The 115,343-nt window shown below is 55.7% G+C and carries 71 protein-coding genes, 7 tRNA genes and 34 pseudogenes (1 of these 112 running past the window's edge); 67 read left to right on the top strand and 45 right to left on the bottom strand.

Annotated elements, in window-relative coordinates; genetic code table 11:
• The 4 genes and pseudogenes from hslV to FDY98_RS16965 form a co-directional block, all read right to left on the bottom strand.
• Positions 1–355 carry the 5' portion of an ATP-dependent protease subunit HslV gene (hslV, locus tag FDY98_RS16980; RefSeq protein ID WP_007113850.1) on the bottom strand. The gene continues 179 nt to the left of window position 1, outside the view, so only the first 355 of its 534 coding nucleotides appear in the window; its start codon is at positions 353–355; the stop codon falls past the left edge of the window.
• Between the two features lie 138 nt (positions 356–493).
• On the bottom strand, positions 494–1,228 hold the full coding sequence (locus tag FDY98_RS16975; RefSeq protein WP_155706005.1) for an SPOR domain-containing protein: 735 nt from the start codon (positions 1,226–1,228) through the stop codon (positions 494–496).
• A gap of 3 nt (positions 1,229–1,231) precedes the next feature.
• Positions 1,232–2,917: an arginine--tRNA ligase gene (argS, locus tag FDY98_RS16970; RefSeq protein ID WP_027958646.1), complete on the bottom strand. Its 1,686-nt coding sequence runs from the start codon at positions 2,915–2,917 to the stop codon at positions 1,232–1,234.
• Positions 2,918–3,194: 277 nt separating this feature from the next.
• Positions 3,195–5,392: pseudogene (locus tag FDY98_RS16965) on the bottom strand (primosomal protein N').
• A gap of 268 nt (positions 5,393–5,660) precedes the next feature.
• Between FDY98_RS16965 and rpmE the strand changes: the two are divergent.
• A complete protein-coding gene (gene rpmE / locus FDY98_RS16960) occupies positions 5,661–5,876 on the top strand; it encodes a 50S ribosomal protein L31 (RefSeq protein WP_081742600.1) in 216 nt (71 codons plus the stop codon).
• Between the two features lie 356 nt (positions 5,877–6,232).
• Positions 6,233–7,504, top strand: a complete 1,272-nt coding sequence (locus tag FDY98_RS16955) for a malic enzyme-like NAD(P)-binding protein (RefSeq protein ID WP_027958649.1) — start codon at positions 6,233–6,235, stop codon at positions 7,502–7,504.
• Between the two features lie 71 nt (positions 7,505–7,575).
• On the opposite strand, the gene FDY98_RS16950 is transcribed toward FDY98_RS16955, so the two are convergent.
• On the bottom strand, positions 7,576–8,394 hold the full coding sequence (locus tag FDY98_RS16950; protein ID WP_027958650.1) for an acyl-CoA thioesterase: 819 nt from the start codon (positions 8,392–8,394) through the stop codon (positions 7,576–7,578).
• Between the two features lie 113 nt (positions 8,395–8,507).
• Between FDY98_RS16950 and tadA the strand changes: the two genes are divergently transcribed.
• Complete coding sequence (gene tadA / locus FDY98_RS16945) at positions 8,508–8,978, top strand: tRNA adenosine(34) deaminase TadA (protein WP_027958651.1); 471 nt, start codon at positions 8,508–8,510, stop codon at positions 8,976–8,978.
• A gap of 10 nt (positions 8,979–8,988) precedes the next feature.
• On the opposite strand, the gene mltF is transcribed toward tadA, so the two are convergent.
• On the bottom strand, positions 8,989–10,452 hold the full coding sequence (gene mltF, locus FDY98_RS16940) for a membrane-bound lytic murein transglycosylase MltF (protein ID WP_027958652.1): 1,464 nt from the start codon (positions 10,450–10,452) through the stop codon (positions 8,989–8,991).
• Between the two features lie 207 nt (positions 10,453–10,659).
• On the opposite strand from mltF, the pseudogene purL reads away from it, so the two are divergent.
• Positions 10,660–14,610: pseudogene (gene purL, locus FDY98_RS16935) on the top strand (phosphoribosylformylglycinamidine synthase).
• A gap of 98 nt (positions 14,611–14,708) precedes the next feature.
• On the opposite strand, the gene FDY98_RS16930 reads toward purL, so the two are convergent.
• Complete coding sequence (locus FDY98_RS16930) at positions 14,709–14,948, bottom strand: hypothetical protein (RefSeq protein ID WP_027958654.1); 240 nt, start codon at positions 14,946–14,948, stop codon at positions 14,709–14,711.
• Between the two features lie 193 nt (positions 14,949–15,141).
• On the opposite strand from FDY98_RS16930, the pseudogene FDY98_RS16925 reads away from it, so the two are divergent.
• From FDY98_RS16925 to nadA, 7 genes and pseudogenes are all read left to right on the top strand, one after another.
• Positions 15,142–16,853, top strand: a pseudogene (locus tag FDY98_RS16925) (DEAD/DEAH box helicase).
• Between the two features lie 100 nt (positions 16,854–16,953).
• Complete coding sequence (locus FDY98_RS16920; protein ID WP_027958656.1) at positions 16,954–17,904, top strand: segregation and condensation protein A; 951 nt, start codon at positions 16,954–16,956, stop codon at positions 17,902–17,904.
• Positions 17,901–18,752, top strand: a pseudogene (scpB, locus tag FDY98_RS16915) (SMC-Scp complex subunit ScpB). The gene FDY98_RS16920 and the pseudogene scpB overlap by 4 nt, the downstream one beginning before the upstream one ends.
• Complete coding sequence (gene rluB / locus FDY98_RS16910) at positions 18,739–19,614, top strand: 23S rRNA pseudouridine(2605) synthase RluB (protein WP_009287431.1); 876 nt, start codon at positions 18,739–18,741, stop codon at positions 19,612–19,614. The pseudogene scpB and the gene rluB overlap by 14 nt, the downstream one beginning before the upstream one ends.
• Positions 19,615–19,796: 182 nt before the next feature.
• A tRNA-Lys gene (locus tag FDY98_RS16905) sits at positions 19,797–19,872 on the top strand.
• A 115-nt stretch (positions 19,873–19,987) separates the two neighbouring features.
• Positions 19,988–20,063: transfer RNA gene (locus tag FDY98_RS16900), tRNA-Lys, on the top strand.
• Positions 20,064–20,310: 247 nt separating this feature from the next.
• Positions 20,311–21,339 carry a quinolinate synthase NadA gene (gene nadA, locus FDY98_RS16895; protein WP_027958657.1) on the top strand — a complete coding sequence of 343 codons (1,029 nt, stop codon included), beginning with the start codon at positions 20,311–20,313 and terminating at the stop codon, positions 21,337–21,339.
• A 134-nt stretch (positions 21,340–21,473) separates the two neighbouring features.
• On the opposite strand, the gene FDY98_RS16890 is transcribed toward nadA, so the two are convergent.
• On the bottom strand, positions 21,474–22,937 hold the full coding sequence (locus tag FDY98_RS16890; RefSeq protein ID WP_027958658.1) for a M48 family metalloprotease: 1,464 nt from the start codon (positions 22,935–22,937) through the stop codon (positions 21,474–21,476).
• Positions 22,938–23,113: 176 nt separating this feature from the next.
• Here FDY98_RS16890 and FDY98_RS16885 point away from each other — a divergent pair, with 176 nt between their 5' ends.
• The gene (locus FDY98_RS16885; RefSeq protein ID WP_022522114.1) at positions 23,114–23,377 is read left to right on the top strand and encodes a sulfurtransferase TusA family protein; all 264 of its coding nucleotides are present in this window, start codon (positions 23,114–23,116) and stop codon (positions 23,375–23,377) included.
• Complete coding sequence (locus FDY98_RS16880) at positions 23,374–24,483, top strand: AI-2E family transporter (protein WP_009287428.1); 1,110 nt, start codon at positions 23,374–23,376, stop codon at positions 24,481–24,483. Before FDY98_RS16885 ends, FDY98_RS16880 begins: the two co-directional genes overlap by 4 nt.
• Before the next feature lie 71 nt (positions 24,484–24,554).
• On the opposite strand, the gene FDY98_RS16875 is transcribed toward FDY98_RS16880, so the two are convergent.
• Entirely contained in the window at positions 24,555–25,031 is a 477-nt protein-coding gene (locus FDY98_RS16875; RefSeq protein ID WP_022522116.1) for a peroxiredoxin, read from the bottom strand.
• 270 nt (positions 25,032–25,301) lie between these two features.
• On the opposite strand from FDY98_RS16875, the pseudogene dapA reads away from it, so the two are divergent.
• From dapA to purC, 3 genes and pseudogenes are all read left to right on the top strand, one after another.
• Positions 25,302–26,185 (top strand): annotated as a pseudogene (dapA, locus tag FDY98_RS16870) (4-hydroxy-tetrahydrodipicolinate synthase).
• A gap of 80 nt (positions 26,186–26,265) precedes the next feature.
• Complete coding sequence (gene bamC, locus FDY98_RS16865; RefSeq protein WP_027958659.1) at positions 26,266–27,249, top strand: outer membrane protein assembly factor BamC; 984 nt, start codon at positions 26,266–26,268, stop codon at positions 27,247–27,249.
• A 32-nt stretch (positions 27,250–27,281) separates the two neighbouring features.
• Complete coding sequence (purC, locus tag FDY98_RS16860; RefSeq protein WP_022522119.1) at positions 27,282–27,998, top strand: phosphoribosylaminoimidazolesuccinocarboxamide synthase; 717 nt, start codon at positions 27,282–27,284, stop codon at positions 27,996–27,998.
• A 15-nt stretch (positions 27,999–28,013) separates the two neighbouring features.
• Here the strand turns inward: purC and tsaA are convergent.
• Positions 28,014–28,748, bottom strand: a pseudogene (tsaA, locus tag FDY98_RS16855) (tRNA (N6-threonylcarbamoyladenosine(37)-N6)-methyltransferase TrmO).
• A gap of 140 nt (positions 28,749–28,888) precedes the next feature.
• Between tsaA and FDY98_RS16850 the strand changes: the two are divergent.
• Positions 28,889–29,413, top strand: coding sequence for a GNAT family N-acetyltransferase (locus FDY98_RS16850; RefSeq protein ID WP_022522121.1), 525 nt, complete (start codon positions 28,889–28,891; stop codon positions 29,411–29,413).
• Positions 29,414–29,416: 3 nt separating this feature from the next.
• On the opposite strand, the gene nadC is transcribed toward FDY98_RS16850, so the two are convergent.
• On the bottom strand, positions 29,417–30,271 hold the full coding sequence (gene nadC, locus FDY98_RS16845; protein WP_027958661.1) for a carboxylating nicotinate-nucleotide diphosphorylase: 855 nt from the start codon (positions 30,269–30,271) through the stop codon (positions 29,417–29,419).
• A 106-nt stretch (positions 30,272–30,377) separates the two neighbouring features.
• On the opposite strand from nadC, the gene ampD reads away from it, so the two are divergent.
• From ampD to FDY98_RS29650, 9 genes and pseudogenes are all read left to right on the top strand, one after another.
• A complete protein-coding gene (ampD, locus tag FDY98_RS16840; protein WP_022522123.1) occupies positions 30,378–30,959 on the top strand; it encodes a 1,6-anhydro-N-acetylmuramyl-L-alanine amidase AmpD in 582 nt (193 codons plus the stop codon).
• Between the two features lie 405 nt (positions 30,960–31,364).
• Positions 31,365–34,035: pseudogene (gene aceE, locus FDY98_RS16835) on the top strand (pyruvate dehydrogenase (acetyl-transferring), homodimeric type).
• A gap of 58 nt (positions 34,036–34,093) precedes the next feature.
• Positions 34,094–36,120, top strand: a pseudogene (gene aceF / locus FDY98_RS16830) (pyruvate dehydrogenase complex dihydrolipoyllysine-residue acetyltransferase).
• A 272-nt stretch (positions 36,121–36,392) separates the two neighbouring features.
• Positions 36,393–37,046, top strand: a complete 654-nt coding sequence (adk, locus tag FDY98_RS16825; protein ID WP_009287421.1) for an adenylate kinase — start codon at positions 36,393–36,395, stop codon at positions 37,044–37,046.
• 215 nt (positions 37,047–37,261) lie between these two features.
• A complete protein-coding gene (locus tag FDY98_RS28425) occupies positions 37,262–37,480 on the top strand; it encodes a hypothetical protein (RefSeq protein ID WP_340147111.1) in 219 nt (72 codons plus the stop codon).
• Positions 37,441–37,887 carry a tRNA threonylcarbamoyladenosine biosynthesis protein TsaB gene (locus FDY98_RS28420; protein WP_340147008.1) on the top strand — a complete coding sequence of 149 codons (447 nt, stop codon included), beginning with the start codon at positions 37,441–37,443 and terminating at the stop codon, positions 37,885–37,887. Before FDY98_RS28425 ends, FDY98_RS28420 begins: the two co-directional genes overlap by 40 nt.
• Positions 37,881–38,589 (top strand): annotated as a pseudogene (locus tag FDY98_RS16815) (class I SAM-dependent methyltransferase). Before FDY98_RS28420 ends, FDY98_RS16815 begins: the two are co-directional and overlap by 7 nt.
• Positions 38,590–38,628: 39 nt before the next feature.
• Positions 38,629–39,030, top strand: a complete 402-nt coding sequence (locus FDY98_RS29655; protein ID WP_442907988.1) for a phospholipase D-like domain-containing protein — start codon at positions 38,629–38,631, stop codon at positions 39,028–39,030.
• Between the two features lie 179 nt (positions 39,031–39,209).
• Positions 39,210–39,748: pseudogene (locus FDY98_RS29650) on the top strand (phospholipase D-like domain-containing protein).
• Positions 39,749–39,888: 140 nt separating this feature from the next.
• On the opposite strand, the gene FDY98_RS16805 reads toward FDY98_RS29650, so the two are convergent.
• Positions 39,889–40,437 (bottom strand): YecA/YgfB family protein, encoded by a 549-nt coding sequence (locus FDY98_RS16805; protein WP_340147007.1) that lies wholly within the window; start codon positions 40,435–40,437, stop codon positions 39,889–39,891.
• A gap of 63 nt (positions 40,438–40,500) precedes the next feature.
• On the opposite strand from FDY98_RS16805, the pseudogene FDY98_RS16800 reads away from it, so the two are divergent.
• From FDY98_RS16800 to FDY98_RS16790, 3 genes and pseudogenes are all read left to right on the top strand, one after another.
• Positions 40,501–41,048: pseudogene (locus tag FDY98_RS16800) on the top strand (SprT family zinc-dependent metalloprotease).
• 192 nt (positions 41,049–41,240) lie between these two features.
• Positions 41,241–43,186 (top strand): annotated as a pseudogene (acs, locus tag FDY98_RS16795) (acetate--CoA ligase).
• A gap of 275 nt (positions 43,187–43,461) precedes the next feature.
• Positions 43,462–44,124 (top strand): response regulator, encoded by a 663-nt coding sequence (locus FDY98_RS16790; RefSeq protein WP_007113812.1) that lies wholly within the window; start codon positions 43,462–43,464, stop codon positions 44,122–44,124.
• Positions 44,125–44,162: 38 nt separating this feature from the next.
• Here the strand turns inward: FDY98_RS16790 and FDY98_RS16785 are convergent.
• From FDY98_RS16785 to FDY98_RS16770, 4 genes and pseudogenes are all read right to left on the bottom strand, one after another.
• Positions 44,163–48,101 (bottom strand): annotated as a pseudogene (locus FDY98_RS16785) (hybrid sensor histidine kinase/response regulator).
• 106 nt (positions 48,102–48,207) lie between these two features.
• Positions 48,208–48,717, bottom strand: a complete 510-nt coding sequence (locus FDY98_RS16780) for a hypothetical protein (RefSeq protein ID WP_022522135.1) — start codon at positions 48,715–48,717, stop codon at positions 48,208–48,210.
• A gap of 135 nt (positions 48,718–48,852) precedes the next feature.
• Positions 48,853–50,634, bottom strand: a complete 1,782-nt coding sequence (locus tag FDY98_RS16775) for a sodium:solute symporter family protein (protein WP_009287414.1) — start codon at positions 50,632–50,634, stop codon at positions 48,853–48,855.
• A 6-nt stretch (positions 50,635–50,640) separates the two neighbouring features.
• Positions 50,641–50,901, bottom strand: a complete 261-nt coding sequence (locus tag FDY98_RS16770; protein WP_007113808.1) for a DUF4212 domain-containing protein — start codon at positions 50,899–50,901, stop codon at positions 50,641–50,643.
• Between the two features lie 709 nt (positions 50,902–51,610).
• Here FDY98_RS16770 and FDY98_RS16765 point away from each other — a divergent pair.
• The 3 genes and pseudogenes from FDY98_RS16765 (at position 51,611) to ttcA (ending at position 55,294) form a co-directional block, all read left to right on the top strand.
• A pseudogene (locus FDY98_RS16765) lies at positions 51,611–53,454 on the top strand (DUF294 nucleotidyltransferase-like domain-containing protein).
• A gap of 5 nt (positions 53,455–53,459) precedes the next feature.
• On the top strand, positions 53,460–54,113 hold the full coding sequence (locus FDY98_RS16760; RefSeq protein WP_035537845.1) for a DNA polymerase III subunit epsilon: 654 nt from the start codon (positions 53,460–53,462) through the stop codon (positions 54,111–54,113).
• Positions 54,114–54,373: 260 nt separating this feature from the next.
• Positions 54,374–55,294: a tRNA 2-thiocytidine(32) synthetase TtcA gene (ttcA, locus tag FDY98_RS16755; RefSeq protein ID WP_027958142.1), complete on the top strand. Its 921-nt coding sequence runs from the start codon at positions 54,374–54,376 to the stop codon at positions 55,292–55,294.
• On the opposite strand, the gene fnr is transcribed toward ttcA, so the two are convergent.
• The 11 genes and pseudogenes from fnr to ccoN all read right to left on the bottom strand — a co-directional run bounded on the left by fnr (position 55,287) and on the right by ccoN (position 66,441).
• Positions 55,287–56,033 carry a fumarate/nitrate reduction transcriptional regulator Fnr gene (fnr, locus tag FDY98_RS16750; RefSeq protein ID WP_022522221.1) on the bottom strand — a complete coding sequence of 249 codons (747 nt, stop codon included), beginning with the start codon at positions 56,031–56,033 and terminating at the stop codon, positions 55,287–55,289. The two genes, ttcA and fnr, sit on opposite strands and share 8 nt — an antisense overlap.
• 84 nt (positions 56,034–56,117) lie before the next feature.
• Positions 56,118–57,551: an oxygen-independent coproporphyrinogen III oxidase gene (gene hemN / locus FDY98_RS16745; protein WP_027958141.1), complete on the bottom strand. Its 1,434-nt coding sequence runs from the start codon at positions 57,549–57,551 to the stop codon at positions 56,118–56,120.
• 78 nt (positions 57,552–57,629) lie between these two features.
• Positions 57,630–58,321: pseudogene (locus tag FDY98_RS16740) on the bottom strand (sulfite exporter TauE/SafE family protein).
• Positions 58,318–58,563, bottom strand: a complete 246-nt coding sequence (ccoS, locus tag FDY98_RS16735) for a cbb3-type cytochrome oxidase assembly protein CcoS (RefSeq protein ID WP_027958139.1) — start codon at positions 58,561–58,563, stop codon at positions 58,318–58,320. The pseudogene FDY98_RS16740 and the gene ccoS overlap by 4 nt, the downstream one beginning before the upstream one ends.
• Positions 58,560–61,042: pseudogene (locus FDY98_RS16730) on the bottom strand (heavy metal translocating P-type ATPase). Before FDY98_RS16730 ends, ccoS begins: the two are co-directional and overlap by 4 nt.
• On the bottom strand, positions 61,008–61,571 hold the full coding sequence (locus tag FDY98_RS16725) for a FixH family protein (RefSeq protein ID WP_155706003.1): 564 nt from the start codon (positions 61,569–61,571) through the stop codon (positions 61,008–61,010). The pseudogene FDY98_RS16730 and the gene FDY98_RS16725 overlap by 35 nt, the downstream one beginning before the upstream one ends.
• 6 nt (positions 61,572–61,577) lie before the next feature.
• A complete protein-coding gene (gene ccoG / locus FDY98_RS16720) occupies positions 61,578–63,014 on the bottom strand; it encodes a cytochrome c oxidase accessory protein CcoG (protein WP_009287409.1) in 1,437 nt (478 codons plus the stop codon).
• A gap of 221 nt (positions 63,015–63,235) precedes the next feature.
• A pseudogene (gene ccoP, locus FDY98_RS16715) lies at positions 63,236–64,164 on the bottom strand (cytochrome-c oxidase, cbb3-type subunit III).
• Positions 64,161–64,385: a CcoQ/FixQ family Cbb3-type cytochrome c oxidase assembly chaperone gene (locus FDY98_RS16710; RefSeq protein WP_022522227.1), complete on the bottom strand. Its 225-nt coding sequence runs from the start codon at positions 64,383–64,385 to the stop codon at positions 64,161–64,163. The pseudogene ccoP and the gene FDY98_RS16710 overlap by 4 nt, the downstream one beginning before the upstream one ends.
• A gap of 3 nt (positions 64,386–64,388) precedes the next feature.
• Positions 64,389–64,997 carry a cytochrome-c oxidase, cbb3-type subunit II gene (gene ccoO, locus FDY98_RS16705; RefSeq protein WP_022522228.1) on the bottom strand — a complete coding sequence of 203 codons (609 nt, stop codon included), beginning with the start codon at positions 64,995–64,997 and terminating at the stop codon, positions 64,389–64,391.
• A 19-nt stretch (positions 64,998–65,016) separates the two neighbouring features.
• On the bottom strand, positions 65,017–66,441 hold the full coding sequence (gene ccoN / locus FDY98_RS16700) for a cytochrome-c oxidase, cbb3-type subunit I (protein WP_022522229.1): 1,425 nt from the start codon (positions 66,439–66,441) through the stop codon (positions 65,017–65,019).
• Between the two features lie 164 nt (positions 66,442–66,605).
• On the opposite strand from ccoN, the gene FDY98_RS16695 reads away from it, so the two are divergent.
• From FDY98_RS16695 to FDY98_RS16670, 6 genes are all read left to right on the top strand, one after another.
• Positions 66,606–67,373: an alpha/beta fold hydrolase gene (locus FDY98_RS16695; RefSeq protein WP_027958136.1), complete on the top strand. Its 768-nt coding sequence runs from the start codon at positions 66,606–66,608 to the stop codon at positions 67,371–67,373.
• 71 nt (positions 67,374–67,444) lie between these two features.
• Positions 67,445–67,520, top strand: a tRNA-Val gene (locus FDY98_RS16690).
• 73 nt (positions 67,521–67,593) lie between these two features.
• Positions 67,594–67,670 (top strand) — tRNA-Asp (locus FDY98_RS16685).
• Between the two features lie 40 nt (positions 67,671–67,710).
• Positions 67,711–67,787 (top strand) — tRNA-Asp (locus FDY98_RS16680).
• A 66-nt stretch (positions 67,788–67,853) separates the two neighbouring features.
• A tRNA-Val gene (locus tag FDY98_RS16675) sits at positions 67,854–67,929 on the top strand.
• Positions 67,930–68,006: 77 nt separating this feature from the next.
• Positions 68,007–68,083 (top strand) — tRNA-Asp (locus FDY98_RS16670).
• 110 nt (positions 68,084–68,193) lie between these two features.
• Here FDY98_RS16670 and FDY98_RS16665 read toward each other — a convergent pair.
• From FDY98_RS16665 to glcD, 4 genes are all read right to left on the bottom strand, one after another.
• Complete coding sequence (locus tag FDY98_RS16665; RefSeq protein ID WP_022522231.1) at positions 68,194–68,598, bottom strand: heme-binding protein; 405 nt, start codon at positions 68,596–68,598, stop codon at positions 68,194–68,196.
• An 85-nt stretch (positions 68,599–68,683) separates the two neighbouring features.
• Positions 68,684–69,916, bottom strand: coding sequence for a glycolate oxidase subunit GlcF (gene glcF / locus FDY98_RS16660; protein WP_027958135.1), 1,233 nt, complete (start codon positions 69,914–69,916; stop codon positions 68,684–68,686).
• 14 nt (positions 69,917–69,930) lie between these two features.
• Positions 69,931–71,025 (bottom strand): glycolate oxidase subunit GlcE, encoded by a 1,095-nt coding sequence (glcE, locus tag FDY98_RS16655; protein WP_027958134.1) that lies wholly within the window; start codon positions 71,023–71,025, stop codon positions 69,931–69,933.
• Positions 71,026–71,099: 74 nt separating this feature from the next.
• On the bottom strand, positions 71,100–72,599 hold the full coding sequence (gene glcD, locus FDY98_RS16650) for a glycolate oxidase subunit GlcD (protein ID WP_027958133.1): 1,500 nt from the start codon (positions 72,597–72,599) through the stop codon (positions 71,100–71,102).
• 205 nt (positions 72,600–72,804) lie between these two features.
• On the opposite strand from glcD, the gene glcC reads away from it, so the two are divergent.
• Positions 72,805–73,584 carry a transcriptional regulator GlcC gene (gene glcC, locus FDY98_RS16645; RefSeq protein WP_035537821.1) on the top strand — a complete coding sequence of 260 codons (780 nt, stop codon included), beginning with the start codon at positions 72,805–72,807 and terminating at the stop codon, positions 73,582–73,584.
• Between the two features lie 2 nt (positions 73,585–73,586).
• Here glcC and FDY98_RS16640 read toward each other — a convergent pair whose 3' ends face one another.
• Positions 73,587–74,270, bottom strand: coding sequence for a GntR family transcriptional regulator (locus FDY98_RS16640; RefSeq protein WP_027958131.1), 684 nt, complete (start codon positions 74,268–74,270; stop codon positions 73,587–73,589).
• A 193-nt stretch (positions 74,271–74,463) separates the two neighbouring features.
• On the opposite strand from FDY98_RS16640, the gene FDY98_RS16635 reads away from it, so the two are divergent.
• From FDY98_RS16635 to FDY98_RS16595, 9 genes and pseudogenes are all read left to right on the top strand, one after another.
• Positions 74,464–74,925, top strand: a complete 462-nt coding sequence (locus tag FDY98_RS16635; protein WP_027958130.1) for a GlcG/HbpS family heme-binding protein — start codon at positions 74,464–74,466, stop codon at positions 74,923–74,925.
• Between the two features lie 313 nt (positions 74,926–75,238).
• A pseudogene (locus tag FDY98_RS16630) lies at positions 75,239–76,215 on the top strand (TRAP transporter substrate-binding protein).
• Positions 76,216–76,281: 66 nt separating this feature from the next.
• A complete protein-coding gene (locus FDY98_RS16625; protein WP_155706001.1) occupies positions 76,282–76,845 on the top strand; it encodes a TRAP transporter small permease in 564 nt (187 codons plus the stop codon).
• A gap of 125 nt (positions 76,846–76,970) precedes the next feature.
• A pseudogene (locus FDY98_RS16620) lies at positions 76,971–78,132 on the top strand (TRAP transporter large permease).
• A gap of 69 nt (positions 78,133–78,201) precedes the next feature.
• A complete protein-coding gene (locus FDY98_RS16615) occupies positions 78,202–79,008 on the top strand; it encodes an enoyl-CoA hydratase/isomerase family protein (protein ID WP_027958126.1) in 807 nt (268 codons plus the stop codon).
• A 41-nt stretch (positions 79,009–79,049) separates the two neighbouring features.
• Entirely contained in the window at positions 79,050–80,237 is a 1,188-nt protein-coding gene (locus FDY98_RS16610) for a CaiB/BaiF CoA transferase family protein (protein ID WP_027958125.1), read from the top strand.
• Positions 80,238–80,337: 100 nt separating this feature from the next.
• Positions 80,338–81,549: a pyridoxal-phosphate-dependent aminotransferase family protein gene (locus FDY98_RS16605; RefSeq protein WP_027958124.1), complete on the top strand. Its 1,212-nt coding sequence runs from the start codon at positions 80,338–80,340 to the stop codon at positions 81,547–81,549.
• 18 nt (positions 81,550–81,567) lie between these two features.
• Positions 81,568–84,570 carry an FAD-binding and (Fe-S)-binding domain-containing protein gene (locus tag FDY98_RS16600; protein ID WP_027958123.1) on the top strand — a complete coding sequence of 1,001 codons (3,003 nt, stop codon included), beginning with the start codon at positions 81,568–81,570 and terminating at the stop codon, positions 84,568–84,570.
• Positions 84,571–84,604: 34 nt separating this feature from the next.
• Positions 84,605–85,129 carry a gamma carbonic anhydrase family protein gene (locus tag FDY98_RS16595; RefSeq protein WP_027958122.1) on the top strand — a complete coding sequence of 175 codons (525 nt, stop codon included), beginning with the start codon at positions 84,605–84,607 and terminating at the stop codon, positions 85,127–85,129.
• 105 nt (positions 85,130–85,234) lie between these two features.
• Here the strand turns inward: FDY98_RS16595 and FDY98_RS16590 are convergent.
• A pseudogene (locus FDY98_RS16590) lies at positions 85,235–86,923 on the bottom strand (L-lactate permease).
• 377 nt (positions 86,924–87,300) lie between these two features.
• On the opposite strand from FDY98_RS16590, the gene FDY98_RS16585 reads away from it, so the two are divergent.
• The 3 genes from FDY98_RS16585 (at position 87,301) to FDY98_RS16575 (ending at position 89,333) form a co-directional block, all read left to right on the top strand.
• Positions 87,301–87,993 (top strand): glutathione S-transferase family protein, encoded by a 693-nt coding sequence (locus FDY98_RS16585; RefSeq protein WP_027958121.1) that lies wholly within the window; start codon positions 87,301–87,303, stop codon positions 87,991–87,993.
• Between the two features lie 113 nt (positions 87,994–88,106).
• Positions 88,107–88,796, top strand: a complete 690-nt coding sequence (locus tag FDY98_RS16580) for a glutathione binding-like protein (RefSeq protein ID WP_027958120.1) — start codon at positions 88,107–88,109, stop codon at positions 88,794–88,796.
• A 180-nt stretch (positions 88,797–88,976) separates the two neighbouring features.
• Positions 88,977–89,333, top strand: coding sequence for a phasin family protein (locus FDY98_RS16575; RefSeq protein WP_027958119.1), 357 nt, complete (start codon positions 88,977–88,979; stop codon positions 89,331–89,333).
• A gap of 78 nt (positions 89,334–89,411) precedes the next feature.
• Here FDY98_RS16575 and FDY98_RS29645 read toward each other — a convergent pair.
• Both FDY98_RS29645 and uraD read right to left on the bottom strand, forming a co-directional pair.
• Positions 89,412–90,777 (bottom strand): annotated as a pseudogene (locus FDY98_RS29645) (uracil-xanthine permease family protein).
• A gap of 119 nt (positions 90,778–90,896) precedes the next feature.
• Entirely contained in the window at positions 90,897–91,433 is a 537-nt protein-coding gene (gene uraD, locus FDY98_RS16565; RefSeq protein WP_027958117.1) for a 2-oxo-4-hydroxy-4-carboxy-5-ureidoimidazoline decarboxylase, read from the bottom strand.
• A gap of 163 nt (positions 91,434–91,596) precedes the next feature.
• Here uraD and uraH point away from each other — a divergent pair, with 163 nt between their 5' ends.
• The 3 genes and pseudogenes from uraH to FDY98_RS16550 all read left to right on the top strand — a co-directional run bounded on the left by uraH (position 91,597) and on the right by FDY98_RS16550 (position 93,915).
• On the top strand, positions 91,597–91,950 hold the full coding sequence (gene uraH, locus FDY98_RS16560) for a hydroxyisourate hydrolase (RefSeq protein WP_027958116.1): 354 nt from the start codon (positions 91,597–91,599) through the stop codon (positions 91,948–91,950).
• Positions 91,951–91,965: 15 nt separating this feature from the next.
• A pseudogene (locus FDY98_RS16555) lies at positions 91,966–93,166 on the top strand (urate hydroxylase PuuD).
• A 15-nt stretch (positions 93,167–93,181) separates the two neighbouring features.
• Positions 93,182–93,915: pseudogene (locus tag FDY98_RS16550) on the top strand (GntR family transcriptional regulator).
• 82 nt (positions 93,916–93,997) lie between these two features.
• Here the strand turns inward: FDY98_RS16550 and FDY98_RS16545 are convergent.
• The 8 genes and pseudogenes from FDY98_RS16545 to FDY98_RS16510 form a co-directional block, all read right to left on the bottom strand.
• Complete coding sequence (locus FDY98_RS16545; protein WP_027958113.1) at positions 93,998–94,294, bottom strand: type II toxin-antitoxin system RelE/ParE family toxin; 297 nt, start codon at positions 94,292–94,294, stop codon at positions 93,998–94,000.
• Positions 94,294–94,548, bottom strand: a complete 255-nt coding sequence (locus FDY98_RS16540) for a type II toxin-antitoxin system ParD family antitoxin (protein WP_027958112.1) — start codon at positions 94,546–94,548, stop codon at positions 94,294–94,296. The genes FDY98_RS16545 and FDY98_RS16540 overlap by 1 nt, the downstream gene beginning before the upstream one ends.
• A gap of 140 nt (positions 94,549–94,688) precedes the next feature.
• Entirely contained in the window at positions 94,689–95,042 is a 354-nt protein-coding gene (locus FDY98_RS16535) for a hypothetical protein (protein WP_027958111.1), read from the bottom strand.
• A 6-nt stretch (positions 95,043–95,048) separates the two neighbouring features.
• On the bottom strand, positions 95,049–95,357 hold the full coding sequence (locus tag FDY98_RS16530) for a hypothetical protein (protein ID WP_027958110.1): 309 nt from the start codon (positions 95,355–95,357) through the stop codon (positions 95,049–95,051).
• 1,054 nt (positions 95,358–96,411) lie between these two features.
• Positions 96,412–96,738, bottom strand: a complete 327-nt coding sequence (locus FDY98_RS16525; RefSeq protein ID WP_340147005.1) for a DUF6678 family protein — start codon at positions 96,736–96,738, stop codon at positions 96,412–96,414.
• Between the two features lie 440 nt (positions 96,739–97,178).
• A pseudogene (locus FDY98_RS16520) lies at positions 97,179–98,647 on the bottom strand (NCS1 family nucleobase:cation symporter-1).
• A gap of 29 nt (positions 98,648–98,676) precedes the next feature.
• Positions 98,677–99,991: pseudogene (locus FDY98_RS16515) on the bottom strand (NCS1 family transporter).
• Between the two features lie 174 nt (positions 99,992–100,165).
• Positions 100,166–100,935: pseudogene (locus FDY98_RS16510) on the bottom strand (aspartate/glutamate racemase family protein).
• A gap of 309 nt (positions 100,936–101,244) precedes the next feature.
• Here FDY98_RS16510 and puuE point away from each other — a divergent pair.
• From puuE to FDY98_RS16480, 6 pseudogenes are all read left to right on the top strand, one after another.
• Positions 101,245–102,182 (top strand): annotated as a pseudogene (gene puuE, locus FDY98_RS16505) (allantoinase PuuE).
• Positions 102,183–102,200: 18 nt separating this feature from the next.
• Positions 102,201–103,074: pseudogene (locus tag FDY98_RS29640) on the top strand (MurR/RpiR family transcriptional regulator).
• 573 nt (positions 103,075–103,647) lie between these two features.
• Positions 103,648–104,415, top strand: a pseudogene (locus FDY98_RS16495) (transporter substrate-binding domain-containing protein).
• An 8-nt stretch (positions 104,416–104,423) separates the two neighbouring features.
• Positions 104,424–105,102: pseudogene (locus tag FDY98_RS16490) on the top strand (amino acid ABC transporter permease).
• Positions 105,095–105,719: pseudogene (locus tag FDY98_RS16485) on the top strand (amino acid ABC transporter permease); the annotation flags it as partial. The pseudogenes FDY98_RS16490 and FDY98_RS16485, both read left to right, overlap by 8 nt.
• Positions 105,720–105,725: 6 nt before the next feature.
• A pseudogene (locus tag FDY98_RS16480) lies at positions 105,726–106,459 on the top strand (amino acid ABC transporter ATP-binding protein).
• Between the two features lie 11 nt (positions 106,460–106,470).
• On the opposite strand, the pseudogene FDY98_RS16475 reads toward FDY98_RS16480, so the two are convergent.
• Positions 106,471–107,917: pseudogene (locus FDY98_RS16475) on the bottom strand (YfcC family protein).
• 247 nt (positions 107,918–108,164) lie between these two features.
• On the opposite strand from FDY98_RS16475, the gene FDY98_RS16470 reads away from it, so the two are divergent.
• The 7 genes and pseudogenes from FDY98_RS16470 to FDY98_RS16440 all read left to right on the top strand — a co-directional run bounded on the left by FDY98_RS16470 (position 108,165) and on the right by FDY98_RS16440 (position 114,347).
• Entirely contained in the window at positions 108,165–108,995 is an 831-nt protein-coding gene (locus FDY98_RS16470; protein WP_027958098.1) for a bifunctional allantoicase/(S)-ureidoglycine aminohydrolase, read from the top strand.
• Positions 108,996–109,131: 136 nt separating this feature from the next.
• Positions 109,132–109,619: pseudogene (locus tag FDY98_RS16465) on the top strand (ureidoglycolate lyase).
• A gap of 118 nt (positions 109,620–109,737) precedes the next feature.
• On the top strand, positions 109,738–111,213 hold the full coding sequence (pyk, locus tag FDY98_RS16460; protein ID WP_022522265.1) for a pyruvate kinase: 1,476 nt from the start codon (positions 109,738–109,740) through the stop codon (positions 111,211–111,213).
• Positions 111,200–111,976, top strand: coding sequence for a molybdate ABC transporter substrate-binding protein (gene modA / locus FDY98_RS16455; RefSeq protein ID WP_027958097.1), 777 nt, complete (start codon positions 111,200–111,202; stop codon positions 111,974–111,976). The genes pyk and modA overlap by 14 nt, the downstream gene beginning before the upstream one ends.
• A gap of 13 nt (positions 111,977–111,989) precedes the next feature.
• The gene (modB, locus tag FDY98_RS16450; protein WP_027958096.1) at positions 111,990–112,658 is read left to right on the top strand and encodes a molybdate ABC transporter permease subunit; all 669 of its coding nucleotides are present in this window, start codon (positions 111,990–111,992) and stop codon (positions 112,656–112,658) included.
• A complete protein-coding gene (locus tag FDY98_RS16445) occupies positions 112,621–113,811 on the top strand; it encodes an ABC transporter ATP-binding protein (RefSeq protein WP_081742555.1) in 1,191 nt (396 codons plus the stop codon). The genes modB and FDY98_RS16445 overlap by 38 nt, the downstream gene beginning before the upstream one ends.
• Before the next feature lie 2 nt (positions 113,812–113,813).
• Positions 113,814–114,347 (top strand): DUF192 domain-containing protein, encoded by a 534-nt coding sequence (locus FDY98_RS16440; RefSeq protein WP_027958094.1) that lies wholly within the window; start codon positions 113,814–113,816, stop codon positions 114,345–114,347.
• 161 nt (positions 114,348–114,508) lie between these two features.
• On the opposite strand, the gene FDY98_RS16435 is transcribed toward FDY98_RS16440, so the two are convergent.
• Positions 114,509–115,243: a ParA family protein gene (locus FDY98_RS16435; protein ID WP_027958093.1), complete on the bottom strand. Its 735-nt coding sequence runs from the start codon at positions 115,241–115,243 to the stop codon at positions 114,509–114,511.
• Between the last annotated feature and the right edge of the window lie 100 nt (positions 115,244–115,343).

Here is a 115,343-nt window from a genome sequence, read left to right as displayed (position 1 = left end):
CGCGCTCGGGTTCGACTACATCACCGTTACCGGTAATGATGAGCGAGGCGCTGTGATCCGCAACGGCGAGCAGCGCTTCCAGGCGGCGCAGCGCCCGGTCAGTGCGCCAATCTTTGGCAAGCTCAACCGCTGCCTTGGTCAAATGGCCCTGGTACTTTTCCAACTGCGCTTCAAAGCGCTCAAACAGCGTGAACGCATCCGCCGTGCCACCTGCAAACCCGGCCAGTACCTTACCGCGGTAGAGGCGGCGTACTTTGCTGGCGTTACCTTTCATTACGGTATTGCCCAGCGATACTTGGCCGTCGCCAGCGAGGGCGACCTGATTACCACGACGAACGGAGACAATAGTGGTCATGGAGATAACTCCTTGGGGGAGGCGAGCTCCCGATGACTGGCAGGCCACTCAATAAGCGACCATTGTTTAAGCGTTCACAACAAAATGCGGGCGGCTGATAAAAAATCAACCGCCCGCAGGGTAATCCAGGAGGGATTATTAGTTTTGCAGTTGGATAAGCAGCGGCTCAATTCCTTGGGTATTCTTTAAATCCTGGGCCCGGTTCAACTCACGGGTGTCCTCGTAAGGTCCCACTTGTACCCGGTGCCAGGTATTGCCATCCGCCTTTACTTCGCTGATTTCCGCCAGCAGGCTTAAATTGCGCAGTCGGCCACGCAACTGTTCGGCGTCGCTGGCTTCACGAAACGAGGCCGCCTGAAGCATATAGCGCCCTGGGGTATTGGTGGCCGCTTCATTCTCCTGAGCCGCCGATACCTGATCTTCAGGTCGGGTGTTGGCGGCAATCACCTGGGCGATGGGGTCGTCGCCTGCAGCGCCAGAGGCCGCAGCACTATCGGCTGTCGGTTCGGGAGCCTCCGGGCGCACAACGCTTGAAGGCAGAGAGACGCCGGGGGCAATGACCTCGGTTTCCGGCAGCAGGGTATAAAATTCAAACGTCGGCATCGACGGTTCAGCGGCTTCCTCGGTTTCCCGAGCGGCGGCGCGCTCTTCGCTACCCGAGGGCTTGGGCAGTACCGTGGCTTGAGGCGCTTCGTTCTGCTCTTGCCAGGGGGCGGTGCCGTGCTGGTGCTGAGCCAAAAAGAAGCCCGCCGCCATACCGGCAAGGCCCCACAGCCAGCCGGGTAGGCGGAAGCCGCCGCCTGAGCTGCGTTTGGACTTGCGCTGCGATGTGGCTCCGCGGCGGGGGGCGGGCTTTTTGCGCGGGCTAGCCATTGCTTACATCTCCTCTGGGGCGCTAACCCCCATTAAGTCAAGCCCGTTGCGCAGCACTTGACGGGTGGCGAGGCCTAGTGCCAGGCGCGTATTGCGCAGGGTGTCGTCTTCGACCATTACTTTGACGGCGTTGTAGCAGGTGTGGAAATCGCCGGAAAGGTCGAGCAAATACTGGGCAACCTGCTGTGGCTCGCGGTTTCTGGCGGCGGTTTCCACTACTTCAGGGAAGAGCGCTAGCCGGTTAAGTACGGCTTTCTCCTGGTCGCTGTCCAGCAGCGCTAGGTTGGCCAGTGCCAAGGCGTGATCAAACGGCTGGTCGGCATCCTGGGCTTTGCGCAGCATGCTGCAGACCCGGGCGTGGGCGTACTGGATGTAGTAGACCGGGTTGTCATTCGACTGGGAGCGGGCCAGGTCGATATCAAAGGTGAGCTGCGAGTCGGCGCGGCGGGCGGCGAGGAAGAAGCGCGTGGCGTCGCGGCCCACTTCGTCGATCAAGTCGCGCACAGTGACATAGCTGCCGGCGCGCTTGGAGAGTTTTACCTCGACGCCTGAGCGGGTAACCATGACCATCTGGTGGAGCACGTAGTCGGGCCAGCCTTTGGGAATGCCTACTTCCAGTGCCTGTAAACCGGCGCGTACGCGGGTGACGGTGGAGTGGTGGTCGGCACCCTGCTCGTTGATCACGGTTTTGAAACCGCGCTGCCACTTGTCCAGGTGGTAGGCCACATCAGGCAGGAAGTAGGTGTAGCCACCCTCGCGTTTGCGCATCACGCGGTCTTTGTCATCACCGAAGTCGGTGGTGCGTAGCCACATGGCACCATCTTCTTCATAGGTGTGGCCTGCGCTCACCAGTTTTTCAACAGTGGCGTCCACCTTGCCATCTTCATAGAGTGAGGACTCTAGGAAATAGACGTCAAACTCCACACCGAAGGCTTTTAGATCCAGATCCTGTTCGCGACGCAGCCACGCCACGGCAAACTCTTGAATGGCGTCTAAATCATCCGGGTCTTTTTTGGCAGTGACTTCGCGGTCATCGGCACTGACCGTTTTGCCTGCCAGGTAGTCGTTGGCCACATCGACGATATACTCGCCGCGATAGCCGTCTTCGGGCCAGCTATCGTCGTCAGGGCCTAAGCCTTTCACCCGCGCTTGTACCGAACGCGCCAAGTTGGCGATCTGGGCGCCAGCGTCGTTGTAGTAGAACTCGCGGGTGACATCAAAACCGGTGGCTTCGAGAAGGCGGCATAGGCAGTCGCCAATCGCTGCGCCCCGACCGTGACCTACGTGCAGCGGGCCGGTGGGGTTGGCGGAAACGAACTCGACCTGCACTTTCTCGCCTTTGCCGACCATGCTGCGGCCAAAGGTGTCGCCGCAGTCGAGTACCTGGGCAACGATTTGCGCTGCGGCATCGGCGGCGGCGAAAAAGTTGATAAAGCCGGGGCCCGCAATCTCGGTTTTTTGGATAGCGTCGCTTTCGGGTAGCGCTGCAACCAGCGCGTTGGCTAATTCACGCGGATTTTTGCCTGCCGGCTTGGCTAACATCAGCGCCAAGTTGGTGGCGTAATCGCCGTGGGCCTTGTCTTTGGTAGGATCCACTTTGATGGTGGGCTGAAGGTCGTTTGGCAGCACGCCTTGGTGCTTGAGCGCGGTGATCGCGCCTTCGAGCAGAGAAACTATCGTATCTTTCATGTGGGTATCCGGTTACGTCTGTGGCGGCGTGTGCTAACGCGCAGCAGTAAAGGTGCGTCGGCAAAGCGGCTATTATCGGCAATTGAGCCGCAGTTTCAAAGGCGTGTTGCTAAACAAACGGTTCTGTACATGTATTGGTGTCGAGGACAGGTTTCCGCGAGGGCGCTGTTAACCCCTCCCTGGGCGCTACTTTTTCCGTCCATGGAAAAAGACCCTCGCTACAACCTGTCCTGACACCAGTTATGTAAATTGCTGTTTTAACTGTTATATACAAGTACTAAGCGAGAGTTTGTGGGTCGATATCAATCGACCAGCGTACCTTGCGGGCCTCTCGATTGGCTTCAAGCCACTGCACCAGCCAGCTAACGGCCGGGTGTAGTTGGCTGCGTTTATCGGCTGCCAGCATAACGTGTAAATGGTAGCGGTTCTGGCGTCTTTCCATCGGCGCGGGCACAGGCCCCAGGCAGCGGGTGGCTACGCCGGTCTCTTTTAACCATTGGCGCAGGGCTTGAGCGGCCTGTTGCGCCATGGCCAAAGCGGCCTCCTCTTTGGGGCTTTCGATGCGTAGCAGCGCCATAAAACAGAACGGGGGCAGCTGGGAAATGCGCCTTTCTTCCAACATATTGCGCGCAAGGGCCCCGTAGCCATGTTCAGCCAATTGGCCCAAGTGTGGGTCGTCGGGGTGGAGGGTTTGCACCAGCACTCGGCCTGGGTGGGCGGCGCGACCGGCACGGCCCGCTACTTGTTCAAGTAGTTGGGCGCTGTGCTCCAGAGCGCGAAAATCAGCGGCGTAGAGGCCGCCGTCGGCATTGACGACCACGACAAGTGTGACGTGGGGTAGGTGGTGCCCTTTGGCGAGCATTTGAGTACCGACCAACACGCAGGGTTCGCCGCGCTGAATCTCTTTTAGTACCTGTTCAAAACTGTCCCTGCGCCTAGTACTGTCGCGATCGATGCGGTGGATAGTGGTTTTCGGGAACAGCGTTTGCAGCGTTTCTTCAGTGCGTTCTGTACCACTACCCAAGGCGCGCAGATCGCCGCTGCCACACTCGGGGCAAGCGTCCGGTAGGGCGCGGCGGCTATCGCAGTGGTGGCAAGCCAGTAGGGGAGGCTGGCGGTGTAGCGTCATGCGTGCGTCGCACTGGCCACACTCTGCCATCCAGCCGCAGGCGTGGCAGGCAAGGGTCGGGGCAAAGCCGCGCCGGTTGATAAAAATCAGCACCTGCTTGCCAGCGCTCAAGGTGCTTTTAATCGCTTTGATGGCACCGGGTAGCAGACCGCCCTGGCGGCGTTGGTGGCGTAGATCAATCAGCTCCAGCTTGGCTGGCGGGTGCTGGCTGGGGCGCTGGGTCAGGCGTAGGTGGCGGTAGGTGCCGCTAAGCGCCTGGTGCAGACTCTCCAGGGAGGGGTGGCACTGCCCATCAGCAGCGGGATTTTATGGTAGTGGGCTCGGGCTACGGCTAAATCGCGGGCGTGGTAGCGCAAACCGTCGTGCTGTTTGTAGGAGCCGTCGTGCTCTTCATCGACAATAATCGCGCCGGGGTTGGCCAGCGGGGTGAAAATCGCCGAGCGGGTGCCGATGATAATGAGCGCCCGGCCGCTGGCGGCGGCTTCCCACACATCTAGCCGTTCGGGGTCGGTGAGGCCTGAGTGCAGCGCCACCACGGGTACCCGAAAGCGGCTTCTAAAGCGGGCGAGTGTCTGTGGGGTTAAGCCAATTTCCGGTACCAGTACCAGCGACTGCTTGCCCTTGGCGGCGACGGCTTCAATAAGCTGCAGGTAGACTTCTGTTTTGCCGCTGCCGGTGACACCCTCGAGTAAGCAGGGGTGATAGCCATCGAGTTTTTCATGCAGTGTGGCCAGCGCCGTCGCCTGTTCACGGTTAAGCGGCAGGGCCGGTGTTGCCAGTAAGTTGCCGCTGGGTGACGTTGGGGCAGTGAGGATGTGTTCCTGGCTGGATGCGAGGCCTTTCTTCTCCAGCGCTAATAGCTGGTCGCGGGCAAAGCCGTGGGCGCTAACCGCACGGCCAGGCAACCCATGAGGGTGTTGGCGCAGCAGCGCATGCAGCTCGGCTTGCTTGGGCGCTCGGCTGAGTATTTCTTCTGCGCCTTCGCCTTGGGCAAGCCAGAGAGTCTGGGTGCGCCCAGCCATGGGGTGCCCCTGGCGTAGCCGTGCAGGCATGGCGTGGTGCAGGGTGTCGCCTAGGCTGTGCTGATAATAACGGACGGCAAAACGGCATAGCCATAGCCAATCCTCCGGCAACGGGGCATCATCCAGCGCTTCGCTGATGCTACGCAGTTGGCTGCGCGGAAGGTCGCTGTGGTCAGCCAATTCGACGACCACGCCGACGACTTCGCGGCGCCCAAAGGGCACTCGCACTCGCAGCCCCGGCTGCCAGCCGCAGGGAGGCGTTTCCCTGGAAGGCAGGTAGTCGAACAGGCGGCGCAGCGGCGAAGGCAGCGCTACCTTGAGCACTTGATCGAGTGCTTGGGAAGATCTTTGGGACGGTCTTTGAGACTGCCCTTGAGAATATGCCTGCGAAGAAAAAGAGTCAGCCAATTGGCCTCCGGCGTTAGTTTTGCTAGAATATGCGACCGCTCTGAATCCTAACGATCTTTATCGATCTATTTGTAAAGACCTATCGTAACGACAGAGCGGCTAACCGGTTAGTCGTTTTTTCCAAACCCGTATGCGGTACCTGGCACGAGATCAGGTGGCGGCATATAGCTTCGTGAGGCTCGAAATGAGACAAGGTATTCACCCGAATTACAACACGGTCACCGCCAGCTGTTCTTGCGGCGCCACTTTCCAGGTAGGTACGACCTCTGGTCAGGACTTCTCCTTGGATGTGTGCTCTAACTGCCACCCGTTCTACACTGGTAAGCAGAAGCAAGCGACCACTGGTGGCCGCGTAGAGCGTTTCAACAAGCGTTTCGGCGCTGCTGTTAAGCGCGGCTAATCCCAGTCGGATAGCCATATCGCCAGCATGCCTGTTCATATCAGGCTATTCCTATAAGGCTATGCTCGCGCAAAACCCACGCCTCGGCGTGGGTTTTTTGTGAGCTGGATATGCTTGCTGCATGAGTTTTGTGTGGAAAAATTTTCCATAAATGCTGTTGTGCAGCGATAAGTAAAGCATTATGAGTAAAGCCTGTTTGCATAAGTTTCTGCAAATAGTGGCTAAAAGTGACGAATGTGAAGATAAAATTCAGTTAAACGAGCGTTTTGTCGTAAGTTGACAGCGCGCTTGAGGCGCTATGGTTTTTTCTATATTCTGAAACGACTTATCTACTTTATGTTAACTGGACTCTGACCATGACGGATGCAAATAAGCAGGCTGCTTTGGATTATCACGCGAAACCGATTCCCGGTAAGCTTTCGGTGGAGTTGACCAAACCCACCGCGACAGCACGGGATTTGGCATTGGCGTATAGCCCAGGCGTGGCTGAGCCAGTACTTGAAATCGCCAGGGATGCGGAAAATTCTTACCGCTATACCGGCAAGGGCAATCTGGTCGCCGTCATTACCGATGGCAGCGCTATTCTGGGGTTGGGTAATCTGGGCCCGCTGGCGAGCAAGCCAGTGATGGAAGGCAAGGGCGTGCTGTTTAAGTGCTTTGCAGGCATCAATTCGGTGGATATCGAAGTGGATGCGGAAAGCCCGCAGGCGTTTATCGATACCGTCGCGCGCATTGCCGACACCTGGGGCGGCATTAACCTTGAAGACATCAAGGCGCCGGAATGTTTTGAAATTGAGAAAGCACTGGTTGAGCGCTGCAGCATTCCGGTTTTCCACGATGACCAGCACGGCACCGCAATTGTGACAGCGGCCGGTATGCTTAATGCCTTGGATATCGCTGGCAAAAAAATTGAGAACGTCAAGATCGTTTGCATGGGCGCAGGGGCGGCGGCGATTGCCTGCATGCGGCTGCTGGTCTCCTGTGGTGCAAGTAAAGAGAACTTGGTAATGCTGGATCGGCGTGGCGTTATTCATACTGATCGCGAAGGTATCAACGAATATAAGGCTGAATTCGCCCGTGATACCGAGATGCGCACCTTGGATGATGCCATCGACAATGCTGACGTCTTTATCGGCCTGTCAGGCCCGGGGCTGCTGTCTGCTGATCAGGTGAAGAAAATGGCGCCAGATCCGGTGATTTTTGCCTGTACCAACCCGGATCCGGAGATCCATCCTGACGTTGCCCGGGAGGTGCGCCCGGATGTGATCATGGCGACCGGCCGTTCGGACTTCCCGAACCAGGTCAATAACGTGCTGGGCTTCCCGTTTATCTTCCGCGGTGCTTTGGATGTTCGCGCCACGCGCATTAATGAAGAGATGAAGCTGGCCGCGGTGCATGCCTTGAAAGACCTGGCCCGCGAGCCGGTTCCTCAGGAAGTGCTGGACGCCTACGAGCGCACCGAGATGAGTTTTGGCCGCGAGTACATCATCCCCACGCCGGTCGATATTCGCTTGCTGGCGCGGGTTTCCTCGGCGGTGGCGCAAGCCGCGGTTGATTCTGGTGTCGCCCGTAAGCCTTTCCCGGCGCACTACCCGCTGCAGTCAATTAATGATGTTTATGGCGGCTAAGGCACTGCGCCCTGGTTAGTCGATTTACGCCCGCTGCTTAGCGGGCGTAAATGTTTTGAGAGATTATTTATTTAGCTTTGAGTATAGCGCGTAAGCCCTTCCTGAGCGGTGGAGGCCACTAGGCGGCCATCGCGGCTGTAAATATGCCCCCGCGCCAGCCCGCGGGCGCCGCCTGCCCAGGGTGAGTCGATGACGTATAGCAGCCAATCGTCCAGGCGGGTGTCCTGGTGGAGCCACAGGGCATGGTCAAGGCTGGCGATGCGTAGCTTGGGGTCTCGGTACTCAATGCCATGGGGAATCAGGCTGGTGGTCAGCAGATTGAAGTCAGAGGCGTAAGAGAGCAAGTGGCGGTGCAACGCCGGGTCGTCTGGCAGCGTGCCGGAAAGACGAAACCATAAGCATTGGCCAGCAGGTGTACCGTTGTCGGGGTTGCCGGGTAGATGCACAAACTCAATCGGGTGACCGGGAAAGCGGTCATGCTTGGCCTCGCCGTTCTCGATTAACGCTTCGGGTGTCGGCACATCCGGCATGGTGCGCTGATGGCTAAAGCTCGCCTCAGCGCTTTGAAAGGAGGCGCTGCAGAAGAATATTGGCCGGCCTTTTTGAATGGCAGTGACACGACGGGTCGTGAAGCTGCCGCCATCGCGAATGGTATCCACTTGGTAGACAACGGGGCGATGTGGGTCACCAGGACGCAGAAAGTAGCCGTGCTGAGAGTGCGGGCGGCGCTCAATGGGCACTGTGCGCGCAGCGGCTGCAAGCGCTTGGCCGAGTACCTGACCACCATAGAGCTGAGGAAAGCCTAGATCCTGACTCTGGCCACGATATAGCGTCTCTTCCAGCGTTTCTAGCTCCAGTAACGCTACCAGTTTGTTCAGCGCGTCTGTCATTCTCGGTATCCTTGCGGCTGTCTCAATCGAATGCTGTCGATGAAAGTGAGTTGCTACGACGGGGGACAACCCTTTCATACGATCGTTTAGCTACCTTAGCGGAGTTTACGTTTATGCGCAGCGATGAATTTTACATGCACCGTGCGCTTGACCAAGCACACTTGGCCGCTGCGGCAGGTGAGGTGCCCGTAGGGGCGGTTGTCGTCGATGCGCAGGGGGAGGTCATAGGCGTTGGCTGCAACGCCCCGGTAGCCAGTTGCGACCCCAGCGGCCATGCGGAAGTTCGTGCGCTGCGCGAGGCGGGGCAGCAGCAGGGGAACTATCGGCTTGAGGGCTGCACGCTGTTTGTCACCTTAGAGCCGTGCATGATGTGCGCAGGGGCGATGATACATGCTCGCCTAGCCCGTTTGGTTTACGGTGCTGCTGAGCCTCGGGCTGGCATGGTTGAATCAAAGGCTAACCTACTGGCGCAGCCGTGGTTCAACCATCAGGTCGCGGTGACTGGCGGTGTATTAGCAGCACCCTCGCAAAAATTACTGAAGCGTTTTTTCACCGCGCGACGCGATCAACTTAGCCAGAAATAGTTAAGAAGTGTTAATCAAGCGGCGGCACAAGTTCGAACAATAGCAGTGGATCATCGTTGACTGACGTTTGTTCTAGTTGGAAAAACTGCTGGCGGCTACGTTCAACATACTCAATCATTTCGTAGTAGCGACGGATATTGCGTACGTATATTACTGGCTCGCCACCACGGGCGTAGCCATGCCGCGTTTGGCTGTGCCATTCACGCTGCTGTAGTAGGGGCAGTGCGGCGCGTACATCCGTCCAGCTGTCGGGGTCACCGCCTCGCATCTCGGCAAGCTTACGGGCGTCGTATAAATGCCCTAGCCCCACATTATAGGCAGCCATGGCCATAAAAAGCCGGTCATCACCGGTAATGCTTTCCGGTAGGCGGTCTTTGATGCTGCGCAAATAACGGGCACCGCCATCAATGCTTTGGGCCGGATCGGTGCGGTCGCTGATGCCCATCTCGCTGGCAGTGGGGTTGGTTAGCATCATTAAACCACGCACCCCGGTCGGCGAGACCGCATCTGGATCCCAGTGCGACTCCTGGTAGCCCACGGCCGCGAGTAGCTTCCAATCAAAACCTGTTTCCTGGGCGGATTGCTGGAATAATTCAGTATAGCGGGGCAGGCGTGCATCCAGATGGTCAAGAAAGGTGCGGGTACCGACATACTCCAAGTAGTCGTCATGACCGAAGTAGCGGCTGACTAGCTGATCTAGCGTGCCGCTCTCCTGCAGGTCTTGGAGGAAGCGATTAGCGGCTTCGAGTAACCCCAAACCGCGACCGCTGGGCACTGCCCATGCCATGGAGAGCGGGTCGCCGAGGATAAAGCCACGCTCAACGTTGGGGAAAAACAGCCGGTTCAAGCGGAACTGATGCTCAAAAATAACCGCTGCGTCCAGGGTGCCGTTTTCAACCCGGGCCAGCAGTTCGGCGACCTCCAACTCATGGGACTCTTTCCAGCTTAGGGTGGGGTGGCGTTTCTGGAGATCGCGCAGTGCTTCGCTGGTACCCGCTTCGCTAAGCGTACCAAGCTCCAGGCCGACAAGGTCGCTTGGTTCACTAATACCATTAAGCCCGCGCCGGTATACCACTAGCGGCTGCATCTTGATAATCGGACGGGTGTAGTAAACACCAGAGGGGTTAGGCAGCAGGGGTAGCGCTGCCGCGCCCAGGTCGCCGCTCTCACGTACCGCCGGCAGCACGCTTTCAGGGTGATGGCGGGCGTTAAGGTTAAGACTCACCCCTAGATAGTCGGCAAAGCGGTGCATTAGCTCGTACTCAAAGCCGGTAGGGCCCTGGCGACCTTGGTAATAAGTGGTGGGTGTATTACGGGTGTGAACGGTAATAAAATCTTTTGCAGTGATCTGAGTCAGATGCTCGCCGGGAGGAACCAGGGAGAGGGTGGGCACCAGAGTCAGAAGCGTAATCGCTATTAGCGCATAATAAGCGCTGGCACGGGCTACAAAATGTCGGCAAATCAACGTCAGCATGGCGTCTTGTCGGCATGAAACAAGCTGCCACGATACCCAGCCAGGGCAGGCTGTCACCTTGTTGATTTCGTGTGACGGCTGGTTTCCAGTATCATAGGCGTTTTCCGGTACCACATTATCTGTGTTTTCCGGCACCATAAAAGCACGGCCGCCTAGCGGCCCGGTGATTTCCCTGCTCGAATTTCCCTGCTCTAGAGGCTTCAGGATATGCTCGAACTGCGAGGCGCGCCCGCCCTTTCTGCCTTCCGTCATGCTCGGCTGTTAACGGTGCTGCGTGAACGTGTTCCCGAGGTGGAAGCGCTGTCTGCCCACTATGTTCATTTTTATCGATGTTCACTCCCATGAGCGCCGCGAGGAACTGGATGACGCTGCCCGCGAGCGTTTGGTGCAGTTACTTGATTACGGTACTCACTCGAGCGTAGAGGTTCCTGAGCGCGCCCAGCGCTTTTTGGTGGTGCCGCGCCTAGGCACCCAGTCGCCCTGGTCATCCAAGGCGACTGATATCGCCCACAACTGCGGCTTGCGCCAAATTAGCCGCATCGAGCGCGGCATCGATTACCGGGTCAGCTTCACCGCGATGCCGGACGAAGAGAGTTTGAGCGCGCTGGCGGCACTGCTACACGACCGTATGACCGAAACCGTGCTAGCCGATGCCTCGGACGCCGCTAAGCTGTTTGCTCAACACGACCCGGCACCGCTGGGCAGTGTGGATATTCTTGAGGGTGGCCGGGATGCGTTGGCAACGGCCAACCAGGCGCTGGGCTGGCGCTGGCAGAAGATGAAATCGACTATCTTGTCGATGCTTTCAATGAGTTGGGGCGTAACCCCAGCGACGTTGAGCTGATGATGTTTGCTCAGGCCAACTCTGAGCACTGCCGTCACAAAATCTTCAACGCCGATTGGATGATCGACGGCGAGCTGCAGAGCCACTCGCTGTTTAAGATGATCAAGAATACCTTTGCGTCGTCGCCGGACAATGTTCTCTCGGCTTACAGCGACAATGCCGCTGTGATCAAGGGCAGTCAGGCTGGGCGCTTCTTTGCCACGCCGCTGACAGGCGTTGACGACGAGCGCGCACTCTACGCCACTCATCAGGAACCCATTCATATCCTGATGAAGGTAGAGACCCATAACCACCCCACAGCGATTGCCCCTTTCCCAGGCGCGGCGACCGGCTCCGGTGGAGAAATCCGTGACGAAGGTGCTACCGGCATTGGGGGCAAGCCCAAAGCGGGTCTTTCAGGTTTTACGGTTTCCAACCTGCGCATTCCAGAATTCGTACAGCCCTGGGAAGCCTTTGATTACGGCAAGCCAGGGCGTATGGAGTCGGCGCTCAATATTATGCTCGAGGGCCCCATTGGGGGCGCCGCGTTCAACAATGAATTTGGCCGCCCCAATCTAACCGGCTATTTCCGCACCTACGAGCAGGAGTCACTTAACGACGGCGGTATCGAGCGGCGCGGTTTCCATAAGCCGATTATGCTCGCCGGTGGTTATGGCAATATCCGTGCCCACCATGTTCAGAAGGGTGATATCCCTGTCGGCGGCAAGCTGATTGTGATGGGTGGCCCGGCGATGTTGATTGGCCTGGGCGGCGGTGCAGCCTCCAGCATGGCCTCCGGCACTTCCAGTGCCGATTTGGATTTCGCTTCGGTGCAGCGTGAAAACCCTGAGATTGAGCGCCGTGCTCAAGAGGTGGTCGACCGCTGCTGGGCGCTGGGGGATCACAACCCGATTCGCTTTATCCACGATGTTGGCGCGGGTGGGCTCTCCAATGCGTTGCCCGAGCTAGTAAAAGATGGCAACCGTGGTGGTCGTTTTGATCTGCGCGCGGTGCCCAACGCCGAGCCGGGTATGAGCCCGCTGGAGATTTGGTGTAATGAGGCCCAGGAGCGTTACGTGCTTGCGGTTGCACCAGAGGATTTGGATACATTTGATGCCCTGTGCAAGCGCGAGCGCTGCCCCTATGCGGTAGTCGGCGAAGCCTTGGAAGAGCACCATCTTGAAGTGCGCGACGGCCATTTTGAGAGTAAGCCGGTTGACCTACCGATGAGCGTGCTATTCGGCAAAGCACCCAAGATGCAGCGCGAATTTGAGCGTCGCAATCCGGAGCTCTCCGGCATGATGCTGGATAATCTTGACCTGCGCGAAGCACTTGATCGCGTACTGCGCTTACCTACCGTGGCCTCCAAAAGCTTCCTGATCACCATTGGTGACCGCTCGATCACCGGCCAGGTGGCTCGCGACCAAATGGTCGGCCCCTGGCAAGTGCCGGTAGCCGATGTAGCGGTGACCACGGCAAGCTTTGATACCCACACCGGTGAAGCCATGGCCATGGGGGAACGTCCCCCGGTAGCCTTGATCAACCCTGCTGCTAGCGCTCGCTTAGCGGTGGCCGAAGCGATTACCAATTTGGCGGCAGCACCGATTGCCAAACTGAGCGATATCAAGCTCTCCGCTAACTGGATGAGCGCGGCGGATCACCCAGGTGAAAATCAGGCGCTTTACGATGCGGTTTATGCGGTAGGTATGGAAATGTGTCCGGCGCTGGGCATTGCGATTCCGGTGGGCAAAGATTCGATGTCGATGCGTACCGCTTGGCAGGATGAGAACGAGCAGGGCGAATACGAAGAGAAGAGCGTGACGTCGCCCCTTTCACTAGTGGTGACCGGTTTTGCTCCGGTGACCAACGCCCTGGCGACGCTCACGCCGCAGATCAATCTGGATCAAGACGAATCGGATCTGATTTTGATCGACCTGGGCAACGGTCAGAATCGGTTGGGCGGTTCCGCCCTGGCGCAAGTTTACGGTCAGGTGGGCAACGACTGTCCCGATGTGGACGACCCGGAGGATATCAAAGCGTTCTTCGAAGTCATTCAAGGTCTGAATCGCGACGGCAAGCTGCTGGCATATCACGACCGCAGCGACGGCGGCCTGCTGGTAACGCTGCTGGAAATGGCCTTTGCCGCCCACGCCGGGCTTGAGATCAAGCTCGACTGGATGATCGATGAGCCAGTGGAGGCGTTGAACGCGCTGTTCTCGGAAGAGCTGGGTGCCGTGATTCAGGTCAATCGTGAACACACTGAAGAAGTGCTGGCGCAGTTTGCCGTGGCGGGTATCGAAACCTGTGGCGTCATCGCCCGCCCGCGTTACGATGACCAGGTGCGCGTCACGCTGTTTGAAGAGCCTTTGCTGGAAACCACTCGTCAGCTTACCCAGCGTACCTGGACAGAAACCAGTTACCGTATGCAGGCGCTGCGCGACAACCCCGAATGCGCCAAGAACGAATACGACAATCTGCTCGATGGCCGCGACCCGGGGCTATCTGCCACGCCCACCTTTGATATTAATGAAGATATCAGCGCGCCTTATGTCAACACAGCTAAGCCTGCCATGGCGGTGCTGCGTGAACAGGGCGTCAATGGCCAGGTAGAAATGGCCTGGGCTTTCGATAAGGCCGGGTTTGAGGCGGTGGATGTGCATATGAGCGACATCCTGGCGGGGCGTGTTTCGCTGGAAGAGTTCAAAGGGCTTGTGGCCTGCGGTGGCTTCTCCTACGGCGACGTGCTTGGTGCTGGCGGTGGCTGGGCCAAGTCGGTGCTGTTTAATGAGCGCGCCCAGGAGCAGTTTGCGGCGTTCTTCGCCCGCGACGATAGTTTCTCGCTGGGCGTATGTAACGGTTGCCAAATGCTCTCGCAGTTGAAATCGCTGATTCCTGGCGCTGAAAACTGGCCGACCTTTGTGCGCAATGAGTCCGAGCAATTTGAGGCCCGCGTTTCCATGGTGCGGGTTGAAAAGAGCCCCTCGATTCTGCTCGCCGGTATGGAGGGCTCAAAACTGCCCATCGCCGTTGCTCATGGTGAAGGGCAGGCGGAGTTCCGAGACAGCGCTCATCTGCGCAGCATGCAATCGAGCAACCAAATTGCTCTGCGCTATATCGATAACTACGGCCAGGCGACCACGCGCTACCCGGCAAATCCCAACGGCTCACCGGCGGGCATTACCGGTCTGACCACGCCGGATGGCCGGGTGACCATTATGATGCCCCACCCTGAGCGCGTTGCTCGGGCGGTTACCAACTCCTGGCGCCCGGCAGAGTGGACTGAAGATGGCGCCTGGCTGCGACTATTCCGCAACGCTCGGGTTTGGCTCAACTGATTCCAGTAATGCTCCAGATAGTGCGTTGGGCATAGCGCCCATGTTAACGGCGGATTTTTTTCCGCCGTTAACAGTTACGCGAGTCGTGACAACAGTTATTAAGAGTGCCGCTCGGGAGCGCTAGCCGGTGTTTTATCAGCCCCTTCGGGTGGCAATCCTAGTTTGGCCTCCAGCGTTTCAAGCTCTAACCGGTAGCGCTCAACGAGGTATTCGAAGCGCCCAAAATCATGTCCGCAATCCATGCAGAACACATGGGCTTTACCACGCCGCGTGGCGGGAAGGCGTTTTAAACGACTGCTGCATTCCGGGCACTCTGGGCTGAAATGGTTGGTTGTCATTGCTCACCTCACTAGTATCTTCTCGCTGATAAACGTTGCGATTTCTGGGATTATTTAAACCATCACTACTACGACGCGACGAAAGTCGTAATAGTTCAATAGCGGGCTAATTAATTTGTCGATACCTAGCTCCTCACTAGCTAACTCACCAACGCCCCAGCTTCGCCCCTATCAGCAGGAAGCGGTCAAGCGCGTGGTTGGCCATTTCCGAGCCTCAAGCGAGCCTGCGCTGGTGGTGCTGCCCACGGGCAGTGGTAAATCCCTGGTGATAGCTGAGCTAGCGCGCTTGGCCCGTGGGCGGGTATTGGTGCTGGCCCATGTGCGTGAGCTGGTGGAGCAGAACCATGCCAAGTACCAGGCTTATGGGCTTGAGGCGGATATTTTTAGCGCCGGTTTAAAGCGCAAAGAGGCGAGTCGCCAAGTGGTATTTGGCTCGGTGCAGTCGGTGGTGCGTAACCTGGAGAGCTTTAACGACGCTAATTTTACCTTGCTGGTCATCGACGAGAGCCATCGTGTATCACTCAACGAAGACGCTAGCTATCGTCAGGTGATTGAGCACCTGCGCCAGCACAATCCACAGCTTAAAATACTCGGCCTCACCGCGACGCCGTACCGTTTGGGGCAGGGGTTTATTTATTACCGCCACCATCACGGCATGGTGCGGGGCAGTGAAGAGAGTTTTTTTCGTGACTGCGTCTTCGAGCAGCCGCTGCGTCTGATGGTGAAGCAGGGCTATCTGGCTGCGCCCAAGCGCCTGGATATGGCGATTGAGGGCTATGACTTCTCCGCACTCAAACCCTCTTCAAACGGTCTGTTCCAAGAGGAAGAGCTGAATCGCGTGGTGGCGGGCAGTCGAGCGACGCCGGGCATTATCGGGCAAATCGTCGAACGTGCGGTTGATCGCCAGGGCGTGATGATTTTTGCCGCCACCGTGGCCCACGCTGAAGAAATTATCGGTTATTTACCTCGAGCAGAGGCGGCTTTAATTACCGGTGCAACACCTTCCCAAGAGCGCACTGCGCTGATCGATGCTTTTAAAGCGCGGAAACTAAAATACCTGGTGAACGTCGCGGTGCTGACCACCGGTTTCGATGCTCCCCACGTGGATTTGATCGCTATTTTGCGGCCTACCGAATCGGTGAGCCTCTACCAGCAGATGGTGGGCAGAGGGCTGCGCCTGTCGCCGGGCAAGAGCGACTGCCTGATTCTGGATTATGCCGGCAACCCCTGGGATATCTTCGCGCCGGAAGTGGGGAGCCGAAGCCCGATAGTGACAGCGAACCGGTTCAGATAGAGTGCCCCGACTGCGGTCATGCCAATCTTTACTGGGGTAAGCGCGACGGTGATTTAGTGATTGAGCACTTTGGCCGCCGCTGTCAGGGGCTAATTGAAGATGATGAAGGAAAGCGGCGCCAGTGTGAGTTTCGGTTCCGTTTTAAAGTTTGCGAGGAGTGTGGCGCCGAGAATGATATTGCCGCCCGCCGCTGCCACGGCTGCGAAAAACTACTGGTGGACGCGGATGATAAACTCAAGGACGCCCTAAAGCTGAAAGACGCCAAGGTATTGCGGGTAAGCGGTATGCAGCTGGAAGCGACCACTAACGGCCGTGGCCTGCCGCGCTTAAAAGTCACCTATCATGACGAAGATGGCACCCATCTTTCCGAGTGGTACGCGCTGGAAACCCCCGCTCAACGGCGCGCTTTTTATGCCGCCTTTCTGCGCTACCATCTGCGCGCACCGGGAGGTAAATGGCAGCCGCTAAGCGCCGAGGACGTCGTCGCCGAACAGCGCCGCCTACGCCACCCGGATTTTGTCGTAGGCCGCAAAGTGGGGCGCCATTTCCAAATCCGTGACAAGCTGTTTGACTATACTGGCCGCTACCGCAAAGCGGTGGAGGCGGGGTAGTACGCTTGTGCTTACTCTCTAATAGAGCAACGCGAATGCTAACGACTTTGCTAAACTGTTCGCTTGTGCCGATTTCCATTTTCCAAGAGAGCCGACCCGCGTGAGCGAGACGCCAAGCGTTACTGTTGATTTAGCAAGCCCTGATTCCGAACCCACCGAGCCAGTGGCAGCTTCGCTTGGGCGTCTGTTTAATGAGCCGATTACGCAAATGCCGGAGGATTTGTATATTCCCCCGGAAGCACTGCGTGTCTTTTTAGAGACCTTTGAAGGCCCGCTGGATCTGCTGCTCTATCTGATTCGCCGCCAAAACCTGGATATTCTGACCATCAACGTGGCGACCATCACCCACCAGTACATCGAGTACGTGGAGCTGATGAAGGCCATGGAGATCGAGCTGGCGGGGGAATACCTGTTGATGGCCGCTATGCTGGCTGAGATCAAGTCGCGCACTTTGTTGCCCCGCCCGCCGAAGGCTGAGGGCGATGACGAGGAGGATCCCCGCGCTGAGCTTATCCGCCGTCTGCAAGAGTACGAACGCCTTAAAGAGGCAGCAGAGACGCTGGACACATTACCGCGTATGGGGCGTGACTGGTTCAGCGTGCAGGCGGGCTTACCGCCACTGGAATCCCGTGTGATTCACCCCGAGGTGGAATTGGATGAATTGCTCAGCGCGCTCTCCGATATCCTCAAGCGTGCCGAGCTGGTGCAGGCCCACCAGATCAGCCGCGAGGTTCTCTCTACCCGCGAGCGCATGCTCAAGATCATGGAGCAGCTAAGTTACGACGACGCCCATCAGCGCTATACCCCCTTTGAAGCGCTATTTACTTTAGAGGAGGGGCGCGCAGGCGTGGTGGTCACGTTTATGGCGATTCTTGAGCTGGCCAAAGAAGCCATGATTGAAATTGTCCAAAATGCGCCGCTGTCGCCAATTCACGTGCGCGCGCGACGCGCTGCCCTTGCTGACGGCGAGGAGAGCGCTTTTGATGAGGGCGAGATAGAAGATGATGCCTATGGCGAGTCCGCTTTTGAACCTGACGAGGAGGCGCCATGAGTAACACCGTCACCGCGTTAGATGACATTGTTTTAGATGATATTGTTGAAGCCGCACTGCTGGCCGCTGGCGAACCCTTGCCCCTTGAGCGGTTGGAGACACTCTTTCTTGAGGGCGAATGCCCCCCGCGCAAAGAGCTTCGTGACGTCCTGGAACGTTTGCAGCAGCGACATTCTGGCGGTGCACTGGAGCTCCTGGAAACGGTCTCAGGCTACCAACTGCGCATTCGTCCGCGGCTTTCCCAGTGGGTGTCGCGGTTATGGGATGAACGCCCCCAGCGCTACTCGCGGGCGCTGCTGGAGACACTGGCATTAATTGCCTATCGGCAGCCGGTTACTCGTGGGGACATTGAGGAAGTGCGCGGTGTCAGCGTGAGTAGTTCCATTATGCGCACCTTGGCTGAGCGCGGCTGGATTCGGGTGGTCGGTCATCGTGATGTGCCTGGCCGACCAGCGGTATACGCCACCACACGCAGCTTTTTAGACGATTTTGGGTAAAAAACCCTCGATGCATTGCCGCCCATGCACACCCTGGCAAGCTGGGATGAAAACGAGATATCTGAAGAACCGGGGATGACGATGGATACTGACATTCAGGAAGAAAATGGCCCCGGTACAGACCATGAAGCACTGGACGAAACGATCAAAACGGTGCAGGATGCGCCACCTCAGAAAGAACAGATAACCTCGGCTGAGATAGCCGACACGCACGCCGAGACGGCGTTAACCCAGCCGCTGAGTTTTGCCGACCTACAGGCTCGGCTCGCGGCACGTGCCAAGCGCCAACAAGATGAGCGCGAAAGCACGGAGACTACCGATGTGAGGTCAGACGACCATGAGTCAGAGTAATAACACCACGCCCCCCACCAGCGAAAAGCTGCAAAAAGTCTTGGCCCGTGCAGGCCTTGGCTCGCGTCGTGAGATGGAAACGGCGATTTCCGCCGGCCGTGTTAAAGTGAATAGCCAGGTGGCTAAGCTGGGCGACCGCGTTGAAGCGCGGGATAAAGTCAGTTTTGATGACCGTCCGGTGGCATTGCGCCCAGAAGAAGAAGTGCCACGCCGGGTGATTATGTATAACAAGCCGGAAGGCGAGCTATGCACCCGTAAGGATCCAGAAGGTCGCCGCACGGTGTTTGACCGCTTGCCGCGCCTGAAAGGCGAACGTTGGATTGCGATCGGTCGCCTGGATATCAACACCAGTGGTTTGCTGCTGTTCACTACCGACGGTGAGCTGGCCAACCGTTTGATGCACCCCTCTACCCAGGTGGAGCGCGAGTACGCGGTTCGCGTGATGGGTGAAGTGAAGCGCGAGCATATCCTGGCCATGGTCGATGGGGTCATGCTTGAAGATGGCCCGGCGCGCTTTACCGATGTTCAGGAGTTTGGTGGCGAAGGCATCAACACCTGGTTCCACGTGGTGATTCTCGAAGGGCGCAACCGTGAAGTGCGTCGTCTTTGGGAATCCCAGGCGCTGACGGTTAGTCGTCTTAAACGCGTGCGCTACGGCAATATCTTCCTCGATAAGCGGGCGAAAGCCGGCGAATGGGTCGAACTTACCCAGGATGAGGTGGATGACTTAGCCACGCTGGCTAACTTGGAAACACGTAAAGTGCCCGCGTTGACACCGGATGAGAAGAATCGCTGGAACCGCGATAAGCACAAGCGTAAGCCGGTACAGGCACTGCGCAAACCGAAAAGCAAGGCTCGCTAAGCGCGGCTTGCAGAGCCCGTTGAACCGCTTGGTGCTCAGTCGTTAGCGGTTAGGCTGATAAGCGTGCCTGTCAGCATTGAGTGACGCCAGCGGGCACGCAAATGGTTCATTATTGTAGAGTGAAAGCGAAAAAACGCTTGCTATCAATAAGGTGTAAGCGTAGGATATGCATCCGTTCAGGCGGGTCGTTAGCTCAGTTGGTAGAGCAGTTGACTTTTAATCAATTGGTCGCAGGTTCGAATCCTGCACGACCCACCATTCAAACGACTGATCAGTTTGAATAAAGTCAGTTTGAATGCAGTGGTGAACGTTTAAAGTATGTGTAGTAACAGTATGTGTAGTAACGCTGGAAAGTGATCAGCACAGCAAGTTTGGGTCGTTAGCTCAGTTGGTAGAGCAGTTGACTTTTAATCAATTGGTCGCAGGTTCGAATCCTGCACGACCCACCAAATTCAACGCCCCTGGCAGTTTAGCTGCCAGGGGCGTTTTGCTATGTGTGACAATCTGTTTGCAGTCAAACGCTATTTCCCGCCAAAATGGTTTAGAATAAATCTGTCTAGAATAGATTTTAAGCGATGGCCATCGCGAGAGACGCAGCGGCTCATCGCTCCAACGAGCGGTGCATGTGCAAGACGCACTGCGCCGTAGCCCAGTGTTTAACAGGGGGATTCCCTGTTCGTCACAGTGGTAGACACAATGACTATTATGACTACTCAAGCGAAGCTTGAGGCCCCGCTACCCACAGCCTACTGCCCGACCCGCATTCCGGCGGAAGATCAGGCACGGGTTGAAGAGATCAAACGACTGTTGAAGGCCCATAACGCCGTTTTGGTCGCACACTACTACACCGATGATGCCATTCAGCAACTGGCGGAAGAGACCGGTGGCTGTGTCGCTGACTCGCTGGAGATGGCACGCTTTGGTGCTCGCCACGAAGCCACCACGCTGGTCGTCGCCGGTGTCCGCTTTATGGGCGAAACCGCCAAGATCCTTTCGCCTGAAAAACGCGTGCTGATGCCCACCTTGGAAGCCACCTGCTCGCTGGATATTGGCTGCCCCGCCGATGAGTTCAGCGCCTTCTGTGATGCCCATCCTGACCGCACCGTAGTGGTGTATGCCAACACCTCTGCAGCCGTTAAGGCGCGGGCAGACTGGGTGGTGACTTCGTCGATTGCAGTCGAGGTGATTGAGCACCTGCAGGCCAAAGGCGAGAAAATTCTCTGGGCGCCCGATAAGCATTTGGGCGGCTATATCCAGAACAAAACCGGCGCCGATATGCTGATGTGGGACGGCGCCTGTATCGTTCATGAAGAGTTTAAGGCCAAGGGCGTTGAAGATCTGAAGCGCATCTATCCAGATGCCGCAGTACTGGTGCATCCCGAATCGCCTGAGCCAGTAGTGAAGCTGGCGGACGTGGCAGGCTCCACCTCGCAGTTGATCAAGGCCGCGAAAGAGCTGCCCAACGATAAGCTGATCGTGGCAACTGATCGTGGCATCTTCTTCAAGATGCAGCAGGCAGTGCCGGATAAAACGCTGTTTGAAGCGCCGACGGCAGGCAACGGCGCCACTTGTCGTAGCTGTGCACACTGCCCCTGGATGGCCATGAACGCGCTGGATAATCTAGCCGGTGCGTTGCGTGAGGGAAGTGGAGAAATTCAGGTGGATGAAGCGCTGCGTCTGCAGGCTTTAAAGCCCCTTGAGCGCATGCTTAACTTCAATGCATGAATTGAAGGTCATAGCTTGAAGGTTATAGCTTGAAGGCCATAACTTAAGACTTAGCCAGTTAAAAGCTTACAGCGCCCATGATGTCTAACGCATGGGCGCTTTTTCATGCTTCAGGATATCGACTCTTCTGGGCCTTAACTAAAATCATCCAGCGCTTCGCGATACTCAATGAAATCCTCGCGGCGCTGCTCGATTCTTGCCAGCGCCTGCTGATCATTTTCCCGCTCAGCAGCATCCCGAGCGATAGAAAGTTGGCGAATGCCGCGATCGACGCGGCCGGTCAGTTGAAGATACTCTGCGCGGGCTAAGTGCCCCCAGCTATCATGCCCACTGCGCCCGGCGGCTTCGGCCAGCAGGTTAAAGACCTGCGGGGTTTCCAGGTTTTGGGAAGTGATGTCGCGCAGCAGGTCATAGGCCGCCTGCGGGTCGCGCTGCAGCTGTGCTTCGGCCAAGATTAGTTGGGCAGGTAGGTAGTTGGGCATAAAACGTAGCAATTGCTGACTGCGCTGAATGGCCTGATCGTAGCGGCCAGCTTCCAGGGCGACGCTAGCCGAAGAGGCGGGCAGCATGGCAAAGTCGGGATGCTCGTTGGCAAGCCTATCCAGTTGCTCCAGGGCGCTATCGGTTTGGCCGTTGCGAGCATCGATCAGTGCCGCTAAGTAGTCCTGAGCGGCTTGTTCGGCGCCTTCCTGAGCAAGGCGCGAAGCAGCTTGCTGTGGCGTATTAGTGTAAATGCTTAGCAGCGCTCGGGCGCGCATCATGTCGTAGAGGGTGTCGCTGGTATATGCATCGGCAACATTGAGCTGGGCGGCGCGGGCTTGCGCGGCGCTTAAACGATTGTCGGTGACCGGGTGGGTCAGCAGGAACTCGGGTGGGGTATCGCCCTGAAGGCGCGCCATACGCTGCATGGCTGAGAACATGCGCACCATTGCCTCGGGGTCATAGCCTGCATCGGCCATGGCCTGAAGGCCGATGTTATCGGCTTCCTGTTCAAACAGCCGTGAGTAGCTGAGCTGATCCTGGATCAGCGCCGCCTGTGAGCCCATGGCGGCCGCCATTCCAGCGTCGCCGCCGCCACTGGCGGCAATCAGCATACCTGCCAGCATGGCTGCCATGGCGGGCAGTTGGGTCTGAGCCGCGCGGGCACTGCCTCGGGCATAGTGGCGTTGAGAGAGGTGGCCCAGTTCGTGAGCTAGCACCGAGACAAAGGCGCCTTCATCTTCGGCAAACGCGAAAAGTCCTGAATTGATCCCTACTACGCCGCCAGGGACGGCAAAGGCGTTCAATGAAGCGTTATCGACCATGACGGTGATCGTGCGCAGACCGTTAATATCACTATGCGGGGCCAGCCGGGCAATCAGGCTTTGCAGATAATCATTGGTTATGGGGTCTTGCCACTGGGGGGCTTGGGCACGAAACTGGCGCAACCAGGCGCGGCCCAAGCGGTACTCTTCGTTGCTGACAGAGGTAGACGCCGCCCCTAAGCTCGGCAAGCCGTAATCGCTGGAGGCAATGCTTGGTGGGCTAAACAGTAGGCTGCCACAGGCACAAGCAAACGCACATATCCAGCCTGGGTAAGCGATACGAAGGGTTGGCATGGCATCCTCATAAATAATGAATAAGTACAGTGGTCAGGGTATGGCATTGGTGAAGAGTGTGACATTGATAAACACAGGGAAGTGCCGTTAAATCGACTGCCTAGTGAAATCAATCGCTAAAAAGATAGTTTATGTAACAATGCCGTGAGTATGTAGGTCATTTTGAGGGAGTGTATATGTCTGAGCAATCCGAGGGCTTTCAACCCGACACGGTGCTTGACGCTTGCGGGCTGCATTGCCCGCTGCCTTTGCTGAAGGCTAAGCAGGCCTTGGCAGGTTTGGCGGCTGGTCAGTTACTGGAAGTGCGTTCCACCGATGCGGGTTCGTGGCGTGATATGGCGTCGTTTACCGACCAAAGTGCACATACGCTGGAAGGTCGTGAGCAGCGCGACGAGGTGTATGTTTATTGGATTAGAAAAGCTGGGGATGCGCACTCATGACCCTGCGCACGATTTTAAAAAGCTGGGTTGAACGCTATTTCTCGGATGAGGAGGCGCTGATCCTGCTGATAGTACTGGTGGCGGGCTTTGCCGCGATTATCTGGTTTGGACGCATGCTGGCGCCGTTTTTTACTGCACTGGTGATTGCGTTTCTTTTGCAAGGCGTAGTGAGTGCGTTTACCCGGCGAGGGGTACCGCACCTACTAGCGGTCATCCTGGTCTTTTTGGCCTTTATCAGCGTGCTGCTCACCCTGGCGTTTATTCTGATGCCGTTGATCTGGAATCAGCTAGTGGGGCTGGTGCAAGAGACACCGCGGATGTTCGCCAGTGGCCAGGGCTGGTTGGATGAACTGCAGGCGCGCTACCCGAATATTATTACGCCGGACCAGATGCAAAGCTGGATAGGCGTGGCGAGCCGCGAGATTAGCCAGCTAGGCCAGCGCGCCTTAACGCTTTCGCTGGCTTCGCTCGGCAATATTATGTCGCTGATTATCTACCTGGTACTGGTGCCGATTCTGGTGTTCTTTATGCTCAAGGATCGCGACGTGTTGGTCGGTTTTATTCTTTCGCTGCTGCCTCAAAAGCGTACGCTGCTATCGCGTATTTGGCGCGAAATGGACGATCAGATTGCCAACTATATCCGCGGCAAATTTATTGAAATCATCATCGTTGGCACCGTGGCGTTCTTTACCTTTGCGTTCTTTGGCTTACCGTATACAGCGCTGCTAGCGGTGTTGGTCGGCCTTTCGGTGTTAGTGCCTTATATCGGTGCTGCGGTGGCTACACTACCGGTCGCCGCGGTAGCGGGGTTCTATTTTGGTCTTAGTGAAGATTTTGTCTATGTGCTGGTGGCTTATGGCGTGATTCAAGCCCTGGATGGCAACGTATTGGCACCGGTATTGTTCTCTGAGACCAATAATATTCATCCGGTTTCGATTATTGTGGCGGTACTGTTCTTCGGTGGGATTTGGGGCTTCTGGGGGATCTTCTTTGCGATTCCCTTGGCAACACTGCTCAAGGCATTGATTTACGCCTGGCCACGTAGCATGCATGAGCGGGAGGAGCGTCGGAGTATACCAGCCACGGCTAGCCAGGAAGCCGAATAGCGCTCACCCACTGCCCGCGCAAGTGAATCAGTACGGGCAGTGGGCTGAACTGAAATAGAGCCCTGGTTGAGTTAGTTGGAAGCGTTCAGCTTTTCAGCCGCAGCAAGTACTTCTTCCGCGTGGCCAGGTACTTTAACGCCGCGCCATTCGTTGGCTAGCTTGCCCTCCTTATCAATCAGGAAGGTGCTGCGTTCGATGCCCAGGTGCTCCTTGCCGTACATTTTCTTGAGCTTGATAACATCAAATAGCGTGCAGATGTTTTCGTCTTTATCTGAAATAAGGTCGAAATTAAAATCCTGTTTGGCCTTAAAATTCTCCTGGGCGCGCAAGCCATCTCGAGAAACACCAAGAATGACCGTATTAGCGGCATCGAAGGCGGGTTTGCGGTCACGGAAGTCACCGCCCTCGGTGGTGCAGCCAGGTGTACTGGCTTTGGGATAAAAGTATATGACCACTTGTTTGCCACGCATTTCCGACAGTGTCACGGTGGTATCACCCGTGGCAGTGGCGGAGAAGTCAGCAACGGGTTGACCAATTTCAACAGGCATAAGGCATCCTTTTAAGGGTGGGTGTTAATATTGCTTGTTACGCGTGATTACACGTAAGCCAGCGGCCGTTGTCAAAGCTCAAAACAGGGTGACGACAAACTCACACCGCTTTACGCTGTACAGGCTCGAATCGCCTGAGTACCATTTGGCCTCTGTGCGGTGTCGGCGCTTGATGCAAAATAGCGTGATCGCGCTCGGTTTTGAAAAAAACTCTCGTATTCAAAAACACAGATAGTTGATATCACAATTTGGCTGGTGAGGAATAAACGGATGATCACAGGCAGCATCGTCGCCCTGGCGACGCCTATGAAGGTCAATGGCGACATCGACTGGGAGGCGCTTCGTCGTCTGGTGAACTTCCATCTCGAAAATGGCACCGATGCCATTGTCGCCGCTGGCACCACGGGCGAACCGACTACCATGTCGTTTGCGGAGCACTTTGACGTGATTCGCAGCGTGGTGGAAGAGGTCAATGGCCGTATACCGGTTATAGCCGGTACCGGCTCGAACAACACCACCGAAGCAGTGGAGTTGACCCGCTACGCGAAAGAGGTGGGGGCAGATTACTGTCTGACGGTGGCTCCCTACTACAACAAGCCTACTCAGGAAGGCCTGTTTCAGCACTTCAAGGCCACAGCCGAGGCCAGCGACCTGCCGGTTATTCTTTACAATGTGCCTGGTCGCACCTGCTCGGATATCTACAACGAGACCGTGTTACGCCTGGCCGAAGTCGATAATATTATCGGTTTAAAAGACGCCACGGGGAACCTGGAGCGTGCGGAAGATCTAATCACTCGCCTGAAGGGCAGTGGTTTTATGCTCTACTCCGGTGATGATGCGACCGCCTGCGACTTTATGTTGATGGGTGGTCATGGGGATATCTCCGTCACCGCCAACGTTGCCCCCGGGCGATGCATGAGCTTTGCTCGGCAGCGGTGGCCGGCGACTCCGATAAGGCGCACCAGATTAATACGCTTTTGATGCCGCTGCATACCAACCTGGGTATAGAGTCGAACCCTATTCCAGTGAAGTGGGCGCTGAACCGTATGGGGTACGCGGATGCGGGTATTCGCTTACCGCTAACCTGGCTGTCGGAAAAGTACCACGCCACGGTGAGCGAAGCGCTGCAGTTGGCGGGTGTCGTAGAGGAGTAGTCCGACGCAATACCCTTTGCTACCCAGCTGCTTACCGTTGAGCTGGGTACCCGAATTGTTGACTTAAGTTAAGTGGCTTGATGAGCTCTGTGCTTGAAATACGTGCGCTTAAATGGGTTCCGCTGGCACTCGCAGCGGCTGTCGCGCTTTCTGGTTGTGCGCGGGATGGTTTTTACCACGACCGTAATTTGGATTACACCGAGGCCGCTCCAGCGCCGCCTTTGGTGCTGCCAGAGACCCGCAACACCCAGCGCTATCGCGATGCGCTGCCGGTTCCTCAAGCCGCCACCCAAGGTGCACGGCTTGACGAAGCAGCAGAGATTCGCCCGCCACAGTCATTGGCGATTGGCAGTGGGATGGAACCTGAGTATGTCGAGCGTCGCGAAGTGGGCGATCAAACCTGGCTAGTAGTGGCCGCCGACACCGGTACGGTCTGGCCGCAGTTGGAAGAGTTTGTACGTAGTCGTCAGTTGGAGGTGCTGCAGAGCAGTGCTTCTCAGGGCGTTATCGTCACGCCCCAGGCGGAAATTCGCCTGCAAAGTGCACTACGCGCAGGCAGTAGCGAAGTTCGCTGCGAACGCGGCGGGCAAACCATGGCGAGCTGCCTCGATGCGTTAGAGAGCCATTTAAGCGCGCGCAGTGCATCTGCCAGTGTCTCTTCTTCCTGGACCGCTCAGCGCCTCACCGGTGAGCAAACGCTGCAAATCCGCCAGCAGGACGACGAGTGGGAAGTGGTGATCCCGCAGCCGGTCGATCGGGTATGGGCAGAGTTGAACCACTATCTTGAGCTGGATTTTGCTCAGGAAGGTCAGCGTGATTTGCTGGCCGTCGACCCTGCCAGTCATGAGTTTATGGTTGAGTACATGACTGAAACCGAGCGCAACCGCAACCCGTTGCAAATCGTCTTCAGCCCGGATGTGCGCAAAATGTCCCAGCAGATTCGTCTTGCCCTGCAGCCTAACGGCGACCAGACGATTCTGCGTGCCATCAATGCCAGCGAGCGGGCATTCAGCGCCGATGATCAGCGCGAGCTGCTTGAGCGTGTCTCCGGCTATTTACGTTAATTTGTTGATCCTTGACCCCTTACGGAGCCCCCATGGAAAAGCGCCAAGAACTCTACGCCGGTAAGGCGAAATCTGTGTACACCACCGACGATCCGGATTTGTTGGTGCTCAATTTTCGTGATGACACCAGCGCCTTCGATGGCAAAAAAGTCGAGTCGCTGGCCCGCAAGGGAATGGTCAATAACATCTTTAACGCCTTCATTATGGAGCGGCTGCAGGAAGCGGGCATCCCCACCCACTTTGAAAAACAGCTCTCCAACACTGAGAGTCTGGTCAAAAAGATGCAGATGATCCCGGTGGAGTGTGTGGTGCGCAATATCGCTGCGGGTGGGTTGGTAAAACGTCTCGGCGTTGAAGAGGGGATTGCACTGACGCCACCCACCTTCGAGTTGTTTCTGAAGAACGACGAGAAGGGCGACCCGATGATCAATGAGTCGCTGGCGGAGACTTTCGGTTGGGCAACGCCTGAGCAGTTAGCCAAGATGAAGGTGCTGACCTTCAAGGTTAACCATATCCTCAAAGCGCTGTTTGCTGAGGGCGATATGCTACTGGTGGATTACAAACTTGAGTTTGGTGTATTCAAAGGCGAGGTGGTGCTGGGGGATGAGTTCTCTCCGGATGGTTGCCGTCTTTGGGACGCCAACACCCGTGAGAAGCTCGATAAAGACCGCTTCCGTCAGGGGTTGGGCGGTGTGATTGAGGCGTATGAGGAAGTTGGCCGCCGTTTGGGCATTACCTTTCCTGCTTAAGCCGGCGCGTCAGATTTATTGCTCGGCGTAAGGTTCGATAGCCATCACCTCCAAGGTGGTGGCTTCGCCATTTTGGCGAGGGCAAAACTTAACGTCCACGTCGCGCAGACGTACGCCGTAAAGACGCTCAGAATCCCTGTCCTTTTGTTTATAGGCGGGCCTGGGGTCTTGGCTGAGTACCTGCTCAATTAATGCCAGCAGTGTGGCGCTGTCGTGGCGCTGAGCAAGCGTATCCAGTGCCGCTTGATGAAAGGTGACGTCCATGAGTGGCGGTGTTTCAGGGGCGAAACCGGCCAGTGCGTTAGGCTCGGATTCGGCCCAGGGCAGGTAGGGTTTGATATCAATCACTGGGGTGCCGCTGACTAAATCGCAGCCCTGGAGCTGCAGCGTAACGCCGTGCTGGGTGTCGATACCGACTAATCTCACCAGTGAGAGCCCCAGGCGGTTAGGGCGGTGGGTGCTGCGACTGGCAAAAACCCCCACCTTTTTATTGCCCCCAAGCGCGGCGGCCTTACCAGCGGCGACCAGCGCTCAGGGCTTTGATGAAAAATAAAGCTCAGCCACAGGTGGCTGAAGTCTTCCAAACCGCGCACCGCGAGTGGGTCGTTGTAGGGCGCAGTGAGTACAAGCCGGGCATCGGCCGCGGGGCGAGCCCGGCTGGCGGGGAATACCGAATTTATCGGGGTAGTCGCTAACCACATGACCAATGGGCGTCAGCGTAAAGTGCTCGCTGTTAGGGGCATCGTCCATCACACTGCCTTCTGCTGGGGTTGATTCGCGTAGAATTGATCCAAGTAGTATAAAGCAGGCCAATGGCTTAAGCGTGACCAAATGGGGCGTGATCGAATGTGTCTTGATCAAATGATAGCTGAACAGCTCAGAGGTGACGCATGACCAATACCGAGGAGCAGCAAGCGCCAACCAGTACGCGAATAACCTATCGCGCGGCGCTAGCACGGGATGCCGCCGACCAAGCGGAAGTGTTTTATCACGCTGTTATGCAGGGAGCGGCCACGCATTACACGCTGGATGAGCGGCGTGCGTGGGCCAATGCGTTGCCCCGCGAAGGCAGTGCATGGGGAGTGCGCCAAGCGCTCTACACAACCCTAGTGGCTACCTGTGATGGTCGCTGCGTGGGGTTCCTGGAGTTGGATTTAGTCGCTGGGCGGGTTGAAACACTCTACGTATGGCCCTCATTAGCCGGTCGCGGTATCGGTACCACGCTGCTGGTACATGCCGAACGGCTGCTGCTTGAGCAGGGAAAGGGGCAAATCGAGATAGAGGCGAGTTCAATGCTCTATGAGCGCCTGCTGCGCCGTGGTTGGAAAAACCACGGCGAGGAGTGGGTCGAGCGAAGCGGGGAGCGACTGCTGCGTTATAAACTTTCCAAATCGCTTAATGCTGTTGAAACCTAATCATCAAACGCTATAGCTGCGGGTAATGCGCATGGAAAGATCGATCGAGGCGATGTCCTTGGTCAGTGCGCCGCTCGATATACAGTCAACACCGGTATCGGCAATTGCCCGCAGGGTGGCAGCATCCACATTGCCTGAAGCTTCCAGGGTGGCTCGGCCGCCGTTAATTTCCACGGCAACGTGCAGGTCTTCGATGGCGAAATTGTCGAGCATGACAATATCAGCTCCCGCGGCCAATGCCTGATCCAACTCTTCAAAGGTTTCTACCTCGACTTCCACGGGCAGGTCGTTGGCTAACTTGCGCGCTTGCGCAACCGCCGCTTGAATGCCTCCACAGGCGGCAATATGGTTCTCTTTGATCAAAAACGCGTCCCATAGGCCAATGCGGTGGTTGTGGCCGCCGCCGCAGGTGACCGCATATTTCTGCGCCAAGCGCATGCCGGGCAGCGTTTTACGCGTATCAAGCAGGCGAACGCCGGTGCCTTCAATCAGGTCGACATATGCGCGGGTGGCGGTGGCGGTGGCAGACAGCGTTTGCAATACGTTAAGCGCCGCTCGCTCGCCGGTAAGCAGGACACGGGCGGGGCCTTCCAGGGTTAAGAAACACTGCTCAGCCTCTAGCTTATCGCCGTCAGCGGCGTGCCAGGTCAGACTTACCCGACTATCCAAGCGGCGAAACAGCTCATCTACCCAGGGTGCGCCACACAGCACTGCGGCTTCACGGGTAATTACGTCGGCGCTGGCCCACTGATGTTCAGGGATCAATTGCGCGGTAATATCACCCGGGCCAACGTCTTCTGATAGCAAGCGAGCAGCGCTGGCGCGGATTTCTTCAGCAAGAGCGGATTGATAATGCATGGCCGTGGATTCCCTGAACGTCGTCTTCGATGACGGGCATTGTAGTGAAAAACAGCGGTGAAAGAGAACAGAGAAAGAAAGCGCTAACGTAAAGGAGCCCTTGCCAGTGGAAAATAAACAACCCCTTGACGGGTGGTGGGAAAGCGCGCGTAAAGTCGTTTCACCGAACTGTGACCCTCGGCCCACCGGTGAGGTGTCGTTGCTAGTGATTCATGCGATCAGTCTTCCGCCTGGTCAGTTTAGTGGTAATGCTATTGAAGCGCTATTTACCAATCAATTGGCGGTAGACGAACATCCATTTTTCGCCGAAATTGCCCACTTAAGAGTCTCCGCACACCTGCTTATCCGTCGCGATGGTGAGTGCGTGCAGTTTGTTGATACAGATCAGCGTGCTTGGCATGCTGGGCGCTCCAACTGGTGGGATGCTCGCCAGCTAAGCTGGCGAAAGGCGCTCAACGATTTCTCGGTGGGGATTGAACTTGAAGGGGATGACGTTACCCCCTATCGCAAAGCACAGTATGACACTCTGGTGGAAGCAGTGGTGTGGCTAATGGCGCGCAACCCTCAGCTAGATAGCAGTCGTATTACCAGCCATGCCCATGTGGCGCCGCTGCGCAAAACGGATCCTGGTCCGGCGTTTGATTGGGCGTATTTCCAGCAACTGCTGACATCGCGTGTTGAGCGTTAGCGGTTCGATTACGTTTTTCCCCGTGTGCTAAGTATTTCACTAATAACGCAATAAAACGGTAGTTTAATTACATCGGATGACTATTTGGTCGCAATGGCAAATGCTCTATGAATTGCTTATGTTGCAGTGCAATAGTTTGTTTTCGATAGGCTTTTCCGCTGCGACGGAATTGGCAGCGTGGCGACTTTGAGGTATCTTCGCCTATACAAAAGGCTAACTTCTAAGAGAATTGTGTAGCTTTACTACATCAATAGTTACGTAGCTTGTTGAATGTAGAGCTAAAACCCCTATCCGGCGTTTAATCACCGGCTGAATGTTGGCGCGTGGTGTAGTGCCACGCCGCCGCCCCAGGCCCTTCAGGGTAGCGGGGATTTTTGTCATTTATCGTCATTCGGAGAGACCTCTATGAGTCTGGAGACAAGAGAAGATCTCGATCCGATCGAAACCACGGAATGGATTGATTCCCTGGAATCGGTATTGGATCGTGAGGGCGAAGATCGTGCCCGCTACCTGATGACCCGCCTGGCGGATCGCCTGCGCCGGGACGGCATGAAGGTGCCCTTCTCGGTGACGACCCCGCACCGTAATACGATCCCGGTTCACCGCGAAGCACCGATGCCTGGTGACCTGTTCATGGAGCGCCGTATCCGCTCCTTGATCCGTTACAACGCCATTGCCCAGGTGATTCGTAATAACCGCGCCAAGCCGGGCCTGGGTGGCCACATTGCCAGTTTTATGTCCTCGGCTACCCTGTATGACGTGGGCTTTAACCACTTCTTCCGCGCGCCTCAGGGCGATTTTGCCGGTGACCTGATTTATATTCAGGGCCACGTAGCACCGGGCATCTACGCACGTTCCTATTTGGAAGGGCGTCTATCGGAAGAGCAGATGGACAGGTTCCGCCAGGAAGTCGATGGCGATGGCCTCTCTTCCTACCCGCACCCGTGGTTAATGCCGGACTACTGGCAGTTCCCCACGGTCTCCATGGGGCTGGGCCCGATTCAGGCTATCTATCAAGCGCACGTGATGAAGTACCTGCATCACCGTGAGCTGAAGGATATGTATGACCGCAAGATCTGGTGCTTCATGGGCGACGGCGAGTGTGACGAGCCGGAATCCCTGGGCGCCATTTCACTGGCTGGTCGCGAAAACCTCGACAACCTGATCTTCGTCATCAACTGTAACCTGCAGCGCCTTGACGGCCCTGTGCGCGGCAACTCGCGGGTGATGGACGAGTTCGAAGGCGTCTTCCGTGGTGCGGGCTGGAACGTGATCAAGGTCGTCTGGGGGCGTCACTGGGATCCGCTGTTCGAGAAGGATAAGAAAGGCATCCTTCAGAAACGCATGGACGAAGCGGTCGACGGCGAGTACCAGAACTACAAAGCCAACGGCGGCGCTTACACCCGTGAGCACTTCTTTGGCAAATATCCAGAAACCGAGGCGATGGTCAAAGACCTCTCCGACGAAGATATCTGGAAGCTCAACCGCGGTGGCCACGATCCGTTCAAGGTTTACGCGGCGTATAACGAGGCGGTTAACACCTCAACGGCAAGCCCACGGTCATCCTGGCGCACACCGTTAAAGGTTACGGTATGGGTAGCGGCGATGGCGAAGCGGCCAACGAAGCGCACCAGGTCAAGAGCATGGAGTATGAAGCGCTCAAGACCTTCCGCGATCGCTTCGGTATTCCGTTAACCGACGAGCAGCTCAAAGACGTGCCGTACTACAAGCCGGAAGACGACTCTCCCGAGCTCAAGTACATGCACCTGCAGCGTGAGCGTCTGGGCGGCTACCTACCCAGCCGTCAAAGCGACTTCGAGGCCTGGAGATCCCCAGCCTCGAAGACAAGACCTTTGCCTCGCAAATGGGCGGCTCGAAAGGGCGTGAAGTCTCGACCACCATGGCGTTTGTGCGGGTGCTTAACGGCCTGGTCAAAGATAAGACGCTGGGCAAGAAGGTGGTGCCGATTATCCCTGACGAAGCGCGTACCTTCGGTATGGAAGGCATGTTCCGTCAGTTGGGTATCTACACCTCGGAAGGTCAGAAGTACGAGCCGGTGGATAAAGGCCAGATCATGTTCTACCGCGAGGATCAGAAAGGGCAGATCCTCGAAGAGGGCATTACCGAAGCCGGCGCCATGTCGGCCTGGATCGCCGCGGCGACCTCCTACAGCAACAACAACGTCACGCTGCTGCCGTTCTACATCTACTACTCGATGTTTGGCTTCCAGCGTATCGGCGATCTGGCCTGGGCGGCGGGTGACCTGCAAGCCCGTGGCTTTATGGTCGGCGGCACCGCCGGGCGCACCACGCTCAACGGCGAAGGCCTGCAGCACCAGGATGGCCACAGCCTGATTCAGGCCTCCACCATCCCCAACTGCCGCAGTTACGACCCGACCTATGCCCATGAAGTCGCCGTCATTCTGCAGGATGGCCTGAAGCGCATGTTCACCGACAAGGAGAACTGCTTCTACTACCTGACGGTGATGAACGAGAATTACGAGCACCCCGCGCTGGAAAATGTGCCCGCCGACGATATCGTTAAAGGCATGTACCTACTGCGCGAAACCAAGGGTGACAAGGGCCGCGTTCAACTGCTGGGCTCTGGCACCATTCTGCGCGAAGTGGAAGCTGCCGCTGAGTTGCTTGAGAACGATTGGGGCATCGGCGCCGACATCTGGAGCGTGACCAGCTTTAACGAGCTGCGTCGTGAAGCGCTGCTGCTGGATCGTGAAGCCTTCCTGAACCCAGACGCCGAGGCCAACAAGCCTCACGTCACACAGTGCCTGGAAGGGCGCGACGGCCCGGTGATCGCGTCGACCGACTACATGAAGCTGTATGCCGATCAAGTGCGTGCCTGGGTACCGGGTGACTACACTGTACTGGGTACCGATGGCTTTGGCCGTTCAGACACCCGCGAGAAGCTGCGCTACTTCTTCGAAGTAGATCGCTACTTCGTGACCGTGGCGGCGCTACGTGCGCTGGCTGAGCGTGGCGAGATTGATCGCAAGCAGGTTGGTGAAGCGCTTAAGAAGTACGGCATTGATGCCCATAAGCCTAACCCGCTGACTAGCTAAACCGCTGACCGGTGGGCGGTGGCCCACCGGCTCGATCCGATTTGGAAGGAGCGCGACCTTGAGTAGCGAAATCATCAAAGTTCCCGATATCGGCGGCGATACCGATGTCGAAATCATCGAGATTGCGGTGTCAGAAGGCGACGTCATTGAAGCGGAAGACACCCTAATCACGCTGGAATCCGACAAAGCCAGCATGGACGTACCGGCCCCGAAAGGCGGCAAGGTACTCAAAGTGCTGGTCAAAGAAGGCGATAGCGTCTCGGAAGGGGACGATATCGTTGAGCTGGAAGTCGAAGGTGGCGGCGACGAGCAGCAAGAGAGAGCTCGTCTGACAGCCAGCCTGAAGAGGCCCCAGCGAAGCAAGACAAGCCAAGAGCCGTCTCAAGAGAAGCCCGCGGCTAAAAAGTCAGCCGGCGGTAAGCAGACGGTGGATATCAAAGTGCCCGATCTCGGCGGCTCCGACAGCGTCGAAATTATCGACGTCGCGGTCAGCGAAGGCGATGAGGTTGAGGCCGAAGACACCTTGATCACGTTGGAGTCTGACAAAGCCTCCATGGACGTGCCCAGCCCCCATAGCGGTAAGATCGTCAGCTTTACCGTGAAAGAGGGCGACACGTGTCTGAAGGCGATGTGATCGGCCAGATGGAGATCGTCGGCAAAGGCGGCGACAGCGAAGACGCATCGGAAGAGAGCTCTTCTCCAGAACCGTCCTCTAGCCAAGCCAGTAGCGAGCCGGAAGAAACGGCTGAAGATGATCAGGAAGAGGCCGCCAGTGGCGAGCCGGAGCGCAAAGAGATTCGCGTACCGGATCTTTCTGGCTCCTCTGACGTGCCGATTATCGAGATCGGCGTAGCGGCGGGTGACGAAGTCAATGAAGAAGACCCGTTGATCACCCTAGAGTCTGATAAAGCCTCTATGGACGTGCCCAGCCCCTACAAAGGCAAGCTTCTTGAGCTGACCGTTAAAGAGGGCGACACCGTCTCTGAAGGCGATGTGATCGGCTATATGGAAGTGGCGGGTGCCAAAAAAGCGGCACCGAAAAAGGCCGCACCAGAAAAAGCCTCGCAGAGCAGTGACAGCAAGGACAGCGCTAAACCGTCTGAATCTCCGGGTACCCCCAGCCCGGAAGCACAGATGGCTGCCCATAAGCCCCGGGATGGCAAGCTGGTGCACGCCGGCCCTGCGGTACGCATGCTGGCTCGTGAACTAGGCGTCGACTTGGGACTCGTTAAACCCAGCGGCCCGAAAGATCGCGTGCTCAAAGAGGACGTACAGTCCTATGTGAAGCAGGCGATTGCCAATCAGGGTAAAGCCCAGCCAGGTGCGGCAGCCGCGGCTACTGGCGGCGCGGGTATTCCGCCCATTCCGGAAGTCGACTTCAGCCAGTTTGGTGAAGTGGAAGAGAAGCCGATGGGGCGTCTGCTCAAGATGGGCGCGACCAACCTGCATCGTAGCTGGCTCAATGTGCCCCACGTTACGCAATTCGACGAAGCGGACATCACCGAGCTGGAAGCTTTCCGCAAGGCGATGAAGGCGGAAGCGGAAGCCCAGGGCGCCAAGCTAACGCCGCTGCCGTTTATGGTCAAAGCCTGTGCCTTTGCGCTGCGTAAATTCCCGCAGTTCAATGTCAGTCTGAAGGGTGACGGTGAAACCCTGGTATGGAAGAACTACGTCCATATCGGTATTGCCGTGGATACGCCTGACGGTCTGATGGTGCCAGTAGTGCGCAACGCCGATAACAAATCCTTGATCGAGATTGCCAAGGAGATGGCGGAGCTAGGCAAGAAAGCCCAGACCAAAAAGCTCAAGCGTGACGAGATGACCGGTGGCTGCTTCACCATTTCGAGCCTCGGTTCGATTGGTGGCACGGCGTTTACACCGATCGTTAACGCGCCGGAAGTGGCTATTCTGGGCGTGTCCAAAGCGCAGATGAAGCCGGTTTGGGATGGGAGTGCCTTCCAGCCGCGCCTGATGATGCCGCTGTCGCTCTCCTACGATCACCGTGCGATCAACGGCGCCGATGCGGCACGCTTTACCGCCTTCCTGGCCGATGTGCTCACCGACATTCGTCGCTTACTGCTGTAATTGGTAGCGATGTGCTTTCACAAGCGGCGCCCCTAGGGGCGCCGCTTGTGTTTACTAAACGTAAATGCTGCCTAAACCTCTCGCAGGGCGACCAAAGTGGTAGATTTAGGGCATTTGGCTGTTTTAATTTAAAAAAATTGAAACAAAAGCGGGTTTCTCAGGCTTTTGGGGAGTTGTGTCGCTTGAGAGGCGCGGTTATTGTCAGTTAACAGAATTCACATACTCATTTTTCGAACTCTTTTTTCATACCAAGAACTTCAAGGAGCAGTGCCATGCGTTTAATCCTGTTGGGTGCCCCCGGCGCGGGGAAGGGGACTCAAGCTCAGTTTATTTGTGAGCAATTTAAGATTCCTCAGATTTCCACCGGGGATATGCTGCGCACGGCCATTAAAGATGGCACTGAGCTGGGCTTGAAAGTAAAAGAGATCATGAACAGTGGTGGCCTGGTGTCCGACGACATCATCATTGACTTGGTCAAAGAGCGCATCAGTCAGCCTGACTGCGAAAATGGCTTTCTGTTCGATGGTTTCCCACGCACGATCCCCCAGGCCGACGCCATGAAAGAGGGCGGCGTTAAGCTAGATCACGTGGTGGAAATTGCCGTACCCGATGAAGAGATCGTCAGTCGATTGGCGGGACGCCGTGTGCACCAAGCATCGGGCCGGGTTTATCACGTTGAGCACAATCCGCCCAAAGAGCCAGGCAAGGATGATGTGACCGGTGAAACGCTTATTCAGCGTGAAGATGACCAAGAGTCCACGGTGCGTAATCGCCTATCCGTTTACCACGATCAAACGGCCCCGCTGGTCGATTACTATCAGCAGTGGGCCAAGCAGGATCCCCAGAGCGCGCCCCAGTACCACCGCATTGAAGGCGTTGGCAGTGTGACGGATATTACCCGCCAGGTTAAAGAAGCCCTTAGCTGATAAGAGCCCTCAGTTGATAATAACCTTTAGCTGATTTTACGCCTTTGCCGATGGCCCGCCTAATGGGGTCATCGTCGTATTGGCGTGACAAAGGTATAATGCCGCAACCTTTCTTTCGAGTGGCCACTTGCTATGCCGTTACATCTGCTTGCCCTGGACACCTCTTCAAGCGCCTGTTCTGCAGCCTTACTGCGCCAGGGTGATTCGGGCACTGAGTGCCTGGCGCGCTTCGAGATGACGCCCCGCGCCCATACCGCAGGCTGCTGCCGATGGTGGACGAAGTGCTTGCCGAAGCGCAGGTAACCCCTTCCCAGCTTGATGCCGTTGCGTTTGGCCGGGGCCGGGTTCGTTTACCGGACTGCGTATCGCGGCGGGGGCAGCCCAGGGTTGGCGTTTGGTTTGGACTGCCCGTTGCTGGTGGGTGTCTACTTTAGAGGCGCTGGCCCTTCAGGCCCATCGTCGCTATCACCTCAGCCAACGTGGTGACGCCTTAGATGCCCGCATGGGCGAGGTGTACGCCGCGACGTGGCACTGCCTAAAAGACACTATTACTCCGATGAGCGCCGAGGCGGTGATGGCCCCTGAGTCGCTGCGTCTGCCAGGCGACGAAACCGACTGGGTAGGTGTAGGCAGCGGCTTTACGCTGTGGGAGCGCTTCACTGTCGATGTACAGCTTAGCATGCCCCAGCATTTGGATGATTTAGAGCCCCGCGCCGAAGAGATGGCGTGGCTGGCGGCGCGTGATTTTGCCGCTGGGTTGGGGCAGGCCGCGCACTTGGTTCAGCCGGTTTATCTGCGCAAACGACGTTTGCCTGGAAAAAGCCCGCATGAGCGATGTTGAGCGATGTTGAGAGCATCGTTCTGCCTGACGGCCTGCGCTTGGTGCAGGGCGATGAGGGGTTGGCGCTGGTCGGTGATGAAAAACGCTACGGCAAGCCGGGCTCAGCGTTGATTTTGTGGCGGGCAAGCGGCCCATCGGCGCCGCTTTGGTGGTGGGCGTGGTCAGCTGGTCGCAAAGGCCTGTGGGCTTTCCAAGGCGTGACGCCCTGCATCGTTGATGCTACGGCAGGGTTGGGGCGGGATGCGTTTGTATTGGCCAGCCTAGGTGCCCAGGTGTTGTTAATTGAGCGGGTTGCAGCGATTGCAGCGCGCTGGAGGATGGCCTGAAACGTGCCTCCAGGCATAGCGATACAGTGGATATTGTTGCCCGCATGACACTGCGTCATGGGGATGCGGCTCAATTCCTGGCTGAATTGGTTGCCAGTGCTCACTTTTCACCGCAGGTGATACACCTGGATCCGATGTTTCCCCATCGTGAGAAATCAGCGTTGGTGAAAAAAGAGATGCGTCTGTTCCGCGAGTTGGCTGGTGATGATAACGATGCCCCGCGATTACTAGAAGCGGCGTTGGATGTGGCCACTCATCGCGTGGTGGTTAAGCGCCCCCGTAAGGCGCCGCCTATTGCGGGGCCAGTGCCGCAACATACCCTTGAGGGTAAAACAGCCGCTACGATCTGTATGTACATCGCTCATTAGCACGGTAGCTCGTTAGTGTACTTATCAGTGGCTAACAAGGAGCACCCATGCAGAACGCGTGGCGAGAAGGTAATCGATTTACGCTGCTGCCGGAGGCCTCACGCTTTCTGCCCGCTATGTTTGAAGCGGTGCATAATGCGCGGCACTATGTGCTGGTAGAGCTCTACTTGATGGAATCAGGGGAGCTTGCAGATCAAGTCATTGAGGTATTGACTGATGCAGCGCAGCGCGGTGTTCGCGTCTGTTTACTGCTGGATGGCTATGGCTCGATGGGCCTCTCCGGGAGTGATCGCCAGCGCCTGAAGCAGGGCGATGTTCAGCTGCGCTTTTTTAACCCCATTGGTTTCCACTCTTTAGCGCTGAACCTGAGTCGTGACCATCGCAAAATAATGGTTATTGACGGCGAGCTGGCGTTCACGGTGGCTTTGGCGCGGTGGATGAGTTTTTGAATGCCTGGTACGAAATTGCCCTGCGTATTGAAGGGCCGGTGGTGGCCGATTGGGAACTGCTGTTTCGGCGCCTATGGCATTCGCGGCTGACCCGCGTCGAGAAGGGCGATAGACGTGCGGCGGCTCTCCCAGAGCGTCGTGAGCCTCAGGCGCTTGCCAATGGCGTGCCTGGACGGGCGATGTCGGCGCGTGGCTATCGTTATCAAGCGATTCGCCACTCATTGCATTATCGGGTCAGCCAGGTAAATGAACGACTCTGGTTATGCACACCCTATTTTGTGCCCACCTTTGCCCTGCGTCGGCGTTTGGTTCGGGCGGCTCGCAGAGGGATAGACGTACGCTTACTGCTACCGGGGGCAAAGCATGATCATCCCAGCGTTCGCTTTGCCGGTCAGCGCTTTTATCCACCATGCTCAAGGCTGGGGTGCGCATTTTTGAGTTTCAGCCGACCTTTATCCACGCTAAATTTGTGCTCGCCGATGAGTGGGTGAGCATTGGTTCGTGTAACTTTGACCACTGGAATCTGCACTGGAACCTAGAGGCAAACCAGGAAGCAATGGATCCGAAGCTCGCGGCGGACGTGCGCGAACTGTTCGAGCGAAACTTTGCCGCCAGCCAGGAGGTAGACGCCGCGGCTTGGGCGGCGCGCCCCTGGAGGCAGCGCGCCCGTGAGTGGATCTATGGCGTGCTGGATGCCATGGTAACGCGGCTTAAATAGTGTCTACGCTAAGTATTTAGCCTAAGCACCTAGCGCTTTTTACCTTTTGCAGGCGTTTTTTTTACGCGGTTTGGGTTTGGGCGTTTCCGGTGGCACGCGGTAATGCAGGTAAAGATCCAAAACCAGTTCCGGCAACTGCACTACAGCGACTCCTGGCGTTCTTGATCTTTAGCCAGCTCGGCCAAGTCCGGCTCATCGTCGAACAGTCCGGAGAGCAGCATAAACGGTAGCAGCAGGGCGGCGGCGGCCTCTTCATCGTCCTGGAACCAAGCGCTCTCGTCGCTGAAGACGCCTTCCATAAAGCCCGCACACCAGTCGCCTATAGGGGTTTCCTCGGCGGGTTCTCCTCCCAACGTTAGTTCAAACGGCAGTTCCGGTAAGCCGCCTTGCTCGAGTACCGCCACCGCGTTGTCGCGTAACAGTGTGAGCAGGGTAATAATCTCATCACGCTCGGCGTCATCGGCGTAGCGAGGCTCACCCTGAAACAGCTCAGTCAGCCACTGGGTCGCCGGTACTTCGCTGGGTGCCACGGCAAGGGCCACTAAAAAGCCATGGGTGGAAATAAGATCCAGGGCGTCTTCATCCACTTGATCCGAGTCAAGGAAGTCGTCCAATCTATCCAACTGCTCATCCTCGAGCAGTGGCTGCGGTGGCGTGTTCGTTTCAGGCGTATCGCTGCGCTCTGCCATGAGTAAAGCCTCGTTAATACAAACGTTCATCAATGGTTACCTATAACGGCTAGTTTATCACTAATGAAGACGTCACCACTGCCTCCTTGGCCTGCCACTGAATTGGCGGCTATGTCGGAAACAGAGTTGCATCAGGCCGCGCGAGTTCGCGTCGAACAAGCGTGGCAGCGCTGCTGTGAAGTGTGCCCAGCGCTGCCAGCCCCAAATGTGTGGTTTAACCTGCGCGGCGCTTCGGCCGGCCAGGCGCATCTTGGCCACGGCGGGTTACGCTTGAACCCGGTGTTACTGAGAGAGAACCGCACGGCGTTTTTTGATGAGGTGATTCCCCACGAAATGGCTCACTGGCTGGTGTTTCATTTGGACAACGGCCCGCGTTTAAAACCCCACGGCCGCGAGTGGAAAACGGTCATGCGCGACCTTTTTGGTTTAGTTCCCAGTGTTACCCATCGGTTGATATTAAGCAGGCGCAGTCCGCACCTTATCGTTACCAATGCGATTGCCGCTTTCATCAATTTACCCCAAGACGTCATGCTTTAGTGGTAAACGGGCGTCATTATCGTTGCCGACACTGCGCTAAGACCTTGGTCTACAGGCCGGAAGTCGTCTCGTGATTTGTTTATAAATGTTGTTTTTTAAATAAAAAATGATAATACCAATGTCTAAAGGGAAGCCTGCGCGAGGAGGTTTATGCTAGGGGAACATTAATGGCAGCCGATACGCCCGATAATGGTCAATAAGCCCATAAATAATCGTATCGACTACAGTTTCTTAGAGAGTGCATTTTCACGGACAGAGGCAATTTTATGAGCGATCAACAGAAGGTCTATCCGGTGCGCGACGATTTCGCCGCCAATGCCTGGGCCGATAAAGCCAAATATGAGGCCATGTATCAGCAGTCGATAGACGACCCGGAAGGCTTCTGGGCTGAGCAAGCCAAACGCCTCGACTGGATTAAAGCGCCCAGCAAAATCAAAAACACCTCCTTTGCGCGTGACAATGTCGATATTCGTTGGTTTGAGGATGGCCTGCTTAACGTCAGCGCCAACTGCCTTGACCGCCATCTGGATAAGCGCGGTGACCAGACAGCGATCATTTGGGAAGGCGACAACCCGATGAGTCCAAACACATTACTTATCGCGAACTCTATGCACGCACGAACCAGCTAGCCAACGCGCTGAAAGAGCTGGGTATCGATAAAGGCGATACCGTTACGCTGTATATGCCTATGATTCCGAAGCCGCCATGGCTATGTTGGCCTGTTCGCGCATCGGGGCCGTTCACTCGGTTGTCTTTGGTGGCTTCTCGCCGGACGCCGTTGCCCAGCGGGTTATTGGCGCCGACTCCAAGCTGGTGATTACCGCTGATGAGTCGGTGCGCGGTGGTAAGCACGTACCGCTGAAAGAGAACGTGGACGCCGCGCTGACCCGTGACGGCACTGATGTGTGCAAAAACGTCCTGGTGGTGAAGCGCACCGGCGGTGAGATCGAGTGGAAAGAGGGTCGCGATGTCTGGTTTGACGAGCTGGTCGACAAGCAGTCCAACGAGTGTGAACCGGAAGCCATGGGCGCCGAAGACCCGCTATTCATTCTCTACACCTCGGGTTCTACCGGTGCGCCTAAAGGCTTGAAGCACACCACCGGCGGCTACCTGACCTACGCCGCCATGACCCACCAGTACGTGTTTGACTATCAAGAGGGTGAAATCTACTGGTGCACCGCGGACGTTGGCTGGGTTACCGGGCACAGCTATATCGTTTATGGCCCCTTGGCCAACGGTGCGACTACCCTGATGTTTGAGGGCGTGCCCAGCTATCCCACCCATGGCCGTATGGGTGATATCGTTGATAAGCACAACGTTAATATTCTCTATACTGCGCCCACCGCGGTGCGTGCTCTGATGGCCCATGGCGAAAACGTCATGGACTCCAGCAAACGCGATAGCCTGCGGCTGTTGGGCTCCGTGGGCGAACCGATTAACCCGGAGGCCTGGGAGTGGTTCTACCGCGTTATCGGCAACGAAAAATGCCCGATTGTAGATACCTGGTGGCAAACCGAAACCGGCGGCATCATGATTGCGCCGCTGCCGGGCGCTACCCCGCTTAAGCCTGGCTCTGCGACCGTACCGTTTTTCGGTGTGAAGCCGCGCTGGTCGATAACGAAGGCAATAAATTGGAAGGTGCCACTGAAGGCAACTTGGTCATCCTTGACGCCTGGCCGGGTCAGGCGCGCTCTATTTGGGGTGACCACGAGCGCTATGTTCAGACTTACTTCTCGACCTACGACGGTATGTACTTCACGGGTGACGGCTGTCGCCGCGATGAGGATGGCTACTACTGGATCACCGGACGTGTGGACGACGTGCTGAACGTGTCGGGTCACCGCATGGGCACCGCCGAGATAGAGTCCTCTCTGGTAGCGCACAGCGCCGTTGCAGAAGCAGCCGTTGTTGGTTTCCCGCACGATATTAAGGGACAAGGCATCTATATCTATGTCACCCTGAGTGACGGTATCGAGGCGACAGACGAACTCAAAAAAGAGTTGACCCAGTGGGTGCGCAAAGATATTGGCCCGATTGCTTCGCCGGATGTCATCCAGTGGGCGCCAGGTTTGCCGAAAACCGCTCGGGTAAAATCATGCGCCGCATTTTGCGCAAGATTGCCGCCAATGAGTGTGATGGTTTGGGTGATACCAGTACGCTGGCCGACCCGTCGGTGGTCGATGAGCTGATTGAGCATCGCGCCAACCAATAATGGCGACAACGCGATAGGCTGTTTAGCCAATAGAGCTTGTGTGCCGACTCAAAGCCGTGCCGACCTGAGTAGGTCGGCACGGTTGTGTTTATAGAGGCGCGTTTATAGATAAGCGTTTATGGACACGTGTTTCACTTGTGTGAACGATCTATTATAAATTGTGCATGTGATGCTTGGGCATGATGAAGCCCATGGGGTACCATGCTTCACAACCGTAAGAGCCTAGCGTCGCGGCGGCAGACAACCCCGCTGCTCGAGGAACCGGAGGAATATCCATGGCAGTAGCTCATAAGTTTATCGTCGCTGACGATCACCCGCTGTTTCGTGCAGCGCTGACCCAAGCGTTACGCCAGTTGGCCCCCCAGGCGGAAATTGTCGAAGCGGACACCATGGAAGCCACCACTGACGTGGTGAATCGCCACCCAGATGCCGATTTGATTCTGCTGGATCTGCATATGCCGGGAGCCCATGGCTTCTCTGGTTTAATCCAACTGCGTGGTCAAATGCCTGATATCCCCGTTGCGGTAGTGTCTGGTAGTGATGAACCCTACGTGGTTCGTCGTGCTATTGACTACGGCGCGTCGGGTTTTATCCCTAAATCATCGTCTCTACAACTAATTGCTGAAGCCGTCGGCGAAATTCTGCAGGGCGAGGTGTGGTTACCTGAGGCGTTGGCCAACGTGCTGGAAGAGACCAGCGAAGAGGAGTCGCGTTTTGCCGAGGCGATTGCTTCGCTAACGCCCCAGCAATTCCGCGTCTTGAATATGCTGACCGAAGGCCTGCTGAATAAACAGATCGCTTATGAACTGAGCGTCTCTGAAGCCACGATCAAAGCCCACGTGACCGCGATTCTACGCAAGCTGGGCGTACACTCACGTACCCAGGCGGTTATCGCGGCTCAGAAGCTTGAAGTCGAGCCGCCGAAAGTCGTTTCCTAAGCAAGTAGCAAGCAACGACTGTGTTAACCGCGGCGCGCTTAGCGCGCCGCCCGGTTGGCCTGCAACGTGCGCGTCAGTAGCGCCCGTAGTGCCGCCGGTTTAACGGGCTTCAGCAGCAGTTGATAGCCCGCCCGCTTGATCTCTTCAGCCACCGCTTCGGTACGGTCAGCGGTAATCACAATCCCTGGTACCGCCCCCTCAAAACGTTCGCTGAGTGCTTCCAGCGCCATTAAGCCGGTGACTTCGTTATCCAGGTGGTAGTCCGCCAGAATAGCGTCAGGGTCGCCATCCATATTGCGTAGGATCGATTTGGCCCCGCCGATACTGGTGGCGGTAAACACCTCGCAGCCCCAGCCGCTAAGCATGGCGGTCATGCCTTCCAGAATCAGCGTCTCGTTATCGATGCATACAATCCGCGTACCGCTCAGCTTATGGCTGCCGCGCCGCGCATGCGGCTCAAGCTCGGTGCTGGTTGACTCGTGGGCGGTGACAATCGGTACGCTAACCGAGAAAACCGCGCCTTTGCCTACCGTCGAGCGTACCTTGATAGGATGATCCAGCACCCGGCTCATACGGTCGGCAATGGAGAGCCCTAGCCCCAGCCCTTTCTCGCTCTTTTGTGGCGGGAGACCTGATCCAATCGGCGGAATTCCTGAAAAATTTCGCTCAATTTAGACTCGGGAATGCCGGGGCCGCTGTCCCACACTTCAATAGAGAGCCAGCCGTTTTGGCGGCGGCAGCCCAACAGCACGCGCCCCTCTTGAGTGTAGCGAATCGCATTGGATAAGAAGTTTTGCACGATACGGCGCAGCATTTGAGGATCTGAGTCGACCCAAAGCTGGGTAGGCACGACTTCTAAGTCCAGCCCGCGATCATCCGCCATCACCTCAAATTCGGCGCGTAACGGGCGGAAGATATCCGCTAGGGCAAAGTGACTGCGGCGGGGCGTTAGGGCTCCTGCGTCCAGCTTGGAGATATCCAGCAGGGTGCTTAGCAGTTCCTCGGCGGCCTGCAGCGAGTTATCGATATGGCCAACGATGCGCTGGGTGTCGGTCGTAGTCACGTTCTGCATCAGCGCGGAGGTAAATAGCCGTGCCGCGTTAAGCGGCTGCAGCAAGTCGTGGCTGGCCGCGGCCAAAAAGCGCGTTTTGGAAGCGTTGGCATCTTCTGCGAGCTGCTTAGCCTGGCGCAGGGCGAGCTCTGCCTCGGCGCGTACCCGGTTCTCCTGGCGCAACGCCGCGTTGGCTTCAGAGAGCGCCTGGGTACGCTCACGCACGCGCTCTTCCAGGGTTTCATTGGTCTCTTTAAGGGCAATTTCAGCCTGACGGCGTTCGGTAATATCCTGATAGAGCGCAAAGAAGCCCAGGATCGCCTGGCTGTCACCAAAGTGCGGCGTGTAAGTGACCAGCATATAGCGCATGGCTTCATTCACCCGCAGCGAGACTTCAAAGCTGACCCGTTCGCCGTTCAAGGCGCGTGCGACCCATGGCGCGCGCTCTCCGCCTGCTTAATTGGCAGCACGTCTTCAAAGCGGCGACCAATGACCGCGTTGCGGTCAATATTGAACGCCTGCTCGTAGGCTCGGTTAGTAAATAGGTAGCGGCACTCTTTGTCGAAGTAGGCAATCAACGCGGGCACGTTATCGGTATAGATACGGATATTGTTTTCCGAGCGAATCAAAGCCTCTTCGATGCGCTTTTGCTGGGTAATATCCTGGTAGGTATACACAAAACCGCCGCCAGGCATTGGGTTGCCCTGCACTTCCAGCACGCTGCCGTCCTGGCGGTAGCGCACATAGCGGTGGGGTTGGCCTTCGCGAATATTGTCGAGCAGTAGCTGCACGTGCTCTTCCGGGTCACCCGGACCATACTCGCCGTTGTGGGCGTTATAGCGAAAGATACGGTCTATGGGGGCGCCAACGCGAATCAGGTGGTCAGGGAAGCGGAAAAGCTCAAGGTAGCGTTGGTTCCACACCACCAGGCGAAGGTTCTGATCGACCACGCTGATGCCCTGGTTAATGTTTTCAATGGTGGCCTGGAGCAGCGCCCGGTTGAACTCCAGCACTTGGGAGGCTTCATCGACAATCGAAATCACATCCGAGATGCCGATACCGCGCCCCTGAAGTGCCGAGTTGACCACGATGCGTGCCGATGAAGCGCCAAGCACTGAAGCCAGAAAGCGTTCAGTGAACTGAATAATATCGATTGAGGCGCGAGTGCCGTCGTCCAGCGGTTTACCCACCCGGCGGGCGTAGTCTTCAAAGGCGCGATCGACCTGGCCCGCGCCTAGAAAACGTTCACACAGGACTTTTAAATCGCCCACGGTGGTCGCCCCGGTCCAGGGCGGTTGACCGAGGTCTGGCGTGTTTCCACGCTATCCACGAACAGTGAGGCCTGAATACGCTCGACCACTCGCTGTGAGGTAACTTGGGAAACGAAAATGTAGCAGAACAGGTTTACCCCGAGTGACAGCATCACTCCGTGGGTAAAGCTGTCACCTAAGTTGAGGCCGAATAGCGTCGTGGGCGATAGCCAATTGAGCCCCAACGGGCCGCCGTCAAGCCAGCCAGTCGGCAGTACACCAGCATTGATCATCGCGGGCATAAGCAGGCTATAGGCCCAGATGGCGAAGCCCGCATTCATACCGACAATCACCCCAAGCCGGTTGCCGCGCTTCCAGTAGAGGCCGCCAATCAGCGCTGGGGCAAATTGCGAGGCAGCGGCAAACGAGAGCATGCCAATCGAGGCCAGCGAGGTAAATTCGGCAATCAGCTGGTAGAAGCCGTAGGCCATGGCCAGTACGGCAACAATGGTTAAACGCCGCGCACGTAGCACCAAGCGCCCATAATCCCGTGCCTTGGTATCAAACCAGCGCAGCCGGAACAGCGCAGGGATAACGATTTCGTTGGAGATCATGATCGACACGGCCACGGCGGCGACAATTACCATGCCCGTGGCCGCCGAGAAACCGCCGATAAAGGTGAGTAGCGTTAACCATTGGTGGCCCGAGGCCATGGATAGAGCCAGTACGTAGGTATCGGGCTCTACGCCGCTTTCGGAAAACAGCAGCAGACCAGCGGCGGCTAAGGGCACCACAAAAAAGGCAATGGCCAACAGGTAAAGTGGAAACAGCCAGCGCGCTTTCGTGGCGTCGTCAGGGTGAATGTTTTCCACCACTGCCACATGGAACTGGCGGGGAAGACACAGAATCGCCAGCATCGCGAGCAGCGTTTGGGCCCAGAAACTTTGGCCAAAATCCTGGTTGGCCAGCTGGCGCTGGAGTTCGAGCTGGCTTTCGGCATGCCCCATCAGCTCACCCAGGCCATCAAACATACCCCAGGTAACAAAGGCGCCAAGCACCACGAAGGCGAGCAGCTTGACCAGCGATTCGAATGCCACGGCGTGGATTAAGCCTTCGTGGTGTTCGGTGGCATCGGTGTGGCGGGTGCCGAATAGAATCGCGAAAATTGCCATCACAATGGCCACATAGAAGGCCGTGTCGCCAAACAACGGCGTATGGGTCACATCGGTGGCATCGGTAAGAACGCTAAAAGTAGTGGAAACTGCTTTTAGCTGCAGGGCAATGTAGGGCAGGGTACCGACCAGGGCAACCAGACTGGCAAAGGCGGCCAGCGACTGGGTTTTGCCGTAACGGGAGGCAATAAAATCGGCAATCGAGGTGACGTTTTGATGTTTGGCAACGCGGATCATTTTGGCCAGCACCGGCCAGAAGAGTAAAAACGTTAAAATCGGTCCGACGAAGATGCTCGCAAACGACCATCCCGCGGTGGCTGCCTGGCCAACCGCGCCGTAAAACGTCCACGAGGTGCAGTAAATGGCCAGTGCCAAGCTATAGATGATCGGACGCCGACGGGTGGCGCCGTGGGTACGCGCGCGGCGATCACCGTACCAAGCGATACCGAATAGAACGGCAATGTAGAGTAACGAAACCGCTACCAGTAGCCCGCCGTGAAACATGCCTTTCTCCCCGCCAGAGTGTTTAACGTGCGCCAGTCAAAAGGCTTCATTCTAGGCGAAACAACGGGTCGTGTACGACCGTTTGTACCACGGGCTGTTTATTTGTCTAGGCGCATACGTTGTTGAGTAGCGGTGATGTTTCGCGCAGCGTGCGTATCTCTTCGAGGATAGGGTCGCGGGAGTCTTTATCCAGGGGCACTAGCTCACGGCTCTCGCAGTTGAGTAGATAGGGCTGGGTGATCAAAATATCGGTGTGATGGCGCTCAAACTGATAAAGGATAAATTCCGCTAAACGGGTGTCATCCTGCTCGGTAATACGGATGTTCTCGCTATCCACCATGCTGAATTTGGTGATCATCGGAATGGCAAAAGTCCATGGGCGCCATACCGCCGTGCTGCTTTCGGTTGAAATGACCGTGGCGGTCTCGGGCAGTTGTGCCTGCTTGTGGTCAAACCAGCTGTACTCCACCTGAACTTGATAACCCAGCATACCCAGTCCGCCACACACCGGGACTATCCATTTGGGTAAACGTTTGCCGCTCAAATTGCGCAGTATCAGGCCAATCCCGGCTGCCGCAAGGCCTGCAAAAACGGCGGCGATCAAGTGCCAAATCATAATTTATCCTTTCAAAAAGCCGTCTATAAAAGCTATCTATAAAAGCCATCGGGCCTCCCTAAGGAAGCCCGATGATGAGGTCGATTCCAAAGCGTTATCGCCGTATGGCGATAACGCATCAGGAAGGAGTATGACTTAGTGGTCTATCGCCATGCCAGCACCTTTCGGATAGCGAACGCTTTCCACCAGATCCTGAATTTCCTGCGGCGGTGCAGCTGTCACTCTGGAAACCGCAAAGGCAACGGCGAAGTTGATCATCGCGCCTACGGCACCGAAGGAGAGCGGCGAGATGCCAAAGATCCAGTTATCCGGCGTGTTTGCCAGCATATTGGTATCCGGCACGAAGAACCAGCCCAGGTAGGTAAAGATGTAAAGCAGGGTGCAAATCAAGCCCGCCAGCATACCGGCGACCGCGCCTGAGCTGTTCATCCGCGTGGAGAAGATACCCATCATCAGCGCGGGGAACAGTGATGCACCGGCGATACCAAAGGCTAATGCCACCGTTTGTGCTGCAAACCCCGGCGGATTAAGCCCCAGGTAAGTGGCCAACAGGATGGCACCACCCATGGAGATTCGCGCTGCCAACATCTCGCCTTTCTCGGTGATCTTGGGATTGATCATGGTCTTGATCAAGTCGTGGCTGATCGCCGACGAGATCGCCAGCAGCAAGCCTGCAGCTGTCGAGAGTGCTGCGGCGATACCACCCGCTGCAATCAAACCAATAACCCAGCCGGGAAGATTGGCAATTTCCGGGTTGGCGAGTACCAGTATGTCATTATTGACGGTTAGCTCGTTGCCTTCCCAGCCACGATCAGAGTAGTCGGCAGCATCATTATACATTTGGATACGGCCGTCATTGTTGAGATCGTTGAAGGTGATAAGGCCTGTTTCTTCCCATGTACGAACCCAATCAGGGCGTTCTTCGTACAGAATCGGGTTTTGCGCAGCCTCTTCGTAGTTTTCAACCTGCCCCGCCATCTCTGGGTACACGGTGGTCGCCAGATTCAGACGTGCCATTGAACCGACCGCAGGAGCCGTGAGGTAAAGCAGGGCAATGAACACCAGCGCCCAGCCAGCAGACCAGCGAGCATCGGCTACTTTCGGGACGGTGAAGAAGCGAATGATAACGTGGGGTAGACCGGCAGTACCGACCATCAGCGACAGGGTAAACAGCACCATGTTGAGTTTGTTGTCCACATCGGCGGTGTAGTCGCGGAAGCCAAGTGCGCTAACCACGTCATCCAATTTAGCCAGCAGCGGAATGCCGGATTCAGTATGCGTGCTGAACATACCGAACATCGGAATCGGGTTGCCGGTTAGTTGGAAGGCAATAAACACCGCAGGAATGGTGTAAGCGATGATTAGAACGATGTACTGGGCTACCTGGGTATAGGTAATGCCTTTCATACCACCAAATACGGCGTAGAGGAAAACGATCAGCGCGGCTAACCAAATACCCCAGGTGTTGCTGACTTCAAGGAAGCGAGAGAACGCTACGCCCGCACCGGTCATTTGACCGATAACGTAGGTAACCGACGCCACAATCAAGCAGACGATAGCCACTAAGCGAGCGGTGTTGCTGTAGAAGCGGTCGCCGATAAAGTCAGGCACGGTGAACTTACCAAACTTACGCAGGTAAGGTGCTAGCAGCATCGCGAGGATAACGTAGCCGCCAGTCCAGCCCATTAGGAAAGTAGAGTTGGCGTAGCCGCCTGAGGCTAGCAGGCCCGCCATGGAAATGAACGATGCAGCTGACATCCAGTCCGCTGCGGTGGCCATGCCATTGGTGATCGGGTGAACCCCGCCCCCCGCGACATAGAAGTCTTTCGTTGAGCCGGCGCGCGCCCAAATCGCAATGCCTATATACAAGGCAAAAGAGGCGCCGACGAACAGTAAGTTAATTGCAAACTGGCTCATACCGGCTTACTCCCCAAGGCCAAATTTTTGATCGAGCTTGTTCATCTTCCAGGCATAGAAGAAGATCAGCACGATAAACGTTAGGATTGAGCCCTGTTGTGCAAACCAGAAGCCAAGATCGGTACCGCCAACCGGAATACCGGCGAGCAGCGGGCGAAAAAGGATAGCGCATCCGTAAGAAACAAATGCCCAAACAGCCAGGCATCCGAAAATTAAGCGGACGTTTGCTTTCCAGTATTCAGCAGCGTTGGTTTTGTCATCTGCCATTGTGTTGCTCTCCACTTGTGATTTTTAAGGTTGGGAAAGTTCACGAGGAATAGCGTGTGACCCATCAGGGCAATCGCACGTCTAAAGCCACCCTATCGATAGGAGTGGTGAGTCAGCTTCTGTTAGCACATCACCTTATTATTCGATATGAAATGTCGAGTTAGTTAGTGACGTGCGATTACCCTGCATGACTCATTGTTAATACTGGGCAATAAACGTCAAAAAATAAATCCCAGACTTTGGTATCAATAAACGACGAATTGGCTTTTGGTAAGATGCATGTTATTGAAAATACGAGTTTTTAGAGGCTGTTTAAGCGAATTTTGTAGGCGTTTGAAGAGCTATAGGACGATAGTCTAGTGAGCAAATAAAAGCAGTTATTGGCTACTTTAAATACATGTCCTGGGTTTTGCCGGAAGCACGGTTAGTAAGTGTCGATACTTTGGTCGTGTATCAAAAGTCGCTTCGACTTTAGCGTGATAGCTAAAGGTATAACAAGGTTATACTTGCTACTTGGGAAGTGAATCCTTTATACCCGTACAGCCACCTTCATATAATAATCGATAACATTTTTTTTGAAGCGCTGGTGTGGGCCAATTTATGTGGGCCAGTATCGAGTCACGACGTTTATTTATTTTTGCTTATGTCTGCTAGCGCGCCTTAAGACACAACCCGGTTAGTCGCAGCCCGTTTAATGAGGTTATACCCCATGGTCGATGTGGATCTATCCCAACTGCCGTTTACGCTCCTTGACGATGAGGGGCGTGACCACATTCGTCGTGGCATTGACCTGGCCTATTTTGATCGTGACGAAATCATTTTAGAGACTGGCCAAGCGGGTGAGTTCGTTTATCTGATCCATAAAGGCGAAGTGGCGGAAATCGATCCTACATTGCCCTCATCTACCGCGCGTATTGGTCACTACACGGCAGGGGACCTGTTTGGCGCGATCAGTATTCTCAACGGTAAAAGCCGCTACCGCTTTAAGGCTGAACAGGAGTGCCTGTGTTACCTAATGCCTAAAGCACTGTTTCAGCAGCTGTGTCGCCACTATCCTGATTTCAGCAGTTTTTTTCGCCAATCGCTGACCCATAAGGCGCGCCTGATGACCGAAAAGCGCGCCGAAGGTGGCGTCACCATGGCAGGCTTTATGCTGGCCAAGGTAAGCGAGTGCATGCGTGCGCCACTGCTGATGGCAGCGACGACCGATATCGCTAGCGCTGTAAAACAGCTCAACGAAAGTCACGCCGACAGCCTGCTGGTGTCGACCCAGGACGACACCCTCGGCATGGTGACCAAAACCGATCTGCTCAACGCCTTAGTGCTAAAGGGCAGCGCGGTAACATCATCGGTGGATAAGATCGCCCATTTTAACTTGGTGACCGTCGCACCGGATCAGTACTTATTTGAAGTATTGGTGCTGATGACCCGCCATAAAGTGGCGCGGGTGGTAGTGATGGAGCAAAACGTCTTGAAAGGCGTTGTAGAGCTCACCGACGTGCTTAGCTACTTCTCAAGCCGCAGCTATGTGGTGAGCCTGCAGATCGAGCAGGCGACCAACTTAGAGGCGCTTTCAGCTGCCAGTCAGCGCACCCCGGAGCTGGTCAAAGCGCTGATGGCCCAGGGCGTTAAGCTGCGCTTGCGATGGATCTGCTTGCGGCACTAAACGGCCGTATTATTAGCAAGGCCTGGGAGTTCACTGTCGATAAGCGCTATCACGAGCAGAGCTGCATGATGGTGATGGGCAGCGAAGGGCGCGGTGAGCAGATTCTAAAAACGGATCAGGATAACGGCTTGATTCTTGCCGATGAAACCCAGTGGCCTGATCTTGCCAGCCATATGCAAACGCTCACCGATACCCTGATTCAGCTTGGTTACCCGCCGTGCCCCGGCAACATTATGGTGTCTAACCCGAGTGGGTGGCCACGGTATCCCAATGGAAAGGTAATATTGCCAAGTGGGCCAGGGAGCGTGATGGCGATAGCCTGATGAAGCTGGCCATTATGCTCGATGCTCATGGCGTGGCGGGCAACCCGAGCTTGCTTGAGAGCGTGCGCGATGAGCTGTTTGAACGCTGCTCGGGCGATGAGCTGCTGCTTTCCTATTTTGCCCGCACGGCGCTGCGCTTTTCGACGCCGCTGACGCTGTTTGGTTCGCTGAAAAAGCTCAGCACGGTATCGATATCAAGAAAGGCGGTATTTTCCCTATCGTGCACGGTGTGCGCACCATGGCGCTTGAGCGGCGCATCAAAGCCACCTCGACGTTTGATCGCTTGGATGCCCTGGTTACTGACGGCCGGTTGGATCGCCGTTTTGCCGATGACCTGGGCGAAGCGTTGGCGCTCTTTTCTGAGCTGCGCCTCAAGCAGCAGCTAAGTACGCTGGAAACTTCTGCGGATGCGAAAGAAACTAACGCCCAAAGCAGCAGACGCGCTAACCGTGTCGTGGTGCAGAACCTCTCTTCCCTGGAGCGCGACTACTGCGCGAAGCGATGCATATTGTCAAAGACTTTAAGCAGCGGCTTTCCCACCGTTACCATTTGGAGTATTCGTGAGCGGAATGCGGCTGTTAGATCGACATGTGACGCTATTTAGCGGCTCGCTGCGCACCTTGTTAAGGCGTGAAAGTGACCGGCGTCGTTGTGCAGATTCCCCCTATGCCTGGCTGTTTCAGCCCTATATGGGCGAAGAGCTGGTGGCGCTCGCCTGCACAGCAACGCCCACGCAATCATCACCTGTGATCAGCGTGGCGGCAGTGGTGCTGAGCCATCAGCAGGTGCATACCAGTCGTGCTTTTGTGATCACCCTTGGTAGCGCAAAGCAGCCCGAGAGCGCAACGCTGCGCCGTCATCACTTGCTGTGCGAGGCGGGGGAGATACTGCCACCAAATAGTGATAACTTGAGCGCGCTAGTAGAATTTATCGGCAATCGGCCCATCGTTGGCTGGCAGTTAGAGAAGCGCATTGGAGCATTGAATGCACTACTCAGTAAGCGGCTGAATTTTGCCCTGCCCAACGCCCAGGTCGATGTGGCAAAACTGCATCAGCGCCAACTGCGCCGTTTGCACCCGGAGGTCGAAGCGCCCAGCAGCTTCGCCCAGGCGTTGGCATGCTGGCAAGTACCCGTCATGGGCATGCAGAGTGTGCTTGGAGAGGCCACCGCCAGCGCACTGCTGTATATGCGCCTGCAGCGTATTATGGCGCAGGTGGCATAGTAGTCTCTTTCGTCGTGGCGAGGACAGCTTTCCGCGAGGGCGCTGTGAACCCCTCCCTGGGCGCTACTTTTGTCATCCATGACAAAAGACCCTCGCTCCAAGCTGCCCTCGCACCGAGGTATGGTGCAGCGGTCAAAATAGTCACTTCCAATTGCGATATCTTGTGTGGCTACGTCTGATTAGTTGGGTCAGGCGGTGAGTGTTGTTAGAATAGTTATTACTTTTTTCTCACGCCTTCTACCCTCGGCAGTGCTTATACCATGCAAACTCTTGATCACTTTGATCCTGCTCACCTTGATACGGTTGGAGCCACCCCAGCTGACGCTGAGCACGACCAGCCTGAGCTGGCTGATGCGAAGCAGAAGCGTGAATTTAACAAGCTGCAAAAGCGTCTGCGCCGAGAAGTGGGCAATGCGATCATTGATTATCAAATGATCAATGAAGGTGATCGCGTAATGGTCTGCCTCTCCGGTGGAAAGGACAGCTACACGATGCTGGAGATTTTGCGCAATTTGCAGCGCAATGCGCCGGTCAATTTTTCGCTGGTAGCGGTCAATCTGGATCAAAAACAGCCGGGTTTTCCCGAGCACGTATTGCCTGCGTATCTGGATAAGCAGGGCGTGGAGTACCACATTGTCGAGCGCGATACTTACTCGGTGGTAAAAGAGAAAACCCCGGAAGGTAAAACCACCTGCGCGCTTTGTTCACGGCTGCGGCGCGGCTCGTTGTATGGCTTTGCCGAAGAGATTGGCGCCAATAAGATAGCCCTGGGCCATCACCGGGAAGATATTCTCGAAACACTGTTTCTCAATATGTTCTTTGGCGGCAACCTGAAAGCGATGCCGCCAAAGCTGCTATCCGATGATGGGAAGAATATCGTTATTCGGCCGTTGGCCTACTGCAAAGAGGCTGATATCGCCGAGTTTTCGCGGCTGATGGCGTTTCCGATTATTCCCTGCAACCTGTGCGGTTCACAGCCTAATATGCAGCGTCAGGTGGTCAAAGAGATGCTCGCCGAGTGGGACAAAAAGTTTCCTGGCCGCCTGGAGAGCATGTTCAAGGCTGTCACCAACATTGCCCCTTCCCAGTTGGCCGACCGCAGCCTGTTCGATTTTGAAGGCCTTGAGGCCAAGCAAGCAGAGCTACTGGCGGGGCGTATCCAAGCCTTTAACGTCAGCTAACTGTTTGCTCTTCCTCTTCGGCGAGGGTAATCAAGCGCGGCATATCGAGAATGTTGACCTCTCGCCCGGAGACCGCCACCACGCTCTGCTGCTGAAAGCGGCTTAGTATGCGGCTGACCGTTTCCACCGCTAAGCCCAGGTAGTTGCCGATATCAGCCCTGGGCATTGAGAGGCGAAAGCTGTAAGGCGAGTAGCCCCGGCGACGAAAACGATCCGAGAGGGTAATCAAAAAACTTGCTAGCCGCTGATCGGCGGTTTTACGCGAAAGTAGCCGCATCATACGCCGGTCATCGCGCAACTCTTTGCTCATGCTACGATAAAGCTGGCCACGCAGTTCGGGTAGCTCCTCCGAGAGTAAGTCCAGGCGGTCAAAAGGAATCTCGCAGACGGTGGTCGTTTCCAGGGCGATAACGCTACCGGGGTAATGCTCTTCGTCAATGCCATCCAACCCCACCAATTCACTGGGCAGGTAGAAATTGGTCAACTGCTCGCTGCCGTTACCTTCGGCGGTGATCTGTTTCAAACTGCCCGAACGGACTGCGTAAACGCTGGTAAAGGTGTCGCCCTGACGAAACAGCGGTTCGCCTTTTTTCAGCGGCGCGCGACGACGAATAATGGCGTCGAACTGCCCCACGTCGTCCAGCTCAAGGGCAAGTGGCAGGCACAGTGAGCTCAAACTGCAGGTTTGGCAGCGAGCTTCATGGAGTAGCGAGCGCCGACGGCTCATGGGTTCCAACATGCTTTGCTCCTTGAGAGGGTCCCGCTTATCAATTAGAAAATCCTTACTTATTATAGTCGCTTTAGCATGCCTGCAATAAGGTGATTAAACAATCTTAGAATACTGTTGTCCCGTTTGCCCGGAAAGATGGGTATCAAACGCCATTGCTATATGGCGAATCAGCAGCCGCCCCGTCGGCGTGGCGTTAAGCTGATCACCGCGGCGGGTCAGCAGGCCATCCTGTTCGGCGCTCTGCAGGCGCTCAAGCGCTGGCGCAAAGTAGCGGGGGGCATCGATGTTCCAGCGTTGACTAACGGCGGCCAGGTCAATGCCCATATCGCACATCAGCCGCTCAATCACGTCCCGCCGGATCAGGTCGTCATCACTTAAGCGTATGCCACGCACGGTGGCAAGCTGCCCCTGATCCAGCGTCGCTTCGTAGCTTGCCAGATCGCTCGGGTTCTGCGCATAGACGTCATCAATGCGCGAAATCGCCGATACGCCAAGCCCGATTAAGTCGCACTGAGCATGGCTGGAGTAGCCCTGGAAGTTGCGCTGCAGCGAGCCTTCGCGCTGGGCAATAGCCAGGCTATCGTCAGGGCGGGCAAAGTGATCCATACCGATATGCACATAGCCAGCTGCGGTGAGCATTTCGATGGTGGTGCGCAGAATCGCTAGCTTCTCTTCTCCGCCTGGCAAGTCATCGACATTAATGCGCCGCTGCGGGGCAAAACGCTCGGGCATATGCGCGTAATTAAACACAGAAAGGCGCGCCGGGTTGAGCTCGATCACCTGGCGTAGGGTGTTGGCAAAGCTCTTTTCAGTCTGAAATGGCAAGCCATAAATTAGGTCGAGATTGAGCGAGCGAAAGCCCAGGCGATGCGCCTCCTCCATCAGCGTTTCGGTAAGTACCCGAGGCTGAATACGGTTAATCGCTTTCTGCACCAGCGGGCTTAAATCCTGCACGCCCAGGCTGATGCGATTAAAGCCGAGGGATTCGAGATGGCGCAGCGTAAACACATCCGCTTCGCGAGGATCTATTTCAATTGCGTAATCGCGATCAGCAGACGATGAAAGACCAAAACGTGCATCCAGTCGATCAATCAGGTCGCCCATCTGGTTCAAACTGAGAAATGTCGGCGTGCCGCCGCCCCAATGCAACTGCTCCACCGGTCGTGATGTATCCAAGTGGCGTGCGGTCAGCACCATTTCACGGTCAAGCCGGGCTATATAGGGCTCGGCAAGGGCAGTGTTTTTGGTAGCGATTTTATTACACGCGCAGTAAAAGCAGATCTTGCGGCAGAAGGGCACATGAACGTACAGAGAGAGCGGACGCTTACTGGCATTGCTGCGCTCCAATGCCTGGGTCAGGTCGCCAGGGGTAAATTGGTCGTGAAACGACAGCGCCGTGGGGTAGGAGGTGTAGCGTGGGCCGTTGGTGTCGTAGCGACGCAGTAACGCTTCGTCCCACACCGGCTGCATAGGGGCTGCGGCAGCAGCGGGTGCAAGAGGCAAGGCAGCAGGGGTATGAACGGGCATGAAGGGGCGCTCCGACGTTAGGAAATGCCGCTAGCCTAACCCGTGGTTAGGAGGTAAATGTTGAGCCACGTCATGCTATTAGAGGTTGTGTACCGAAAGCGTCCACAGTTGCCACAGTGCAAAAGCGATAATTGTCAGCGCTGCCACGCTGCGGGTCGCGGGGTGACGTATCAAATGGCTGAGCTGGCGGGCAGCCAGGCCAGTGGCAAGCAGCGCAGGTAGGGTGCCAAGCCCAAAGGCGCCCATGAGTAGAGCGCCCTGAAGCGGGTCGGCAATCGCTAAGCTCCAGGCCAACATGGAGTAGACCAACCCGCAGGGGAGCCAGCCCCAGAGCGCTCCCAGGGCGAAGGCTTGGGGAATATGCACTACGGGCATCAAGCGACGCCCCACGGGTTCGATAAAGCGCCATAGTCGCCGGCCAACGGCCTCAATTTTGAGCAGCCCTTTCCACCAGTTGGCGATATACAGTGCCATTAAGATCAGCATCAGCGCGGCAAATATCTGCAGCAGCAGGCGTGCCGTAGCAGAAAGGGAAAACAGCGTGCCTAGCAGCGCCACCAGCGCGCCTGCGCTCATATAGCTAATAATACGGCCTGCGTTATAGCTGAGCAGCAGGCCCCCCATGCGTGCCGGGTGGCGCATGCTAGGGGTACTGCAAAGGTGAGCGCACTCATAATGCCGCCACACATGCCGATACAGTGGGCGCCACCCATCAAGCCGAACACAAACGCCGCCATGAGCGGCGGCAGATCAAGCCCTGTCGGATTCATGAACGGGGCTCTGGGTCGTCGGGTGAGTTTGCATCGGATGGCGCAGCGTTTTTTTGCTTGGTTTGCTGACGCTGGCGGCGCTGCTCAGGGCTAAGATCGTTTTCATCCTCATCAAATAGAATGCGGTGCGCTGGGCCTTCTAGGTCATCGAACTGATCATTTTTCACCGCCCAGAAAAACGCCCAGACGGCGAGGCCCAGCAAAATCAGGGAAAGCGGGATCAGCAGATAAAGAATCGTCATGCGGCCACCGGTGTTGAAGTGTCGAGCGTTGGCGCGTGCTGAGGTCGCCAGCGCGACAGTCGCAGGGCATTACCCACCACTACTAGCGAGCTAAGCGACATTCCAATTGCGGCTAGCCAGGGCGGCACCAGACCCATTGCCGCCAGCGGCAGCGCCGAAAAGTTGTAGCACACTGACCAAATCATGTTCTGGCGCATGATACGCCGGGTGGCGCGGGAAATCTCGATGGCCTCAAAAATCCGCATCAGACGTGGGCTGAGCAGCACTGCGTCGGCGCGGGTGCGGGCTAGATCCGTTGCGCCATTCATGGCAATCGCCACATCGGCACCGGCTAACACCGGCACGTCGTTAATGCCGTCACCAATCATCGCCACGGTTTCGCCTGCGGCTTGAAGCTCTTTCATCCGGGCCAGCTTGCCTTCTGGGCTGGTGCCCGCATGCCAGATGGCAATATTGAGCTGATCGGCCAGGCTTTCCACGGCATCTTCGGTGTCACCAGATAGCAGCTCCACGCTTAACCCCAGAGTCTGGAGGGCTTTGATCGTGGCGGCAGCGTCGTCGCGAACGCCATCGTGCAGGCCAAACCAGGCGCGGGGTGCACCGTTTTCACTAAGCAGCAGCCACTGACCTTTGGCCGGCGCCGCTATGACGTCATCCTCGGTGCTATCTATTGTGCTATCCATTGCGCTATCTATTGCAAACCTGGGCTTGCCCAACCGCCAACGAGCGCCGTTTAGGCTCCCTTCGAGCCCTTGCCCGGTGTGGCTGTGAATATCTTTGGCTTGCAGGGTCGCATCCCGGAACGGCCTAAAGGCGCGGGCGATCGGGTGTTCCGAGTGGGCCTCAAGGGCGGCGGCAATGGCCCGTGCATGCTCGGCGGTTAATTCACCAAAGGGCTGGGTTTGGGTAAGGTGCATTTCGCCGCGGGTCAGGGTGCCGGTTTTATCAAAAATCACCCGGGTAACGTTAGAGAGCGTCTCCATGGCATCGGCGCGGGTGATCAAGACACCGCGCTTTCGCAGTTGGCCATGGCCAGCTGCCAGTGCCGCGGGAGTGGCCAGCGCCAGCGCGCAGGGGCAGGTCACCACCAGCACCGAAAGTAGCACCCAGAGCATCCGTGAAGGGTCGATAAACCACCAGGCGAGGGTCACGCAAGCCGTTACTACCAGCAGGCGCAGCACGAATAGGTGTGCCATGCGCGCAGCCATCTGGGCCAGCCGTGGGCGGCTGGCAAAGGCACGGTCGGTCAGATCGACGATACCTGCTACACGGGCATCGCGCCCTGCGTGGGTAACCCTTATCACCAGCGGGTTTTCCATGTTTTGGCTACCGCCGGTAATGCGGTCGCCCACTCGGCGGGTTGCTGGTAGGTATTCGCCGGTCAGCATTGATTCGTCCAGGCTCGATTCACCCTCCTCGATGATGCCATCGGCAGGCACGCCATGGCCGGGCTTGATCAATACGCGATCGCCGGGAGTGAGTTCGCTGGCGGGCAGAATGCGCTCGCTGCCGTCACTTTCCAGCCGTGTGGCCGAAATCGGCAGCACGCCGCTCAGCGCATTGCCGCTATGCCCGCTGCGGCGCCTGGCGCGACTCTCCACGTAGCGGCCAAACAGCAAAAAGAAGGTGAACATGGTCACTGAGTCAAAATAGACCTCGCCCACGTCAAACAGCACCGCATAGCTGCTGGCAAGATACGCCCCGCCGATTGCCAGTGACACCGGCACATCCATGCCCAGTACGCCGGTGCGCAGGTCGCGCAGGGCGTTGCGGAAAAACGGCTGGGCGGAGAAAAACACCACTGGCGTGGCCAGGGCAAAGGAGAGCCAGTGGAACAGTGCGTAGAAGTCGTCGCTGATTTCACCGGGGCCGGAGACATAGATCGGGATCGAGAACATCATCACCTGCATCATGCCGACGGCGGCAATAATCAGCCGACGTACGTTCATGCGCTCTTCATGCTGCAGGCGCGCCTGGGCCTGGTCTGGCTCGTAGGGCTGGGCCTCGTAGCCAATCGCGGCCAGTTCGGCCAGCAGTTGCGAAAGCTTCAGCTGCTGAGGATCCCAGCTCACCCGCAGGCGGTGGTGAGTTAAGTTCACTGCGCTGGTGGCAATTCCCGTTAAGGCATTCAGGCGGTGCTCGATCAGCCAGGCGCAGGCAGCACAGGTAATGCCTTCGATGGCGAGGGTTGCTTTGACGTTGCCTCATCGCCGTCGGGGTGAACAAACTGTGCCTGAAGTCCGGGGTCGTCAAACACCGACCAGGTATCGGCTTTGGCAGCCTGATGTTCATCAGGGCGTTCGGGCAGTTCGGTACGGTAGCGGTAGTAGCTTTCAAGGCCCCCATCCACGATGGCATGGGCCACCGCTTCGCAGCCAGGGCAGCAGAGCGGATGGGCATGATCATCAAGGGTAATCGACCAGGGAGCCCCAGCAGGCACCGGGTTACCACAGTGATAGCAGGGCGCGGCGTTGCTCATTCGCTGCTTTGCGTCCTCCCGGCAGTAGTGTGACGCTGTCTTCATCGGGGAATGTGGCTTCACCGGTAAGGCGCCAATCGGCATTTTCCAGCGCGGGCTGAATCTGCAGATACCAGCGGTAACGCAGGTTGTCAGGGCCTTGTGTGATATAGCGGCCGTCACGGACATGCTCAAGTACGAAGGATTGATCACGATCATCTTCGGTAGGGAAGATAAAATCCAAATAGAGTTTGTCGGGACGCGCATCGCCGCTTAAATCAATCACAATATCGCTGGTAAGCGGATCAAGGCGTAAATCTGCGCTTAGGTTTAACTCTCTGGCACGGTCTTGCTTGGCAAGCACCATATTGATGGCTTTGCCATGCTTGTAATAATCCTCCTGAACAACCATGCCATCGAAGCTTTTAACCGACATAACGGCAAAGGTAATACTAAACATAATGGATGAGAGCAGAATGCCGATTAAAAACCACGGCCAAAACTGCTTATACCAAGGCGTCACCTTATCGCCAGAGGGTAGGGATGACATAGTTGCTTATCTCCTAATATTGCCCAGGAAGCTGGTTTCGCGCTCGATACGAATATCCGCATCCTGTTGAGCCTGCAGCGTGAATACAATGGGGTGGCTGGGTTGCTGTAAATCGTCGGGATCGGCGGTCACGGTGACGGCTTCGAAGCGCGACTCCCCCGCGGGTACGCTAATAGTACTGCTGTCTAGAGTGAGGCTGGGCAATCCTGCAACGCTTAGCTGGTAGGTGTGGTCTTGATCATCCAGGTTGCGAATGGTCAGGCTAAATACATTGCTAATCTGACCGTCGCGGGTCATTTGGTAGAGCTGGGTGCGCTCGCGCTCAGCATCAAAATTGAGCGGCATACGGTCGTTAATGGCCCAGGCAAAGGTGCCCACCATCAGCACCAGGGCGGCGAAATAACCGAGCAGGCGTGGGCGCATGATATGGCTCTTTTTGCCCTCCAGGGCATTTTCGGTGGTGTAGCGCACCAAACCTCGCGGGTAGCCCATTTTATCCATCACGCTATCGCAGGCATCGATACAGGCGGCGCAGGTAATACACTCATACTGCAGTCCATCGCGGATATCGATGCCAGTAGGACAGACCTGCACGCAAAGGTCACAATCGATACAGTCGCCATAGCCTGCCTCGCGGGCTTCTAAATGGCTTAGGTTTTTTTTGCGATGGCCTCGGGGTTCGCCACGTGATTCATCGTAGGAGACGATCAATGTGTCGCGGTCAAACATGACCGATTGGAAACGCGCATAGGGGCACATGTAGATGCACACCTGTTCGCGCAGCCAGCCCGCGTTGAGGTAAGTAAATACCAGGAAAAAACCAACCCAGAAGTAGGACCAGCCGTGAGCTTCAAGGGTGGGGAGCTCTGTCACTAAATCACGAATCGGCGTGAAGTAACCCACAAAGGTAATGCCGGTGGCGAGGGCAATGAGCAGCCAGGCCGTGTGTTTAGCCCCCTTGCGCCAAGCTTTGTCGGCGGTCATCGGTTGGTTATCGAGTTTGATGCGCCGATTGCGCGAGCCCTCGATACGGTGTTCAAGCCAAATGAATAGAAATGTCCAAACGCTTTGCGGACAGGTGTAGCCACACCAGACCCGACCCGCAAAAACGGTAATAAAAAATAGCCCAAAGGCGCAGATAATCAGCAGCCATGACAGCAGGATGAACTCCTGCGGGTAAAATGTGGCGCTAAAAATATGGAATTCACGGTTAGGCAGGTCGAATAGAATTAACGGCCGACCACCGATGTTAATCCACGGTAAAAGAAAAAATGCCAGCATTAACGCCCAGTTGGCACTGCGCCGTAGCTTTTGGAAAACGCCTTTAATTTCGCGCACGTAAATGTGTCGCCGCTTGGCGTACATTTCTTGGGTAACCGTTTCAGAGGGAACGTGATGTCCCACCGGATTCGGCGTGACGTCTTGGCTTGGTATCTTTTCCATGGCGATATTCCCGGCTCAGAAGGCAGGAGAGGTGGCACCTTTCTTCAACTAGACGAAATGCTCAATTAAAGGAAGTGCTTTGTTAAATATGATGCTTAGTCGCGGTCTTATGTGTTTCGTTAATATTGTATCGGGTTGGGTATAAAGAAAGGGTGCGGTTTGGGGCCGCACCCTTGCTTGGCTAGCGTTGCTGACGGTAACTGCTATCTGTCAGCGGTCAATCAGTCCGCTAAGCGCAGGCTATACACATAGGCGGCAACCAGATGAACACGCTCTTCACCAATATAGGCCGCTTGCGCAGGCATATGACCGTTACGGCCGTTACGCAGCGTTTGACGGATAGAGTCACCGACTTCCTGGCCGGGTGCCAAATAAAGCCAAGTGTTATCGGTCAGGTTGGGTGCGCCGAGAGCCGTGTTACCCGTGCCGCTGGGGCCGTGGCAGGCAGCACACACCGCCATAAAGGTGCTTTCGCCCTGTTCAGCCTGCGCCTCGTCATGTTCTTCATTAGACAGCGAAAGTACGTATTGCGTCAGGTTCTCAATATTCTCCTGACCCAGTTGCTGCCAGGAGGGCATTAGGCCGTTACGGCCATTATTGAGAGTGGTCAAAATTTTTCTGGCTCACCGCCGTATAGCCAATCGTCGTCGGTCAGGTTGGGAAAGCCATAACCGCCCTGAGCGTTGGAGCCGTGACACACCGCACAGTTGTTCTGGTAAACACGCTCGGCAACCTGCATCGCCTCCGGATCTTCGGCAAGCTCAGGAATGGGTACTTCCTGGTACTGGGCAAAAATAGGTGTGAAGCGCTCTTCGGCTTGAGCCACTTCCTCTTCCCATTGACCCTCCTGCGACCAACCAAAGATACCTGCGTAGTTGCCCAGGCCGGGATAGAGTACCAAATAGACCAGTGCAAAAATTACTGTTATGACGAAAAGCTGGAACCACCACTTTGGCAGCGGGTTGTCATACTCTTCGATGCCATCGGCGGCGTGGCCGGTGGTTTCAACGTTACCGTCCGTGTCAGGCGTTTTATCGGTACGACGGTTGGCCAGCAGTATCCATACGCTCAGCGCAATCGTGCCCAGCGTAATGATAATGATCCAGGCGCTCCAGAAGCCGGATAGGGAGTCACCCCATAGATTACTCATATATTCTTATCTCCCCTGTCGTCGCGGGAATGCGCTTCGCTGTCGCGTTCACGCGAAGCGTGCTTGTCACTGGTCGGTTGCTCATCGTCGTCTGCAAAGGGCAAATTAGCCGCTTCGTCGAAATCTGGCTTGCGTCGCTTGGAGTACGCCCAGAGGGCAATACCGATAAACGCGAAAATCAAGATCAGCGTGATGAGACCGCGAAAAGTTCCCGTATCCATAACTTAGCGAGTGCCCTCGAGCACGGTTCCGAGCTGCTGTAAGTACGCGACCAGGGCCGTGATTTCCTGGGTGCCGCGTACGTCGTCAGTAGCGTTGGCGATATCTTCGTCGGTATAGGGCACGCCCAGTTGACGCAGCGTACGCATCTTTTGGGGAGTGGCATCACCATCGAGGGTGTTTTCAAACAGCCAGGGGTAAGCCGGCATTACCGATTCAGGGACTACATCCCGGGGGTTGTAGAGGTGAGCACGGTGCCAGTCATCGCTATAGCGGCCGCCAACACGCGCCAGGTCTGGACCGGTGCGCTTGGAGCCCCATAGGAAGTTGTGCTCATATACCTGCTCGCCCGCCACATTGTAGTGGCCATAGCGCTCGGTTTCCGCACGGAACGGGCGCACCATTTGCGAGTGACAGCCCACGCAACCTTCGCGGCGATAGATGTCACGGCCTTCCAGCTCCAGGGCTGACAGCGGCTCCAGGCCTTCAACCGGCTCGGTGGTCTGCTTCTGGAAAAACAGTGGAACCACCTCCGCCAAGCCGCCGAAACTGATCACGACAAGGATCAACACGGCAAGCAGGCCAACGTTCTTTTCGACAATCTCGTGTTTCATTGGTCTCAACTTCCCCGGTTTAAGCAGCTTGTGGCGCTGAATGGCTGATGGCCTCACGACGCTTAACGGTCATGTAAACGTTGAACGCCATGATCAGCATGCCGGTGACCCAGAAGAGGCCGCCGATTAAGCGAACAAAGTAGCCCGGTGCGCTGGCTTCAACGGCTTCAACAAAGGTGTACATCAAGGTGCCGTCAGGGTTGATCGCACGCCACATCAAGCCTTGCAGAATACCGTTAACCCACATGGAGGCGATGTATAGCACGGTGCCGATCGTGGCCAGCCAGAAGTGCACGGCGATCAGGTTGATCGAGTACATTTCAGTGCGACCAAAGACGCGCGGAATCAGGTGATACATCGAGCCGATGGTGATCATCGCTACCCAACCGAGCGCACCAGAGTGAACGTGACCAATGGTCCAGTCAGTGTAGTGCGAAAGCGCGTTGACGGTCTTAATCGCCATCATAGGGCCTTCAAAGGTAGACATGCCGTAGAACGACAGAGCAACCACCAAGAAGCGTAGCGTGGGGTCCGTGCGCAGCTTATGCCAAGCTCCTGACAGGGTCATCATGCCGTTGATCATGCCACCCCAGGAGGGAGCCAGCAGGATGATCGACATAACCATGCCCAGCGACTGTGCCCAGTTCGGCAGCGCTGTGTAGTGCAGGTGGTGAGGGCCTGCCCACATGTAGATCATGATCAATGCCCAGAAGTGGACGATTGAAAGACGGTAGGAGTAGATCGGACGCTCAGCCTGCTTCGGCACGAAGTAGTACATCATGCCCAGGAAGCCTGCAGTTAGGAAGAAGCCTACCGCGTTGTGTCCATACCACCACTGCACCATCGCATCCACTGCTCCGGCATAGATCGAGGTGGAGTACATGGGGGTCACTGGGATGGCCGCGTTGTTGACGATATGCAGCACCGCAACGGTCAAAATAAACGCCGCGAAGAACCAGTTCGCCACATAAATGTGCGACGTGGTGCGTTTTTTGATCGTCATTAGGAACACAATGGCGTAGCTGATCCATACGACCGCGATCAAAATATTGATCGGCCACTCAAGCTCAGCGTACTCCTTGGTCGTGGTGTAGCCCATGGGCAGGGACACTACCGCTGAGATAATGACCGCTTGCCAGCCCCAAAAGGTAAAGGCCGCTAATTTGTCAGAGAAAAGCCGTGTCTGACAGGTACGCTGGACAACGTAGTACGACGTGGCAAAGAGCGCCGAACCGCCAAAGGCGAAAATTACGGCGTTAGTGTGTAACGGACGCAGGCGCCCAAAGCTAGTCCAAGGTAGGCCAAGGTTCAGTTGCGGCCAAACCAGTTGCGAGGCGAGGATGACACCCACTGTCATTCCCACAATGCCCCACACAACGGTCATAATCGCGAACTGCCGAACCACCTTGTAGTTGTAGGTCGGGTGTTCAAATGCTGTGCTCATGTCATGTTCCCATCGAACGCGGTTAGGGGGTAACCCGTGGCATTTTGCACGGGTGCGACCACCCGCTTGATGATGCAGGTCAAGATCCGACCAAGATTCTAGCGCAGCCAGGGCTTAACCTGAACACACCAATTGGTTAAAGACTGAATTATCAGGAGCGATAGGTGTCACATTACGTTTTGTCTGGGTATATCGAGGTGCCTCCCAAGGGGTTAAAAGAGACGCTTAAGCGCCAGCCAAATGGCGCCTTTCTGGTGCAGGGCATGGGGCCGTTAACTGTTCATGGTCACGCCAAGCTAGGTCGGTTGCTGTTTGCCCATGGCGCAGGGGCTGGTCAGCAGTCACCCTTCATGCGTCAATTTGTCACCTCGCTGGCGGCTCAGGGTGTTCAGGTTTTATGTATTGATTTCCCCTATATGCAGCAGATGCAGGAAACCGGCAAACGTCGACCGCCGCCGCCTATCGCCCAGACCCTTGATCAGTTTGCCCAATGGTATGCGCTACTTGCTGACCTATTTGACGAACCGCTATGGATTGGAGGCAAATCGATGGGCGGCCGAGTGGCGACCCTATTTGCCAGTGAACAGCCATGCAAGGGCACTGCGCCGGGTGTAGTGATAGCAGGTTACCCATTTCATCCTACTAAAGCGCCTGACAAGCTTCGTTTGGATCACTGGCCCAAGATTGCCTGCCCCATGCTGATTTTACAGGGTGAGCGTGATCCTTTCGGTACTCGAGACGAGGTAGCCGGCTATATACTGCCGCCAAACGCGCAGCTTGCTTGGCTGACGGATGGCGACCATGACTTTAAGCCGCGGCGATTTTCTGGCCTGACCCAAACGGTTTTGATTGACGAGGCTACCCAAGTTGCGGCATCCTTCGTCCGCGCTCATGGCACAGGCCTTACGCAAGAGAGTAACGCGCTGGTTTAGAATACGATTTTTAAACGCGGCATGTTGACATTCGGTAAGCCTTCTGTAGAATGCAGCGCCACGTGACCAGCGGGTGGTTAGCTCAGTTGGGAGAGCACCAGCCTTACAAGCTGGGGGTCACTGGTTCGAACCCAGTACCACCCACCATCTTAAGTTTTTGAAAGATGGTCTGGAAGTGTGAAAGTAGTACCTAGTACGACCTGTATTTGATGTGCATAACGGACCGGTAGTTCAGTCGGTTAGAATGCCGGCCTGTCACGCCGGAGGTCGCGAGTTCGAGTCTCGTCCGGTCCGCCATCATCAAATCAACGTCTGCTAATAGTTGTTATCGCAATTCGGACCGGTAGTTCAGTCGGTTAGAATGCCGGCCTGTCACGCCGGAGGTCGCGAGTTCGAGTCTCGTCCGGTCCGCCACGATAACTGCTAAGCTAAGCTGGTAAGAAAAAGTTGGTAAGCACAGCAATTATTTACCAATGGATTGGGTGGTTAGCTCAGTTGGGAGAGCACCAGCCTTACAAGCTGGGGGTCACTGGTTCGAACCCAGTACCACCCACCATCGTCTACCCTTTGGAAGCGCCTCTGAACCGCTTATAAATGTTAGCTTCGATGGTTGTTTTAAAAGTGCTTTAACGTGGACCGGTAGTTCAGTCGGTTAGAATGCCGGCCTGTCACGCCGGAGGTCGCGAGTTCGAGTCTCGTCCGGTCCGCCATTAAGCATTTGAGTTGTTAGCAATATATCGGCATTGGCCGAACGAATTCAAAAAAAGCCCGGATCATTGATCCGGGCTTTTTCGTATGTCTGCATCTTAAGTTGCAGCTGTTAGCCCGTAATCGCGGCAACGCCTGCTTTGGCAACCTGCACATCCTGGTCGGGTTTTACGCCGGAAATGCCCACGGCACCTACCACATGACCGTCAACAGTAATCGGCACGCCACCTGAAAGCAGGCCTTGCAGCGGTGCGGTGACGAACGCAGTGCGGCCGCCATTAATCATCTCTTCAAACACCTGGGTCTCTTTACGACCTAGCGCCGCACTGCGCGCTTTTTGCGTAGCGACTTCGGCGCTGAAAGGGGCTGCGCCATCCAAACGCCGCAGCGCTAACAGGTGGCCGCCGTCGTCGGTTACTGCGATGGTCACCGGCCAGCTGTTGCTGTCAGCCTCTTTCTGAGCGGCGTCGAGTACGTTGATCACATCGCTCTGAGCGAGAATGGCTTTTGTTTGCATGTTTGAATCCTTGTTAAGGGAGGAGTGAAAATAGCCGCGCTGTTAAAACCTGCGCGGCTTGGGGTTAAGGGTTAGTGGTGAAGCGTTAAGTGAGCGCTGCATCGACGATCTCAACCCAGTGGCGTACCGGAGTGCGATTGGCGCCCGCCAAGTGGGTTTGGCAACCGATATTAGCCGTCACGATCATCTCTGGGTCTCCGGCCTCCAGCGCATTGAGCTTATTGTCGCGCAGTTGGGTGGCCAGTTCGGGTTGGGTGATCGAATAGGTACCCGCCGAACCGCAGCAAAGATGCGCATCCTGCACCGGGGTTAGCGCGAAGCCAAGCTTGCCCAGCACGCCTTCGACCGCACCGTTAAGTTTTTGGGCATGCTGCAGCGTACAGGGGCAGTGGAACGCCAGTCGTTGCGATGCGTTAACGTTCAAGGCGTCCAGCGGCTCATCTCGCAGGATTTCGACAATATCTTTGGCTAGAGTGCTCACCTTTTGCGCTTTAACGGCGTAGTCAGGGTCATCCTTGAGCATGTAACCATACTCTTTGACAAAGGCGCCGCAGCCACTGGCGGTTTGAACGATGGCTTCGGTGCCTTGCTCAATGTACGGCCACCAGGCATCAATATTGGCGCGCATGCGTGCACGGCCATCGTTCTGGGCATTAAGGTGGAAATCAACGGCGCCACAGCAGCCCGCTTCAGCCACCGGCGTTACGCTTATACCAAGCCGATCAAGAATCCGCGTGGTGGCAGCATTGGTATTGGGTGATAGCCCCGGCTGAACGCAGCCTTCCAGTATCAATACCCGCCGGGTATGGCGGTTGGCATCCGGGCGTGCGCCTGCATCTATCGGCGCTGCGGGCATTTTATTACGCAGCTTGCTAGGCACCAGTGGTTTAAAGGTTTGCCCCAGCTTTAGCAGCGCTTGGAAACGTTTGGGCTCGACCATCATTTTTCGCAGCGCATAGCGCTGGGCCCGCTCACCTGCCGGGCGAGGAACGCGCCGCTCAATTTCGGCACGGCCAATGTTGAGCAGCTTGTGGTACTCCACGCCGGAAGGGCAGGTGGTTTCACAGTTAAGACAGGTAAGGCAGCGATCAAGATGAAGGCGCGTCTCATCGGTTACCTGATCGTCATCGTCGCGGCTCTCCAGCAGCTCTTTCATTAGATAGATACGCCCACGAGGGCCATCGCGCTCATCGCCTAACAACTGGTACGTCGGGCAGGTGGCGTTACAAAAACCGCAGTGCACGCAGGTGCGCAGTATGCGATCTGCTTCTTGAATATGCGGCTTCTGAAGGTCGGCATCGGTAAAGTGCGTCTGCATGTCAGCTCTCCTGATTAAAACGCCGCATAAAGACGACCGGGGTTAAAAATGCCATGGGCATCCAGCTCCGCCTTTAGATTGCGATGATATTTCTCGACCACTGCATTGAGCGGTGTGAATGGATCTGCGGCGCCGCCCTGGAGCTGAGGTGTGTAGCAAGTGGCGTGGCCGCCTACTGCGCTACAGGCATCGCGCAGGGTACTGGCATCCAAGGTGGTTTTCAGCCAGCGCTGGCTGCCCGCCCAGTCGTAAAAAATATCGGCCTCGGGAATATCCAGCGCCAGCGGCGCGGTGTTGGGCGGTAGTGACAGCCGCCACAGCGATTGGTCGGCGCTACAGGTGAAAAATGCGTGAGTATGGTCGCGTAGTTCTTGCCAGAAGCTGGCATCAAGTGGCTCGCCACCTAGACTTGCCTGGGTTGCGGCCACAGAGCTTTTGCCGCCTTCCAAGCGCAAAAACAGTTCGCCGTGGTGCCAAGCGGCGGCGGTAATCGGTAGCGGTTTTCGGCCCAGTTCGGCGAGTTTTTTAAGCGCCTCATCCAGCCCAATGGTTAAGCGCAGGCTGTGAATCGCGGTGGGAATAGGCAGCACTTTAAAGGAGATGTCGGTCAATACGCCGAGCGTGCCCTGAGCGCCTGCCATCAGGCGCGACAGGTCGTAACCGGCGACATTTTTCATCACTTCGCCGCCAAAGCGGAGGAGTTTACCCTCTTGGGTGATTATTCGCGTGCCCAGCACAAAGTCACGGACTGCGCCTGCCCAGGGACGGCGTGGGCCAGAGAGGCCGGTGGCCACGGCACCACCAATGGTAGACGCTTCACCAAACATGGGCGGCTCAAAGCCCAGCATTTGGTGTTTCTCTGCCAGTACTTCCTGCAGGTCGCTAAGCCGAGTGCCAGCGCGCACGGTCACTACCAGTTCCACTGGGTCATAGCTCACAATGCCACTATGTTCGGCCATCTGCAGTGCTTGGCCTTCCACCGGTCGGCCATAAAAGGCGCGGGTATCTCCGCCTACAATGCGAAGCGGTGTGCGTGCGTCATAGGCGCTGCGTACCTGTTCACACAGGGCATCAGCGATATCGCGGTCAGCAATCGCTCGTTCGGTCATGGTCTTTCCCACTATTGGTCTTTTCCATTATTCGTTTTGGCTAATTATTGTCTTAGCTTCGGCTTGGCTCGCTGCTAGAAGCGCGGTAGCTCCGGATGCGGTAGTTCGTTATTATGCACATGCATAGCACCAAACTCGGCGCAGCGGGCCAGCGTCGGAATATTCTTTCCGGGGTTAAGCAGTCGCTGTGGATCAAAGGCAGCCTTCAAGGCATGAAAAACGCTGATTTCATCCGCCTGGAATTGGCTGCACATTTGATTGATCTTTTCGCGCCCAACGCCATGTTCGCCGGTGATCGAACCGCCCGCGGCCACGCATAGCTCAAGAATCTTGCCGCCCACCTCTTCGGCAAGCGCCAACTGGCCTTCTTTATTGGCATCAAACAGGATCAGCGGGTGCATATTGCCATCGCCGGCGTGGAACACGTTGGCCACCGCCAGGCCACTCTCTTCTGAAAGTGCGGCAATGCCTTTCAGCACGCGGGGGAGCTCTCGGCGGGGGATGGTGCCATCCATGCAGTAGTAATCCGGTGACATACGGCCCACTGCAGGGAAGGCATTCTTACGCCCAGCCCAGAACTTGGCGCGCTCGGCTTCATCCCGGGCCTGTTGGATATTGGTGGCCCCGGCGGCTTCCAGTACGCGGCGAACGGTGTCGCAGTCGTCGTCCACGTCGGCTTCAACGCCATCCAGTTCGCAGAGTAGAATCGCCTCGGCATCGAGGGGGTAGCCAGCTTTGACAAAATCCTCGGCGGCTTTGATGGCGAGTTTGTCCATCATCTCCAGGCCACCAGGAATAATGCCTGCGGCAATGATATCACCGACGGCGCGACCGGCTTTCTCGACATCGTCGAAGCTTGCCATCAGTACTTTGGCGGTTTCCGGCTTGGGCAGTAGCTTGACGGTAATTTCGGTGACCACGCCGAGCATGCCCTCAGAGCCGTTCATCAATGCCAGTAGGTCAAAGCCTGGCGCATCAAAAGACTCAGCGCCCAGCGTCATGTGCTCGCCCTCGATCGTGAGCACATCGACGCGCATCACGTTATGCACCGTTAGGCCATATTTTAAGCAGTGTACGCCGCCGGCGTTTTCGGCCACGTTACCACCGATAGAGCAGGCAATTTGTGAGGAGGGATCCGGCGCGTAGTAAAGGCCATAAGGCGCAGCTGCTTCGGAAATCGCCAGGTTGCGCACACCGGGTTGAACTCGCGCCAAGCGGGCCTCAGGGTCGACTTTGAGAATTTGGTTAAAACGCGACATTACTAAAAGTACGCCCTGTTCCAGCGGCAGCGCACCGCCGGAAAGTCCAGTACCCGCGCCGCGAGTGACCACAGGCACGCCAAGCGCATGGCAGCGCTTGAGCAGCTCTTTCACCTGATCAAAGGTTTCAGGCAGCGCCACCAGCATCGGCAGCACGCGATAGGCCGCCAGCCCATCGCACTCAAAGGGGCGCAGGTCTTCTTCGCGATGCAGCAGCGTCATATCAGGAACGGCTTGCTGCAGGTCGGTTAAGACTTCGCTTTTATCGCGCCGAACCAGTGCACCGTCCAGGCGCTCATCAAAGAGGATATTCATTAAGACATCCCATGCTTATTATCGTTAAAGGTAAATGCTAAAACGGTCTGTAGATAACATGGCCTCAATTTGGGCTTTTTTTACCCGCCTGTCTAGGCTGTGGTGCATTGGTCTGACCAGTAATTAGTCGACTGTGTTGTCTTCTTTGTTTAGTACTGGGTTAAGTACTGGCAAGCTGGACATAAAGCCCATCAGGAGAGCTAACATGCCAGAGGAGAATCAAGCCTTGTCACCCGGGCTGCGAATGCCGGATCAGGTGGCTACCCGGCTTGAGCGTTTAATTCTTGATGGCGTTTTTCGGCCCGGCCAACTGCTTCCTTCTGAGAGGCGGCTGTGTGATCGGCTGGGCGTCTCACGTGCTTCGCTGCGTGAGGGGTTGAGAATTCTGCGCAGTAAAGGAATTATCGATACCCGCCAGGGCCACGGCTCGACGGTCGCGACGCTGTTGCCGGTGGGTAACCAAAGCCCATTGATGCATCTGTTTAAAGATCACCCGCGCACGCTGTTTGATCTGTTAGAAGTGCGCGCCCTGCTGGAAGGGGAGTCGGCGCGGTTAGCCGCGAGCCGCGGCACATCCGCCGATCGGGTGCTGATCACTCGACGCTATCGCGAAATGGCCGACTACGCGGAAAGTGCAGAAAGCATTGATGTCGAGCGTCTAGCGCGACTTGATCACGCCTTTCACCTGGCGGTCTCCCAGGCGTCCCACAACCCGGTGTTGGTGCATACACTGCAGAGCCTGACCGATTTACTGCTCAGCTCGGTGTTTGCCTCGGTCAAGCACCTTTATCACTTGCCTGCCCCCAGGACGATGATCAATCAGCAGCATGCGCAGTTGCATGAGGCCGTAGTCAACGGCGAGGCGGAGCAGGCAGAACAGGTGGCACTAGAGCACCTCTCCAGCATTAGCCAACTGCTGCGCGATTTAGAAGAGGAGCATGAACGGCTAGAACGCTCCTCCATGCGCCTTGAAGAGTGGCAGTAGTTTTAGCTATTGGCCACACTCTTATCGTCTTCTGTGTCAATCACGCCCGCTAAGGTGGCCGCTTCAATCTTGTTGCACAGATGGTCACGGAGAATTTGGCCGAGCAATTGGCTATCGCGCTTCTCCAGTGCCGCCATCATATTTTCGTGGTCTTTTACCGCCTGGCTCCAGTAGCGCTCGGTCATTTTCTTGGAGTAACGAACGCGCTTAACGCGCTGGCTTAAATTGCTATACATTTCTTGCAGTACATCGTTATTGGAGGCTGCCAGAATGCTTTCGTGAATTTGTCGGTTAACCTGGAAATAAGGCATTAAATCGCGGTTGCGGTAGTGCTCTAGCATCGTATTGTGCAGTTGCCGAATGGCAGCAATTTCAGCGTCGCTAATATGCTGACAGGCAAGCTCACCCGACAGGCCTTCCAGTGCCGCCATCAGGTCATAAGTATCTTTAACGTTTTTCAGGGTTAGCCGTACCACGCGTGCGCCACGATTGGGAAGCAGCTCAATTAGCCCTTCGGTGGCGAGCACTTTCAGTGCTTCGCGCAGCGGGGTGCGCGATACGCCAAAGCGGTCACACAGCTGCTTTTCAGAAATGCGTTCACCGGGGGCAAGCTCTCCGTGCTCAATCAGGTCGCCAATTCTATCGGCCACTTCACGATACAAATTGCGTTGCAGTATCTTTGTCATTAGTTAGTTCCTTGTCAGTGGTGCGCTCGGTTTACTGCCAAGCTACCCAGACCGCCTGGATCGATTTGAGCACGATGCCGTATTCGTATAGTGGCTATTGTGTATATGATCTGCAAAAGTAATTATGAATTCAATATTCCTTTGGTGGCACTTTTGCCAACCACTGCCTACAACAATGACAAAGGAAACACCGATGGCCGGACAAGTATTTCATTGCAGCGTGCAGCTCGCCAGAGAGCAGAGCAGAAAGATAATCGATGGCGCCATGCAACAAGCACGTGATTTGGAGTTGCCTCCGCTGACGATCGTTGTGCTGGACGGCGGTGGGAACTTGGTTGCCGCTGAACGCGAAGATGGCTGTGCTCCGTTGCGTTTCCCCGTTGCCCAGGGTAAGGCCTACGCCGCACTGGGCATAGGCATTGCCAGTGGGGTGATTGGCGCACGTAACGCTGAACGTACAGCGTTTGTTGCCAGTGTTGCAGCAGCCTCCCAAGGGCATTTTGTGGCAGTGGCAGGCGGGGTGCCCATTCTTAATGAACAAAGCTGCTTGATTGGTGCAGTGGGGGTTAGCGGCGCTTCGTCAGAAGAAGATCAGCAGGCAGCCATTGCTGGTATTGAGTTGGCTGGATTGCTCTGGGGGCTTGAGCCGAGCTAGGTAATGAGCAGGAAGTGCCGATAAAAGCGGGCAGTTGGCTTATTCAGCCACTGCCCGTTTTTTTATTTACGGCAAAATTTTAATAACTTCTTTAATAATCAGTTGCTTGAAAAGTAATTTGTACGACGAGACGAAAGTTTAATACCTAATTTTGAATTTTGAATTCAAATTGAAGTGGAGGATAACCCTAGAGTAAGCGCCCGTTAATAATAAGTAGGCCTGCTCAAGCGGCTCCTTTTGCAGGTGCCATCGGGTGCCAGAGCCACGGTGGTGACATTGCTAACAACAACAAATGCTTCACCTGGAGTTCACTATGAAATTGCTCAAAACAGTACTCGCAACCGCCGTTGTGGCGTTTGGTTTGCAGGCCGCCGCTGCTAATGCAAACACTGAAATTCGACTAGGCCATGTGGGTGGTCCTGGTTCACTGTTCGAAATTAGTGCAAACCGCTTTGCTGAGCTGGCCAACGAACGCCTGGAAGGCGTGGCGGAAGTTAACGTCTATGGAAATAGTCAACTGGGTGGCGATGAATCGATGATGCGTCGCTTACGCTTAGGGTCTCTAGACCTCTCGCTGCCTTCAACGGTGATGAGCTCTGAGTCAGATCAGTTTGCGCTGTTCGAGATGCCTTATTTGATCGAAAACCGTGAGCATATGAAGCGCGTGCGTGAAGAAATCGTTCGTGGCCCCCTATATGACGCCGCGGAAGCGCGTGGTTTTAAGATCATTGGTGTGTGGGAAAACGGCTTTCGCCAGATTACCAACAACGTACGCCCCATTGTCACACCTGAGGATCTCAACGGTATAAAACTGCGCGTTCCTGGTGGCACATGGCGCATTGATATGTTCCGCAGCTATGGCGCGGCACCTTCCCCAATGTCGCTGTCGGAAGTGTTTGTTGCTCTGCAAACAGGCGCAATGGACGGCCAGGAAAACCCTTTATCCAAACCTACTCTTCACGTTTTCATGAAGTGCAGGACTACCTCTCCATCTCCAACCACGTTTATACCCCGGCATACCTGACCGCAGGTGCTAGCTGGAATCGCCTACCCGAGGAAGTGCAGCAGGTACTTGAAGAAGTCGCCGTCGAAATGGAGGACTTCGTGCTAGAAGAAGGTCAGCGATTGGATGATGAAACTCTCGTGAAAATGCGCGATGAAGGCATGGAAGTTAATGAAGTCGACTTCGAAGCCTTTGTTGAGGCCTCTGAGACCATTTATAACAAGTTCGCTGACGAAGTGGATGGTGGCCAGGAAATGATTGACGCCGTGGCTGCTCTACGCGAGTAAGCAAAGCGTCGCTCTAACAGAGGTGCGTCGCTGTATGGCGAGGCGCCTCGACTTTCGGAGGTCTCAATGAGTACTTTTACAAAGTTCAAGAACGCGTATTTCGCGTTTCTTGAAGGCATCGTGGTCTTTCTGGTCATCGCGCTTGCCGTCGTCGTCACACTTGGTTTTGTGACCCGCTACTTGGGCTCACCGTTAAGCTGGTATGACGAGCTTGCCGCCGCTTTACTCGCCTGGGTGACCTACTACGGAACGGCTTTAGCCGCCGCCAAAGGGGCACACATTACTTGTCCAAGTGTATTGAACATGTGCCCTCCCACTATTCGGGTGCCGCTCGCACTGTTAGCTGAAGCTATCACTATCGGGTTCTTCGTTTTCTTGGGGCTTGCCAGCTACCAAGTCATGTTGATTCTCCAAGACGTTGGCATGGTCAGCCTCCCAGAGGTTTCCATGCAGCTTGTTCACTCTGCGATTCCTGTTGCCTCCGTACTGTTCATTATTGCTGAACTGTTGCGGCTCCCTGACGTTATCAAAAGCGCCCGGGGTAGGGGCTTTATTGACCATGAGCTTGAAGAAGCCGGTATCGCGCTGAAGAAGTCGCCACCGTTAGCACGCATCAGCGAGGATAAGTAAATAATCATGGTCATACTCTACATATTTCTAGCGCTGATACTGCTTATTCTGATTAACGTACCGGTAGCTGTTGCCTTAGCGCTGGTCGGAACGATTGCCACCTTATGACATAGGAACATCAGGCAATGCCTACGGTGGGCATGACCATGTTTGAAGGGGCGACTAATTTTCCGCTCATCGCCATACCGCTGTTTATTTTAGCTGGCGCCATAATGAACGCCTCGAGTATATCGCGGCGCTTGATCGACCTGGCCATGGCAATGGTGGGGTTCATCAAGGGTGGCCTCGCCATGGTTACGATTGGTGCATCGGTATTTTTTGCTGAAATCTCTGGGTCGGCAGTGGCGGGTGTATCGGCGATCGGTAGTATCCTGATCCCCGCTATGCGCAAGAAAGGCTACTCAAAAGAGTTTTCGGCCTCCATCTCATCCTCTGCGGCAAGTCTTGCGATCATTCTCCGCCCTCTATACCGATGATTCTTTATGCGGTGATGTCGGGTGAGTCGGTAGTACAGATGTTTGTGGCTGGTATTTTGCCAGGCTTGTTGGGTGCGATGGGTTTAGCCGCGATGTGCTACTACCTAGCACGCAAGCACAACTTCCTTCAGAGGGGCGCTTCCGGGCATCGCAGCTTTGGGTAGCCTTTAAAGAGGCGATCTGGGCGCTGTTGATTCCAGTCATTATTCTAGGCGGGATCTTTGGTGGTTTCGTCACGGCGACCGAAGGTGCGGCGCTGGCCGTGTGCGTCGCTATCTTTATCAGTGCGGTGGTTTATCGCGAATTCACTCTCAGGAATTTTATTGATTCTTGTAAAAGTGCTGGTGTGCAAACAGCGGTGGTTATGCTGCTGGTGGCTGCCTCTGCAGTGGTAGGTGGCTACCTTACTGAAACCCGAGTGCCTCAAGAAATCGCCATGCAGATCAGTGAGCTAACCAACAATAAATATCTTATTTTGGCGCTCCTCAATGTCATCTTCCTGATTTTGGGTATTTTTCTGCATTCAGCAGCGGCGATTATTCTGGTAGTCCCCATTGTGTTGCCGCTGGTTATAGAGGTAGGTATTGACCCTCTTCACTTCGGTTTGATCGTGACCCTGAACCTGGCAATCGGTCAGCAAACGCCACCGGTGGCCAGCGTACTCATTGCGTCTTGCTCAATCGCTAAGTCAGATGTATGGGCCACATCTAAAACCAACCTGTGGTTTATTGCCGTTCTGTTCGCCGTGTTAATGATTAACACCTATATTCCCGCGTTTGCGCTGGCATTAGTGAACTTTGTTTATGGCTAAGTATGCGAGATGTGTGCGTTTTTCGTCGGAAGATGTCCTCCGGTATAGCGCACCATAAAGGAGAAGCTGATGAGCAACACAAACGTAATACCGTCTATCGACAGCGTCACTTATGAGGTTCGCAACGGTGTGGCCTGGATTGGTTTTAACCGGCCCCAGAGCCGCAATGCCATGACCTGGGAGATGTATGACGCCCTGGAAAAGTACTGCGATCAATTGGCAGAGGATGACACTGTGTATGCCGTGGTTTTGCACGGTGTCGGTGGTGAAGCCTTTGTGGCAGGAACCGATATCAGCCAGTTTTCGGGTTTTGCTCAGCCTGAAGACGCGATTGGCTATGAACGGCGCATTGATCGCGTGGTGGGCAAGCTGGAAACCTTTCCCAAGCCAACCCTGGCGCTGATTGAAGGGGCCTGCGTGGGGGGCGGTGCTGCGATTGCGCTGGTGTGCGACTTTCGCTATGCGACCCCAACGCTGAAGTTTGGTGTGCCGATTGCCAAAACGCTGGGCAATACACTCTCGATTAGCAACGTCTCACGCATGATCGACATGCTTGGCGTTGCACGTACCAAGGAAGCGCTGATGATGGCGCGGCTGTTTGGTGCTGAAGAAGCCCATGCGGCAGGCCTGATAAATCAGCTGTTTGACGCTGATGCAATTTACGCCGAAGTGGCTGCGCTGGCTGAGGCCTTTGCTAAACGAGCGCCACTGACGCTTCAGGCCAGCAAGGCCCTGATTGGCCGTGCGATTGAGCAGCGTCGCCTTCCAGCGGATGCCAGCGACGACTGGGTAACCTCTTGCTATATGAGTCGAGATTTTGCCGCGGCGGTGGATAAGTTCGTCAATAAAACGCCGTTTGAGTGGTCTGGCCACTAGTTTCGGACATAGCCTAAAACTACTAATTGGGAGGAAAGCGCATGCTTCCCCTACAAGACATAAAAGTACTGGACGTGTCGCAAATAATGGCTGGCCCATACTGCACCATGGTACTGGCCGACATGGGCGCAGAAGTTATCAAAGTTGAGAAGCTTAATGGCGGAGACGACAGCCGCCAAATGGGCCCTTACGTGAATGGCGAATCGACCTGCTTTTCACAGATTAACCGCAACAAAAAAAGTATCTCGCTGAATCTTAAAGACGAACGGGCGCGACAGATCTTCTACCGCTTAGCCGCTGATGCCGATGTCATCGTTGAGAACTATCGGCCTGGGGTGACCAAGTCGCTTGAGATCGACTATGACACCATCAAGGCAATCAATCCTGGCATCGTCTACTGCTCCATTTCAGGCTATGGTCAAACCGGGCCCTATAGCCACAAAGGGGGCTTTGACCTGGTGGCGCAAGGGATGACAGGCCTGATGTCGATGACCGGGGAAGAGGGCAAACGCCCGCTGAAAACCGGTATTGCGGTTTACGATATTGGCGGTGGGCTGACGGCGGTCTACTCGATTCTGGCGGCGTGTATCCACAAGATGAAAACCGGCGCCGGCCAGCATATCGATATCGCCATCACCGAGTGTGGTTTGCCCTGGTTTACCTGGGAAGCTGCGGCCTATTTCTCTGAAGGCACCGTGCCTGGGCCAACGGGCTGGCGCCATCGTGTTTCCGCGCCTTATCAGGCCGTTAAAGCCAGCGATGGTTATTTAATGCTCGGCTGCGCCAACCAACGCACCTGGGAGCGCTTCTGCCAGGAAGTACTAAAGCGCGATGAGCTAATGCAGGATCCCCGCTTTATTACCAATCAGGATCGCGGTCAGCACGTTGAAGAGCTGGAGGCGCTGCTTGAAGAACTAATGGCGAATCAAAGCGTTGATGAGTGGCTAGTACTGTGTGACAGCGCGGGCGTGCCTGCCGGACCTATTAATGACTTCGCTCAGGCCATGCAGGATGAGCACTATTTAGCGCGGGGCATGGTGCAGGAGATGGAGCACCCGGTGATAGGCAAAATGAAAACCATCGGGTTTCCGAGCAAGTTTTCAGAGACTCCGTCGCAAATTCGCAGCCCGGCACCGCTCTTTGCCCAGCACACCGACGAAGTGCTCGATAGTTTAGGGCTCTCTGGCGCGGAGCTTGACGCTTTACGTGCTGAAGGATGTATCAAATAACGCTTTTTTGATGTGTGTGATTGCATTCATTATCCATTTTCAATAACGCTAATCGACAGATCCAACCACGAGCCGTACAACAACAAACAGGAACGTCACCATGTTAAAACTTAATTTTCATCCATCCGGCCGTCACTTTTTGCAAATTCCTGGCCCCTCTCCGGTGCCAGACCGCATTTTACGGGCGATGAGCCTGCCTACGATTGATCACCGCGGGCCTGAGTTTGGCGCTCTGGGCCTTGAGCTGTTGAGCAAGATTCAAAAAATCTTCAAAACCGAGAACCCGGTGATTATTTACCCGGCGTCGGGCACCGGTGCCTGGGAAGCGGCACTGGCCAATACCTTATCACCTGGCGATCAGGTGCTAATGTTCGAGACCGGACACTTCGCCACTCTGTGGCACAAAATGGCCCTGCGTTTAGACATACAGCCTGAGTTTCTGGGGTTGCCGGGCTACGAAGGCTGGCGCCACGGTGTTCAGGCCGACATGATCGAAGCACGCCTGAAAGAGGATACCGGTCACGAGCTTAAGGCTGTATGTGTAGTACACAACGAGACTTCGACCGGCGTGACTAGTGACATCGCCGCCGTGCGTAAAGCCATCGACGCGTCGGGCCACCCCGCGCTGTTGATTGTCGATACCATTTCCGGTTTGGCCAGTGCCGATTATCGTCATGATGAATGGGGTGTTGATGTTACCGTCTCCGGCTCCCAGAAAGGCCTGATGCTGCCGCCGGGCATCAGCTTTAACGCGCTTTCACCCAAAGCGATTGAGGTCAGCAAGCAGGCGAAATTGCCCAAAAGCTTCTGGGCATGGGATGAAATTCTAGAGGCTAACAAAAACGGCTACTGGCCCTACACGCCCAGCACCAACCTGCTTTATGGCCTGAATGAAGCGCTGGATATGCTGTTGGATGAAGGCATGGACAACGTGCTGGCTCGCCACCAACGCTGGGCCGCTGGGGTGCGCGCGGCGGTAGAAGCGTGGGGGCTTGAGATTCAGTGTGTAGATCCTTCGGTTTACTCGCCGGTACTCACGGGCGTTGTGATGCCTGAAGGTGTCGATGCAGATGCGATACGCAAGATTATCTATGAGCGTTTTGATCTTTCACTGGGTATGGGGCTAGGTAAGGCCAAGGGCAAGATGTTCCGGATCGGCCATTTGGGCGACTGCAACGACCTTACCCTAATTGCCACTCTCGGCGGCTGTGAGGCAGGCATGAAGCTGGCGGGCGTTGATCTTAAAGGCAGTGGCGTGACGGCTGCTTTAGACTACTTTGCCGCCAACCCGCTTAACGCAGGCAAACGCTAAACGACGGGGGAGAGCCACATGACGTCTCTGACGAACCAACACCCGTCCCGTGATGCCAAGATTAAACCGCTCGGCGAACTAGCCGAGCGGTTATCCCGAGAGATGGCCGGGGAGGTGCTGTTTGACCGGGCCACTCGGGGGCGCTATTCAACCGACGCTTCGATTTATCAGGTGACGCCGATAGGTGTGATCATTCCGCGCCACCAGGAAGATCTGAAAATTGCCCTGGATATTGCCCGTGATGCCAAAGTGCCGATTTTGGCCCGGGGCGCGGGCACTAGCCAATGTGGCCAAACCGTCGGCGAAGCGCTGGTAATCGACACCACCCGTTGGCTCAATCAGGTGGTTGAGTTTGACGCCGAGGCGCGCACCGTGGTGGTTGAGCCGGGCATCGTTCTCGACCACCTCAACGCTTGGCTCAAACCCTACGGGCTCTGGTATCCGGTAGATGTTTCCACCAGCGCACAGTGCACCGTTGGGGGCATGGCAGGCAATAACTCCTGTGGGTCACGGTCAATCTTCTACGGCAATATGGTGCACAACGTGCTGGGCGTGGAAGCACTATTGGCTGACGGCAGCGCGGCGAGTTTTGGTTTCGTTGACAGATTCGCGGAAGGCTCGCAGGAGCAGCGCCTTGCCCAGCAGGTGAAGGCGATTGCGGAGCGTGTGAGCCCTGAAATTCGTGATCACTTTCCCAAAGTGCTGCGTCGGGTGGGTGGCTACAACCTGGATCTATTTGATTGCCAAAACCCTATGCCCTACGACCCTGATGGGCGCGCCAACCTGGCCCATCTGCTGGTAGGCTCGGAAGGTACGCTAGGAGTAAGCCAGCGTATTAAGCTCAGGCTTTCACTGCTGCCCGAGCAGAAGGTGCTGGGCGTGGTGAATTTCCCGACCTTTTATCAGGCGATGGATTTCACCCAGCATATCGTCAAGCTCGGCCCCACGGCGGTCGAGCTGGTTGACCGCACCATGATTGAGCTGTCGCTGGAGAACCCAGCGTTCCGCCCGGTCATTGAGAAGGCGCTGATTGGCAAGCCGGAAGCCATTTTGCTGGTGGAGTTTGCCGGTCACGACCATGTAACGCAGCTTGAAGCGCTGAGTGGGCTTAATGAATTGATGGGCGATTTAGGCCTGCCGGGCAGCGTGGTGGATATGCCCGAAGCGGCTGAGCAGAAAGCGCTGTGGAACGTGCGCAAAGCCGGGCTCAACATTATGATGAGCATGAAGGGCGACGGTAAGCCGGTCTCCTTTATTGAAGATTGCGCGGTGCCGCTTGAACACCTGGCCGAGTACACCGACAAGCTCACCGAGGTATTTAACCGCTACGGCACCGAAGGTACCTGGTACGCCCATGCAGGCGTTGGCACACTGCACGTACGGCCGATTCTTGATATGCGCCGCGACGGCGCAGAAAAAATGCGCGAAATCGCCGAGCTGGCCTCCGCGTTAGTCCGCGAATACAAAGGCGCTTACTCCGGGGAACATGGCGACGGAATTTGCCGTGGCGAGTGGGTAGCGTGGCAGTTTGGCGAAACGGTCAACAATGCCTTCCGCGAAATCAAGCAGCTGTTCGACCCGGAAAACCTCTTCAACCCGGGCAAAATCGTCGATACCCCCAAAATGGACGACGAGCGCTATTTTCGTTTTCCTAAAAGCTACACCACAATCCCGCTTACCCCAGTATTCGACTGGTCCGCCTGGAATGTAAAGCGCGTCCCACTCACCGGTGAGCAAACACCGCCTGGCAGCGGCGGCGATGCGACCCATGGCTTGGCCATGGCGGTAGAGATGTGTAACAACAACGGCCACTGCCGTAAGTTTGATGCGGGCACCATGTGTCCGAGCTTCCGTATCACGAGAGACGAGCAGCACCTGACCCGCGGCCGAGCCAATACGCTGCGCTTGGTGCTCTCAGGCCAATTGGGTAAGTCAGGGCTCGCCAGTGACGACGTGAAAGAAGCGCTTGATCTCTGCGTATCTTGTAAGGGCTGCAAGCGGGATTGCCCCACGGGGGTCGATATGGCGAAGTTCAAGATCGAAGCCCGCACCGCACGCGCTCGTGCCAATGGGTTATCACTGCGTGATCGCATGGTCGGCGAGATGCCGCGCTACGCGCCCTGGGCCAGCAAGTTTTCTGCTCTGGTAAATGGCGTGGAGCGAGTGCCGTTTCTGGCCAAACAGATCAAGCAGGCGTTAAAGCTGGCGCCCCAACGCTCGTTGCCGCTGTTTAACGGTAATTTTCTCGCCAGTGCCGAGGCGTCGCAATCGTCATTTGCCTCGGAGCGCGAAGTGCTGCTGTTTGTGGATACCTTCAATAACTATATGGAGGGCGAAAATGCCAAGGCAGCCAAGCGGGTGCTGGAAGCCGCGGGGTACCGCGTGCATCTCAATATTACCAAAGGCCAACGGCCACTCTGCTGTGGTCGAACCTACTTATCGTCGGGCCAGTTTGATAAAGCCAAAGCGGAAGCCAAACGCACCCTTGAGCACCTGATGCCGTTTGTCGAACGCGGCGTGGCGATAGTGGGCTTGGAACCCTCTTGCCTGCTCACCATGCGCGATGAATTCCTTCAGTACGGCTTTGGCGAAGAGGCTAAAGCACTGTCGTCATCGGCCTATCTGTTTGAAGAGTTTCTGGTCAAGGCGCGTGCCGAAGATCAGCTTCTCCTCGAACTTAAGCCGCTGCACTACGATCGAGCGCTGCTGCACGGTCACTGCCATCAAAAGGCGTTTGATGCGTTGCGCCCCGTTGAGCAAGTGCTGGGCTGGATTCCTGACCTCAACGTCGAGACTATCGAGTCCTCATGCTGTGGTATGGCAGGCAGCTTCGGCTATGAAGCAGAGCACTACGACGCCTCACTGAAAATGGCGGAGCTCTCGCTTTTACCTGCAATTCGAAAAGCGGATAGCAACGCCGTATTGATTGCCGATGGCACGAGCTGTCGCCATCAGATTCACGATGGAAGTGGCCGCGAAGCGATTCACGTTGCCCGATTGCTGGAGCAAGCGCTAGCCTGAATGCGGAACACCAACAACAACCCAGGAGATCAATGTGGCCATTTATCAATACGGTGAGTATCGCCCAGAGATTCACGACGAGGTCTACATCGCGGAAACGGCGGATGTTATCGGCCAAGTGACCTTAAAGGCACATTCAAGCGTCTGGTATCAGGCCGTGTTGCGCGGCGACAGTGACCATCTGGAGATAGGCGAAGAGAGCAATGTTCAGGATGGTGCGGTTCTCCATGCTGACCCAGGCTTTCCGCTTAAAGTAGGAAAAGGGGTGACGGTCGGGCATCAGGCTATGCTGCATGGCTGCACCGTAGGCGATGGCTGCTTAATCGGTATACAGGCGGTAGTACTCAATGGCGCGGTGATTGGTGAGAATAGCCTGGTGGGTGCCGGTGCCTTTATTAAGGAGGGCGCGGTGTTTCCGCCTAACTCGTTAATCGTTGGCTCGCCTGCCAGGGTGGTGCGGGAGCTTTCTGATGAGGCCGTTGCGGGTATGAAAAAGAATGCCCAGGGCTATGTCGAGCGCGGTAAACGCCACAGCCATGAGCTAAAGCGAATAGACTGACGCTAGCTGGCTAGATTGATCTCACCAAAACGACAAAACCCCCAGGTTTAGGCCTGGGGGTTTGTGTTTCTAGCGTAGCGTATACGAGCGCTAGCTCACATTACATCACATCAACGGATCTGTGACGCCAATAACGTAGAACGCAATCAGTGCGATGGTACCGGCAAAGATGAGGTAGTAGATGGTGGGCAGAATCGTCTTACGCAGCGTGGCGCCTTCACGGCCTAACAGCCCGACCGTTGCTGACGCCGCGACCACGTTATGGATGGCAATCATATTACCTGCCGCCGCACCCACGGCCTGCAGCGCTACCATCATGGCCGTAGAGAGGCCCAGGGTTTCAGCAACACTAAACTGGAACTCCGCCAGCATTAGATTGGATACCGTGTTGGAACCTGCAATAAAGGCGCCCAGCGCCCCTACCGCTGGGGCAAAGAAGGGGTAAATGCCGCCTACGCTACTGGCCACTGCCTGGGCCATCATTACCGGCATTGAAACAAGGTCTGCGCCGTTAACGCCGGAGTTGATCAAGATGCGCACCATCGGCACGGTAAAGATCAAAACGAAACCCGCCCCAAAAATCGTTTTGGTAGATTCAGACACCGCAGCGCTAATCTTTTGCGGATTCATGCGGTGCAGGAAATAGGTCACAATGACCACGGCAATTATAATACCGCCGGGCAAGTAGAGCGGCTGAACCCCACCGCTGATGCCCGCTTCACCAAGAATATTGTTCCAACTGAGGTTAATAGAGGTAAGTGCTGTTTTGAGGGGCTCAATAATGCGAGAGGCCACCAAAAACAGTGCGAGCAGCACATAGGGTACCCAGCCTTTAAAGGTGGACATCGGCGCTCTGCCGACAACGTCGTCAAGCTTGATCTGCAGGTTGCCGATCCACTCGTCTGGCCAAGAAGAGGACTCGGGGAAATCCCAGGTATCTTTAGGCATCAGAAAGCCGCGTTTGGCAGCGGTACGACAATCGCCAAGCCCACCATCGCGCCGATCATTGACGGGAATTCAGGGCCCAACAGCACGCCCACCAGCATGTAAGGCACTACGAAGCAGATACCGGTAAAGATGGCGAAGGGGGTAATCGACAGTCCCTCTTTCCAGGAACGGTTGGCACCGAAGAAACGCACCATCACGGTAACGAGAATCAGCGGCATTAAAATGCCCACGATGCCGTGAGTAATCGCCACTTCGCTGGTGACTAGTTGGAAGAAGACATCCCAGCTTGAGCCTACCGAGTCGAGTTCGCGCTAATGCCAGCACGATCCAGGCCACTACCAACCCCGACCACAATAGGCGTGCCCACCGCGCCAAACGAGACAGGCGTTGATTGAATCATCATACCCACGACCACAGCAGCAAGCGCCGGGAAGCCAAGAGCGACCATTAGCGGTGCAGCTACCGCGGCGGGCGTACCGAAGCCTGAGGCCCCTTCGATAAAACAGCCGAACAGCCAGGCAACAATCAACGCCTGTACACGGCGGTCAGGGCTAATGCCTGAAAAACCATTACGGATAGCCGTAATACCGCCGGAGTGCTTAAGCGTATTAAGCAGCAGTATGGCGCCAAATATGATCCATAGGAGACCCGCAGTTTGAATCAGGCCTTGGATGGTCGACGCCGCCACGCGGCTAAAGGACATATCCCAAGCGGTTAAGCCAATAATGGCCGCGGTCAGGAAAAAATCGGCATCGCTATCTTGGCAGGTATTTTAAACCCTATGAGCAAAATACCGGCCAGCAACAGCGGCAGGAAGGCCAGAAGTGCAAGTATCGTTTCATTCATGGAAGGAACTGCCCCTTGTTATTGATTTGGTATGCTCCGCAATAACCGTCTGGCAGTCGTACCGCCAGTCGGGTGTAGGTGAAAGATACGATTAGGCTAATCATATGACTACATTGGAAAATTGGTCTTACCACTTAAGTGCTTGTTTGATAGCTAGTTTTTCACGGCTTTTATTTTCTTATATATATGTTTTAAATGGTTTTTTGGTAGTCGGGGGTAAGTCTAAAGGCGCTGAGTCATTAGACTAATAGACAGTACAGTTGCCAGCGAAAGGATGAGTACAGAACTCGCTAGTTGCGTCGTAGTTGTCTTACGCTCATTGTTATCGGCTGAAATGCTGTGTACTCACTATGATCAACCACACGGAGGTTATGGCAGTGGCAATGACTCTTTATGATCTGTGCGGCCGGGACGAACGGCTCCGCTTCTCACCTTACTGCTGGCGCGTACGTATGGCACTCGCCCACAAAGGGCTGGAGTTCACCTCCGTAGCGTGGCGATTCCTCGATAAGAAAGCGCTGGCGTTTGCCGACTACGACAAAGTGCCGGTGCTCTGCGACGGTGATCAGGTCGTTACCGACAGTTTCGAGATTATGCGCTACCTGGATAAGGCGTATCCCGAGGCACCCGTGTTGGGTGAGGGCGTCAGCTATCAGCGGGTATTACTGTTCAAATACTTTGTTGAGCGCAGCATAAACCCTGCGCTATTCCGCATTATTGCCATGGATTTATTTGCAGCCGTCCACCCAGACGACCGTAGCTATTTCCGCGAAACACGCGAAGCGCGGTTTGGTTGCACGCTGGAAGAGTTCCATCAGCCCGAGCAGGGTAAGCAGCAGCTCAAGAAGGCGCTGGCACCGGTACGTGACCTGCTGCGGGAGAGCACCTTTTTAGACGGTGACGCACCCAGCGGCTCAGATTACCTGCTGTTTGGCAGCATGATGTGGGCTCACGTTGTATCGACACAGGCGGTAGTAGAGCCTGGCGACCCGGTGGATGAGTGGTTCAAGCGTATGCTCAACGTGCACAATGGGGCTGCCAGTAATGCCCTGACCGTACGCGATATATAACGCCAACGGCGCGATATGGCTAACAGGGCGGTACGCTAAAGTACCGCTCGATAAATTTTGAAATCTTGGTGGCTCATTGCGAGTGAATCAAGGTTTTCATCAAGGAGATGGCAATGATTGACCTGTATTATTGGACAACACCTAACGGCCATAAAATCTCCATCATGCTCGAAGAAGCCAATCTGGCGTACCGAGTGAAGCCGATTAACATTGGCCGAGGCGAGCAGTTTGATCCTGAATTTCTCACTATCGCCCCCAATAATCGAATTCCCGCTATTGTCGATCACTCACCACAGGATGGTGGCCAGCCGCTATCGATGTTTGAGTCGGGCGCTATCCTCGAGTACCTGGCCGATAAGAGTGGCCTCTTCTTACCCTCTGCAGGCCGCGAGCGCTATATCGTATTGCAGTGGTTGCACTGGCAAATGGGTGGGCTAGGGCCCATGGCAGGCCAAAACCATCACTTTTGCCACTATGCGCCGCAAAAGATCGATTACGCCATTGAGCGCTACGTGCGCGAAACCAATCGGCTTTATAGCGTGCTAGACCAACGCTTGGCGCATCACACTTATGTCGGTGGCGATGACTACTCGATTGCTGACATGGCGATCTATCCCTGGATTGTTCCCTGGGAAAAACAGCGTCAAACCCTGGACGAGTTTCCCGACTTGGAGCGCTGGTTTGACATGATCAAAGCACGCCCGGCCGTACGTCGAGCTTATGCATTGGTCGAAGACGTCAATCCCCAAGCCGGCGTGGAAATGGATGAGCAGGCGCGTAAGCACTTGTTCGGTAACCGCTAGTAGCAGGCTGCTGTCAGCCGTTCTAACTATTTGTGAGTGAGCAGGCGCAGCATGAGGAAAAATCATGTTGCGCTGCACAAAAAGCACTGCTAGCTTTAAGGACAGCAGAGGCAAAAGCCTGGCTAAGAACCGCCTAATCAAGGCGTGTTTATGTGCTAGCTCACTCTTGGAGGTACTATTATGAACAAAGCGACTGAGAAAACCACGCAGCAGTTTGAGTCCGTTTTTGTTTCACCGATGCGTTCTTACACGCTGACAGCGCTAGATTACTATGATCAGCTGGTGAGTGCACAGTTAGATGCAGCCCGTGCCTACTCGGACATGGCGATTGCGCAAGCGCGCACTTGGCTTGATGTCAAAGACCCCGACAGCTTCAAAAAAGCCATGGAAACCCAGCAAAAAACGGCTGGCGAATTTATGGAACGAGTGAAGGGCGACACGGAAAAAGTAACTTCCATCGGCCAAAGCTTCGCTCAAGACAGCCAAAAAATGGCAGAAGAGACCACTAAGAAAGCGGTAGAGACCGCCAAGCAGTAATTTAACTGTACCACCGCTTTAAAACGCCGCGCCCCGAGGGTGCGGCGTTTTTATTTGCACCCGCTCATCAGTGCATGATTAACGGTTTTGATACTCCGCTTCGGCCTTGGCCAGTTTGGCACGCCTGTCAGGTTTGCCTGGTAAAATGGCGTCTAGTAATAAAGCGGCGAGGGCGGCAGGCACTAAGCCCGACTTAAGCAGCAGCCCTAGCTGCCCCGGCATGGTTTCTGAAATCGCCTCGACGGCTGGTAGACCGATACCCAGGCTTAGCGAAACGGCAATTATCAGCATGTTGCGCTGATCCAGCTCGCACTCTTTGATAATTTTAAGACCCGCCGATGCAATCATGCCGAACATGACGACGCCCGCACCGCCAAGAACCGCAGGCGGCATGGCGGCCACCAGTCCTCCCAGCTTGGGAAATAGCCCCATGGCAATTAATAGCAACCCACCGATGGTAACCACATGGCGACTCACCACGCCGGTGAGGGTAATCAAACCAACATTTTGAGCGTAAGCGGTGTTGGGTAGAGTATTGAAAACCGCTGCCAATGAAGTGGCCACACCATCGGCCATCACGCCGCGGAAAGCTCGCGATCCTTCGCCGGGCGCCTGCCCCTGTGGTCGTAATCGCAGAGATATTGCCGATCGTTTCTAACCCAACCACGAACATAATCAGCGTCATGCCAATGATTGCGGTGCCCGAAAACGTCATGCCGTATTCCAGCGGCTTGGGGAGTGCAAACCAGGCAGCGTTACTCAGTGACGTAAAATCAACTATTCCAAGGGCAATGGCCACTATGTAGCCAGCCAATAAGCCAAATAGAATAGAGGATGCTTTGATAAAGCCCCGCCCATATTGATGAACGGCAATCGTCACGCTGAGTACAAAGAGCGCCAGCAACAAGTTGCTGGGTGATGCAAAGTCATCCGCCCCCACACCGCCCGCGGCGTAATTGAGGCCGACCGGCATCAATGTAATCCCGATCAATAGCACCACAATGCCGGTGACTACTGGAGAGAACCAGTGGCGAATCTTCTTTAAAAACGCACCGAGCACAATTTGCAGCAGCCCTGCTACAAAGGAAGCGCCCAGAACGGCGGGTAGGCCAAACGCTTTCGCCAGCGGCAGCGCCACCGGCAAGAAGCCAAAGCTAGTGCCCTGCACAATCGGTAGGCGTGCGCCTATCGGGCCGATGCCGATGGTTTGTACCAGCGTGGATACCCCCGCAACAAACAGTGCCACCTGAATTAAAAAGATCTGCTCCGCCGGATTAGCGCCGATCACGCCAGCAATAATAATCGGCGGTGTCACGTTGCCAGCGAACATGGCCATGATGTGCTGGAGGCCTAGCGGGATCGCTTTTGATAACGGCGGCATCGCATCGGGGTTTTGATTAATGGTACGCGAAGGCCGCGTTTTGGCATCGGGCAGTGTGGACATAGAGAGCCTTTATTCGCTGTGGGTGACATTGTTTTCTTCTTGCATCCATTAGCCAATAAAAGTGTATACAAGAAATAAATGCAATAGCCCGATCAACGAATAGTCTTCAACGCTTCGTTTTATTGCTCGGCCCGCGCCCTTAACCGAAAGCGCGCAATGCGAATAATTTGCTCAATTGCCGTTTGGCGCTCGGTAGCCGCATCGTTGTTCAGGCGCTCCTCGAAGGCTGCTAATATGGCATGTCGATCCAGCCCTTTAACGGCAATCACAAAAGGAAAGCCAAACTTCTCCTTGTACGCCGCATTAAGGTATTCAAAGCGCGCAAACTCCTCAGGGCTGCACTGGTCAAGCCCGGCGCCTGCTTGTTCGCTGGTTGAGTCTTGGGTTAATTCACCTGCCATAGCGGCTTTGCCTGCCAGGTCAGGGTGCGCCTGAATCACCTTAATTTGCTGTTCGTTGCTCGCCTGCTGCAACATAAGCCCCATCAGCTCGGCTAATGCGTCAGGCTCGTCGTGGGCTTCAGCCAGGCCGTGCTGCCAGGCAGCTTCGGCCACCCAGGGGGAGTGTTCATAAACATCCCCATAGTGATGAGTCAGCATTTCAAGACTGCACTTGCTAGGCGCGGGTGAAAGCAGTAACGGTTGCGGTGTGGGCACTGGAACTCTCCTAAGCGGTTTAAGTTTTTACAACATACGTGATTCAAAGCAAACGTGGATCTAAATGTGCAGGGTTGGACTTACTGTATACAATAAATATCAGTAACGGTACTCTTTGACCAATAGGTCAAGCAACGTCATCAATAATCAACAAGGAGCGGCTATGGGACGTTTAACCACCCACGTACTGGATACCGCCAAAGGTCAGCCCGGTCAGGGGATTACCATTGAGGTGTTTCGCCTTACCGGCAGTGAGCGCCAGCATCTGAGTACCGTGATCACCAACAGTGACGGGCGTTGCGATGCGCCCATTTTAGAGGGTGATGCGCTCACGCCAGGCGAGTACGAACTGGTGTTCCATGCCGGTGACTACCTGCGTGCTCAAGGCGTTGAAGCTGCCGAACCGCGCTTTCTAGATGTTATCCCGCTGCGCTTTGGCGTTGCGGATGCCAGCCAGCACTACCATGTGCCGCTACTTCTCTCGCCCTATGGCTACTCAACTTACCGCGGTAGCTGATAAGGGACTTCCGTTATGCAAGCGTATCTAATCGATTTTGTTAATTTGCTGCTGCGCTGGCTGCATGTGATTGCGGCCATCGCCTGGATCGGCGAGTCGATCTATTTTGTAATGCTGGATAATAGCCTGCGCACACCGAAAGCTGAGGAAGACCGCCAGAAGGGTGTGTTTGGCGAAATGTGGTCGGTGCATGGTGGTGGTTTTTACCACAACCAGAAGTACGCTACCGCACCTGCCAAGTTACCCAATGATCTGCACTGGTCATTCTGGAAAGCTTACACCACCTGGCTTTCCGGCTTTGCGCTGTTTGTGATTCTCTACATGGTCAATCCGGGCTTCTATCTGGTAAACCCCAATAGTCCCTGGGAGTGGGCAGCCAGCATGACGGGCTGGCAGGCCAACGTGCTGGCGCTGGCATTTTTGCTGGGCGGTTGGGTGGTTTATAACGAGCTGTGTAAACGCATTAGCCCCAATATGGATCGCGACGGCCTGCTCAGTGTCGCTGTTGCCGTAATGATGGTGGTCGTTGCCTACCTCAGCACGCAGATGTTCACGGCCGTGCTGCCTTTCTGCTCACAGGTGCGGTGATGGCGACGGCAATGTCAGCCAACGTTTTCTTCTGGATCATTCCCGGCCAGCGCCGCATGGTAAAAGCCATGAAGGCAGGCGGTGCGCCTAATCCTTTGGATGGCAAACGCGGCAAGCAGCGCTCGGTGCATAACACCTACTTCACGCTACCGGTCGTGTTGTTGATGGTGAGTAATCACTACTCCTTTATCTACTCCCACGAGCTTGCCGGGTCGTGATGGTGCTGTTTATCTTTGCCGGTGCTTTAATCCGTCAATTCTTTGTGTTGATGCATGCAGGCAAAACCCAGCCAGCGTATCCCGCCGTTGGGGTAGGGCTTATTCTGTTAGCGTTTTGGGTGGCCGCACCAAGTTCATCGTCGCCTAGTGGTAATGACGGCGCGCAAGGGCCGGATCAGGAACAAATCACCGGCTTGATTGAGCAGCACTGTGTTCAGTGTCATGCTCGCAACCCTGAGCATGCCGGTTTTTCAGCACCGCCCGCGGGGATTGCTTTCGATAGCTGGGATGAAATCCTCGGGCAAAAGGCACAAATTCAGCAGGTCGTGACCAGCCGCTATATGCCGTTAGGCAATATGACCAACATGAGCGATGAAGAGCGCGATATGATTGCCGCTTGGGAGGAATGATCAGAGAGGATAGCTATGAGTGATGCGCAGGCGCCGGAAAAACGGCGCGCTCCTGCTAAAGAAACGAAAAATAGCAAAGAGGGCGATGAACGCCACGACGCCATTTATCGCTCCGTGAGCGATGCCATTGTCGAGCAGCGCTTAAAGCCCGGCGCACGGTTGCGCGAAGATGCGCTGGCGGAAGTCTTTGGCATTAGTCGCACCGGTATTCGTAAAATCCTGCAGCGCCTGGCGCTGGAGCAGTTAGTCACGCTAACACCGCGCCGTGGCGCCAGCGTTACCCGGCCCACCGCCGATGAAGCCAAAGACGTGTTCGATGCCCGCCAGTTAATCGAGTGCGGATTAATGCCCGATGTGGCGCGGCGCATGGGCGAAAAAGAAGCAGCGGAGCTGCGCGAAATGGCCCGCAAGAGCGCCAAGCGCTGCGCAGCGGCCAACAGAGCGTGGCTATTCGCCTATCGGCCGACTTCCATGTGCGTTTAGCGCAGCTCTCAGGCAACGCCACCCTGGCAGAGTTTGTTGAACGCCTCTGTTCGCGTTCTTCACTGATACTCGCCGTCTACGGCCATCGCGGCCATTTAGGCTGTGAATCCCATGACCACGACGACCTGATCGGCTACCTGGAAGCAGGCAACGGCGAACGCGCCAAAGCCTTTATGAGCCGCCATCTAAAAGCTATTGAGGCGTCGCTATCCATGGTCGAAGAGGAGGAGAATGTGCCGGATTTGCAGCAGATATTTGGGGGATGAGGTTGATGGCTCAAGCTGCAGCTTGTTGGGGGCAACGGCACGGGGCGGTGATATTGAAGCTGCGCCGAGAATATAGCTCCTACTACTTCAAAAGCCTTTCCGGAGCATCCATGTCCTCATGAAGCACACGAACAACGAGCACTTTCGAGTCATGCAGTTGATAAAAAACAGCGTGGTGCTCGACCTGTAATCTGCGATACCCAGAAAAAACATGGTCGTAGTTCGCGCCAAGTGATGGATGATCAATCAGCCGTTTCATGCCGGTCTCAAGCCGATCCAGGTAATTATCCGCCTGATCAACGCCCCATTCCTCACAGGTATACACCCAAATTCCGATGAGATCTGATTCCGCCTTTGGCGTGACATTCAACTCAAGCACTAATCAACCGCCTTGATCCGCTTACGGCCAGCCGCCTTAATAGCCGATATATCCAGGGGTTTCGGGTTCCCGCTTGACTCACCCTCAACGAGGGCTTGCCTCAGCATGGCAAGACGTTGTTTGGCCTGCTGATCCCTTCGGATAAGATCGCGGATGTATTCACTATCATTGCCATAGTGACCGCTTTCAATCTGGGCTTTCACCCAGTCGTTTTGCTGTTCAGTCAGCGTGATGGTTTTTCGGTGCATGCTCATGGCTGATGCTCCTAACATGGGAGAGGTGTGATATTGTCATACTTTCCCCGCCTCCTGGATCAATGATGCTCTTACGCCGCCATAAACGGCGCGAGCTTGCGAGCGTCCGGCGACTGTAGGGAGCGAATTTCATGGCTTTGTTAGAGCGACTTGATCGCATATGTTATCGTCAGACCAATTCCCATTAAAAAGGCAAGTATCTGCAAGCCTGTTGGCAGCCTACAATTTCCGCCCTGAATAGATAAGGAAGGGCTTTTATTTTTCGGGGGGTCAAGTGTTCCTGTTAATGCCATAAGCGCCCAGACGCCAAAAATAATTGATAAGAAATAGGTTATCCAAGCGGCGACAAGCCAGCCCGAAAAGCAATCTCCATTCTCGGCGAAAATGTCTTTGGCGAACGTAACTGTTAAAGCTATGATCGCTGTCGACAAGGTAATCAGCTGCTTTACTAAATCAGCAGCAAAATCAAAAGCTTTTTGAGTTTTTTCTTCCATCATCGATCAACAAATTGGGTAAATTGGACATAAAGTAGACAAGCTATTTTCAATATCTTCTACTTCAACTACCGACTTGACGCCGTGCAACCTGTCTCGGATGTCCTGAGCGAGCATTCGAAAGTTTTCTTGTGCTTCTATTGTTCGTGCATGAGTGACACGATCAAAATCGACCTTATGCATTCCTTTCTCGACTAAATTTTCAAATCGCTTTTCAGCATCTTCATTGATAGAAAGGTCCGCCAACACCTCATAAATAATCATCAAGAGCTTTTCACGAGGTTCCGGCTCTTTGATCATTACTGCTTCACTCATAGCATTCTCCCTGATATAGCTCTAACGCCGCTAGCACGCGCGGCTTTGTTGTGGAGGCGAAGCCGCAACGGAAAAGCCGTCGCCGTGCCTGGCCTTGTTAGGGCAACTTTTCATCAAGCCTCTCTGCATAGTGATGTAAGACCAACAGAACCATGTGTAACCGAAATGTTGAATCCGCAGACTCAGAAAGGCCTGGGTGCGACCCGTGAGGGTGCAGCCGTTTCCAAAAGCCTTCAACGAATCCCGAGCCATTGCCTAAAAACTCGTTATATTGAGAGATAAAGAAACCGCTGCTTGCTAAATCTTGCTTCTTTTGTTGTGTTGATTGGCCCGTCCCTATACCTAATAGCGCGTGGCATTGGTTGAAGAACTCCTCAACGAAAGACCTTAATTGGGCATTTGTAGCCGCCCAATCGCCGCGACCGTGAGCGGCCAGAGCTTGTTCGTAGTGCCCTATGGCGACATTTAACCCCCTAGCATTCAGAATCGAAAGAAGTTTGTTTTCTGACTCAGTTAAAGGGATAGCTTGAGGAAGTGATTGTCGGACGCTTTTATCAGTCAGCTCATATCCATCACTTGCAAGGCTGTTTCGGAGTGCGCTGAAATCTGAATTGTATGATTCTCTATGAGGTACTCAATCACATCAACAACCAACGGTGCTCCAGTTGAGGATTTTTCATTGCCATGAGCGATCAAGTACTTTGATATCGATGTCTCTTTTCTTTTATCCACTGGCCAGAAACAGCGGCCTCAAGTTCAAGCTCAAGGGCAAAACGCTCCACTTTATCATGCGTTTTGAAATTGAGAGCGTCGACCAATGTCAATATGGTTCTTCGGGAAAACATCAATAGCTCCGTCTAATGCCCTAACGTTTGGTTAAGGGCGGGCTTTAGCCCGTCCCAGCGAGCGGTTGAACCACTTGTTAGGCATTGCTTGGCGGGAAGTCTTCAAGCGACCTGGGAAGGTAGCCAAAAATCCGCACCACATCGCCTGAAACTTCGTATTCAAAACCAATTTCTCTTAATTTTGATGGAGAATCATGGAGAGTGGTCAATTACCTTGTTTTTGATGAGGCTGCCTCTTGTCGCTCTTGATGTAGGCCGATATCAAACCACTCAACACCCATTAAGGGGAACGGTAGGTGATACCACCATTCGGTATCCCATCTTGAAATATGGCCATTTACCCATTTGAAACGGTATGAAGGCCGCCATTCATCCTGCTGCCTCATAAAACTTATGAATTCGTTCCACTTGGTATTATTTGCTGCGCCACTCAATCCTCTTCTAGCAACAATGGCTCGAATTTTTTCTTTTTCATCAGAAGTGCCGGTATCGGCAAGCGGCGCATTATTCATTGCATTGCCTAACAGTTTACTCATACGCATGCGCGTTTTCCTGGGAAGCCAAAAACCATAAATAAGCAACAAGCGTCTGATATGAAATGAAAAAATAACTTTATCCTACTTAGGGCCGCCAGAAAATTGCGCTTGTGCATAAACATCCCAGAACACTTTTTAACTTACGCATAAACGCATGCAGCATTTTAATAACTCGTTGTTTTTTTAATTGCTTTAATCAAATTCTTTTCAGAAAAATAAGCACATGTCCCATGCGCCTACCAGAAAAACTCGCACTACAGATCAAAAAATAGCTCATTCCACTGAGTTTTGATACCGCCAAATACGTTGCTTGGTAGCGCCATGGGAGGATGCAGGCAGGTTTTCCACTGGCCACCCCAGCCCGCGACCCAAAAAAGCGCCACCGGCAAAACCGATGGCGCTTGTATGAGCTTTTAATCAGCTAGTTACGACCCACTTGTCTATTGCTGAGCCAACGCAGGCGCAGTCTTAAACTGCCGCATCAAACCGTAAAAAACAGCCCACCTAAGCCTGCACCGATTAGCCAGCCATAGCCGCCAAGCGCGGAAAGGGCGGGTACTAACACGGTAGAGAGAGAGAACAGTGCCGCCACGCCAAAGGCGAGAAGGGCGCGGGTGTTCCAGCCGTTTACGTAGTAGTAGGCGCTGCCCGGTGCTGATGAGAACAGCTCCTGCATGTTCAAGTGCTGACGCTTAATCAGGTAGTAGTCGACCACGATAATGCCGTAGAAGGGCGCGACGATGGCACCTAGCGCATTTACAAAGCCGGGCACGCCAATCTGGCTGATGACCGAAAGCCACAGCGCGCCGACAAAGAATGCGATTACCGCGGTAATTAGGCCGCCCATTTTAAAGCTGATTTTGCTGGGGAATAGGTTGGCCAGGTCGTAGGCGGGCGGAATGAAGTTGGCGACCAGGTTGATACCTACCGTGGCGGCAAAGAAGGTTAGTGCGGCGATAATCGTCAGCGGCAGCGAATCTACACGCTCGACGATATCGGCGGGGTTGGTCAGCGCCTCGCCAAACAGCACTAGAGTGCCAGCGGTAATAATCAGTGCGATAAACGAGAAAAACGCCACGTTGAGCGGCAAGCCCAACAGGTTGCCGAGCTTCATCTGGCGTTCGGTTTTCACAAAGCGGGTGAAGTCGCCGAAGTTGATCACCACCGCTGCGAAATACGCCACCATGGTGCCGACAATCGCCATAAAGGCCGCGATTGAGCTGCCGCTTGTCTCACTGCCACCGCTAAAAATAGTGCCAATGGCAGGAATCAGTTCACTTCCCGCCTGATACCAGACAATGATCATCAGCACCAACATCACCACGTATACTAACGGGCCCGCCCAGTTGAGAAAGTGCTTAATGCGCTCAATGCCCTGCCAGAAAATCGCGATCTGGAATAGCCACACAATCACAAACGACACCCAGGCCACGCCGGAAAGCCCCAGGAAGGTGCTGCCATTGCCTGTGCCAAAAAACGCCGTAATTAGAAGGGTGACGGCGGTGGAGGCGAAGTAGGTCTGCACGCCGTACCAAAAGATCCCCACGATGGCGCGCAGCATCGCGGGTAGGTTCGCGCCACGTATGCCCATGCTGGCGCGCACCATCACTGGGAAAGGGATGCCGTATTTAACGCTGGGCTTACCGGTGAGGTTGACCAAAAACATCACGATCACGCCCGCCAGAATAATCGCCGCCATCACCGCCCAGCCGTTCAGGCCGTAGGTTAAAAACAGCGAGGCCGCCAGAGTGTAGCCAAACAGGCTCTGGATATCGTTAGACCAAACGTTAAATATCTCAAACGCACCCCAGTTACGATCCTGGGGTTTCAGCGGTGCGAGATCCTCGTTATACAGCGTGGGATCAATGTGCTTAATATCCAGGTCACTAACGTCGTTGCTCTCTTTCATCTTATTAGCTCTTCGGTTGGCAAATGGAGTTACTGGCTAAAGCGCTGGCAGGGAGCCCAGTACTTCATAAGCAGGTAGTAGGTAACACCTGCGGGTATCAGGCTGGCGTACCACGAGATCGCCGAGAAAGAGAGCGCCGCAACAATGCCCACCGCCGTGGCGATGAAAGCGGCTAAGTTCACGCCTTGGTAAGGGCCGTTGGCGTCATACAGCTTATTGATATCCAGCGTGCGGCGGCGAATCACATAATAATCGACCACCAGAATGGCGAAGATCGGGCCTAGGAAGGCAGAGTAGGTTTGCACAAATAGCTGCAGGCCCGCAGCGGAGCCCGGCTGAACCAGTTTCCAGGGGAAGGTGGCGAAAGCCAGCAAGCCAACGATCACCGTGGCGACCGAGAACTTGATCTTGAAGATGTCCATCAATACATAGGTCGGCGGTACCACGTTGTTGAGTACGTTGGTGGTGACCTGGGCGAAGGCGATGAACAGAAGGGTAGTCATCAGCAGCGGGTGTTGTCGACGGCGTTGGCAAACACCTGGATAGGGTCGGCGGTGCCGGTGGCCTGAGAGACCATATAGCCGATCAAGCCCATAAACAGCGTGCAGGGCAGAATCGACATGGCGTAAATGGTGGTCAGCAGGCTTTGGGCGGTGCCCTTCTTGTGCTCGCGGGAGTAGTCGCTAACGTTGAGCATCATGGTGCTGTAGATGCCCAGAAACAGCATGGTCGCGCCCCAGAACGGCATGCCCCAGGAGCCTTCCATGGTCAGCAGGCTGGCGGAAAGCTCATCGCCGTAACGCTGCACCGTGGCGTAGAACATATACACCAACGAGGCGAGGATGAAGGCGCTGCCGATATTCTCTAACCACTTGATACCCTGGAAACCCATTACCGACATGCCAATTTGCAGAAACTGGAAGGTAATAAAGTAAAAGATAAGGTTGTCGAAACCGAACAGGGTGGCCGACACCATATTGAGTGCCCCGGCACCAATCCAGCTTTGAAAGCCGTACCACACTACCGCTGGCACTGCGCGCACCAAGCCCGGTAAGCGCGTGCCCGTAAAGCCGAACGCGCTGCGCGCTTGCACCATAAACGGAATGCCGTACTTGTAGCCCGCGGCCCCGTTGATGGCCAAGGCAATCCCGATTACAAAGCAACGATGGCAATGGCCAGCGTAGCTTGTAACAGGTTCAGTGTGCCGACCACGCTGGAGCCCATGGCAAAGGGCCAATGGAAACGCAGCCACCGAACCAAGCCAGGAAGTAGGAGCCGCGCCCATGATTCGGGTGTGTTGAGGGCCAGGCTTTCTGCCCCCAGTGCTTTTGATCCAGCAGGGATCGTTCTTCTGACGCAAGAGCCGAGGTTGAAGCGCTCATGTTGTCGTCCTGCAAGATTGTCGGTTTTTATTAATCCCGATTAGGTATCGGGAAACGCTTGCGGCGTGGCGTGCTAATGGACGTACTTTTTAAAACTCTATTTAAGCTATTGTTATTAGATGTTGTTGAGTCACTATTATTTTTTGGAACTGTTATGACTTAAGCGGTAGCGCAAGATCAGAAAGCTCAGAAAACTTACCGTAAAGATCTTTGGCCGTGGGTAGGCAAGATCGCCGTGTTTGCTGGTATGCAGCCCTTAAACTGACCAGTGATTCCGCCAGTTTCAGCGCGGCGGTAACACCTTCTACTACCGGCAGGCCCACTTCGCGGCTGATCTCCTGGTCAAATTCGCCATGCCCGCCACAGCCTAAAACGATGGCGCCGATACCGTCTCATCCCTGGCGCGGCAGCACTCTTCGACGATGCGGGTAAACGCCACTTCAGGATGGTGCTCAAGATCCAACACCGGAATTTCAGCGGCACGTATACGACGGCAGTGGTGGCTAAAGCGCTACTGCTGAAGCAGGTGCTCGGCGATAATGCCGGTGCGGCCCAGGGTGGTGACAATTGAAAAGCGTGTACTCACCAGTGTGGCGAGATGAAACGCTGCTTCGGCGATGCCGATTACCGGCGCACGGGTTAGCTCCCGCGCTGCGAGCAGGCCTGGGTCACCAAAACAGGCCACCACATAGGCATCGATGCCGCCTTCGCATTCGCTTTTTAGAACTCTTCGGCCACTCCTACCGCACTGATCACTTCGTCGAAATGGCTCTCGATAGAAACCGGGCCAGCGTCCGGCTGTGAAGCGCTCACCGTGGTGCCAGTGCCCGCCTGCTGCTGCGCTGCCTGATGAATAGCAGCGGTCATGGAGGACGTTGTGTTGGGGTTAATAATGCGTATATGCACGATAGCTATTCCGTGTGTAAACAATATGGCATTTCTTGTATACAAAAGTAGGGCGGTTTTCTACGTGGCGCAAGGGACTAATGAGCAATCGGCAATAAAAAGCAGCTGATAAAACTTGACCATTTGTTCAGGATTCAATGGCTTAACGCCTTTTAAACTAAGAAACGCTATTAGCGTCAGGGGATTAGCGGTCGACCGCGTTGCGGTTGGTTATGAATGTCGCTATTTTGTATACAAATAATTTTTCTGTATTGCTGGGCGGCTATTTGCCAATGATCTGCCCGGGTTGTATGAATCAAGGAGCTAGCTATGTCGTCGTCACCTAAGGGCCACTATCCCCGCGATTTGATCGGTTATGGACGCAACCCGCCCCACGCCAACTGGCCAAACAAGGCCAAAATTGCCGTTCAGTTTGTGCTCAACTACGAGGAGGGCGGCGAAAACTGCGTGTTGCACGGCGACTCAGGCTCCGAGCAGTTCCTATCGGAAATTATCGGCGCACCGGCTTATCCGGATCGCCACTGAGCATGGAGTCGATCTACGAGTACGGCTCCCGCGCCGGGGTATGGCGCATTCGCGCGAGTTTGAAAAACGCGATTTGCCGCTCACGGTGTTTGGCGTTGCCATGGCGCTGGAGCGTAACCCGGATGTCGCCCTGGCATTTAAAGAGCTGGGCCACGAGATTGCTTGCCATGGCTATCGCTGGATTCACTATCAGGAAGTGCCCGAGCACGTTGAGCGCGAGCATCTACAGCAGGCCATGGAGATTTTTCAACGCCTCTATGGCGAAAAACCCCAAGGCTGTACACCGGTCGCGATAGTCCCAATACCCGGCGCTTAGTGCTAGACGAAGGTGGTTTCCTTTACGATAGCGACTACTACGGCGACGACTTGCCTTTTTGGACGCAGGTGAACCGATAGTCAGGGCAGTGACCACAACCACCTGATCGTGCCCTACACGCTGGACAGCAACGATATGCGTTTTGCCGCGCCGCCAAGGTTTCAATACGGCGGATCACTTCTTTACCTACCTGCGCGATGCCTTTGATGTACTTTACGCAGAAGGGGAGGAGGCGCCAAAATGCTCTCGGTGGGCATGCATTGCCGTTTATTGGGTCGCCCAGGGCGCTTTCGCGCCCTGCAGCGCTTTTTGGATTACATCGAAACTCACGACCGTGTGTGTGGGTGGCCCGGCGGGTTGATATTGCCCGTCACTGGCAGAGCACCACCCTGCAATCGTTAATTAAGCAGTTTAATAGGATGCTATGACGCCGCATATCGCGACAGCGAATTACCGCCCAGTTTGACACGCTAACTGCCCAGGAGCAGCGGGTGGCGAGCTTTATCCTCGATCACTTTGATGACTTGCGGTGTATAGCGCCGCTGATTTGGCGCGTTTGACCGGGGTATCCAAATCGACAGTTAGCCGCCTATTCAAAGCGGCTGGGGTTTGAAAGCTACCGCACCGTTAAAGACCACGCCGCCAGCTACGGAACCTGGGCGTGCCTTTGGTGATCGACCCCAACGCCATGCAGGAAGAGGCCGGGGCGCCGTTCCAGCGCCATCTGCAGCGGGAGCAGGATAATCTGCAGCGCTGCTTAAACGGCATTGCGGCGGATCAATTTGCTGCACTGGTAGAGCGGCTGGATAGCGCGCGTCATGTGGTCGTGATCGGTTTTCGTAACAGCTACCCGCTAGCGCTGCATTTTCGTCAGCAGCTGATTCAGGCGCGCACCCAGGTGCGAGTGGTTCCTCACCCAAACCAGTCGTTAGCGGAAGAGATCGTCGATCTCACCGACCAGGACGTAGTGGTGGTTTGGTTTTCGCCGCCGCCCAGCGGCATTTGCTTCGCTAATTGACGCACTTGAGCGCTCACCTGCCAAGGTAGCCTTACTGGCTGACCCCACCGCGGTCAATTTCGCCTCACAAGTAACGTGGTTTTTTGAAACGCCGCTGGAAAGTCTCTCGGCGTTTGATAGCTACGCCGCTGCTAATAGCCTGATCTGCCTTATTGCCAACGGTTTACTGCACCGTCGTCTTGCAGAAGGTCGAGAGCGAATCAGCGCGATCAGCGATGTTTACGCTGATCTTAGTGAGCTGGAAGCGGCCACCATGAGCGTGGATTGGAGCGCCCAGTAGTCTTTGCACGAAAACTGTCTGCGCTCGACTATACGGCGTTAAAAATCGCCTCGTGCGCGAGTCCGATCAAAATGCTCATTTACAACCCCGTAAATTCGTACGCGAATCCGATCCTTTTTTCGTTGATTTTTGCCTTGTCTAGTCGTCGCTCGACGACTTTTCGTACAAAGCCTAAGTCTTTATCCTTTCATGGTGCATCTCGTCCTGTTGGTGGATGAAAACTGCACCAACACATTGCATCTCTCTCCTTTTAAATCCTCTTCTCAGCGCGGCAATCGCTGCGTTGTTGTTTCGCGTGCCCGCTAAGCTGCTGTTCTAAAAAATGTTAGCCACTTCTGGTATCGCTGTTGCTATTAGGTGATCGGGTGAAACGAAAGTTTCTTGTTAGATTTTATGCAACAAAGCTTTCACTCGCTCTGCATCCCTAACTAATACCGCTACGGCTACTGACTGACCGACATGCCTTGTCAGGTTGCTCTTATTAGGAGAACACCATGAATCGCTATCGCGCCGCTTCAATCACTCTTTCTCTAACCAATTCAAACGCCTACAGTCGGTGTCTTAGCCACAGGGCTGAGTGCCGTCGTTGCCCTCGGTGCTATTACCACTAGCCCAAACGTTCAGGCGGATGCGCTAGAGGATATCGAGTCGCGCGGCACCATCCGGGTAGCTGTGCCGCAAGATTTTCCACCGTTTGGCTCAGTAGGTACTGACCTGCAGCCGCGCGGCTACGATATTGATATGGCGCAATACCTGGCTGATGAAATGGGCGTTGAGTTAGAGCTGATCCCGTACCAGCGCTAACCGTATTCCCTATTTGCAACCGGGCAGGCGGATCTAGTGATCTCTAGCCTGGGTAAAAACCCTGAGCGCGAAGCGGCGATTGATTTTTCAGATGCCTACGCGCCGTTCTTTCTAGGCGTGTTCAGCGCTGATGAAGATGAAAGCGTGGAAGGCCCAGAAGGCCTGGCCGATAAAACCATTGGGGTAACCCGCGGTGCCGTGGAAGATATGGAGCTTTCCAATATTGCCCCGGACTCCACGACGGTGCAGCGCTTTGAAGACAACGCCACCACCATTTCTGCGTTTCTTTCGGTCAGGTCGATTACGTAGCCACCGGTAACGTAGTCGCCGCCGAAATCGCCGAACGAAACAGCGACCGTGCGCCCTCGCGATTTATCAGCTCAAAGATTCACCTGCTACGTGGGCATGAATAAAAACGAGCCAGCGTTAATGGAAGAAGTGAATCGCCTGATCGCACAAGGCCTGGAAGATGGCACCCTGAATGAGCTATCTCAGCGCTGGTTCAGTGCCGACCTGCCTGAAAACTTCGGTAGCTGAGGTTTAGCATGGGGCCAACACTCGATTTTCTTACCCTGTTGCCCTACGCCAGTGAGCTCCTCAAAGGTCTTACCACCACGGTCGTTTTGACCGTGGTGACCACCTTGACGGGGCTAGCGCTGGCGGTGGCAGTGGCGTATTTACGCGTCAACGCGCAGCCATGGGTGCGCTGGGGGCTAGGCGGCTACGTCGAAGTAACCCGCAATACGCCCTTCATTGTGCAACTGTTCTTTATCTTCTTTGGACGGCCGGGCTCGGCATTAAAGTTGATGCCATTACCGCGGCGTTATTGCCATGACGCTCAACCTGGCCGCTTACAGCGCCGAGATTCTACGCGCCGGTATTAGCGCCACGGCGAAAGGGCAGTTAGAAGCTGGGCGTGCACTGGGCATGACCACACTGCAAAGCTATCGCCATATCGTGCTGGTGCCCGCGTTTGCCAGGGTATACCCCGCGCTGATCAGTCAGTCGATCATTGTGATGCTGGGTTCGGCGGTGGTGTCGCAAATATCGGTATTTGACCTGACCTATGCCGCTAACTTTTATCCAATCGCGCAACTTTCGCAGCTTGAAGTCTACCTGCTGATCACGCTGGTCTATTTGCTCCTCGCCTTCGGCATGCGGCGCAGCTTTATGCTGGTGGCAAGCGGGTATTCGCCTATCAGCAAGGAGAACAACGATGATTGAGTTCACCTTCTGGGACATTCTGCGCAACCTGCTGCTGGCAACCCGCTGGACCATTGTGCTGTCGTTGATTGCCTTTGTGGGCGTGCGACGGTGGACTGCTACTGACCTTTATGCGCCTCTCCAGCAACCGCTGGCTGCAGCGCTTAACGTCTCTTATGTTGACCTGTTCCAAGGTACGCCGCTGTTGATGCAACTGTTTTTGATCTTCTTTGGCGCTGCTGCCATGGGGATCGATCTCTGCCTGGTTGGCGGCTTCCATCGCACTGACACTATTCACCAGTGCTTTTCTATGTGACATCTGGCGCGGCTGTTTAGAGGCGGTTGCCAAAGGGCAGTGGCACGCGGCGCAGGTGCTGGGCATGAACTACTTCCAGACCATGCGCCATGTGATTCTACCTCAGGCGCTGCGGCTTTCGATTCCGCCCACGGTGGGTTTCTCGGTACAGGTCATCAAAGGCACGGCGCTGGCCTCCATCATCGGCTTTGTCGAGCTGACCAAGGCGGGCACCATGCTCAATAACGCCACCTTCGAACCCTTCACCATTTTTGCCCTTGTGGCTCTGCTTTACTTCGCGCTGTGCTACCCACTTTCCTGCTACGCGCGCTATCTGGAGAAAAGCTCTATGACGCTGGTTTACGTTGATAACGTTCATAAAGCCTTTGGCGACCTGGAAGTGCTTAAAGGTATCAACCTTTCAGTTGCGCAAGGCGAAGTGGTGGCGATTATTGGTCGCAGTGGCTCGGGTAAAAGTACCCTGCTGCGCTGCCTGAATCAGCTGGAAAAACATGACAGCGGCGAGATCACCATTGCCGATAAGCAGCTCGATGCGGCGTCAATGTCGCCCAAAGAGCTGAGTGAAAACGTCGGCATGGTATTCCAAAGCTTTAATCTGTTTCCTCATAAAACCGTGGGTGGAAGTGAGAACGTCTGTTTGGCGCGCTGGTGGTGCGTGGCGAGGAGAAAGCCGAGGTCGAGAAAGTCGCCCGCGAAGTGCTTGAGAAAGTGGGCCTCTCCGACAAATACGATGCCTACCCGGCGCAGCTTTCCGGTGGTCAGCAGCAGCGGGTCGCCATCGCCCGGGCGCTGGCCATGCGCCCCAAAGTGATGCTCTGCGATGAGGTGACTTCAGCACTTGACCCTGAGCTGGTCGGGGAAGTGCTGCGCGTATTGGAGGCGTTGGCGGCCGAGGGCATGACGCTGATTCTGGTCACCCATGAAATGAGCTTTGCACGTGATGTGGCCGACCGCGTGGTGTTTATGCACCAGGGGCGCATCCATGAAGAGGGCGCCCCCAGCGAGCTATTCTGCAACCCACAAACGCCGGAGCTAAAGCAGTTTATCTCTGCCGTGCTCTAGTCGATCCACTTCTAGCCGATCCACTGGGTTGCCTGCGCGAAAATAAGAAAGCCCAGGGCAATCGCTATCCAGACGCAAAAAAGTGGAAGAAGAATTTGACCACTTTTGCCATGGCACACCTGCCAGTGCCAGGGTCGCCATAAAGTAGCCTGAGGTCGGGTATAAAATATTGCCGATACCGTCACCCAACTGGAACGCCAGCACCGCCGTTTGGCGGGTAACGCCGATGATGTCGGAGAGCGGTGCCATCAGCGGCATGGTGACCAGGGCCTGGCCGCTACCGGAGGGGACAATGAAATTGAAGCCTAGCTGGGCGAAGAACATGCCAATCGCCGAAAGCAGGGTTGGCAGGCCTCCGACGAGGTTGCCAAGCCCAAACACCAGCGTGTCCATGATGTGGCCATCTTCCAGCATCACGGCAACACCGCGTGCGACGCCGGCGATCATGGCGCCGACCAGCACATCTCGGAAGCCTTGGTTGAAGCCTGCGCATATTTCGTCGGTGTCGAGGCCTGCTATTAGGCCCACAACAATGCCCATGATGATAAACAGGCCTGCCATTTCCATCATGAACCAGCCTTGCTGCAGTACGCCATAGACGAGTACCGCGAAGAAGGCGAAGGTGGCGATGGCCGCGAGCTTCTGGCGAGCGCTGGCGATTAAGGCTGGGCTATTGTCAGCATGTTGATAAAGCGAGCGTTTTTCGGATTCGCTAGTGTCACTGCTCAGCAGGCTAAGTGAAGGTGTTTGATGCACCATACGGGCGTAACGCATAACGAAGAAAATGGCCGCGGCTAACATCACCACAAATGCCACAACGCGCAAGCCATAGCCGGAGTAGAGAGGAAGATCTGAGAGTTGCTGTCCTAGGCCGGTATTGATGGGGTTGAGCACACCCGTCGTGAAACCGACCGTGGTAGCACAAAGTGCCACCGCCGCGGCCGTGACTGAATCAAAGCGCAAGGCAATCATCAGCGGCAAGATGACCGGCACATAGACCAGCGCCAACTCTTGGGTACCGATAACCGTCGCTATGAGGGCAAAAACCGTCATCAACACGGGGATAGTGAGCAGGTTCTGTCGCGCAAAGCGGCGCGTTAGCTTGTCCACACCTATTTCAATAATGCCGGTGCGCCTTAGCACCATGAACATACCGCCGATCATGAAGGTGAAAAAGACAACTTCACCGGCACTCATTAAGCCATTCGGGATCGCCAGCATAAAGTCGACGATGCCAACTGGTGACGAAGCGATCTGCTCATAAGAGTTCGGGTCGATAGTGATGCGCCCATTCGGGCCAGGAACACGCTCGAACTGCCCGGCCGGCACAAAGTGCGTTGCTATCGCGGCCAGGGCGATAAATATGAACAGAACCGCGTAAATGTCAGGGATCCGGCACCAGCTTTTCTTGGACGTGGGGCGATCTGAGGAAGACGAAGAGGGGGTGTGTTGGGACATGCTATGCCTCGCGTTTGTTATAAGTAGCTGACCTGAGCAGCGGTTAGCGGGCGTCACGCCGCGCCGAGGTTGCTGTTTTTGGACATGCTCGTATGATCTTAGAATCATGAAACGAAAGTTTCTAAAGAAGTTACTATTGGGAGGAGTGTTTCACAAGAGCTTTGTTAAAGATTGCTTTATTGTGGTTAGCTAATCTTGTATACAAGATGAATAACTTGTGTTTTTACTAAGTCAAATAGGGTTAAAAATGCCAGCTACTTACTACGCTCCCACCGGCGGGCACCCGCCGCAAACGCAAATCACCGCTGATCGCGCCGTGTTCACTGAAGCGTATGCGCTGATCCCCAAAGGCGTGATGCGCGATATCGTCACCAGCAATCTCCCCTTTTGGGAAGGCACTCGTCTGTGGGTGCTGGCGCGGCCGCTGTCGGGGTTCGCCGAGACGTTCTCCCAGTACATTATGGAAGTCCAGCCCCAGGGCGGCAGCGATAAGCCCGAGCCTGATCCTCAGGCGGAAGGCGTGTTGTTTATTGTGGAAGGTGAGTTAACGCTTACTTTGTCAGGCGAGCGCCACACCCTGCAGCCCGGCGGTTATGCGTTTATTCCCCCGGGCAGTTCGTGGCAAGTGCGCAACGAATCTAACGCGCCGGTACGTTTCCACTGGGTACGCAAGGCCTATGAGTTTGTGGAAGGGCTCGAGGTGCCAACGGCGTTTGTCACCAACGAGCAGGACATTGCGCCTATCGAAATGCCGGGCACCGAAGGACGCTGGGCCACCACACGCTTTGTCGACCCTGCGGACGTTCGCCACGATATGCATGTCAATATCGTTACCTTTCAGCCCGGCGGCGTAATTCCTTTCGATGAAACCCATGTCATGGAACACGGCCTTTACGTGCTCGAAGGCAAAGCGGTTTATCACCTGAATCAAAACTGGGTAGAAGTAGAGGCCGGGGACTTCATGTGGCTACGCGCTTTCTGCCCCCAGGCCTGCTACGCCGCTGGCCCCGGGCCATTCCGGTATCTGTTGTATAAAGATGTTAATCGTCATCCTGCTCTTCGTCTGGGGGCTCGTTAAAACTGGTTGCGCTAGCTTTTCAAGCAGGCAGCTTTAAAGGGTCGCGCGAGCTAAAGCTGCCTCCCACTAGTGCATTTATCAGGCTGGCAGTGGCCATGCCACGCTGAGTAACAAAGAACTTTAGAAGGACACAACAATGCTAGAGCTAAAAGCCGAGCCGTTGACCGCAGAGGCCTTCGCCCCTTTTGGCGATGTGATTGATGCGCGCACCTCCGCGTCGTTTCCCATCAACGCCGGGCGCACTCAGCGCCACCATGATCTTGCCAAGGTGGAAACTCTAGGCGAAAACGCTCACACGCTGATTAATATCTTCGTGAGCCAGCCGATTACACTGCCGTTGGAGCTAACGTTTTTAGAGCGTCACCCCCAGGGCAGTCAGGCGTTTATGCCGCTGCACCAGGAGCGCTTTATTGTTGTGGTAGCCCCACCGGGGAACATATTAACCCTGCAGACGTGCGAGCGTTTGTCACCGATGGCCGCCAAGGGGTGAATTACCGCGCTGGCACTTGGCACGCCATTCAATCGGTGCTGGAGCGCGAAGGCGAGTTTTTGGTAGTGGATCGCGGCGGTGATGGCAATAATTGCGATGAGTTTCCTCTCACGATCACCGTGACGTTGACTTAAACCAACCCTCTGCGTTGCACTGCTGTCATATAGAGCGCGTTAAACTGGTAAGCTAGGGTTACTGGATAGAGTTACTTAATAAAAGTCACTACACGCTAAATTGCATGGTTGGAACATTATGAACGCACTGCACTTCTCCTCGATCCGTCGTACCAAAATTGTCGCCACCCTTGGGCCTGCCAGCGACCGGGAAGGCGTATTGGAAGCCATGCTCAAGGCGGGTGTCGATGTGGTGCGTCTTAACTTCTCCCATGGCACAGCGGATGATCACCGCCGCCGACTAACCGAGGTACGTGAAATCGCCGCCAAGCTAGGCCGCAGCGTCGCGGTGTTGGGTGATCTGCAGGGGCCCAAAATTCGTATTGCACGGTTTAGAGATGGGGCTGTGGTGCTTAAAGAGGGCCAGCCGTTTATTCTCGATATGGCGCTGGATGGCGATGCGGGCGATGTGCATCAAGTCGGCTGCGACTATAAGACCTTGTCCCAAGACGTGACCGCCGGTGACCGCCTGCTGTTAGATGACGGACGTTTGGTGCTGGACGTGGCCCGTGTTGACGGCCAACAGGTGCATACCACCGTGGTAGTGGGTGGCAAGCTCTCTAACCATAAAGGCATCAACAAGCAGGGCGGCGGACTCTCCGCTCCGGCATTGACTGAAAAAGATAAAGAAGACCTTAAGACCGCCGTTGAGATTGGCGTCGATTACCTGGCCATTTCTTTCCCCCGCCATGCTGAAGATATGCTCGAAGCACGCCGCTTATTAGGTGAGGCGGGTAAAGAGATTGGCCTGGTGGCCAAAGTCGAACGAGCCGAAGCCGTAGCGGATGATGCCACCCTGGATGGCATTATCGAAGCTTCTGAGGCGGTCATGGTGGCGCGAGGTGATCTAGGCGTAGAAATTGGCGATGCCAAGTTGGTCGGCGTGCAAAAGCGCATGATCAAACGAGCGCGTTCGCTCAACCGTGCGGTCATTACCGCCACGCAAATGATGGAGAGCATGATTTCAGCGCCTCTTCCCACCCGCGCTGAGGTGTTTGACGTGGCCAACGCGGTGCTGGATGGCAGCGATGCGGTCATGCTCTCGGCGGAAACCGCGGCGGGCGACTACCCGCTGGAAACCGTAGAAGCCATGTCACGTGTTTGCCTGGGAGCTGAGCGGGAAAAAACCGCCCAGGAGTCCGGTCACCGTATTCATGAAGGCTTTTCCCGCCCTGACGAGACCATTGCGCTCTCCGCCATGTACGCGGCCAACCATATGACCGGCATTACCGCGATTGCCTGTATGACCTCATCGGGCTATACACCGCTGATCGCTTCGCGCATTCGTTCGGGCCTGCCGATTGTCGGCTTGGCGCATAATCCCATTGCCCAACGCCGCATGGCGCTCTACCGCGGTGTTGTTTCGCTACCGTTCGATACCTCTGAAATGAGCGCCACCGAGCTAAACGACCGTGCCCTCGAGATGCTTGTCAAGACCGGTATCTCCAAACCTGGCGACCATGTAATCCTAACTCGCGGCGACCATATGAACGCCCATGGCGGCACCAATACCATGAAGGTAATGGAGATTACTGACGAGCATGCTAAAAGCTAAATTAGCGCATGGGTTGCTGCTCGCCTGCTTGCTTCTGATAGGTTCCCCTGCGCAGGCGGAGGCGCCTATCGTGGCGGCGGCCTCTGATCTACAGTTTGCGCTGACAGAAGCCGCCGAGCAGTTTCAGCAGGAAACCGGCCACGCCCTACGGCTAAACTTTGGCTCGTCAGGCAACTTCCGGCGTCAAATTGCCCAGGGCGCGCCCTTTGAGCTCTATCTCTCTGCTGACGAGAGCTACGTTCAAGCGCTTTATGAGGAGGGCTACACACAAGATGAGGGCGTGATTTACGCCATTGGTCGTTTAGTGTGGCTGCAGCGCGCAGGGCGTGGTGATTTACCTAACGAGGAGACGCCGCTTGAAGCGGTTAAAACCGCGTTAGAGGCGGGGACTACTGAGCGCATCGCCCTGGCCAACCCCGAACACGCCCCCTATGGCGTGGCGGCGCGGCAGGCGCTTGAGTACGCCGGGCTTTGGGAGCAAACAGAGCCGCTGCGGATACTGGGCGAAAATGTCTCCCAGGCGGCGCAGTTTGCGCTCTCCGACGATGCGCGCGGTGGGCTGGTGGCTTACTCCTTGGCGCTGGCTCCCACACTAGGTGAGCGAAGTGAGTACGTACTTATCCCTGAGGAGTGGCATAGCCTACTACGCCAGCGAATGGTACTGACCAATCAGGCTGGAGATATTGCCACGGCCTTCTATCAGTGGTTGCAAGAGGACGAGGGACAATCCATTTTGCGTACCTACGGGTTTAGCGTCGAATAATGGAAGGGGCATAATGGATTGGTCGGCGCTTTCGGTTTCGTTACGCCTTGCGGCGTTCACCTGTCTTATCCTGCTACCCATCGCTATTTGGCTAGGCCGCTCACTAGCCTATGCGCGTTTCCGCGGCAAAGGGCTATGCGAAGCGCTGATCGCACTACCGCTGGTATTGCCGCCTACCGTACTGGGCTTTTATCTGCTGTTGAGCTTTGGCCGCGACGCGCCAGTGGGCTCGTTTTGGGCAGCAATGACCGGTAGCGGGCTGAATTTCACTTTCACTGGCATACTATTGGCCTCCCTGATCGCCAATTTGCCGTTTGCCGTGCAGCCCATTCAGCGTGCCTTTGAACATGTGCCCCACAACCTGCGTGAAGCGGCTTGGTGCAGTGGGCTAAGCCCTTGGCAGACGCTGCTGCGCATCGAGCTGCCCTTGGTGTGGCCAGGCATTATGTCAGCGGCAGCGCTTACCTTTGCCCATACGCTGGGCGAATTTGGCGTCATCTTGATGGTGGGTGGCGCCATTGATGGTGAAACCCGGACTCTCGCCATTGCCATCTATGATCGCGTCCAGGCCTTCGATGAACAGGGCGCTGCACAGATGTCGGCGCTGTTGCTGTTGGTATCGTTTATTACCTTGGGGCTCGTCTATGGTCTGGCCGGGCGCAGACGGTGGGTACGTGGCTGATTCGCGCATCACAGAGCCGGTCTCTGGGCCGATTGCAGGGCTGAGCGTGGCGGTCAATCAAACGGGGCCGATTCCACTGGCCGCCGAGTTTGTTTGCCAACCCGGTGAACTGCTGGCGCTGGTAGGGCCATCGGGCAGCGGCAAAACCACGCTGCTGCGCACTATTGCCGGGCTTTATCGCCCCCAGGGCGGGCGAGTGGAGTGCGCTGGAGAGGTTTGGTTTGACGCCGAACGTAAGCATTCACTCTCGCCCCAGCGTAGACAGGTCGGCATAGTGTTTCAGGACTATGCGCTATTTCCGCACCTAACCGCCTCACAAAATATTCAGCTCCCTCTGCGCCACCTGCCCCAACCGCAACGCCGTGAACAGGCCGAGCAGTGGCTAGCCAAGGTGCGTTTAGACGGGCTGGGCAAGCGCTACCCCAACGCGCTTTCCGGTGGCCAGCGCCAGCGTGTGGCGCTGGCCCGCGCCTTGGCCCGTGACCCCAAAGTGCTGTTACTCGATGAGCCGTTTTCGGCGGTGGATCAAGTGACCCGGCGGCGGTTGCAGCGCGAGCTGGCGCTGCTGCGTCAGCAGATCGAGATTCCTATTGTACTGGTGACCCACGACCTGGAAGAAGCCGCCGCGCTGGCCGACCAAATCTGCGTGTTGCATAACGGCGTCAGCCTGCAGCAAGATGCTCCTGATGTGCTTTTTCGTCGGCCGTTGTCGCCGCTGGTGGCGCGCTTGTTAGACCGCCATAATCTGTTTGAAGGGGTAGTGGTGGATGAGGAGGGCAAGCGTCGGCTGCGGTGGGGCGAAAATTATCTAGAGGTAGCCGAGGGGTTAGATAATCTGACGCTGGGTGAAACAGTCACCTGGTACTTGCCGCCCTCCGATATTGTGCTTCACCGTCGCGGCCGTCCTTCACACGGCGAGCGGGAGAACCCGGTCGTTGCCACCGTTAGCGAACTGGTCGTACTGGGCGGCATCACTTCAGTTTCGCTAAGCGTCGATCACGGCGATATGTTACGTTTTGATATTGCCACCCATGCCGCCCGGCGTAATCAGTTAACCAGCGGCGCCGTGGTGAAGGTTTCGCTGCTGGCAGCAGGCATTTACCTTTTGCCAGGCCACCGAGTTCGCGCAGATGCGCATGACAAAAGGAAGTAAGCATGGATCCCACGCGTCGCACGCTGCTTGAGGCGTCTTTACTGTTACCGATGGCGGCACTGCTGCCGATGTCGCTACTCAGCTCGTTTGCTTGGGGGCAGGCATCTGCACAAAAGATGCAGACGCTGGCGCTGGCTATTCACAGCGAGGGCGGCCCACATCGTCTAGAGGTTGAAGTGGCGGAAACGGCTTCGCAGCGTCAGCGCGGGTTAATGGGGCGTGAGAGCTTGCCCGAAAAAAGTGGCATGCTGTTTCGCTTTGAGAACGAGCAGTCGGCCAACAATGCCTTTTGGATGTATCGCACGCTAATCCCTCTGGATATTGCCTTTATCGATAGCGATGGGCGGATCGCGGCGATTAATACTATGCAGCCCTGCGAATCCTCGTCGCCGAGCGACTGCCCCTCTTATCCTGCAGGTGCGGCTTATCATTCAGCGTTAGAGGTTAATGGCGGCTACTTTGCTGAGCGCGGTATCAAAGTAGGGGACTGTGTTTCTATTCCTGAAGAAGCCGGTTTCTGCCAGCCTGGAGATTAAACTGGGCGGCGGCGAAACCTGACCACGATCAGGGCTATACCCTCGACCACTAAGCCGCCACCGACTCGTTTATGCACGCCTAGGCTGTCGTCCCTTAACAGCGCGCCGGTACCTCTTCCGCCTGCTGCAAGCCAATTAACAGCAGAGCGAAGCTCAGAAGGTCATTGTATACGCTGCGCGATCTCTCGCCACAGCGCGGTGTAGGCGCGACTGCCCCGACTGCTGCGGGCGAAATGCCCGACCGGAGCGCGTTCGATACCCATACGCTCGACCTCACTGGCGTTGGGCACGGTCGTCGATAGGCGCCTCGGCCAGCGTTCGCTGAGACTCTCCATCACCTGGCGGTGCAGGGTCTTGCGACGGTCGGCGAGGGTCACGAATGGCCAGATCGGGCAGGCATGGTCGACCGCGTCGAGATGACCGTCCAGTTGCTCAAGAGTGCGCAACGACAGGGTGGTCGGTACCATCGGCACTAGCAGGGCATCGACGCTTGAAAAGATCTGCTCGGCGAGTGCCGACAGGCTCGGCGGGCAGTCGAGTATCACCAGGTCGTAACTGCTCATCACCGGCTTGAGGATCTTACGCAGCCGGCTGGGTTTGCGGGTTTCCATCGACGCTTCCAGGTCACGCGAGCCCAGCGCCGCTGGCAGCAGGTCGAGCCCTTCGATGTCGGTCTCGCGGATCGCCCGGTCGAGATCGGCCTTGCCCTTGACCAGTTTGTCGACGCCACCACGCACTTTGGGTTTGCTGCGCAGGTAGAAGGTGGTGGCGGCCTGTGGATCGAGATCCCACAGCAATACTCGCCTGCCGTCGCGTGCCGCTTCGGCGGCGAGGTTGACGGCGGAGGCGGTCTTGCCCACGCCCCCCTTGATACTGTAAAGCGCCAGCATCTGCATAGGGAACTCCCGGCTTGGTGACTGTTCAGTCTAACTGATTGGCCTGAGTGGATATGTGACGTTTCGATGACGGCGCTGCTGCCGATGTCGCTACGCTGAT

Origin of the sequence: Halomonas sp. PA16-9 (genome assembly GCF_009728585.1) — a bacterium.
In the GTDB taxonomy this organism is placed as follows: Bacteria; Pseudomonadota; Gammaproteobacteria; order Pseudomonadales; family Halomonadaceae; genus Vreelandella; species Vreelandella titanicae.
The sequence above is the reverse complement of the archived record's forward strand: the minus strand, read 5'-3'. Positions and strand labels throughout refer to the sequence as shown.

What these genes read in the sequence shown, in the direction of transcription:
- FDY98_RS16540 (WP_027958112.1), bottom strand. Translation starts at nt 94,548, where the DNA reads ATGAGCATGCACCGAAAAACCATCACGCTGACTGAACAGCAAAACGAC.
- argS (WP_027958646.1), bottom strand. Translation starts at nt 2,917, where the DNA reads ATGAAAGATACGATAGTTTCTCTGCTCGAAGGCGCGATCACCGCGCTC.
- FDY98_RS16780 (WP_022522135.1), bottom strand. Translation starts at nt 48,717, where the DNA reads ATGATTTGGCACTTGATCGCCGCCGTTTTTGCAGGCCTTGCGGCAGCC.
- glcE (WP_027958134.1), bottom strand. Translation starts at nt 71,025, where the DNA reads ATGACCGAACGAGCGATTGCTGACCGCGATATCGCTGATGCCCTGTGT.
- FDY98_RS16445 (WP_081742555.1), top strand. Translation starts at nt 112,621, where the DNA reads ATGGTCTGGCCGGGCGCAGACGGTGGGTACGTGGCTGATTCGCGCATC.
- mltF (WP_027958652.1), bottom strand. Translation starts at nt 10,452, where the DNA reads ATGCTGACGTTGATTTGCCGACATTTTGTAGCCCGTGCCAGCGCTTAT.
- FDY98_RS16770 (WP_007113808.1), bottom strand. Translation starts at nt 50,901, where the DNA reads ATGGCAGATGACAAAACCAACGCTGCTGAATACTGGAAAGCAAACGTC.
- ccoS (WP_027958139.1), bottom strand. Translation starts at nt 58,563, where the DNA reads ATGACGATTCTTTATCTGCTGATCCCGCTTTCCCTGATTTTGCTGGGC.
- rpmE (WP_081742600.1), top strand. Translation starts at nt 5,661, where the DNA reads ATGAGACAAGGTATTCACCCGAATTACAACACGGTCACCGCCAGCTGT.
- FDY98_RS16890 (WP_027958658.1), bottom strand. Translation starts at nt 22,937, where the DNA reads ATGCCAACCCTTCGTATCGCTTACCCAGGCTGGATATGTGCGTTTGCT.
- FDY98_RS16525 (WP_340147005.1), bottom strand. Translation starts at nt 96,738, where the DNA reads ATGAGTAAACTGTTAGGCAATGCAATGAATAATGCGCCGCTTGCCGAT.
- ccoN (WP_022522229.1), bottom strand. Translation starts at nt 66,441, where the DNA reads ATGAGCACAGCATTTGAACACCCGACCTACAACTACAAGGTGGTTCGG.
- tadA (WP_027958651.1), top strand. Translation starts at nt 8,508, where the DNA reads ATGCGCAGCGATGAATTTTACATGCACCGTGCGCTTGACCAAGCACAC.
- FDY98_RS16880 (WP_009287428.1), top strand. Translation starts at nt 23,374, where the DNA reads ATGACCCTGCGCACGATTTTAAAAAGCTGGGTTGAACGCTATTTCTCG.
- FDY98_RS16950 (WP_027958650.1), bottom strand. Translation starts at nt 8,394, where the DNA reads ATGACAGACGCGCTGAACAAACTGGTAGCGTTACTGGAGCTAGAAACG.
- FDY98_RS16530 (WP_027958110.1), bottom strand. Translation starts at nt 95,357, where the DNA reads ATGAGTGAAGCAGTAATGATCAAAGAGCCGGAACCTCGTGAAAAGCTC.
- FDY98_RS16635 (WP_027958130.1), top strand. Translation starts at nt 74,464, where the DNA reads ATGGCCGGACAAGTATTTCATTGCAGCGTGCAGCTCGCCAGAGAGCAG.
- bamC (WP_027958659.1), top strand. Translation starts at nt 26,266, where the DNA reads ATGAGCTCTGTGCTTGAAATACGTGCGCTTAAATGGGTTCCGCTGGCA.
- FDY98_RS16725 (WP_155706003.1), bottom strand. Translation starts at nt 61,571, where the DNA reads ATGTCATCCCTACCCTCTGGCGATAAGGTGACGCCTTGGTATAAGCAG.
- FDY98_RS16875 (WP_022522116.1), bottom strand. Translation starts at nt 25,031, where the DNA reads ATGCCTGTTGAAATTGGTCAACCCGTTGCTGACTTCTCCGCCACTGCC.
- glcF (WP_027958135.1), bottom strand. Translation starts at nt 69,916, where the DNA reads ATGCAGACGCACTTTACCGATGCCGACCTTCAGAAGCCGCATATTCAA.
- nadA (WP_027958657.1), top strand. Translation starts at nt 20,311, where the DNA reads ATGACTATTATGACTACTCAAGCGAAGCTTGAGGCCCCGCTACCCACA.
- FDY98_RS16625 (WP_155706001.1), top strand. Translation starts at nt 76,282, where the DNA reads ATGAGTACTTTTACAAAGTTCAAGAACGCGTATTTCGCGTTTCTTGAA.
- FDY98_RS16775 (WP_009287414.1), bottom strand. Translation starts at nt 50,634, where the DNA reads ATGAGCCAGTTTGCAATTAACTTACTGTTCGTCGGCGCCTCTTTTGCC.
- rluB (WP_009287431.1), top strand. Translation starts at nt 18,739, where the DNA reads ATGAGTCAGAGTAATAACACCACGCCCCCCACCAGCGAAAAGCTGCAA.
- ttcA (WP_027958142.1), top strand. Translation starts at nt 54,374, where the DNA reads ATGCAAACTCTTGATCACTTTGATCCTGCTCACCTTGATACGGTTGGA.
- FDY98_RS16470 (WP_027958098.1), top strand. Translation starts at nt 108,165, where the DNA reads ATGCCAGCTACTTACTACGCTCCCACCGGCGGGCACCCGCCGCAAACG.
- FDY98_RS16760 (WP_035537845.1), top strand. Translation starts at nt 53,460, where the DNA reads ATGCGGCTGTTAGATCGACATGTGACGCTATTTAGCGGCTCGCTGCGC.
- FDY98_RS16850 (WP_022522121.1), top strand. Translation starts at nt 28,889, where the DNA reads ATGACCAATACCGAGGAGCAGCAAGCGCCAACCAGTACGCGAATAACC.
- FDY98_RS16615 (WP_027958126.1), top strand. Translation starts at nt 78,202, where the DNA reads ATGAGCAACACAAACGTAATACCGTCTATCGACAGCGTCACTTATGAG.
- purC (WP_022522119.1), top strand. Translation starts at nt 27,282, where the DNA reads ATGGAAAAGCGCCAAGAACTCTACGCCGGTAAGGCGAAATCTGTGTAC.
- FDY98_RS16580 (WP_027958120.1), top strand. Translation starts at nt 88,107, where the DNA reads ATGATTGACCTGTATTATTGGACAACACCTAACGGCCATAAAATCTCC.
- glcC (WP_035537821.1), top strand. Translation starts at nt 72,805, where the DNA reads ATGCCAGAGGAGAATCAAGCCTTGTCACCCGGGCTGCGAATGCCGGAT.
- ccoG (WP_009287409.1), bottom strand. Translation starts at nt 63,014, where the DNA reads ATGGAAAAGATACCAAGCCAAGACGTCACGCCGAATCCGGTGGGACAT.
- nadC (WP_027958661.1), bottom strand. Translation starts at nt 30,271, where the DNA reads ATGCATTATCAATCCGCTCTTGCTGAAGAAATCCGCGCCAGCGCTGCT.
- ccoO (WP_022522228.1), bottom strand. Translation starts at nt 64,997, where the DNA reads ATGAAACACGAGATTGTCGAAAAGAACGTTGGCCTGCTTGCCGTGTTG.
- FDY98_RS16710 (WP_022522227.1), bottom strand. Translation starts at nt 64,385, where the DNA reads ATGGATACGGGAACTTTTCGCGGTCTCATCACGCTGATCTTGATTTTC.
- FDY98_RS16600 (WP_027958123.1), top strand. Translation starts at nt 81,568, where the DNA reads ATGACGTCTCTGACGAACCAACACCCGTCCCGTGATGCCAAGATTAAA.
- fnr (WP_022522221.1), bottom strand. Translation starts at nt 56,033, where the DNA reads ATGTTGGAACCCATGAGCCGTCGGCGCTCGCTACTCCATGAAGCTCGC.
- FDY98_RS16975 (WP_155706005.1), bottom strand. Translation starts at nt 1,228, where the DNA reads ATGGCTAGCCCGCGCAAAAAGCCCGCCCCCCGCCGCGGAGCCACATCG.
- FDY98_RS16605 (WP_027958124.1), top strand. Translation starts at nt 80,338, where the DNA reads ATGTTAAAACTTAATTTTCATCCATCCGGCCGTCACTTTTTGCAAATT.
- FDY98_RS16440 (WP_027958094.1), top strand. Translation starts at nt 113,814, where the DNA reads ATGGATCCCACGCGTCGCACGCTGCTTGAGGCGTCTTTACTGTTACCG.
- FDY98_RS16640 (WP_027958131.1), bottom strand. Translation starts at nt 74,270, where the DNA reads ATGACAAAGATACTGCAACGCAATTTGTATCGTGAAGTGGCCGATAGA.
- FDY98_RS16665 (WP_022522231.1), bottom strand. Translation starts at nt 68,598, where the DNA reads ATGCAAACAAAAGCCATTCTCGCTCAGAGCGATGTGATCAACGTACTC.
- FDY98_RS16930 (WP_027958654.1), bottom strand. Translation starts at nt 14,948, where the DNA reads ATGACAACCAACCATTTCAGCCCAGAGTGCCCGGAATGCAGCAGTCGT.
- FDY98_RS16885 (WP_022522114.1), top strand. Translation starts at nt 23,114, where the DNA reads ATGTCTGAGCAATCCGAGGGCTTTCAACCCGACACGGTGCTTGACGCT.
- uraH (WP_027958116.1), top strand. Translation starts at nt 91,597, where the DNA reads ATGGGACGTTTAACCACCCACGTACTGGATACCGCCAAAGGTCAGCCC.
- FDY98_RS16790 (WP_007113812.1), top strand. Translation starts at nt 43,462, where the DNA reads ATGGCAGTAGCTCATAAGTTTATCGTCGCTGACGATCACCCGCTGTTT.
- glcD (WP_027958133.1), bottom strand. Translation starts at nt 72,599, where the DNA reads ATGAATATCCTCTTTGATGAGCGCCTGGACGGTGCACTGGTTCGGCGC.
- FDY98_RS16575 (WP_027958119.1), top strand. Translation starts at nt 88,977, where the DNA reads ATGAACAAAGCGACTGAGAAAACCACGCAGCAGTTTGAGTCCGTTTTT.
- pyk (WP_022522265.1), top strand. Translation starts at nt 109,738, where the DNA reads ATGAACGCACTGCACTTCTCCTCGATCCGTCGTACCAAAATTGTCGCC.
- modB (WP_027958096.1), top strand. Translation starts at nt 111,990, where the DNA reads ATGGATTGGTCGGCGCTTTCGGTTTCGTTACGCCTTGCGGCGTTCACC.
- FDY98_RS16535 (WP_027958111.1), bottom strand. Translation starts at nt 95,042, where the DNA reads ATGGAAGAAAAAACTCAAAAAGCTTTTGATTTTGCTGCTGATTTAGTA.
- adk (WP_009287421.1), top strand. Translation starts at nt 36,393, where the DNA reads ATGCGTTTAATCCTGTTGGGTGCCCCCGGCGCGGGGAAGGGGACTCAA.
- FDY98_RS16610 (WP_027958125.1), top strand. Translation starts at nt 79,050, where the DNA reads ATGCTTCCCCTACAAGACATAAAAGTACTGGACGTGTCGCAAATAATG.
- FDY98_RS29655 (WP_442907988.1), top strand. Translation starts at nt 38,629, where the DNA reads ATGCAGAACGCGTGGCGAGAAGGTAATCGATTTACGCTGCTGCCGGAG.
- hemN (WP_027958141.1), bottom strand. Translation starts at nt 57,551, where the DNA reads ATGCCCGTTCATACCCCTGCTGCCTTGCCTCTTGCACCCGCTGCTGCC.
- FDY98_RS16955 (WP_027958649.1), top strand. Translation starts at nt 6,233, where the DNA reads ATGACGGATGCAAATAAGCAGGCTGCTTTGGATTATCACGCGAAACCG.
- FDY98_RS16805 (WP_340147007.1), bottom strand. Translation starts at nt 40,437, where the DNA reads ATGGCAGAGCGCAGCGATACGCCTGAAACGAACACGCCACCGCAGCCA.
- modA (WP_027958097.1), top strand. Translation starts at nt 111,200, where the DNA reads ATGCTAAAAGCTAAATTAGCGCATGGGTTGCTGCTCGCCTGCTTGCTT.
- FDY98_RS16435 (WP_027958093.1), bottom strand. Translation starts at nt 115,243, where the DNA reads ATGCAGATGCTGGCGCTTTACAGTATCAAGGGGGGCGTGGGCAAGACC.